The 115,343-nt window shown below is 55.7% G+C and carries 103 protein-coding genes, 2 tRNA genes, 1 other RNA gene and 3 pseudogenes (2 of these 109 cut by a window edge); 42 read left to right on the forward strand and 67 right to left on the reverse strand.

Translation table 11 applies throughout. The annotated features are described in order from the left end of the window. Nucleotides 1-76: the start of a L,D-transpeptidase family protein gene (locus tag HEQ18_RS04715; protein WP_432815708.1), read on the reverse strand. Its footprint begins 809 nt before the window's first position; only the first 76 of its 885 coding nucleotides appear in the window; the start codon lies at nt 74-76; the stop codon falls past the left edge of the window. Between the two features lie 135 nt (nt 77-211). Here HEQ18_RS04715 and HEQ18_RS04720 point away from each other — a divergent pair, with 135 nt between their 5' ends. Further along, on the forward strand, nt 212-838 hold the full coding sequence (locus HEQ18_RS04720) for a murein L,D-transpeptidase catalytic domain family protein (protein WP_432815709.1): 627 nt from the start codon (nt 212-214) through the stop codon (nt 836-838). Nucleotides 839-840: 2 nt separating this feature from the next. Here the strand turns inward: HEQ18_RS04720 and HEQ18_RS04725 are convergent, their stop codons facing one another. Together HEQ18_RS04725 and serB are read right to left on the reverse strand one after the other, a co-directional pair. After that, complete coding sequence (locus HEQ18_RS04725; RefSeq protein WP_432815710.1) at nt 841-1,380, reverse strand: superoxide dismutase family protein; 540 nt, start codon at nt 1,378-1,380, stop codon at nt 841-843. Nucleotides 1,381-1,453: 73 nt separating this feature from the next. Continuing rightward, nucleotides 1,454-2,344 carry a phosphoserine phosphatase SerB gene (gene serB, locus HEQ18_RS04730; RefSeq protein WP_432815711.1) on the reverse strand — a complete coding sequence of 297 codons (891 nt, stop codon included), beginning with the start codon at nt 2,342-2,344 and terminating at the stop codon, nt 1,454-1,456. On the opposite strand from serB, the gene miaA reads away from it, so the two are divergent. The 6 genes from miaA to HEQ18_RS04760 all read left to right on the forward strand — a co-directional run bounded on the left by miaA (nt 2,337) and on the right by HEQ18_RS04760 (nt 8,821). Continuing rightward, a complete protein-coding gene (gene miaA, locus HEQ18_RS04735) occupies nt 2,337-3,263 on the forward strand; it encodes a tRNA (adenosine(37)-N6)-dimethylallyltransferase MiaA (RefSeq protein WP_432815712.1) in 927 nt (308 codons plus the stop codon). The genes serB and miaA overlap by 8 nt on opposite strands. 101 nt (nt 3,264-3,364) lie before the next feature. Continuing rightward, nucleotides 3,365-5,107 carry an acetolactate synthase 3 large subunit gene (locus HEQ18_RS04740; RefSeq protein WP_432815713.1) on the forward strand — a complete coding sequence of 581 codons (1,743 nt, stop codon included), beginning with the start codon at nt 3,365-3,367 and terminating at the stop codon, nt 5,105-5,107. Then, entirely contained in the window at nt 5,107-5,622 is a 516-nt protein-coding gene (gene ilvN / locus HEQ18_RS04745) for an acetolactate synthase small subunit (RefSeq protein ID WP_397580185.1), read from the forward strand. Before HEQ18_RS04740 ends, ilvN begins: the two co-directional genes overlap by 1 nt. Nucleotides 5,623-5,748: 126 nt before the next feature. After that, on the forward strand, nt 5,749-6,768 hold the full coding sequence (ilvC, locus tag HEQ18_RS04750; RefSeq protein ID WP_432815714.1) for a ketol-acid reductoisomerase: 1,020 nt from the start codon (nt 5,749-5,751) through the stop codon (nt 6,766-6,768). A 78-nt stretch (nt 6,769-6,846) separates the two neighbouring features. Further along, nucleotides 6,847-7,476 (forward strand): YceI family protein, encoded by a 630-nt coding sequence (locus HEQ18_RS04755; RefSeq protein WP_432815715.1) that lies wholly within the window; start codon nt 6,847-6,849, stop codon nt 7,474-7,476. A 523-nt stretch (nt 7,477-7,999) separates the two neighbouring features. Beyond that, on the forward strand, nt 8,000-8,821 hold the full coding sequence (locus HEQ18_RS04760; RefSeq protein ID WP_432815716.1) for a hypothetical protein: 822 nt from the start codon (nt 8,000-8,002) through the stop codon (nt 8,819-8,821). A 345-nt stretch (nt 8,822-9,166) separates the two neighbouring features. On the opposite strand, the gene HEQ18_RS04765 is transcribed toward HEQ18_RS04760, so the two are convergent. The 24 genes from HEQ18_RS04765 to rpsB all read right to left on the reverse strand — a co-directional run bounded on the left by HEQ18_RS04765 (nt 9,167) and on the right by rpsB (nt 32,003). Continuing rightward, nucleotides 9,167-10,138, reverse strand: coding sequence for an NAD(P)H-dependent flavin oxidoreductase (locus HEQ18_RS04765; protein ID WP_432815717.1), 972 nt, complete (start codon nt 10,136-10,138; stop codon nt 9,167-9,169). A gap of 233 nt (nt 10,139-10,371) precedes the next feature. After that, entirely contained in the window at nt 10,372-12,042 is a 1,671-nt protein-coding gene (leuA, locus tag HEQ18_RS04770) for a 2-isopropylmalate synthase (protein WP_432815718.1), read from the reverse strand. A gap of 240 nt (nt 12,043-12,282) precedes the next feature. After that, nucleotides 12,283-14,220 carry a potassium transporter Kup gene (locus HEQ18_RS04775; RefSeq protein WP_432815719.1) on the reverse strand — a complete coding sequence of 646 codons (1,938 nt, stop codon included), beginning with the start codon at nt 14,218-14,220 and terminating at the stop codon, nt 12,283-12,285. A 129-nt stretch (nt 14,221-14,349) separates the two neighbouring features. Then, nucleotides 14,350-15,006 (reverse strand): tetratricopeptide repeat protein, encoded by a 657-nt coding sequence (locus HEQ18_RS04780; RefSeq protein WP_432815720.1) that lies wholly within the window; start codon nt 15,004-15,006, stop codon nt 14,350-14,352. Continuing rightward, the gene (locus tag HEQ18_RS04785) at nt 15,003-15,404 is read right to left on the reverse strand and encodes a cytochrome c-type biogenesis protein (RefSeq protein ID WP_432815721.1); all 402 of its coding nucleotides are present in this window, start codon (nt 15,402-15,404) and stop codon (nt 15,003-15,005) included. The genes HEQ18_RS04780 and HEQ18_RS04785 overlap by 4 nt, the downstream gene beginning before the upstream one ends. Further along, on the reverse strand, nt 15,401-15,931 hold the full coding sequence (locus tag HEQ18_RS04790; protein ID WP_432815722.1) for a DsbE family thiol:disulfide interchange protein: 531 nt from the start codon (nt 15,929-15,931) through the stop codon (nt 15,401-15,403). The genes HEQ18_RS04785 and HEQ18_RS04790 overlap by 4 nt, the downstream gene beginning before the upstream one ends. Then, complete coding sequence (locus HEQ18_RS04795; protein WP_432815723.1) at nt 15,928-17,859, reverse strand: heme lyase CcmF/NrfE family subunit; 1,932 nt, start codon at nt 17,857-17,859, stop codon at nt 15,928-15,930. The genes HEQ18_RS04790 and HEQ18_RS04795 overlap by 4 nt, the downstream gene beginning before the upstream one ends. Before the next feature lie 27 nt (nt 17,860-17,886). Further along, the gene (ccmE, locus tag HEQ18_RS04800) at nt 17,887-18,336 is read right to left on the reverse strand and encodes a cytochrome c maturation protein CcmE (protein WP_432815724.1); all 450 of its coding nucleotides are present in this window, start codon (nt 18,334-18,336) and stop codon (nt 17,887-17,889) included. Then, complete coding sequence (gene ccmD, locus HEQ18_RS04805; RefSeq protein WP_397603949.1) at nt 18,333-18,464, reverse strand: heme exporter protein CcmD; 132 nt, start codon at nt 18,462-18,464, stop codon at nt 18,333-18,335. Before ccmD ends, ccmE begins: the two co-directional genes overlap by 4 nt. Beyond that, a complete protein-coding gene (ccmC, locus tag HEQ18_RS04810) occupies nt 18,464-19,180 on the reverse strand; it encodes a heme ABC transporter permease CcmC (protein ID WP_432815725.1) in 717 nt (238 codons plus the stop codon). Before ccmC ends, ccmD begins: the two co-directional genes overlap by 1 nt. Nucleotides 19,181-19,232: 52 nt before the next feature. Next, nucleotides 19,233-20,264, reverse strand: coding sequence for a Leu/Phe/Val dehydrogenase (locus tag HEQ18_RS04815; RefSeq protein WP_432815726.1), 1,032 nt, complete (start codon nt 20,262-20,264; stop codon nt 19,233-19,235). Nucleotides 20,265-20,374: 110 nt separating this feature from the next. Beyond that, nucleotides 20,375-20,451: transfer RNA gene (locus tag HEQ18_RS04820), tRNA-His, on the reverse strand. Between the two features lie 97 nt (nt 20,452-20,548). After that, a complete protein-coding gene (rpmE, locus tag HEQ18_RS04825) occupies nt 20,549-20,776 on the reverse strand; it encodes a 50S ribosomal protein L31 (protein WP_295443769.1) in 228 nt (75 codons plus the stop codon). A 215-nt stretch (nt 20,777-20,991) separates the two neighbouring features. After that, nucleotides 20,992-21,453: a 3-hydroxyacyl-ACP dehydratase FabZ gene (gene fabZ, locus HEQ18_RS04830; RefSeq protein WP_395616541.1), complete on the reverse strand. Its 462-nt coding sequence runs from the start codon at nt 21,451-21,453 to the stop codon at nt 20,992-20,994. A 5-nt stretch (nt 21,454-21,458) separates the two neighbouring features. Then, on the reverse strand, nt 21,459-22,157 hold the full coding sequence (locus HEQ18_RS04835; protein ID WP_397605071.1) for an OmpH family outer membrane protein: 699 nt from the start codon (nt 22,155-22,157) through the stop codon (nt 21,459-21,461). Further along, complete coding sequence (bamA, locus tag HEQ18_RS04840) at nt 22,157-24,778, reverse strand: outer membrane protein assembly factor BamA (RefSeq protein WP_397605099.1); 2,622 nt, start codon at nt 24,776-24,778, stop codon at nt 22,157-22,159. Before bamA ends, HEQ18_RS04835 begins: the two co-directional genes overlap by 1 nt. A 154-nt stretch (nt 24,779-24,932) precedes the next feature. Beyond that, a complete protein-coding gene (gene rseP / locus HEQ18_RS04845; RefSeq protein ID WP_397605072.1) occupies nt 24,933-26,048 on the reverse strand; it encodes an RIP metalloprotease RseP in 1,116 nt (371 codons plus the stop codon). Between the two features lie 5 nt (nt 26,049-26,053). Next, nucleotides 26,054-27,214: a 1-deoxy-D-xylulose-5-phosphate reductoisomerase gene (locus HEQ18_RS04850; RefSeq protein WP_432815727.1), complete on the reverse strand. Its 1,161-nt coding sequence runs from the start codon at nt 27,212-27,214 to the stop codon at nt 26,054-26,056. Nucleotides 27,215-27,218: 4 nt separating this feature from the next. Beyond that, on the reverse strand, nt 27,219-27,956 hold the full coding sequence (locus HEQ18_RS04855; protein ID WP_432815728.1) for a phosphatidate cytidylyltransferase: 738 nt from the start codon (nt 27,954-27,956) through the stop codon (nt 27,219-27,221). Next, complete coding sequence (gene uppS / locus HEQ18_RS04860; protein ID WP_432815729.1) at nt 27,953-28,669, reverse strand: polyprenyl diphosphate synthase; 717 nt, start codon at nt 28,667-28,669, stop codon at nt 27,953-27,955. The genes HEQ18_RS04855 and uppS overlap by 4 nt, the downstream gene beginning before the upstream one ends. Before the next feature lie 40 nt (nt 28,670-28,709). Further along, nucleotides 28,710-29,267 (reverse strand): ribosome recycling factor, encoded by a 558-nt coding sequence (gene frr, locus HEQ18_RS04865; protein ID WP_296199431.1) that lies wholly within the window; start codon nt 29,265-29,267, stop codon nt 28,710-28,712. 3 nt (nt 29,268-29,270) lie between these two features. Then, nucleotides 29,271-29,996, reverse strand: a complete 726-nt coding sequence (pyrH, locus tag HEQ18_RS04870) for a UMP kinase (RefSeq protein WP_296199430.1) — start codon at nt 29,994-29,996, stop codon at nt 29,271-29,273. A gap of 102 nt (nt 29,997-30,098) precedes the next feature. Further along, the gene (tsf, locus tag HEQ18_RS04875; protein ID WP_432815730.1) at nt 30,099-31,025 is read right to left on the reverse strand and encodes a translation elongation factor Ts; all 927 of its coding nucleotides are present in this window, start codon (nt 31,023-31,025) and stop codon (nt 30,099-30,101) included. 147 nt (nt 31,026-31,172) lie between these two features. Beyond that, a complete protein-coding gene (rpsB, locus tag HEQ18_RS04880; protein ID WP_397605077.1) occupies nt 31,173-32,003 on the reverse strand; it encodes a 30S ribosomal protein S2 in 831 nt (276 codons plus the stop codon). A gap of 570 nt (nt 32,004-32,573) precedes the next feature. On the opposite strand from rpsB, the gene HEQ18_RS04885 reads away from it, so the two are divergent. Next, on the forward strand, nt 32,574-32,813 hold the full coding sequence (locus HEQ18_RS04885) for a hypothetical protein (RefSeq protein ID WP_296199425.1): 240 nt from the start codon (nt 32,574-32,576) through the stop codon (nt 32,811-32,813). Between the two features lie 247 nt (nt 32,814-33,060). On the opposite strand, the gene HEQ18_RS04890 is transcribed toward HEQ18_RS04885, so the two are convergent. From HEQ18_RS04890 to ffs, 5 genes are all read right to left on the reverse strand, one after another. Then, nucleotides 33,061-33,333 (reverse strand): HU family DNA-binding protein, encoded by a 273-nt coding sequence (locus HEQ18_RS04890; protein WP_295443736.1) that lies wholly within the window; start codon nt 33,331-33,333, stop codon nt 33,061-33,063. 188 nt (nt 33,334-33,521) lie between these two features. Further along, nucleotides 33,522-35,921, reverse strand: a complete 2,400-nt coding sequence (lon, locus tag HEQ18_RS04895) for an endopeptidase La (RefSeq protein WP_432815731.1) — start codon at nt 35,919-35,921, stop codon at nt 33,522-33,524. A gap of 166 nt (nt 35,922-36,087) precedes the next feature. Further along, nucleotides 36,088-36,423 carry a YbaB/EbfC family nucleoid-associated protein gene (locus HEQ18_RS04900; protein ID WP_397604049.1) on the reverse strand — a complete coding sequence of 112 codons (336 nt, stop codon included), beginning with the start codon at nt 36,421-36,423 and terminating at the stop codon, nt 36,088-36,090. Continuing rightward, the gene (locus tag HEQ18_RS04905; protein ID WP_432815959.1) at nt 36,420-38,042 is read right to left on the reverse strand and encodes a DNA polymerase III subunit gamma/tau; all 1,623 of its coding nucleotides are present in this window, start codon (nt 38,040-38,042) and stop codon (nt 36,420-36,422) included. The genes HEQ18_RS04900 and HEQ18_RS04905 overlap by 4 nt, the downstream gene beginning before the upstream one ends. 163 nt (nt 38,043-38,205) lie before the next feature. Continuing rightward, an RNA gene (ffs, locus tag HEQ18_RS04910) (signal recognition particle sRNA small type) lies at nt 38,206-38,300 on the reverse strand. A gap of 217 nt (nt 38,301-38,517) precedes the next feature. Between ffs and HEQ18_RS04915 the strand changes: the two genes are divergently transcribed. The 4 genes from HEQ18_RS04915 to HEQ18_RS04930 all read left to right on the forward strand — a co-directional run bounded on the left by HEQ18_RS04915 (nt 38,518) and on the right by HEQ18_RS04930 (nt 42,507). Beyond that, nucleotides 38,518-39,627, forward strand: a complete 1,110-nt coding sequence (locus HEQ18_RS04915) for a DUF3089 domain-containing protein (protein ID WP_432815732.1) — start codon at nt 38,518-38,520, stop codon at nt 39,625-39,627. Then, on the forward strand, nt 39,624-40,085 hold the full coding sequence (gene ruvX / locus HEQ18_RS04920; RefSeq protein WP_432815960.1) for a Holliday junction resolvase RuvX: 462 nt from the start codon (nt 39,624-39,626) through the stop codon (nt 40,083-40,085). The genes HEQ18_RS04915 and ruvX overlap by 4 nt, the downstream gene beginning before the upstream one ends. A gap of 212 nt (nt 40,086-40,297) precedes the next feature. Then, entirely contained in the window at nt 40,298-41,293 is a 996-nt protein-coding gene (locus HEQ18_RS04925) for an aspartate carbamoyltransferase catalytic subunit (RefSeq protein ID WP_432815733.1), read from the forward strand. Next, on the forward strand, nt 41,290-42,507 hold the full coding sequence (locus tag HEQ18_RS04930; protein WP_432815734.1) for a dihydroorotase: 1,218 nt from the start codon (nt 41,290-41,292) through the stop codon (nt 42,505-42,507). Before HEQ18_RS04925 ends, HEQ18_RS04930 begins: the two co-directional genes overlap by 4 nt. Nucleotides 42,508-42,753: 246 nt before the next feature. Here the strand turns inward: HEQ18_RS04930 and HEQ18_RS04935 are convergent, their stop codons facing one another. From HEQ18_RS04935 to HEQ18_RS04945, 3 genes and pseudogenes are all read right to left on the reverse strand, one after another. Continuing rightward, nucleotides 42,754-43,506, reverse strand: a complete 753-nt coding sequence (locus HEQ18_RS04935; protein ID WP_432815735.1) for a phosphatase PAP2 family protein — start codon at nt 43,504-43,506, stop codon at nt 42,754-42,756. Further along, a complete protein-coding gene (locus HEQ18_RS04940; protein WP_432815736.1) occupies nt 43,506-45,593 on the reverse strand; it encodes a TonB-dependent receptor in 2,088 nt (695 codons plus the stop codon). The genes HEQ18_RS04935 and HEQ18_RS04940 overlap by 1 nt, the downstream gene beginning before the upstream one ends. Nucleotides 45,594-45,742: 149 nt before the next feature. Beyond that, a pseudogene (locus HEQ18_RS04945) lies at nt 45,743-45,943 on the reverse strand (IS630 family transposase); the annotation flags it as partial. Nucleotides 45,944-46,008: 65 nt separating this feature from the next. Between HEQ18_RS04945 and HEQ18_RS04950 the strand changes: the two are divergent. After that, entirely contained in the window at nt 46,009-47,085 is a 1,077-nt protein-coding gene (locus HEQ18_RS04950) for an IS5 family transposase (RefSeq protein WP_432814106.1), read from the forward strand. Between the two features lie 134 nt (nt 47,086-47,219). On the opposite strand, the pseudogene HEQ18_RS04955 reads toward HEQ18_RS04950, so the two are convergent. Next, nucleotides 47,220-47,566: pseudogene (locus tag HEQ18_RS04955) on the reverse strand (transposase); the annotation flags it as partial. 355 nt (nt 47,567-47,921) lie between these two features. Then, entirely contained in the window at nt 47,922-48,281 is a 360-nt protein-coding gene (gene hisI, locus HEQ18_RS04960; protein WP_432815737.1) for a phosphoribosyl-AMP cyclohydrolase, read from the reverse strand. 128 nt (nt 48,282-48,409) lie between these two features. Here hisI and purF point away from each other — a divergent pair, with 128 nt between their 5' ends. Beyond that, entirely contained in the window at nt 48,410-49,867 is a 1,458-nt protein-coding gene (gene purF, locus HEQ18_RS04965; protein ID WP_397605088.1) for an amidophosphoribosyltransferase, read from the forward strand. Between the two features lie 2 nt (nt 49,868-49,869). Continuing rightward, nucleotides 49,870-50,580 (forward strand): SDR family NAD(P)-dependent oxidoreductase, encoded by a 711-nt coding sequence (locus HEQ18_RS04970; protein ID WP_432815738.1) that lies wholly within the window; start codon nt 49,870-49,872, stop codon nt 50,578-50,580. A 143-nt stretch (nt 50,581-50,723) separates the two neighbouring features. Here HEQ18_RS04970 and HEQ18_RS04975 read toward each other — a convergent pair whose 3' ends face one another. Next, nucleotides 50,724-52,121: a cryptochrome/photolyase family protein gene (locus HEQ18_RS04975; protein ID WP_432815739.1), complete on the reverse strand. Its 1,398-nt coding sequence runs from the start codon at nt 52,119-52,121 to the stop codon at nt 50,724-50,726. After that, on the reverse strand, nt 52,118-53,077 hold the full coding sequence (locus HEQ18_RS04980; protein ID WP_432815740.1) for a metal-dependent hydrolase: 960 nt from the start codon (nt 53,075-53,077) through the stop codon (nt 52,118-52,120). Before HEQ18_RS04980 ends, HEQ18_RS04975 begins: the two co-directional genes overlap by 4 nt. A 224-nt stretch (nt 53,078-53,301) precedes the next feature. Here HEQ18_RS04980 and HEQ18_RS04985 point away from each other — a divergent pair, with 224 nt between their 5' ends. After that, nucleotides 53,302-54,261 carry an alpha/beta hydrolase gene (locus HEQ18_RS04985; RefSeq protein WP_397605092.1) on the forward strand — a complete coding sequence of 320 codons (960 nt, stop codon included), beginning with the start codon at nt 53,302-53,304 and terminating at the stop codon, nt 54,259-54,261. Continuing rightward, nucleotides 54,258-54,743: an RNA pyrophosphohydrolase gene (locus tag HEQ18_RS04990; RefSeq protein ID WP_397605093.1), complete on the forward strand. Its 486-nt coding sequence runs from the start codon at nt 54,258-54,260 to the stop codon at nt 54,741-54,743. Before HEQ18_RS04985 ends, HEQ18_RS04990 begins: the two co-directional genes overlap by 4 nt. Nucleotides 54,744-54,747: 4 nt before the next feature. On the opposite strand, the gene HEQ18_RS04995 is transcribed toward HEQ18_RS04990, so the two are convergent. The 5 genes from HEQ18_RS04995 to HEQ18_RS05015 form a co-directional block, all read right to left on the reverse strand. Beyond that, the gene (locus HEQ18_RS04995) at nt 54,748-55,275 is read right to left on the reverse strand and encodes a tetratricopeptide repeat protein (RefSeq protein ID WP_432815741.1); all 528 of its coding nucleotides are present in this window, start codon (nt 55,273-55,275) and stop codon (nt 54,748-54,750) included. A 35-nt stretch (nt 55,276-55,310) separates the two neighbouring features. Next, a complete protein-coding gene (locus tag HEQ18_RS05000; RefSeq protein WP_432815742.1) occupies nt 55,311-56,492 on the reverse strand; it encodes an RsmB/NOP family class I SAM-dependent RNA methyltransferase in 1,182 nt (393 codons plus the stop codon). 3 nt (nt 56,493-56,495) lie between these two features. Next, on the reverse strand, nt 56,496-57,956 hold the full coding sequence (gene guaB / locus HEQ18_RS05005; protein ID WP_397605096.1) for an IMP dehydrogenase: 1,461 nt from the start codon (nt 57,954-57,956) through the stop codon (nt 56,496-56,498). A 54-nt stretch (nt 57,957-58,010) separates the two neighbouring features. Beyond that, nucleotides 58,011-59,495, reverse strand: coding sequence for a M28 family peptidase (locus tag HEQ18_RS05010; protein WP_432815743.1), 1,485 nt, complete (start codon nt 59,493-59,495; stop codon nt 58,011-58,013). Nucleotides 59,496-59,586: 91 nt separating this feature from the next. Continuing rightward, nucleotides 59,587-59,817 (reverse strand): hypothetical protein, encoded by a 231-nt coding sequence (locus HEQ18_RS05015; RefSeq protein ID WP_432815744.1) that lies wholly within the window; start codon nt 59,815-59,817, stop codon nt 59,587-59,589. On the opposite strand from HEQ18_RS05015, the pseudogene HEQ18_RS05020 reads away from it, so the two are divergent. From HEQ18_RS05020 to HEQ18_RS05030, 3 genes and pseudogenes are all read left to right on the forward strand, one after another. Further along, nucleotides 59,816-60,731, forward strand: a pseudogene (locus HEQ18_RS05020) (SPFH domain-containing protein). The gene HEQ18_RS05015 and the pseudogene HEQ18_RS05020 overlap by 2 nt on opposite strands. Before the next feature lie 102 nt (nt 60,732-60,833). Further along, a complete protein-coding gene (locus tag HEQ18_RS05025; RefSeq protein ID WP_432815745.1) occupies nt 60,834-61,280 on the forward strand; it encodes an NfeD family protein in 447 nt (148 codons plus the stop codon). 467 nt (nt 61,281-61,747) lie between these two features. Then, a complete protein-coding gene (locus HEQ18_RS05030; RefSeq protein ID WP_432815746.1) occupies nt 61,748-62,125 on the forward strand; it encodes an IS5 family transposase in 378 nt (125 codons plus the stop codon). A 34-nt stretch (nt 62,126-62,159) separates the two neighbouring features. Here the strand turns inward: HEQ18_RS05030 and HEQ18_RS05035 are convergent, their stop codons facing one another. After that, the gene (locus HEQ18_RS05035; RefSeq protein WP_432815747.1) at nt 62,160-64,676 is read right to left on the reverse strand and encodes a penicillin-binding protein 1A; all 2,517 of its coding nucleotides are present in this window, start codon (nt 64,674-64,676) and stop codon (nt 62,160-62,162) included. Between the two features lie 519 nt (nt 64,677-65,195). Here HEQ18_RS05035 and HEQ18_RS05040 point away from each other — a divergent pair. From HEQ18_RS05040 to HEQ18_RS05055, 4 genes are all read left to right on the forward strand, one after another. Then, on the forward strand, nt 65,196-65,387 hold the full coding sequence (locus tag HEQ18_RS05040) for a hypothetical protein (RefSeq protein ID WP_397605937.1): 192 nt from the start codon (nt 65,196-65,198) through the stop codon (nt 65,385-65,387). A gap of 33 nt (nt 65,388-65,420) precedes the next feature. After that, nucleotides 65,421-68,057 carry an Rne/Rng family ribonuclease gene (locus HEQ18_RS05045; protein WP_432815748.1) on the forward strand — a complete coding sequence of 879 codons (2,637 nt, stop codon included), beginning with the start codon at nt 65,421-65,423 and terminating at the stop codon, nt 68,055-68,057. Nucleotides 68,058-68,432: 375 nt separating this feature from the next. Next, nucleotides 68,433-69,800: a M48 family metalloprotease gene (locus tag HEQ18_RS05050; protein WP_432815749.1), complete on the forward strand. Its 1,368-nt coding sequence runs from the start codon at nt 68,433-68,435 to the stop codon at nt 69,798-69,800. 56 nt (nt 69,801-69,856) lie between these two features. Further along, nucleotides 69,857-70,681 (forward strand): DsbA family protein, encoded by an 825-nt coding sequence (locus HEQ18_RS05055; RefSeq protein ID WP_397605934.1) that lies wholly within the window; start codon nt 69,857-69,859, stop codon nt 70,679-70,681. Nucleotides 70,682-70,694: 13 nt separating this feature from the next. Here the strand turns inward: HEQ18_RS05055 and HEQ18_RS05060 are convergent, their stop codons facing one another. The 3 genes from HEQ18_RS05060 to HEQ18_RS05070 all read right to left on the reverse strand — a co-directional run bounded on the left by HEQ18_RS05060 (nt 70,695) and on the right by HEQ18_RS05070 (nt 73,212). Next, nucleotides 70,695-71,381 (reverse strand): RlmE family RNA methyltransferase, encoded by a 687-nt coding sequence (locus HEQ18_RS05060; protein WP_432815750.1) that lies wholly within the window; start codon nt 71,379-71,381, stop codon nt 70,695-70,697. 3 nt (nt 71,382-71,384) lie between these two features. Further along, nucleotides 71,385-72,569 (reverse strand): Ppx/GppA phosphatase family protein, encoded by a 1,185-nt coding sequence (locus HEQ18_RS05065; protein ID WP_432815751.1) that lies wholly within the window; start codon nt 72,567-72,569, stop codon nt 71,385-71,387. Nucleotides 72,570-72,819: 250 nt separating this feature from the next. Beyond that, nucleotides 72,820-73,212 (reverse strand): helix-turn-helix domain-containing protein, encoded by a 393-nt coding sequence (locus tag HEQ18_RS05070; protein WP_432815752.1) that lies wholly within the window; start codon nt 73,210-73,212, stop codon nt 72,820-72,822. Nucleotides 73,213-73,598: 386 nt separating this feature from the next. On the opposite strand from HEQ18_RS05070, the gene HEQ18_RS05075 reads away from it, so the two are divergent. Together HEQ18_RS05075 and HEQ18_RS05080 are read left to right on the forward strand one after the other, a co-directional pair. Continuing rightward, nucleotides 73,599-73,672 (forward strand) — tRNA-Gln (locus HEQ18_RS05075). Between the two features lie 315 nt (nt 73,673-73,987). Then, on the forward strand, nt 73,988-75,604 hold the full coding sequence (locus HEQ18_RS05080; protein ID WP_432815753.1) for an AbgT family transporter: 1,617 nt from the start codon (nt 73,988-73,990) through the stop codon (nt 75,602-75,604). A 40-nt stretch (nt 75,605-75,644) separates the two neighbouring features. Here HEQ18_RS05080 and HEQ18_RS05085 read toward each other — a convergent pair whose 3' ends face one another. Genes HEQ18_RS05085 through HEQ18_RS05095 form a run of 3 tightly spaced genes read right to left on the reverse strand, consistent with a single transcriptional unit; the run spans nt 75,645 to nt 78,866 of the window. After that, on the reverse strand, nt 75,645-76,895 hold the full coding sequence (locus tag HEQ18_RS05085) for an ABC transporter permease (protein WP_432815754.1): 1,251 nt from the start codon (nt 76,893-76,895) through the stop codon (nt 75,645-75,647). Beyond that, the gene (locus HEQ18_RS05090; RefSeq protein ID WP_432815755.1) at nt 76,892-77,605 is read right to left on the reverse strand and encodes an ABC transporter ATP-binding protein; all 714 of its coding nucleotides are present in this window, start codon (nt 77,603-77,605) and stop codon (nt 76,892-76,894) included. Before HEQ18_RS05090 ends, HEQ18_RS05085 begins: the two co-directional genes overlap by 4 nt. Beyond that, nucleotides 77,586-78,866, reverse strand: a complete 1,281-nt coding sequence (locus HEQ18_RS05095) for an efflux RND transporter periplasmic adaptor subunit (protein WP_432815756.1) — start codon at nt 78,864-78,866, stop codon at nt 77,586-77,588. The genes HEQ18_RS05090 and HEQ18_RS05095 overlap by 20 nt, the downstream gene beginning before the upstream one ends. A gap of 755 nt (nt 78,867-79,621) precedes the next feature. Here HEQ18_RS05095 and HEQ18_RS05100 point away from each other — a divergent pair. Further along, nucleotides 79,622-80,374, forward strand: a complete 753-nt coding sequence (locus HEQ18_RS05100) for a ferredoxin--NADP reductase (protein WP_432815757.1) — start codon at nt 79,622-79,624, stop codon at nt 80,372-80,374. A gap of 16 nt (nt 80,375-80,390) precedes the next feature. Here HEQ18_RS05100 and HEQ18_RS05105 read toward each other — a convergent pair whose 3' ends face one another. The 6 genes from HEQ18_RS05105 to HEQ18_RS05130 all read right to left on the reverse strand — a co-directional run bounded on the left by HEQ18_RS05105 (nt 80,391) and on the right by HEQ18_RS05130 (nt 87,743). Further along, nucleotides 80,391-83,081 (reverse strand): ATP-binding protein, encoded by a 2,691-nt coding sequence (locus HEQ18_RS05105; RefSeq protein ID WP_432815758.1) that lies wholly within the window; start codon nt 83,079-83,081, stop codon nt 80,391-80,393. Next, entirely contained in the window at nt 83,078-83,449 is a 372-nt protein-coding gene (locus tag HEQ18_RS05110) for a response regulator (RefSeq protein ID WP_432815759.1), read from the reverse strand. The genes HEQ18_RS05105 and HEQ18_RS05110 overlap by 4 nt, the downstream gene beginning before the upstream one ends. A 231-nt stretch (nt 83,450-83,680) precedes the next feature. Then, a complete protein-coding gene (locus HEQ18_RS05115) occupies nt 83,681-84,784 on the reverse strand; it encodes an aldose epimerase family protein (RefSeq protein WP_432815760.1) in 1,104 nt (367 codons plus the stop codon). Nucleotides 84,785-84,883: 99 nt separating this feature from the next. Next, a complete protein-coding gene (locus HEQ18_RS05120) occupies nt 84,884-85,600 on the reverse strand; it encodes a hypothetical protein (protein WP_432815761.1) in 717 nt (238 codons plus the stop codon). 146 nt (nt 85,601-85,746) lie between these two features. Further along, entirely contained in the window at nt 85,747-86,955 is a 1,209-nt protein-coding gene (locus tag HEQ18_RS05125) for a toxic anion resistance protein (protein WP_432815762.1), read from the reverse strand. A gap of 83 nt (nt 86,956-87,038) precedes the next feature. Further along, complete coding sequence (locus HEQ18_RS05130) at nt 87,039-87,743, reverse strand: arylesterase (RefSeq protein ID WP_432815763.1); 705 nt, start codon at nt 87,741-87,743, stop codon at nt 87,039-87,041. Between the two features lie 11 nt (nt 87,744-87,754). Between HEQ18_RS05130 and HEQ18_RS05135 the strand changes: the two genes are divergently transcribed. Together HEQ18_RS05135 and HEQ18_RS05140 are read left to right on the forward strand one after the other, a co-directional pair. Then, complete coding sequence (locus tag HEQ18_RS05135; RefSeq protein WP_432815764.1) at nt 87,755-88,456, forward strand: ABC transporter ATP-binding protein; 702 nt, start codon at nt 87,755-87,757, stop codon at nt 88,454-88,456. 142 nt (nt 88,457-88,598) lie between these two features. After that, nucleotides 88,599-91,109 (forward strand): ABC transporter permease, encoded by a 2,511-nt coding sequence (locus HEQ18_RS05140; protein WP_432815765.1) that lies wholly within the window; start codon nt 88,599-88,601, stop codon nt 91,107-91,109. 148 nt (nt 91,110-91,257) lie between these two features. On the opposite strand, the gene HEQ18_RS05145 is transcribed toward HEQ18_RS05140, so the two are convergent. Continuing rightward, nucleotides 91,258-92,214: a bile acid:sodium symporter family protein gene (locus tag HEQ18_RS05145; RefSeq protein ID WP_432815766.1), complete on the reverse strand. Its 957-nt coding sequence runs from the start codon at nt 92,212-92,214 to the stop codon at nt 91,258-91,260. A gap of 135 nt (nt 92,215-92,349) precedes the next feature. On the opposite strand from HEQ18_RS05145, the gene typA reads away from it, so the two are divergent. Further along, nucleotides 92,350-94,185, forward strand: a complete 1,836-nt coding sequence (typA, locus tag HEQ18_RS05150; RefSeq protein WP_296199373.1) for a translational GTPase TypA — start codon at nt 92,350-92,352, stop codon at nt 94,183-94,185. A 59-nt stretch (nt 94,186-94,244) separates the two neighbouring features. Here typA and HEQ18_RS05155 read toward each other — a convergent pair whose 3' ends face one another. Further along, nucleotides 94,245-95,456, reverse strand: a complete 1,212-nt coding sequence (locus tag HEQ18_RS05155) for an NAD(P)/FAD-dependent oxidoreductase (RefSeq protein WP_432815767.1) — start codon at nt 95,454-95,456, stop codon at nt 94,245-94,247. A 64-nt stretch (nt 95,457-95,520) separates the two neighbouring features. Here HEQ18_RS05155 and HEQ18_RS05160 point away from each other — a divergent pair, with 64 nt between their 5' ends. Then, nucleotides 95,521-95,811: a DUF3297 family protein gene (locus tag HEQ18_RS05160; RefSeq protein ID WP_295490542.1), complete on the forward strand. Its 291-nt coding sequence runs from the start codon at nt 95,521-95,523 to the stop codon at nt 95,809-95,811. Nucleotides 95,812-95,842: 31 nt separating this feature from the next. On the opposite strand, the gene HEQ18_RS05165 is transcribed toward HEQ18_RS05160, so the two are convergent. After that, nucleotides 95,843-96,982 (reverse strand): serine hydrolase domain-containing protein, encoded by a 1,140-nt coding sequence (locus tag HEQ18_RS05165; protein ID WP_432815768.1) that lies wholly within the window; start codon nt 96,980-96,982, stop codon nt 95,843-95,845. Between the two features lie 31 nt (nt 96,983-97,013). On the opposite strand from HEQ18_RS05165, the gene HEQ18_RS05170 reads away from it, so the two are divergent. Then, nucleotides 97,014-97,388: a hypothetical protein gene (locus HEQ18_RS05170; protein WP_432815769.1), complete on the forward strand. Its 375-nt coding sequence runs from the start codon at nt 97,014-97,016 to the stop codon at nt 97,386-97,388. Between the two features lies 1 nt (nt 97,389). Here HEQ18_RS05170 and HEQ18_RS05175 read toward each other — a convergent pair whose 3' ends face one another. Next, complete coding sequence (locus HEQ18_RS05175; protein ID WP_432815770.1) at nt 97,390-97,917, reverse strand: DUF7010 family protein; 528 nt, start codon at nt 97,915-97,917, stop codon at nt 97,390-97,392. Between the two features lie 32 nt (nt 97,918-97,949). Next, a complete protein-coding gene (gene mnmA / locus HEQ18_RS05180) occupies nt 97,950-99,074 on the reverse strand; it encodes a tRNA 2-thiouridine(34) synthase MnmA (protein ID WP_432815771.1) in 1,125 nt (374 codons plus the stop codon). A 170-nt stretch (nt 99,075-99,244) separates the two neighbouring features. Here mnmA and HEQ18_RS05185 point away from each other — a divergent pair, with 170 nt between their 5' ends. The 5 genes from HEQ18_RS05185 to HEQ18_RS05205 all read left to right on the forward strand — a co-directional run bounded on the left by HEQ18_RS05185 (nt 99,245) and on the right by HEQ18_RS05205 (nt 105,951). Continuing rightward, on the forward strand, nt 99,245-99,499 hold the full coding sequence (locus tag HEQ18_RS05185) for a hypothetical protein (protein WP_432815772.1): 255 nt from the start codon (nt 99,245-99,247) through the stop codon (nt 99,497-99,499). Nucleotides 99,500-99,610: 111 nt separating this feature from the next. Beyond that, nucleotides 99,611-99,910 (forward strand): DUF1153 domain-containing protein, encoded by a 300-nt coding sequence (locus HEQ18_RS05190; RefSeq protein WP_432815961.1) that lies wholly within the window; start codon nt 99,611-99,613, stop codon nt 99,908-99,910. Between the two features lie 317 nt (nt 99,911-100,227). Further along, the gene (locus tag HEQ18_RS05195) at nt 100,228-101,403 is read left to right on the forward strand and encodes an efflux RND transporter periplasmic adaptor subunit (protein WP_432815773.1); all 1,176 of its coding nucleotides are present in this window, start codon (nt 100,228-100,230) and stop codon (nt 101,401-101,403) included. Nucleotides 101,404-101,430: 27 nt separating this feature from the next. Continuing rightward, a complete protein-coding gene (locus HEQ18_RS05200; protein WP_432815774.1) occupies nt 101,431-104,574 on the forward strand; it encodes an efflux RND transporter permease subunit in 3,144 nt (1,047 codons plus the stop codon). A 168-nt stretch (nt 104,575-104,742) separates the two neighbouring features. Then, a complete protein-coding gene (locus tag HEQ18_RS05205) occupies nt 104,743-105,951 on the forward strand; it encodes a DUF445 domain-containing protein (RefSeq protein WP_432815962.1) in 1,209 nt (402 codons plus the stop codon). On the opposite strand, the gene HEQ18_RS05210 is transcribed toward HEQ18_RS05205, so the two are convergent. Both HEQ18_RS05210 and HEQ18_RS05215 read right to left on the reverse strand, forming a co-directional pair. Next, the gene (locus tag HEQ18_RS05210; RefSeq protein WP_432815775.1) at nt 105,948-106,628 is read right to left on the reverse strand and encodes a purine phosphorylase; all 681 of its coding nucleotides are present in this window, start codon (nt 106,626-106,628) and stop codon (nt 105,948-105,950) included. The two genes, HEQ18_RS05205 and HEQ18_RS05210, sit on opposite strands and share 4 nt — an antisense overlap. A gap of 141 nt (nt 106,629-106,769) precedes the next feature. Continuing rightward, the gene (locus HEQ18_RS05215; RefSeq protein WP_432815776.1) at nt 106,770-107,603 is read right to left on the reverse strand and encodes an alpha/beta fold hydrolase; all 834 of its coding nucleotides are present in this window, start codon (nt 107,601-107,603) and stop codon (nt 106,770-106,772) included. Nucleotides 107,604-107,717: 114 nt separating this feature from the next. Here HEQ18_RS05215 and HEQ18_RS05220 point away from each other — a divergent pair, with 114 nt between their 5' ends. Beyond that, a complete protein-coding gene (locus HEQ18_RS05220) occupies nt 107,718-108,095 on the forward strand; it encodes a type II toxin-antitoxin system RelE/ParE family toxin (RefSeq protein WP_432815777.1) in 378 nt (125 codons plus the stop codon). A 5-nt stretch (nt 108,096-108,100) separates the two neighbouring features. Next, entirely contained in the window at nt 108,101-108,421 is a 321-nt protein-coding gene (locus tag HEQ18_RS05225) for a helix-turn-helix domain-containing protein (RefSeq protein WP_432815778.1), read from the forward strand. 89 nt (nt 108,422-108,510) lie between these two features. Here HEQ18_RS05225 and HEQ18_RS05230 read toward each other — a convergent pair whose 3' ends face one another. Next, nucleotides 108,511-109,230: a hypothetical protein gene (locus tag HEQ18_RS05230; protein WP_432815779.1), complete on the reverse strand. Its 720-nt coding sequence runs from the start codon at nt 109,228-109,230 to the stop codon at nt 108,511-108,513. A 73-nt stretch (nt 109,231-109,303) separates the two neighbouring features. Then, nucleotides 109,304-111,061 (reverse strand): PHA/PHB synthase family protein, encoded by a 1,758-nt coding sequence (locus HEQ18_RS05235; RefSeq protein WP_432815780.1) that lies wholly within the window; start codon nt 111,059-111,061, stop codon nt 109,304-109,306. Nucleotides 111,062-111,350: 289 nt separating this feature from the next. On the opposite strand from HEQ18_RS05235, the gene HEQ18_RS05240 reads away from it, so the two are divergent. From HEQ18_RS05240 to HEQ18_RS05250, 3 genes are all read left to right on the forward strand, one after another. Further along, entirely contained in the window at nt 111,351-112,469 is a 1,119-nt protein-coding gene (locus tag HEQ18_RS05240; RefSeq protein ID WP_432815781.1) for a serine hydrolase, read from the forward strand. A gap of 189 nt (nt 112,470-112,658) precedes the next feature. Further along, nucleotides 112,659-113,396 carry a response regulator transcription factor gene (locus HEQ18_RS05245; RefSeq protein WP_432815782.1) on the forward strand — a complete coding sequence of 246 codons (738 nt, stop codon included), beginning with the start codon at nt 112,659-112,661 and terminating at the stop codon, nt 113,394-113,396. 71 nt (nt 113,397-113,467) lie between these two features. Next, nucleotides 113,468-113,701: a hypothetical protein gene (locus HEQ18_RS05250; protein WP_432815783.1), complete on the forward strand. Its 234-nt coding sequence runs from the start codon at nt 113,468-113,470 to the stop codon at nt 113,699-113,701. Nucleotides 113,702-113,938: 237 nt separating this feature from the next. On the opposite strand, the gene HEQ18_RS05255 is transcribed toward HEQ18_RS05250, so the two are convergent. Continuing rightward, nucleotides 113,939-115,343, reverse strand: partial view of an ABC-F family ATP-binding cassette domain-containing protein gene (locus HEQ18_RS05255; RefSeq protein ID WP_432815784.1) — the 3' portion only. 461 nt of this gene lie beyond the right edge of the window; only the last 1,405 of its 1,866 coding nucleotides appear in the window; its start codon lies off the right edge, out of view; the stop codon is at nt 113,939-113,941.

Consider the following 115,343-nt stretch of genomic DNA (forward strand, 5'->3'; position numbering starts at 1 on the left):
AACCCATGAAATTGCCCCAACTGAAGGATATTGAGCCGCACAAGGCGGCATAAGAATAAGCACTACCATCATACATATAAAAATTCGACGTCAATTTTCCCGCAGGCGCATAAAATTAAATCTCCAAGTGATGCGCCTAACCGTCCTACTTTTGCGCTCAAATGCTTTTGGAGGCCTGTTTATGTAAAGGGTTGGTCTTTATCTGAAGGGCATGGAAATAGGTCGCAGGCAATTCATTCATTCCGCAGTTTTAGGCGCGAGCCTGCTCACGGTGCCGTCAAAGGCGGCAGACATTGTCTTTCGGCCGGGCACGGGCGCCGGAACGGGCGGGCCATCGCCTTTATTGCTTGGCCGCGCAAAGGCCGCGTTGGCCGCGCATAAGGCGCGCATCCGCAACCATGATTTACTTGCCATAGCTGACTTTTCCAAGGCTTCGCGCGACCCGCGCTTTTACGTGGTTGATCTGCGCAGCGGTAAATCCGACACGTTCCTCGTCGCCCATGGCAAGGGTTCGGACCCAAGCCATAGCGGCTGGGTGCAACATTTCTCCAACGTGCATGGGTCGGAAGCTACCTCGGCGGGCAGTTACCTTGTTGGCGATACGTATATCGGTCAATATGGCGAATCCCGCCGGTTAATCGGGCTTGATCCGCAAAATGACCAAGCCGAGGCTCGTGCGATCGTCATTCACCCTGCTTGGTATGTGAACCAGTCGCTTATTCATGACCAAGGCAAGATTGGCCGCAGCCAAGGCTGTTTCGCCTTTGCCAAAGATGACATCAGAGAGATACTGGAGCGTGTGGCCCCAGGATGCCTATTATACGCTGATAAGGTTTAAACTCAGCTTCGGTTGCCGGATTTGAATACGCCACAAATAATCCGCTTCCCGCTATTGCCGCTTGGGTCGGTTTTATAATCATCGGCTTTCTCGTGAATGACAAGCGCGCCGCCGTCGGCATCCAACAGACCGGTCGGCCCTGACAGCGCAATGTCCTTTAACTTATACTCCAGCGTGATTTTACGATCAGCGCCCGCATCAACATTCGGCAAATCGCCATCATGCGCGCCCATGGGGTTATCGTGGCCATGCTGCTTCATACTGGGGTTCCAGTGTGGCCCCGCGCTGGTGAAGTCGGGTGCTTGGCATTTACCAATAGCGTGCAGATGCATGCCAAATGTCCCGGCGGCAGGCGCTTGCGCGGACAGACTCAAAAACACACCATCGCGCCGCTGTGATATGGTAGCAATGCCGGCCCAGCTTCCGTCGGCACGGGCGAGATCCGCCGTCAGTACTTCGGACACCTCAGCCGTCTTTGCCGATTGCAGGGTGGTGCAACTGGCGAGGATCGAAATGATGAGAATCGGCAGTAACTTAAGCATGTTTTTCTCCTGAATCTGGGTGTGCTTGCACTGCATAACATCAACCGAGCCGCACTCAATTTGTTTCTTGAATTCAGTCCGCCCATTCGTGGGGTTTAACACCCTGCGCAAACAGCAACGCTGTCAGATTGTTATGCCGCACGGAAAAGTTCGCCGCTTGTGCCAATTGCGGGCGCGGATGATAGCCTACACCAAGGCCACCGCCGGACACCGCAGCAGCGATCATCGGCAAGTCATTCGCGCCATCACCAACCGCTAGCGCCGACCCGAGGGCAACACCGCGTGCTTCTGCAGCGGCGTGCAACACCACACGCTTTGTCGACGCATCGACTATATCAGCCGCCAATGCGCCGGTCAGTCGCCCGTCTTTAATCTCCAAAAGGTTGGCGCGCACCGCATGAAAGCCCAGCATATCAGCCACAGGGCCCGTAAAGCTCGTAAACCCGCCCGACACGAGCACCGCATGCGCTCCCCATCCGGTCATCGTTCGCACAAGGATTTCGGCCCCCGGCATTGGCTGCACACGTTCGCGCAGGCACTGCGCAAGGACATTCTCATCCAGTCCCGCCAGCAGAGCAACCCGTGCCTTTAACGCGTCGGCAAAATCGAGTTCACCTGCCATGGCACGTTCGGTAATCGCGGCGATCTCGGGCTTAATGCCGGCATAATCGGCTAGCTCGTCAATGCATTCGACCGTGATCATGGTGCTGTCCATATCGGACACCAACAACATTTTGCGGCGATTGCCTTCGTCCTGCAATGCTATGTCGCAACGGTCCTCAAGCCCCGCAAGGGCCGTGCGTGCATCGGCCAAGTCACCTGCAAACGATATGTCTACGGCCTTGTCCTTTGCCAGCCAGTCAAAAGCATTGGGGATACAGCCAGCTTCGGCCAATCGATCCCTGACCTCGGAAAAGTTGCCGCTTTCCAGACTGTCTGCTGCTATCAGAGTGCAAATGGGCATATCGAATCCTCAAAATATGGTCGCGCTTATTGCGGGTCCGACGGCAAGCGGCAAGACGGCATTCGCGCTGCATCTGGCCCGATCCGGCAATTTCGAGATAATCAACGCCGACAGCGCGCAAGTATATTCTGACCTGCCCATATTAAGCGCCCAGCCCACAGCCGATGAACAACGCTGCGTTCCGCACCATCTGTTTGGTTATATCGACGGCGTCACACCTTGCTCTGCCGCGCGCTGGGCAACGGATGCAAAGCACATTATTGCCCAGGCCCATGCGAGAGGCGTAACCCCGATATTGGTTGGCGGTAGTGGCTTGTATATCCGCACCTTGCTTGACGGCATTGCCCCCATTCCGGAGGTCGACCCTGAATTGCGCGCCACAATACGTGCAATGCCCGTTGATCAGGCCTATGCCGCGCTTCAAATATATGATGCGCCCGTTGCCGCAACCTTGGCCCCTTCGGATGTCAGCCGCATCACCCGCGCGCTTGAGGTCGTGCAAAGCACCGGACGCAGCATATTGGCATGGCGCGCAACCAAGACTGGAGGGATATCGGCTGATATCTGTTTGCGGCCTTTGTTGCTCTTACCCCCGCGCGATTGGCTATACGACCGCTGCGACACACGCTTTGAAGGGATGATGGAGCGTGGTGCCATTGATGAAGTGGCGGCGTTGCTTGCCCGCAATCTGCCGCAAGATGCTCCCGTTATGCGCGCCATCGGCGTGCCCGAGATTTCGGCCTATCTTAAAGGCACGATTTCGCGGGCGGAAGCGATCAAGCTCGGTCAGATCGCCACACGACAATATGCAAAACGGCAGTTTACTTGGTTTCGCAATCAGGCCCCAGCGGATTGGCAGCGTGTAAACGCAATAATAAATGATTCAAACATAGGTAATTTTGAAATAATGTTTCAATGAATGTATTTGACAAGTCATTTTCTAATCATTAGCTAGCGCGCTCTTGCTTACCCTATTGCAGTGCAACATAGGAAAGTGGCTTAACATATAAGGACTATCCAGTGCCCGAAAAATCCGGCGCAGAAATTTTGATTGATACCCTGATTGAACAGGGCGTAGACACCATATTCGGTTACCCCGGTGGTGCAGTATTGCCCATTTACGATGCCTTATTTCAGCAGAAGAAGATTAAACATGTCCTCGTCCGGCATGAGGCGGGCGCTGCGCATGCGGCAGAGGGTTATGCGCGCGCAACCGGTAAGCCGGGCGTTGTGCTAGTCACATCCGGCCCCGGCGCCACCAATGCCGTTACCGGTATTGCCGATGCATTTTTGGATTCCATTCCCTTGGTCGTCCTGACGGGACAGGTTGCGACCAATTTAATCGGCACCGATGCCTTTCAGGAGGCCGATACCGTTGGCATTACGCGCCATTGTTCAAAACATAATTATTTGGTGAAAGACCCTGCCGAACTCGCAACGGTCGTGCGGGAGGCTTTTGCCATCGCCACCAAAGGACGGCCCGGTCCGGTTGTCATCGACATTCCAAAAAATGTGCAGGTCGCGAAGGCTGCAACCGATGTGAAGCACCCTACCCGGTCGCGCTTTACCTATGCGGGTGAGGCTGACTATGCGGAAATCAACCGCGCGGTCGAATTGATTGCTAACGCCAAGGCGCCGATATTGTATACGGGCGGCGGCATCATCAATTCAGGCCCTGCCGCCAGCGAAGCGCTGCGTGAGCTGGCCGAATTGACCGGAGCGCCCGTCACATCCACCCTCATGGGCCTTGGCGCATATCCCGCCTCCGGTGAGGCGTGGTTGGGTATGCTGGGCATGCACGGCACGTATGAGGCCAATATGGCCATGAACCAATGCGATGTCATGGTCTGCCTCGGCGCGCGCTTTGACGACCGCGTAACGGGCCGCTTGGACGCCTTTTCACCCGACAGCGTCAAAATCCATGTCGATATCGACCGCAGTTCGATGAACAAGACCGTGCGCGTTGACCTGCCTATCGTCGCTGACGTTGGCACGGCCATGCGTCAGATGATCGATGTATGGAAAGGCAGGAAAACCAAGAAACAGCCGCTGACCGAATGGTGGTCACGCATCACGGGTTGGCGCGCCGTTGATTGCCTAAGCTACCCCGGCAGCACGCAGGAAATCATGCCGCAATATGCGATACAACGCCTGTTTGCAGCCACCAAGGACAAAGCCCCGATTATTACGACCGAAGTTGGCCAGCATCAAATGTGGGCGGCACAGCATTTCCACTTTGATGCGCCTAACAAGTGGCTGACCAGCGGCGGGCTTGGAACCATGGGCTATGGACTGCCTGCCGCAATTGGCGCGCAAATGGGACATCCAGACGCGCTTGTGATCGACATCGCCGGTGAGGCATCGATCCAGATGAACATTCAAGAGATGGCAACCGCAACACAATATCGCTTGCCGGTGAAGGTCTTCATCCTCAACAATGAATGGATGGGCATGGTGCGCCAATGGCAAGAGCTGACCTATGAAAGCCGCTATTCCGAAAGCTATTCCGACAGCCTGCCCGATTTCGTCGCGCTGGCCGAAGCTTATGGCTGGAAAGGCATTCGGTGCGCTGACCCGGCCAAGCTCGATGATGCCATCGCCGAGATGCTGGCGCATGACGGGCCAGTGATGTTCGATTGCCGTGTGCTCAAAACGGCGAACTGTTTCCCGATGATCCCATCGGGCGCAGCGCATACGGACATGATCCTACACGCGGGTCAGGTTTCGGGCACGATGGATGACGAAGCAAAGGCGCTCGTATAATGCATATCAAGCAAGAACTTACCGAGCGGCATGTGCTGACGCTCACCGTCGATAATGAAGCGGGCACGTTGGCGCGGATCGCCGGCATGTTTACCTCGCGCGGGTATAATATCGACAGCCTTACTGTGGCCGATATCAGCGAAGACCATGCAACAAGCCGGATAACAATCGTCACCAAAGGCCCGCCCCCCGTGATCGACCAAATCATCGCGCAATGCGAGCGCCTCATTCCCGTGCACAAAGTCACTGACCTCACCGAAGCTGGGCCGCATGTCGAGCGGGAATTGGCCTTGGTCAAAGTCAGCGGCGCGGGCGATCAACGCGTCGAGGCGATGCGCCTTGCCGACATTTACCGCGCCCGCGTCATCGACGCCACGGTCAACAGCTTCATTTTTGAAATCACGGGTGGCCCTGAAAAGATCGACACGTTTGTAACGTTGATGCGCGAAGTCGGACTGGTCGAAGTTGGCCGGACCGGGATTGTTGGCCTGATGCGGGGTGCCGGGGTCAGCTAACTAAGATATCGTCATCCTGAACGCGCTTGAACAACGGGCACTGCGTTCCGGGGGTTTGAAAATACGCCGTTGAAAGTAAGACCCTGAAACATGTTCAGGGTGACGGCAACGAAGAAGGACGGAAGAATGAAAGTATATTATGACGCAGATAGCGACTTGGGCCTTATCAAAGACAAAAAGGTCGCAATTATAGGCTATGGCAGCCAGGGCCATGCCCATGCGCAAAACCTGCGTGACAGCGGCGTAGCGGATGTCGCTATCGCACTGCGCGCGGGATCGGCAACCGCTAAAAAGGCGGAAGCGGCTGGGTTTAAGGTTTTGGCCAATGCCGACGCTGCGGCTTGGGCGGATATCCTTATGGTGTTGGCACCCGATGAACATCAGGCCGCAATTTACGCCGATGACCTGCATGCAAACATGAAACCCGGCGCGGCTCTCGCCTTTGCCCATGGCCTCAATATCCATTTCGGCCTGATTGAGCCGCGCGCCGACATTGACGTCATCATGATTGCACCCAAGGGCCCAGGCCACACCGTGCGCAGCGAATATCAAAAGGGTGGCGGCGTGCCGTGCCTGATCGCAGTTGCGCAAGACTCAAGCGGCAATGCCCATGACATCGCGCTTGCGTACGCCAGCGGCGTCGGCGGCGGACGCAGCGGCATCATCGAAACCAACTTCCGCGAAGAATGCGAAACCGATTTGTTCGGTGAACAGGCCGTGTTGTGCGGCGGTATCACGCACCTGATCCAGGCCGGTTTCGAGACATTGACCGAGGCAGGCTATGCACCAGAAATGGCCTATTTCGAATGCTTGCATGAAACCAAGCTGATCGTCGACCTTCTGTATGAAGGCGGCATTGCCAACATGCGTTATTCGATTTCGAATACCGCAGAATATGGAGACATCACCACGGGCCCACGCATCATCACCGACGAAACCAAGGCGGAAATGAAGCGGGTTCTGGCGGACATTCAATCGGGTCGTTTCGTCAAGAATTTCGTGCTCGATAACCGCGCTGGGCAGCCTGAGCTGAAGGCCGCACGCAAGGCAGCGGCAGCGCACCCCATTGAGGAAACGGGCGCAAAGCTGCGCGCGATGATGCCATGGATTGCAAAGAATAAATTGGTGGATCAGGCGAAGAACTAATCGCTTTTTCCCGACTTGACTCATTTGGGGGAGGCATCGACACTGATGCTTCCCCTTTTGACTGTCAGGAGCCGACTCATGCGTAAGCTTTTATGTGCCCTTCCCCTTCTGTTTGCGGTGCCTTTGATCGCGCAAAGCGCCCCGCAAATGCCCGGAACGATGGACGTCGCCCGCGTTACCGCGGGAACCTACAACACCGACCCCGGCCATACATTGATCGGCTGGCGCGTTAGCCATTTTGGCTTCAACGATTATTTCGGTATTTTCGGCGATGCGACGGGAACGCTGACACTTGATCCAGCAAACCCGAATGCCGCCAAGGTCGACATCACTATTCCCGTTGGCAAGGTCACGACCGCAAGTGCTGGCCTGACGGGGCATCTACTGCGCGCTGGCAAGGACGGCGGCAAGGCCGACTTTTTCGGTCCCGCCCCGGCGGATGCCAAGTTTGTTTCAACCAGTGTCATGGCTTCGGGCACCACCGCCAAAATCACGGGCGACCTCACGCTCAACGGCGTCACAAAGCCAGTCGTTCTGGACGCCACATTTTCAGGGGCGGGCAATAACCCGTTCAACAAGAAAGCCACCATCGGCTTTCACGCCACCGCCGTCATCAAACGCAGCGCGTTCGGCATAAGCTATGCCGTTCCGATGATCTCGGATGATGTGACTTTGGACATCAGCGTCGCGTTTGAAAAAGCGAGCTAAGGCCCGAAAATAGTATCACGCAAAGCCGCAAAGGCGCAAAGATCGGATGTCTATGTCTTCTCCTTTGCGTCTCCGCGGCTCTGCACAAAAGAATGCCGAGGGTCCGTGTTTTTCAATAAAATTGATAGGAATGAGCAGCTTATCTCTTACGCCCGTCGAAAAAATTTGACTATTATAACAAATAATGACATTTCAGTAATCAGGTCCAGAAAATAGTTAGTCAGAAAGGGAAACCTATGATTGAATTATCTGAAACCGAAATAAATGCGGTATCTGGCGGATTTATGAGAAGTTACCCAGGGTCCGAAGCACCATCTATAATAGCACAACTGTCTGCGCAGAACCAACCATGGGATCCCTATGCACATGCTAGGGCATATAAGTTAAAAGCTTACCGCGAGGCCAATCCAGATTCGCCGACTTGGTACGCCGACTTTTTCGGACTTTAAATTCTCATTTTAGATGCCGTTTCCTGAAGTCATATCAAATGGCTTCAGGGAATGAGCGATGTTGGGAGCGATCAATGCGCTACGCGTTTCGTGGAACGGCTCTACTGTTTCTTTTGCTCGGAAATACCGCCCCGGATCAAACACCGACTGACATAGTCGTCACTGCGCCAGCGCTTGCACCTAAAGAACTCAAAAAACAAACGCTGAATTTCGTAAGAACAGTCTCAGATACCGCAGAACAAATACAATTCTCCCGCCGTGATGATCCGTTTTGCGTTAAAATCGTTGGAATTGATCCAGCATATCATGGCTTGATACGAAAAAAAATTCAGGAAACAGCAAAAGTAGCAAGAGCACCCAAAGAGGCACCGGAAGGATGTAGGCCCAATATACATGTTGTTTTTTCAAACGACGGCAATGCACTGATGGCGGCTTTTAAACGCAAATATCCCGCCATAATCAATGCCCAACCATTAGGAAAAATTGATGAGCTTATGCAGTCAAAAAAGCCTGTGCGATGGTGGTACGCTACAGAGGGTAGACGGACAGGAAACGTCGCCAGCTTGATTTCAACAAACTTCGAGATTGATCTTACATCCACGGTTATCATTGTAGATATAAATCAGTCCAATGGATATCCGTTGGAATCTGTGGCGAGCTACATCTCCATGGTCGCATTTGCGCAAATTAACGGCGCAACGCAGGATGCCTTTAGCAGCTCATCGATTTTGGGCATGTTCAACGATACTAAGCCACGAATTGCGGCACTTCGGAACCTGACTGTTTGGGATCGCGCGTATTTACACGCGCTGTATCAAATTGCTCCAGACAGGCCTATGTGGCAGCAGCGCAAACGCCTGAGTGCTGCAATGACGAAATATATCCAAGAGAACTAGGGTCGGGACTACGTAAATCCATATTTGAAAAAGCGATGTCGGGTGTAAAATATTCTCACGCAAAGCCGCGAAGGGAAGAAGATAAGAAAAGCTCTTCTTCTTTGTGCCTTTGCGGCTTTGCGTGATAAAAATTTCCTTGGCTTGCGTCATTCCACGAGCACTATTGTGGTTTGAACCAGATATCACTGCGGTCCTCACAAAAGAAGACGCACTTCTGTTTCATTGTCACCCCCGACGTGATCGGGGGGCCATGGTCCGAATCGTCGGTTTCAACTTCCGCCGCAGGCCATGGATCCCCGCATGCGCGAGGGTCACAGCGGTGAGCAATTAATGACCGAAGTGCGCTTACCCAAAATAGCGCGCATCGAGGCTGGCTTTTGCCGCGCGATATTCTGCCTCAAGCTGATCCACGAATTGCGCGACGGTTTGGACTTCTTTGATTGCGCCAATGCCTTGGCCTGATCCCCAAATGTCTTTCCACGCCTTGGCTTCGCTATTGCCGCCGGAACCGAAGTTCATCGTCGAAATATCGCCCTTGGGCAGGTTGTTCGGGTCCATACCGGCGCGCTCAATCGATTGGCGCAGATAGTTTCCGCTGACGCCTGTAAACAAGTCGGAATAGACAATGTCGGCGGCCTTCGCGTCCACGATATCTTCCTTATAGCCGTCCACGGCATTGGCTTCCTTGGTCGCGATGAACGCGCTGCCGATATAGCCAAAGTCTGCGCCCATGGCCTGCGCCGCGAGAACCGACGCACCATGCGCGATAGAACCGGACAGAGCGACAGGCCCGTCAAACCATTCGCGGATTTCGCGCATCAACGCGAAAGGCGACGTCACGCCCGCATGGCCGCCAGCACCCGCCGCAACGGGAATGAGGCCGTCGGCACCCTTTTCAATCGCCTTGTGCGCGAAACGGTCGTTGATGACGTCATGGAAGGCAATCCCGCCCCAGCTATGCACGGCTTTGTTCAATTCTTCCTGCGCGCCCAGCGAGGTAATGGTAATCGGCACCTGCCATTTGGCGCACATGGCAATATCTTCCTGCAGCCGGTTGTTCGATTTATGGACAATCTGGTTCACCGCATAGGGGGCGGCGGGGCGATCAGGATTGTCGCGGTTATGTGCCGCCAGCTCTTCGGTAATCTGATGCAGCCATTCGTCCAACTGGCTTGCAGGGCGCGCATTGAGCGCCGGAAACGAACCAACAATACCCGCCTTACACTGCGCGATGACCAGTTCCGGCCCGGACACGATGAACAGCGGTGAGCCGATCACTGGAAGCCGAAGATTATCGAAAATTGCCGGAAGTGCCATGCGTCGAATCCCTTGTTAATACATCAGTTACACGCGGGTTAGCCACAGCGCATCGCGGCTGTCAAACCCACCTTTTTGAACGCGCTATTCCGTAAGGTAAGGTGCTGCACCCAGCGCCTTTACGCTACTTTTCCCCACATTTCGTCATCCACATCACGCCGCACAGCGTTCAACGCCCTATAAGCCTCACCAGAGGACAGTATGCGAGGCTATTCCCCTGGACCCTGGACGCCCTAAGCGCCGTTGGCAGCGCTCAGAATTGCTCTAACGGACGCTGTGGCCACGTCCTGACTGATACCGACGCCAAATATAATAGGACCGTCGCCAACGCGGCATTCGACATAAGCGGCGGCGCGGGCATCGGTGCCATGGCCAATGGCGTGCTCGCTATAGTCGATGATATCCAGCCGCCCGCCCAGCGCGTGCTCCAATGCGTTGGCAAGGCTAGAAATCAAGCCGTTGCCCCGTCCGCTGACGCTTTGTTCAACGCCATCTATACGGATATTACCCGCAAATATGCGCTCGTCCTTTTGCCGCTGGCTTTGGGTTTCGTGGAAATCGATTAACCGGAACCGGCCATCACCCTTTAGATAATAACGTTTTTCAAACGCCTCCCAAATGTCACTGCTGGTCAGTTCGCGCCCGGTCGTGTCGGACAATGTTTGCACGGTGGTCGAAAAATTCACCTGCATCCGTTTGGGCAGCTTCAAACCTTGGTCCTGCTCGATCACCCAAGCCACGCCGCCCTTGCCGCTTTGCGAATTGACGCGGATCACGGCTTCATAACTGCGGCCCAAATCGGCGGGATCAATTGGTAAATAGGGCACGCGCCAGATTTCGTCATTCTGCCGTTCTTGCGCCGCGAACCCTTTTTTAATCGCGTCTTGATGCGACCCTGAAAAGGCGGTGAATACCAAATCGCCGGCGTAGGGATGCCGCGGGTGTACAGGCAATTGGTTGCAGTATTCGACGGTTTGGATAACTTCATCAATATCGCTGAAATCGAGGCCGGGGTGCAGCCCTTGGGTATACATGTTCAGCGCCAGCGTCACCAAATCGACATTGCCGGTGCGCTCGCCATTGCCGAACAAACACCCTTCGATGCGGTCTCCGCCTGCCAGCAAGCCCAATTCGGCGGCTGCGATGCCGCTGCCCCGGTCATTGTGCGGATGCAGGCTGATGACCACATGATCGCGCGCGCTGATATGGCGGCACATCCATTCAATTTGATCGGCATAGACGTTGGGCATGGCGGCCTCAATCGTCGCTGGCAAATTGAGGATCAGTGGCTTTGCCGCCGTGGGTTGCCACACGTCCATCACCGCCTCGCACACCTCAAGGCTGAATTCGAGCTCAGCCGTCGAGAATGTTTCGGGGCTATATTCAAAATGCCAGTCGGTTTGCGGATATTTCGCCGCTTGCTCTTTCAATATGCTTGCGCCTTCGATGGCGATCGCCTTCACGCCCGCCTTGTCGAGGTTGAAGACAATATCGCGCCACGCCGGGCTGACCGCATTGTAGAGATGGACGATTGCGCGCGGCGCACCGGCCATGCTCTCGAACGTTTTTTCAATCAGGTCGCGCCGTGACTGCGTCAGGCTTTGTATCGTAACGTCATCGGGAATGCGTCCGCTGTCGACGAGATCGCGAATAAAGTCAAAATCGGTGGCGCCCGAACTTGGGAAGCCAACCTCAATCTCTTTTACACCGACCTTCAGCAGCAGGTCGAAAAAGCGTTTCTTCTTCTCTGCCCCCATGGGGTCAATGAGCGCTTGGTTTCCATCGCGCAGATCAGTCGAAAGCCAGCGCGGCGCGCGGTCGATAGTCCGCGTCGGCCATATGCGGTCGGGCAGATCAATTTGGGGGAAGGGTCGGTATTTACGCGATGGGTCGGAAAGCATCATGATGTAAGGCAACTTCGCTGAGACGCCCAGCTAGGGGCTAAATTTGGCGGTGGTAAAGCCCTTAGGCGGGTTGCCGAACATGGTCGGCAAAACAGGCACGCCTAAGGGCGTGTAAGTCGTAGTAGGAGAAGCGAAAGAGCGTTGCGCGATTTCATAACAACTTGGCGATAGCCATATCGAGCAACATTCGTCCAGTGTTAAAATGCGCTGGGGTTGTTTTGTTACGAAAACTAGGGCGCGTCAGATTTCAACCTGGCTTCCCAGTTCAACCACGCGATTGCTTGGCAATTTGAAAAACTCCATTGCATTGGCCGCATTGCGCAGCATCCATGAGAAAATCTTTTCCCGCCAGATCGCCATGCCGGGTATTTTGGATGCGATCAATGTCTGACGCGACAGGAAAAAGCTGGTGTGCATCATGTCAAATTTGGGACCGCACAAATCAACTAAGTCAAGGGTGGCTGGCACATTGGTCTCTTCCAAAAAGCCAAAGCGCATTTTTACGCGGTAAAAACCTTCACCCAAATCCTTACAGATTATACGGTCGGAGCTAACGACATAAGGCACATCCTCAATCTGCACGGTCAGGATGATGACACGTTCATGCAAGATGCGGTTGTGCTTGATGTTATGGAGCAAAGCCGAAGGAACGCCGCTCGCTGCCGACGCCATAAATATCGCCGTCCCCGGAACGCGGGTCGCACTATTGGCAGCGGATTTGATAAAAATGTCCATCGGCATGGTGCTTTCCGCCATGCGCTCGCGCATCAATGCCCGCCCGCGTGACCATGTGGTCAGCAATGTGAAAATCACCAAACCAATTACCAAAGGCACCCATCCGCCCGATGGCACCTTTAACAAATTGGCGCCCAAATAGGCAAAGTCGACGATGAAGAACAAAGCGAGGATCGGCAGCGCTTTCCACTTTGGCCATTTCCACAGCGATAGCAGGACGACCGCGATCAAACATGTATCGATGAACATCGCGCCCGTCACCGCAATACCATAAGCTGCGGCAAGGTTGGATGATGACTGGAAGAACAAAACCAGCAACAAAACCATCACCGCAAGGCCCCAGTTAATCGCCGGAATGTAAATCTGCCCAGCGGCTTTCTCGCTGGTGTGTAATATGCTGAGGCGTGGCATGAAACCTAGCTGGATTGCCTGCTGCGTTAACGAAAACGCGCCGGAAATAACGGCTTGGCTGGCGATTACGGCCGCCATGATGGTGAGGAAAATGACAGGGGTGCTTATAAGTTCCGGCACCATCAGGAAGAATGGATCACGAATGGCGGCCTGTGCCTCTTCGGGGCTCATCGACAATATCATTGCCCCCTGCCCCATATAATTGAGCATCAGCGCGGGCAGCACGAAGAACAGCCAGCTAAACTTGATAGGCCGCCGCCCGAAATGCCCCATATCGGCGTAAAGCGCCTCCGCACCCGTCACCGCCAGCACAACAGTGCCCATCGCCACAAAGGCCCGAAAACCGTCAATATAGAAAAAATAGAACGCATTCATCGGGTTCAAAACGTCTAATATGATCGACGGCATCTTAGTCAAATGCATCAGACCCAAGCCCGCCAATGTCGCGAAATAGACCAGCATGATTGGCCCAAACCAAGCCCCCACCTTCGCCGTCCCGCGTGATTGGAATGCAAATAATGCGCCGATGATGACAACAGCGATTGGCAATATCCATGCGCTAAAGCCTTCGTTCACATATTTCAGACCTTCGGCCGCCGACAAGATCGACATGGCAGGCGTGATCATGGAATCGCCATAAAATAGCGCAGTTGCAAATACGCCGAGCATGACAAAAGGCGCAGTCCATTTCGCGCCAGCCGTCTGTCGGTTGATGAGCGCCAACAAGGCGAGGCTTCCGCCCTCGCCCTTGTTGTCGGCTTTCATGATGGTGAATACATATTTGAACGTCACGACGATCATCATTGACCAGAACACGAGGCTCAACACGCCTTTGATGTGCAACGGGTCGGGCGTTATCGGATGGTGCCCGGCAAAGGTTTCACGGAACGCATAAATCGGGCTGGTGCCGATGTCGCCGAAGACAACGCCAACAGCGCCCACGCATAAAGCCAGCAGCGAGCCTTTTGGGGCATGGCTGTGACTGTGATCCTGGTCACTATGACCAAAATCGTCTGCTTGCGGTCCAACCATATTGTTTCCCCGGCTTTTGCCCCAAACGCCACGTTTCCCGTGACTGGGGCGCGGGCAATAGCATGGAGCACTGCCCTTCACAACACAGCAATGCTGCGTTCAAAAACTATAAAAATATTTTATAATCAATTACTTGGAATTGATATTTGATTCTGCTTGTGTCGCTTGCGCTTGTAGGGCCTTTGCCGCCTGCAGTTGCGACTCAATCCGCGTTTTCCATTTGGCTTTCGGTGTCGCCAGTGAAACGGTTTTTTCCCAGAGTAAAACCGCTCCATCAAGGTCGCCTGCAAACAAACGCGCAAGTCCCGCATAATAATAAGGCGCAGGATGCTTAGGCCGAATTGCCCGCGCTTTATCGAACGCCAATTGAGCGGGCGGCGACATTTGTCCCTCACTAGCCAGCATCAATTGCAGGCCAAGTGCGGACCATAAATCGGCATTCTGCGGCTCAATACGTAAGCCTGACTGGATATAAGAGGCGGACAAAGGATAATCACCCTGCTTGGCAAAGGAATCCGCCGTCACGAGCCAACGTTTCGCACTGCCAAAACTTTCGTCCATATCCGCACGGATCTCGACCAACTGCGTTGCGCCCTCTGCACTGGCCGCTAGAGGCTGTGCTGGCGCTGGCGGTAACGACGGACGTCCCTGCAGCGCATAGCCGGTCATTGCCAACAGAACCGCTGCCGCAGCAACCTGCCACAACCCCTTTGACGACCGCACGCAATAACCCAACACAGATAGGCTGAGCAGCGATAACAACGCCAGTGCAAGCCAACCGTTCATGTGCGCCTCCGAAACAGGCCGCGGGCAAGCCAAATTGCGGCAAAGAATATCAAGAAGGGCGCGATCCAGAGCAAAAGTCCAACCCCCTTCATATCGGGTTCAAAACTGACCCATTCACCGTAGCGGTCAATCATCCAGCTTCGAATGGCGTGTGGTTTCTGACCAGCGGCGATTTGTTGACGCACCTCTGCACGCATGGTGCCGGCCATATCGGCGTCGCTGTCGGCAATAGATTGGCCCTGGCATTGAATGCAGCGCAGGCCGTGCATCAGGCGCATGGCTTCGGCTTCCTGAGCGGGATCGGCGAGCTGCCGGTTGGCCAGCGCGGGCGTTGGGCCGCTACCTTGCGCCCAAACAGGCGCGGCGAGCATCAGCAAAAGCGGCACGAACGTCCTCATTTCGCTGCATTCACTTTTTCAATCAGCATCGGCACATGTTCCGCCCTGATATCGCCAATATGCTGAAACAATATCGTACCGTCGCCGCCGATCACATAGGTTTCGGGAACGCCGGACGACCCAAGCTTTAGCTGCACCGCCATTTCGCTGTCCGAACCAATGCGCCGGAACGGATTGCCAAACTCTGCAAGAAAGGCAGCCACATCTTCCGGCTTGTCACGAATGGCGATGGCGTCAATCTCGACACCCGCCGCCTTCAATGCCTCCAGATGCGGTGCCTCTGCCTTGCAAGGCAGGCACCAGCTTGCAAAAATATTAAGTAAACGCGGCTTGCCATCGGCCATGTCTGTATTGGACAAGGCTGGAACGCCCGCCGTTGCAGCGGGCAAGGCAAATTCGGGCAGTTTTTTGCCCATCATTGCCGAATGGACTTGGTCGTCCTTGGGCACGGCAAGGCCATAGATCGCAAGCCCACCAATGAAGGCGACGACCGCAAGCGGTATCCATAACAGCCATGGCCGGTTCATGCGCGTTCCCACTTATTGACAGCAGGCTTCTTGGCGCGCCGGAACATACGGCCAAACAGCGATATCGTGCCACCAAGAGCAATCAGGGCCCCGCCATACCAGATGAACGTCACAAATGGCTTCCACCACAGACGAACCTGCCAACGGCCATCACCTTCTTGGTCAGGCTGCGCGATTACGGCGTATAATTGGCCATTCCAGCGGGTAAGCAATGCCGCCTCGCTCGTCTGCATTTCGGGCTTGAAGAACTGCCGCGACTGCGCACGCAGCACAAACGCATCGCCATTTTTACCTGCGATCATTTCGCCTTCAACCGCGACCCAATTGTCACCAACAACCGGTTTAATGTCGTCCAAAGTGACTTTCCAGCCAGACACTTCAGCGCTTTCACCCGGAGCAAGCGCGGTGAGGGTTTCTCTCGAAAACCCGGATTCCGCCGCCATGCCAAAGACGCTGACCGCTATACCGAAATGGGCGATGACCATCCCGAAAATAGGCAAAGGCGTGCGCAACAATTTGCGCCCCCGCAGCGGCAACCACGCCGCCACCGCAAGAGCCAAGGACAAGGCGATGCCAAGCAGCGGGAATATGCCAATATCAGGTGCCAGCTTCCAAACGGCGATCCCGCTGCACAACAGGATCGCTGCCGCGCCGATCAGCCAATATTTAACCCGCATGATGTCGTCCCGCCGCCAGCGCATCATGGGACCAATCAGCAAAGCGAGCATCAACAGCACCATGATGGGCACCGTGGCCTTGTTGAAATATGGCGGCCCAACAGAAATCTTGTCGCCCATCGCCTCCGCCGCCAGCGGATATAGCGTGCCAATCAAAACGACCGCCAGAATGACGCTGAGGAAGATGTTATTCGCAACAATTCCGCCTTCGCGGCTGATAAGCTGAAACGGCTCGCCGTGCTTCACCGTGCCGATGCGCAGGGCAAAAATGACGAAGGCAAGGCCGGTGTACATCAGCATGAGCGCCAGAATGAACGCGCCGCGTTCAGGATCAACGGCAAAAGCATGAACGCTGGTCAATATCCCCGACCGCACGAGGAACGTGCCTGCCATCGACATGGCAAAAGCAACCAGTGCAAGCATGATGGTCCATGCGCGAAGCGCGTTACGGGTGGCCAATACGCTGACCGAATGCAGCAAGGCCGTGGCCGCGAGCCATGGCATCAGCGAAGCATTCTCAACGGGGTCCCAAAACCACCAACCACCCCAGCCCAATTCATAATAAGCCCAATAGCTGCCCGCCGCGATGCCGATGGTGAGGAAAATCCAAGCGGCCAAAACCCATGGTCGCATGGCGCGTGCAAATGCTGGTCCAACCTGATTGGTCAACAATGCGCCAAGGGCAAAGGAGAAGGCAACCGAAAGGCCTACATAGCCAATATACAAAGTTGGCGGATGAAAGGCGAGGCCAACATCCTGAAGCAATGGGTTAAGCCCAGCGCCTTCCAAAGGAGCGGGCACAAGCCGTTCAAATGGGTTTGATGCAAACAACAGAAACGCGAAGAAACCCAGCGCAATGAAAGCTTGGACCGCAAGTGTCGCATACAAAGTCTTCGCTTCAACCCGTTTTTCCAATATAGCGATAGCTGCGCCCGATGCGGACAGCACTGCTACCCACAAAAGCATCGAGCCTTCGTGATTGCCCCATGTGCCCGCCAGCTTGAAGATCATCGGCTTGTCGATATGGCTGTTGCTTGCGACCAAAAGCACCGACAGATCGGTCACATAAAACAGCCACATCAACGCGAAAAAGGCAAAAGCGCATAATGCCCCCTGCATATAAGCCGCTGGCTTAATAAGCGGGACCAATTGCCCTGCCCCGCTGCGTAACAAGGTCAGTCCGCCAATAAACTGCAGCAACGCCATCGCCGCAGCCAGCCAAAGGGCCGCCAATCCTGCCTCTGCTATCATGTCAAAGCCTTCATTGTGCCAGCACCGTCATTGCGAGAGGGTATCCTTGGTATGTTCAGCCGCATTCATGTCGATGTCGGCCAGTTCCTTCGGCACGTAATTTTCGTCATGCTTGGCCAGCAAGCTTTCGGCGACGAATATGCGGTCGGGGCGAAGACGACCATCGGCGACAACGCCCGATCCTTCCACGAACAGGTCGGGCGTGATGCCACGATAGCTGACTTTTTGCGTGCCGCTTTGGTCCTGCACGATGAACGTGATGGAAACGCCATCGGCGGCGCGCACAATCGAACCCTTCTGCACCATGCCGCCCAGCCTTATGGCTTTTCCAGGCGCGACATTAGCGGCGGCCAAGGTTGTGGGCGTGTAGAAATAGGACGCCTCTTCGCGCAAGGCGGAAGCCGCGATCAGGCCAGCGCCCACCAATGCGACCACAGCAATCAGGGCCAATAACAAACGCTGATGTTTGGGTTTCATGACTGTTCCCGAAATGCATCTGCCAAAGCCTCGGCGCGACGCATGGAAAGATAGCTGGACACGATAAGCCAAATCATACCGACGCCCGTGACCGCGAATGACGCGATGATGAAAGGCGCGTGGGGCATTAGCCTTGCGCCATCCGGCGCATCCGCGCTTCAATCCGCATCTCCGCCAATGCTGCGCGCATCCGCATCAGGACGAGCGCGCCGAACAACAGACTGAAACCCGCGACGGCGACAAACAAAGGCACCAGATAAGCCGTATCAATCGACGAACCGCTTAAGGTAATACTCGCCTTTTGATGCTGGCTTTCCCACCAGACTACCGAACGGTTGATAATCGGAATGTTGACCGCGCCAATCACGCCAAAGACCGCCGCCACACGGCTCGTGTCGCCCTTCTCGCTTGAAGCGTTGGAAAGCGCGATATATCCTAGATATAGAAAGAATAGGACCAGCATAGACGTCAATCGACCATCCCAGACCCACCAGGTGCCCCATGTTGGCCGCCCCCAGATGGAGCCCGTGATAAGGCAGATCGCCGCAAAGGTCGCTCCGGGAACAGCGATGGCACGGGCAGCAACACCCGCCAACGGGTGTCGCCATACCAATTGCACGATGCTGGCAATCGCAATGCCCGTCCACCCCCCCATGCCAAGCCAAGCGGCGGGAACATGGACGAAAAGGATTTTGACGGTATCGCCCATCAAGCGTTCTGTTGGCGTAAAAAACCCACCCCAAATGCAAGCACCGAGCACGAGCAGCAGCCCTGGCCAGAATAATGCTGCGGTGAGCGGCTTTGCGATACGCAAGAATCGGGCAGGATTGGCAAAGCGATGCATGATTAGACAGCTCCTTTAGCACCGCAAAAGCGTTACGCCAACGGATTTGCGATCATCTGCCAATAAGCTTTTGTGCCATATTGTCGGCAACTTCGGCAGGGGTCATCCCGGTCGAATCACTTTCGGACCAGATGGCCGAAAGACGCCCCGGAATGGCGTCGATGCGTCTGTTGATTTCCGCGTCATCGGCATTTTCTATCTGGCGTAAAACATTGATAATGCCGCCTGCGTTGATGACATAGTCCGGCGCGTAGAGGATGCCCCTATCCGCCAACATCCGGTCCTCCGAACCACTGGCCAATTGGTTGTTCGCGCCGCCAGCAATCGCGCGAACTTTTAAGGCGTTCACGCTGGCTTGCGTAACTATGGCCCCCAAAGCACATGGGCTGAAGATATCTGCATCGACGGTCATGATCGCGTCGGCAGCAACGCTGGTGCCGCCAAGTTCCGCAGCCAGGTCGGCGGCACGTTGTGCATCGACATCGGCCAATGTCAGCTTTGCCCCTTGCTGCGCCAAATAACGCGCCAGACCGCCGCCGACACTGCCAACGCCCTGAATAGCGACGTGCACGCCCGACATGCTATCGGCGCCAAAAGCATGCTTTGCCGCAGCCTGAACGCCCAGATATACACCGCGCGCCGTGTAGGGGCCGGGATCTCCGCCTTGCTCCGGCAGTCCGGCAACATGCGACGTGACCTTCGACAAGGACACCATGTCCGCTTCAGACATGCCGACATCCTGCGCCGTGATATATTTCCCGCCGAGCGAATCCACCGCGCGGGCAAATGCGTCGAGCATATCCTGCTTTTTGGTGCGTGCTGCGTTGGCAAGAATGACTGCTTTGCCGCCGCCGGCAGAAAGCCCCGCCATCGCGTTTTTGTAGCTCATGCCGCGCGACAGGCGCAGCGCATCTGTAATCGCGGCCTGGGAATCGCCGTAATGCCAAAAACGGGTTCCGCCCGCAGCGGGCCCCAAATGGGTAGAATGCACCGCGATAACGGCCCTTAGCCCCGTCACACGGTCGTCAAAGACGTGCACCGCCTCGTGCGAGTCAAAATCAGGCAGGTCCCAAATGGCGGGCATGATATATTTCCTTGTGCGAAAATGGCCCTTGGGCGTTCGGAATCATATTACGTTCACGCGTAATAATATTACGCACGGCAAATGTCACACAGATTTTGGCGTGGAAGAAATGGGGCGACCGAGGGGTCTTGAACCCCCGACCTCTGGTACCACAAACCAGCGCTCTAACCAACTGAGCTACGGTCGCCATAGCGCCACTGAGGCAGGCGCGATCCCGTTTTTCGGTCTAAGCTTAGACCGTAAATGTGTCATGTGCCGAGCCTTCGCCCGGCACAACGAATATCTTATTTTTTGAGGCTGAGGCCACCAAAACGCTTGTTAAACTGGGCCACGCGACCACCAGTGTCAAGCATACGGCCCGAACCACCGGTCCATGCCGGGTGCGACGTCGGATCGATATCCAGAGCGAGGGTGTCACCTTCTTTGCCCCAAGTGGAGCGCGTTTCGAAGATGGTGCCATCGGTCATCTGCACCTTGATCATGTGATAATCGGGGTGAATGTCGGCTTTCATATATAAATCCTTTGTTCAGCCACCGGTTTCCGACCGGTAACCCTAAATTCGGAAGCGCCGCGCATAGCGGGGAGCGGACGCGATAGCAACATGGAAATATTGCAGAACGCGGGTCTGGCGGATTGTAACTTTTTCGCCTTCCGCCCTTATGCTTGGTTATCCTCGAGCCAAAGGCGTGCAGAGGACACATAAGTTCGGGATGACGAAACTATTGATCAAGCAGGCGGCTCGGCAATCATCGCCATAAATTCGGCCTCAGCAGCGATTTGGTCGCCCACCATGGCGCGTCCGGCAAATTTGCAAACGCGGGCACGTTTCTGCACAAATTCAACATGCAAATGCAAAAGGCATCCCGGCTCAACCGGCGCACGAAACTTGGCATTGTCGATGGACATGAAATACACAAGCTTGCCCGATCCAATCAACCCAAGGCTTTCCATCGCCAACACACCCGCCGCTTGGGCCAGCGCCTCGACAATCATAACACCCGGCATGATGGGTCTTCCCGGGAAGTGCCCCTGAAAAAACCCTTCATTCATGGTCACGGCCTTGACCGCGCATATACGCTCGTCAACGACGAGCTCTTCTACGCGGTCAACCAAAAGCATGGGGTAACGGTGCGGAAGCACCGCCATGACCCGGCGTACGTCATAATTGCTGAAATCGCCCCCCGACATACAGTTTACCGGCTTTCAGGCTGCGCTGCTGGGCTTGCGGGCGCAGCGGGCCGGGCCTGCGCGGCAGCGGCTTGTGCTTGCTGCGATGCTGCGTTGATCAGTTGCTGGATCTGCTGATACAATGCGCCAATCTGACGCGACGGACGCCAGCCGGCGGGCGGCGTGATCGGCACGGATGGTACGACCTTGTCGAGCTCGGCCGTGATCGCAGCAGTTACGTCAACCGCTTCTGGCGCCCACACAAACGCATCGGGCGCAAGAATGACATTGATTTTCTTGGCGGTAATGACCGCTTGCTGTGCAGCGTCATATTTCAACGCAATCTGTTCGACGGCATAAAGCTGCGCAAGGAAGACCGGCTCTTGAAGCGTGTTTATTTCCTTCTGCTTTGCGTCGAGTTGCGTCAGCAACGGGTTCTTTGCCTTAATGGCGACGTCCAGCTCGGCCTGCGTCAGTTCCTTGTCCTTATTGGTATCAAGCTGCGCATTCAGATTGTTGATCTCTACGCGCTTGGCTTGCAATTGCTGTGCCACGGCGGCGTATTGCGTGCCGATTTGCTGATAGGCAGTACCAAGCGCCTTTGAACGGGTGATTGCAACTGCCGTGTCAGCAGTGGCGATGCCTGCAACTTGGGCAGATGCTGGTACCGAAATGGCTGCAGCCGACAAAAAAGCAGCGGCGAGAATGTTTTTACGAATTTTCATTAGAATTGCGTTCCTACGTTGAAGGTAAATAATTTGGTATCGTCACCCTCCTGCTTGAGCAGGGCGCGGGCAATATCGATCCTGAACGGACCAAAGGGTGAATTCCAATTGACGCCAAAGCCAACCGACAAGCGCGGCTTCCATGAGTCGCCCAAAAAGCGTTCTTCGAAACGCAGCGCGGCAACCCGGGTCGAGCCATCCGTATTGATAGCCGTGGTTGATGTTTGAAGCGCACCAGCGCTATCCACGAAATAATATAATGGAGCGCCTTGCGTGCCGTCCGTCAACACCTCGCGCTGCGGCACCGTCTGCAAAATAGGTCGTGTCACATCAAACACAGAACCCACGTCAACGAACACGGATGGACGTAAGCCCAACTCTCTTGCGCCACTGCCGAGCGGAATTTGCAATTCGGCACGGCCAAGATAATAGAAACGCCCGCCAACAGCATCATCCTGTATCTGGTTACGATCCGTCAGCGGCGCATTAACAGCCACCCCGTTTACAACCTGACCTTCGAAGAACACCCGCTGCACGCGCGGGCCAACACCGCGAATGTCGAAGCCGCGCATTTGCGGCTCACCCAGATAAAAACGATCAGTCAGACGGACATCGTCAATACCTTCCGAGGTCAAACCACGGTCTTCCAACGGGTGGATATACCCACCTTCCAACGACAATCCGAAAACGAAATTACCGAATGGTTTCCAAAATTTGTCGGCGTTAATCCGCGTTTTAACATATTTGACGTCACCACCAAGCCCGGCAAAGTCTTGGCTTATACCGAAGCTCTGGCCGCGTGTCGGGCGGATGCGGTTGTCGCGATCATCATAAAGCAACGTGTAGCCAATGGAGGACGTCAAACGCTTACCGATTGCATCGCACAGAAACCGCCCGGCAACGATTGGGTCGCACGACCGAGGAAGCGGTCCTGCGCCATCCGGGTCAGAAAAGAAGGTGTTTTCATCAAGTGAAATATCATCCTGACTCAACCCGTAGCGCGCCTGAAAATAAATAAACTCATTGACCGGCACACCAACGCGCACCTGCAGACCTGTTGTCGCTTGCTGATAGGTTGTGTTGCGTTGGTTGTTGAAGAAGTTGAAACTGTTCAAATCCCGACGGAAAATGTCGCCCGATATTGCGATGGAACGATCAAACAAATAAGGCTCGGTAAAGCCGATTTCCGCTGATTTAGCATATGACGAATAAGAAATATTCGTCCGCAATTCTTGCCCCAAGCCGCGGAAGTTCCGTTGCTTGATCGAACCTTGGAAAATGAAGTTTTCAATCGAGGAAAATCCTGCGGACAAGGACAATTCGCCCGTCGCTTTTTCTTCGACATTTGTGGTGAGGATGATGCGGTCGGGCGCACTGCCCTGCGCCTGTTCGACTTCAAGGTCTTCCTGGAAATAGCCAAGCGATTTGATGCGCTCTGCGGTCCGCTTGACTTGAATACTATTAAACGCATCGCCTTCATTCAGGCGGAATTCGCGGCGAACAACCTTATCCTGCGTCAGTGTGTTGCCGTTAATGTCGATCCGTTCGACAAACACGCGCGGGGATTCCGCCACGTTGAACGTAATGCCCATGGTCAACGTTTCTTTGTCTCGCTGAAAATCAGGGTTTACGTCGGCAAAAGCATAGCCAAACAAACCTGCGGTTTCCGACAGGCTTTCGACAGTGTCTTCGACCATTTTGGCGTCATACCAGTCGCCTTTTTTCATGCGCAGAGTTGTGGTCAGACGCTCTGAATCAAAATCACGAATTTGGCTTTCAACCTTGACGTCGCCAAATTTGTACCTGTCACCTTCTTCCACCACATAGGTGATGATGAAGTCCTGCTTATCAGGCGTCAGTTCGGCGACTGCGGAAACAACGCGGAAATCGGCATAGCCTTGCGTTAAATAGAATTGACGCAGCTTTTGTTGGTCAAATGCCAGACGATCGGGATCATAGCTGGTGCCAGAGCTGAAAAAGCGATAGAAACGGGCTTGCTTCGTGACCATTTCGCCGCGCAACTGGCCATCGGAAAACTTGTCGTTGCCGATGATGTTGATCTGCCGAACCTTGGACTTGGGCCCTTCGCTAATCTCGAAAACAATATCTACGCGGTTTTGGTCGAGTTGAACCAATTTAGGCTCAACGACCGCCGCAAAGCGCCCCTGACGCTTGTAAAGTTCAATGATGCGCGCAACATCGGCGCGCACTTTGGATCGCGAATAAATCTGACGCGGTGCAAGTTTAATTTCGGGTTCAATTTTGTCATTCTTGATACGCTTATTGCCTTCAAGAATGATGCGGTTCACCACCGGGTTTTCGCGCACCTCAATTACCACCGCGCCAGCGTTATTGCGGACCGCGACATCTGCGAACAATTCGGTCGCATATAGGTCCTTCAACGCTTGGTCAGCCGCGACCTGCGTCCACGGCTGTCCTGTGCGTAAGCGGATATATGATCGCACGGTATCGGATTCGAGTCGTTGCGTGCCCACGACGGTGATCGATTGAATGGTTTCGACAGGGGCAGCTACGTCAGGCTGCGCAGCGGGCGTCGCCGACACAGTCTGCGCCAAGGCGGGAGTCATCGTACCCGTCACGGCAAGCGCCGTCGAACCCATCAAATATATGCCAAAGCTTTTGAAGTTGCCGCGAGATATATTTTTCATTGTCATCCGATCTGATGTCCGCCGCCACCGGGCGTTGGCATATTGCCGCTAAAATAGTTTTGCGTCCCTGCCCGATGCAGCGCGCGCAATCAAGTATGCAATGCCCTCAACCGCTTCCGAAAAGCCCGAAAGACGCAAGGTCGTTGAATGTTACCATGATCATAAATGCCGCCAGCATCGCAAATCCTGCACGAAAAGCCCACTCCTGCACTATTGGCGTGGCTGGGCGCCGACGCACTGCTTCCACGGCGTAGAGCAACAAATGCCCTCCATCGAGCATGGGGATTGGCAGGAGATTGATGAACCCCAAGTTAATCGAAATGAGCGCAGCAAGGCTGATGAAGGTTAAAATGCCAAGACTCATGGCTTCGCCTGAAACTTTTGCGATTTTCAACGGCCCGCCCAGTTCGGAGATGGGACGCCGGCCAGAGATAATCTGGCCAAGGCCAATCACCTGCTGCCGCAAGATATTTCCGGTTTGAACAACCGCAGCCCAAGGTGCCTCAAGCAGGCCCACTTCGCGGACTTCCATCTTGCTGGCACCCACGCCGAGCCGACCAATGCGGTATTCATTGCCGAAACGATCAACTTCAATCGCCGCAGCGACCTTGGCTTGCTTGACAATGCTCGCCCCGTCGCGTTCGATTTCGATCACCACCTGTTCGTTGGGGATCATCACAATTTCCTTGGCCATCTCGTCGAACGTCTCGATGGTCCGGCCATTCAACGTGAGGATGCGGTCACCTTCCATCAGGCCCGCCACCGCAGCCGCGCTATTGGGCTGCACAACGTCAATTACAGGTGGCGTCACCGATTTGCCAAACGCCAACAGGAAACCCATCGCGATCAATATGGCCAAGATGAAATTCACCGCTGGCCCGGCAAAAACAATCAACGCACGTTGCCACAAGGTTTTGGACTGGAACGTCTGGTTGCGCTCGTCTGCTGGTAGCTGTTTCCAGCTTTCGTCAGCTTGGCTGGCGGGATTCATGTCGCCTGCAAATTGGACAAAGCCGCCCAAAGGCAGCAGGCCAATGCGCCACAAGGTACCACGTTTGTCGACCCTGCCCCAGATCTGCGGACCAAAACCGATCGAGAATTTCTCAGCCTTCACGCCGAACCAACGACCCACGGCATAATGCCCCAGTTCGTGCACGACAACCAAACTGCCGATCAGCGTTAGAAACGCAAGAGCCGTCACGATGATATTTGGCGATTCCATTGGCATTAGGTGACCTTTTGAATGAGCGCCTGCGCATAAACACGCGCGGCTGCATCTATGCTGAACAAGTCGTCGATGCAGGTTGGCAGGTTATTCGGTGCGTAACCGCAAAGCGCATCTTCCACCAAAGCGGCGATATCGAGAAAACCGATTTGGCCATTCAAGAACGCCGCCACGGCGACTTCGTTGGCCGCGTTCATGATTGCCGGCTTTGCCCCGCCTTCGGAAATGGCCGCGCGGGCAAGCCGCAACGCCGGGAAACGTGCGATGTCCGGCTGCTCAAAGGTCAACTGCTTAATATTCGCTAAATCCAGCGGCCTGCAGCTTGTGGCAATCCGCTCCGGCCACGCCAGCGCGCTCGCTATGGGAATGCGCATATCTGGCGATCCAAGCTGCGCCAACGTCGAACAATCGACATATTCGACCATCGAATGGATGACCGATTGTGGATGCACCAGTATATCGATTTTATCCAAGCCCACCGGAAACAAATGATAGGCCTCAATCAGTTCAAGGCCTTTGTTCATCATGGTCGCGGAATCGATGCTGATCTTCGCGCCCATGTCCCAATTGGGATGCGCCACGGCCTGCGCTGGCGTTACGCCCCGCATCTCCTCAAGCGAGAAAGACCTAAACGGTCCGCCGCTCGCAGTCAGGGTTATCTTGCGCACTTGGTCAATTTTGCCACCCGATAGGCACTGGAATATCGCATTATGCTCACTGTCGACTGGCAACAATGCTGCGCCCGACCGGCGCACCGCAGCCATCATCAATGCGCCTGCGGAGACCAATGCCTCCTTATTGGCCAAAGCGACGGTCTTGCCAGCCTCGATTGCGGCCATCGTGGAGGGCAATCCGGCACAACCGACGATTGAGGCCATTGTCCAATCGACATTGCGTCTGGCGGCCTCCACAAGCGCTTCTGCGCCTGCTGCGGCTTCTATACCGGTCCCGGCCAATGCGTCCTTCAGGTCGGCATAGGCCGTTTCATCAGCAACGACCGCCAATTCGGCATCAAATTCCCGCGCCAACTGCGCGATGGCGGCAGCATTGCCGTTCGCCGTTAGCGCGACAACGCGATAGTCGCTACGATGCTGGCGAATGAGATCCAGTGTCGACAGCCCGACCGAACCTGTTGCGCCAAAGATGGAAACGCTGCGTGTCATGGGATCAGCTTCCCGCCACACTTTGGAATAAAGTCACGACACCGGCGGCAAAAGCAACCGCAATCAGGCCATCCGTCCGGTCAAATAAGCCGCCATGGCCCGGAATCAATCGTCCGGAATCCTTTACCCCTGCCCGCCGCTTCATCCAGCTTTCGAAGAAATCCCCCATTTGTGCGACCACCGCAAGCGCGGCCCCCGTCAGCATGAGGCGAAACCAGCCATATGCAAGATAGACATCGCCATCGCCAGCATTTCCGCCCCTGAAGGCGAAGATGCCTGCTTGAATGACAACCATCATAAGGCCCGCACCCATCATGCCGCCAAAAAGGCCAGACCATGTTTTGGACGGACTAATCCGTGGCGCGATTTTGGCTCCGCCGATGCTTCGTCCCGCAAAATAGGCCCCTACATCCGTGCCAATCACACCTGCGATCAATAGGATTGCGGGCGTCATGCCGAAGAAAGGCGCGCTGAACAGCATCAAAGTGAAACATGCAAGGCCGACATAGCCCAAGCCGCCCAGCAGCCAAAAGATCCGTGCCAGCGGGCTTCGTGTGAAGCCAAGCACCAATTTGGTAAATTCAAAAAACACCCCGAGGCCAACGGCAATAACAAGGCCCATAAAGGTATAGCCGCCCAGCCAGATCGCAACTATCGCAACCGACATCATGGCGACGCTCGACAAGGTCCGTATGCCCAGGTCCGATCGGGGTTTCAGCAGCGGCGCGACCTTATCGTTCATCGACCACCATAGCGCCGTTCACGCCGCGCAAATTCGTTTAGGGCGGCAGCGAGCTCGTCCTTGTTGAAATCCGGCCATAAGGTTTCGGTAAACCAGAATTCGGCATAAGCCGCCTGCCACAGCATGAAATTGGACAGCCTTTGTTCGCCTGATGTGCGGATGAGCAGATCCAGCGGTGGCAAGTCTGCGGTATCCAGATTGGCCTCAATGCTCGCCGTATTAACTTCGCCCATCGCAGCGGCAGCGCGGGCCGCGCGGACAATCTCATCTTGTGCGCCATAATTCAGTGCGACCGCCAACGTCGTGCGGCTGTTGTGCGACGTCCGCGCGATAGATTCTTCAAGCATTTCCACAATATCTGGCGCTAATGCTTTATAATTTCCAATAATTTTAAGGCGCACATTGTTAGCGGCGAATTCATCAAGGTCAGATTTGATAAAATCACGCATGAGGCCCATGAGATCGCTGATCTCATCCTCGGGCCGTTTCCAATTCTCGCTGGAGAAGGCGTATAGGCTTAACGTTTCCAGCCCGAGCTCACCCGCCGCACGGACAATATTCCGGACAGTCTCTACACCCCGCTTATGCCCCATCGCCTTTGGTAACATGCGCTTTTTTGCCCAGCGACCATTGCCATCCATGATGATCGCGACATGGCGCGGCATTTTGCCCGTTCCGGCGGCAATGCGCTCTTGAGCTTCAGCGACAGCCATCACTTACCTAAACCCGATGAAGTTACAGGGCTGGCCAAAATCACTGGCTCAGGATTTCCTTTTCCTTGTGCGCTGCGGCCTCATCGACCGCCTTGATCATTTCATCGGTCATTTTCTGGACTTCAGTCTCCAACCTTTTTCGGTCGTCTTCACTGATTTCCTTTTTGTTCTCATCGGTTTTCAGCCCGTCATTGGCATCGCGGCGCACGTTGCGAATCGCAATTTTTGCTTTTTCCGCATATTGACCCGCCAGCTTCGCAAGTTCCTTGCGCCGTTCTTCGGTAAGGTCGGGAATAGGCAGACGCAGTGTCTGGCCATCGGTAATCGGGTTCAGGCCCAAGCCTGCCGAACGAATGGCCTTTTCCACTGGCGTCACATTGGACCGGTCCCATACCTGCACCGACAGCAGACGTGGCTCTGGCGCGCTGACGGTCGCAACTTGGCTCAACGGCATGTGTGATCCGTACACTTCAACCACCACCGGATCGAGCAAGGTCACATTGGCGCGGCCCGTACGCAAGCCCGAAAGATCGCTTTTGAATGAATCGACCGCGCCCTTCATCCGGCGCTCTACATCGGTTTTGTCATATTGCGGCATGGATCAGTTTCCTTCGCTTGTTACCACAGTTGAAGTGCCGCTTCCGTCGAGCACTTTCAATATATTGCCCTGTTCGCGGATGGAAAAGACCACGATTGGAATATTGTTGTCCCGGCACAAAGATACCGCGCTGGCATCCATAACCTTCAGATTATCTGCCAAGACACGATCATAACTTAATGTTTCGTAACGCTTTGCTGTTGCCACTTTCTTCGGATCGGCATCATATACGCCATCGACCGAGGTGCCTTTGAACAGCGCGTCGCATTTCATTTCTGCGGCACGTAGCGCAGCGCCGCTATCCGTTGTAAAAAATGGTGCGCCAACGCCGGCCGCGAAAATGACGATGCGCCCCTTTTCCAGATGCCGTTCCGCACGGCGGCGAATGACCGGCTCGCAGACCTTGTCCATTTCAATGGCCGACTGCACGCGCGTGGGAACGCCAAGCTGTTCCAACGCGTTTTGCATGGCCAAAGCGTTCATGACCGTTGCCAGCATGCCCATATAGTCGGCTTGCGCGCGGTCCATGCCTTTGGCAGCACCAGCCATACCCCGGAAGATATTGCCGCCGCCGATAACGAGGCACAGTTGCAAGCCAGTATCCTGCGCCGCCTTCACTTCTTCAGCCACGCGTGCAACGGTATCTGGGTCAATGCCATAGGCCTGATCCCCCATCAGCACTTCGCCTGAAAGTTTCAGCAATATGCGGCGATAGCCGTGCGCGCTCATAAAGTCCCTCGTCCCGATACAATGAAGGCGCCCAGCTATAGGAGCCGCGCGCCACATCGCCAAGTGCTTATGCCCGCCAGACGACGGGGAAGCCAAGAATATTTATGCGCCGACCGCAGCGGCCACTTCAGCCGCAAAGTCGGACACTTCCTTTTCGATGCCTTCACCAAGCTGGAAGCGGACATAGTCCTTCAACAATATGGGTTTACCGGCTTCTTTAGCAGCGGCGGCGACAACGTCGGAAATCGGGGTCTTGCCGTCCATCACAAATGGCTGGCTCAACAAAGCATTTTCCTTGGCAAACTTCTTTACAGCGCCTTCAACCATCTTTTCGACGATATCGGCAGGCTTGCCGCTTTCGGAGGCCTTTTCACGGGCAATGCCGCGCTCACGCTCAAGCGTTTCGGCGTCAAGGCCGGTTTCGTCCAGCGACAGCGGGAATGCAGCGGCGATATGCATCGCCAATTGCTTACCAAGGCCATCCAGCGTCGCCGCGTCAGCTTCGCTTTCAAGCGCCACGAGAACGCCGATGCCGCCCATGCCAGGCGCCGCAGCGTTGTGGACATAGGAAACAACACGACCATTACTGACCGAAAGCGACTTAACGCGCCGGATAACCTGGTTTTCACCGATGGTTGCAATGTTGTTGGTCAAACGTTCCTGAACGGTTTCGCTGTCGTTATAAGGCGCAGCCAAAACGGTTTCGGCTTCGTTGGCTGCCAAGCCAAGGGCAACTTGGCTGACGGCGGCAACGAATTCCTGGAACTGTTCGTTCTTGGCAACGAAGTCGGTCTGGCTGTTAACTTCGATTGCCGTACCCTTGGTGCCTTCTACAGCAACGCCGACAAGCCCTTCGGCCGCGGTGCGGCTGGATTTCTTGGCAGCGGTTGCGAGGCCCTTGGTGCGCAGCAAGTCAACGGCGGCTTCGATATCACCCTTGGTTTCTTCAAGCGCCTTTTTGGCGTCCATCATGCCAGCACCGGAAAGCTCACGCAGTTCCTTGACGGCTGAAGCGGTAATTGCAGACATACATTTGTCCTTTCGAATGTGCAGGAGGCCAAACGACCTCATTTAAGTTCGCCATCCCCGCGAAAGCGGGGATCCAACACCTGCGTTGGCGTTAACAGCAAACGTCGGGGTTGGCCCCCCGCCTACGCGGGGGTGACGACAAATTGGTTACGCTTCTGCGGCAGGCGCTTCGGCTGGAGCAACTTCAGCAACAGGCGCGGCTTCTTCGGCCACGGGCGCGGCTTCTTCGGCCAACGCTGGTTCAGCCGCTGGCTCAACTTCCGCACCAAGGTCAATGCCCTTGGCAACCTTAGCGTTTACATTGCCCTTGGTTGCCGCAGTAGCAACGGCGTCGCAATACAAACGAATGGCGCGTGCGGCGTCATCATTTGCAGGAACGGGGAATGCAATGCCGTCAGGCGATACGTTTGAATCGAGGATCGCGATCACCGGAATACCCAAAACATTGGCTTCCTTGATGGCGAGCTCTTCCTTGTTGGCGTCAATGACGAACATGACGTCAGGAATGCCGCCCATGTCGCGGATGCCGCCAAGGCTCATTTCAAGCTTGTCGCGCTCACGGGTCATTTGAAGGATTTCCTTCTTAGTGAAACCGTGCGTGTCGCCCGAAAGCTGCTCTTCCAGCGTCTTCAGCTTCTTGATCGAGTTCGAAATGGTCTTCCAGTTGGTGAGCATGCCGCCCAACCAGCGATGGTTGACAAAATGCTGACCCGATGCGCGGGCTGCATCGGCGATTGGGCCTTGCGCCTGACGCTTGGTACCAACGAACAAAACCTTGCCGCCAGAAGAAACGCTTTGGGCAACAAAATCTAACGCACGTGCGAACAATGGCACGGACTGCGATAAATCGAGAATGTGGATGCCGTTGCGCGCGCCGAAGATATACGGCTTCATACGCGGGTTCCAACGGTGTGTTTGGTGGCCGAAATGGGCCCCAGCTTCAAGCAAATGCTGCATGGTAACGACAGGTGCCGCCATGGTACTTCTCCTTCCGGTTGAGCCTCTGGGAAACTAGAACTTCACTATTGCCTGAAAGGCATAGATCAGCACCGGTATGTGCGTTTCCCATGTGGAATGAGCGGGCCGTTATAGTTGCGGCAGGGATTCGTCAAGCACCAATGCTTTTCTCGCGATCCAAAACCCGCGGCAGGCGCATTAACAGGCGGTTCAGGACCATCTGCATAAAGCGATGGGATGGACGGGAAAGCCAAAAGAGGATGCCATTAACCGTCATCGCTGCATTTCTGTTGGGGGTAATGCCCAAAGGGGGACGGCAGACTTGGCTTCACCGCATGCCTGCAAAAGGCGCCTTAAATATAGCACGCGGAACGCCGTGGAACCCGCATCAAACGCTAAACTTCGACTATTGACACCTTTCGCCTTTTCCAAAGTTATCCACCATTCATCCACTATTTTATCCAGCGCTTTTCCACATGAGCCATGCCGCTTGACAAGCAAGAACAAATGGTGAACAAGTGTTGAAATACGGTGTGAGACCGAATCAACACTCCGCCCGATTTGGGGCGGGAATCACAAAGGATTATTGCCATGACTATCATCGCTTCGCTTCTCTTCCTCACTGCGCTGGGTGCATCCATTGGCGTAATCATGTTGACAATTCGCAACGCCATGCCGCGCATCCAAGAAGTTATTGATATGGAATTTGCGCCAGCGATGCAGCGGGAACGCCGGATCATTTTGGGTGATATGCGGCGCTTGGCGCCTGCTACGATCATTGCCTTTCCGGCTACGCCCCGCCCGCAAAACGGAGGCCGTTTGGCGGCTTAACAACAGTTGGGGGGAGGCATCGGCACCCTTCAATCCGCATAGCGATCAAAATGGCCTCAAACCGCGAAGGTGGATTTAAGCGGTCCTGACCCTGGATATTGCGCGGTCCGGCCTCGTGGTGCTTCAATAATAACGAACGTGCGCAAAAATGCGCCCTGTGGTGACAGAATGTTTCGCCCTCGCTAGGTGATAAAAAAAGGGCGGGTGCCTTCGCCCCGCCCTTTTTACCAATTTCTTGGCGTGTGTCTTAGTTGACAGCGTCCTTGAGCGCCTTGCCAGCTTTGAACTTAGGCTGAGTCGATGCCTTGATGGTCATTGGCTCACCGGTGCGTGGGTTACGTCCGGTCGATGCCTTGCGCTTTGCAACGCCAAAAGTGCCGAAACCAACGAGACGCACTTCGCCGCCGCTTTTCAGTGCGCCAGTGATCGCTTCGAATGTTGCTTCAACAGCTTTGCCGGCATCGGCCTTGGTCAAACCGCTAGCGTCAGCAACTGCACTGACGAGATCTTGCTTGTTCATTTGGGAAGCCCCTCTTAAAATTATGTGACACTCACTTATTACTAAATTGAGTCGCGGCCTAGACCGGTTCGCAGATAATGAGCAGATTGTTGACGCTGTCAAAGGAAATATCGGCCTAAAACCGTCATTTTTTGTAAAAAAATGCGCGTCCTGCCTATTATATACAATTAAAGGCAGGGCGCACGGGCTTAATGCGTCACCGCAGGCCCATTTTCCCCACCGATTCCCGCTGGTAAAGCCGCAGCCAAATCATCGGCCTCGGTCCACTCAACAGCTACCAATGGTGCCACAAGCGCACGCGCCAGAACTTGGTCAACATGGCTTACGGGAATGATTTCCAGCCCGTCTTTTATATTTGCCGGAATGTCTGCAAGATCCTTTTCATTCTCTTGCGGGATGAGAACTGTTTTGATCCCGCCGCGCAAGGCCGCCAGCAATTTTTCCTTTAAGCCGCCGATGGGGAGCACCCGGCCGCGCAAGGTTACTTCGCCGGTCATCGCCACATCGCGGTGCACCGCAATACCCGTTAGCGTCGACACGATGCAGGTGACCATGCCGATACCGGCGGAAGGGCCATCCTTTGGTACTGCGCCTTCGGGAAGGTGAATGTGCACATCCTTGCGCGCAAACAGGCTGGGCTTGATACCATAGCTCGGCGCACGCGCCTTCACATAGCTCAAGGCGGCCTGAATGGATTCGCTCATGACCTCGCCAAGCTTACCCGTGGTTTTGATCTGCCCCTTACCGGGCACCGTAACCGCTTCAATCGTTAGCAATTCGCCGCCAACTTCTGTCCAGGCGAGGCCCGTAACGGCGCCGATCTGATTTTCTTCCTCGCCCATGTCATGGCGATATTTGCGGACACCCGAAAAGTCTGCCAGATTTTCCGGCGTGATGACAATGCTTTTGTCTTTGCCTTCCAAGATGCGGCGCAGCGCCTTACGCGCAAGCTTTGCAATTTCGCGCTCCAGAGTCCGCACGCCTGCTTCACGTGTGTAGTAACGAATGACATCACGCATGGCGTCGTCGCTGATGGAAAACTCATCATGCTTCAAGCCATGGGCTTCGATTTGCTTTTCGATCAAATGCCGTTTGGCGATCTCAAGCTTCTCGTCTTCGGTATAGCCTTCAAGACGGATGATTTCCATCCGGTCCAACAAGGCGCGCGGCAAGTTTAAGCTGTTTGCAGTCGTCACAAACATGACGTCCGACAAATCGAGATCAACTTCCAGATAATGGTCGTTGAACTTGTTGTTCTGTTCCGGGTCAAGCACTTCCAGCAAAGCCGACGCAGGGTCGCCCCGGAAATCCTGTCCAAGCTTGTCGATTTCGTCGAGCAGGAATAACGGGTTCATTGTCCCCGCCTTTTTCAGGTTTGCCGCGACCTTGCCGGGCATTGAACCGATATAGGTCCGACGATGGCCGCGAATTTCCGCTTCATCGCGCACACCGCCCAAGGATTGGCGGATGAATTCACGACCCGTGGCCTTGGCAATCGATTTACCAAGCGAGGTCTTGCCCACGCCGGGAGGGCCGACGAGGCACAATATTGGCCCCTTCAGCTTATTGGTGCGGGCTTGCACCGCAAGATATTCAATGATTCGGTCCTTCACCTTTTCCAGCGCGAAATGGTCGGCATCGAGCACGTCCTGCGCCTTAGCGATATCCCGCTTCAGCTTTGACTTCTTGCCCCATGGAATGCCGAGTAACGTATCGAGATAGTTACGGATCACGGTCGCCTCTGCTGACATGGGCGCCATGCCGCGCAGCTTTTTCAATTCCGCATTGGCTTTCGCCTTTGCTTCCTTGGACAGCTTCATCGTGTCGATCTTGGATTGAAGCTCGGCAATCTCGTCGCCGCCTTCGCCATCTTCGTTGCCAAGCTCGCGCTGAATGGCCTTCATCTGCTCATTCAAATAATATTCGCGCTGGGTCTTCTCCATCTGGCGCTTCACGCGGCCACGAATTTTCTTCTCCACCTGCAAAACGCCAAGCTCGCCCTCCATGAAGGCAAAGGCCATCTCCAGGCGGCGCAACGGGTTGGCCTCGACCAACAAGGACTGCTTATCCGACACTTTCAATTGTATGTTCGCCGCCACCGCATCTGCAAGCGCAGATGGTGTTTTAATCTCAGTCAGTTGCACCGCCGTTTCGGCAGGCATTTTCTTATTCAGCTTCGAATAATTCTCAAATTGCTCGGTAACCGACCGCATTAACGCAGTGGCCTGCGGCCCTTCGGCGTTCTTTTCGGTAATCAGGCTAATATTGGCTTCGACATAATCATTACCGCGCTCCAGCACGTCGCGCAATTCAGCGCGCTGCTTGCCCTCGACCAGCACGCGCACGGTGCCATCGGGCAGTTTCAACAACTGCATGATAGTGGCAGTGACGCCGATATTATACAGATCATCCTTGTCAGGATCATCCTCGGCAGGGTCAAGCTGGGCCACCAGAAAAATTTCTTTGTTGGCGGCCATCGCCTTTTCTAGTGCGACCACCGATTTGTCGCGTCCGACAAACAACGGCACAATCATGCCGGGAAAAACAACGATATCGCGCAACGGCAATAATGGAAGGTTCAGATCCATAGATACTCCAATTGGCGATCACCCAAAATGGTGCCCCGCCGGTTCTCCCTCAATATGAGCGCTTTGCACGCGCTTTCAATGCATGTGCTTCGGTGGTGCGCATTTAATTGGGGAAAAGCCGTATTGGGATACGGCACCAAAGCCGTTCTGTTTATCAGTTCACGGCTTAAAACGGTAATTTGAACCCGGGCGGCAGTGGCAGTCCGCTGGACATTTTGCTCATTTCGGCGTTGCTGGCGGCATCCGCCTTTTCGCGGGCATCGTTAAAGGCTGCTGTGATCAGGTCTTCCAACATTCCCTTGTCCGCGGGCACGATCAGGCTGTCATCCAGCGCCACGTTCAAAATGCGGCCTTTTGCGGTCGCGCGCACCTTCACAAGGCCGCCGCCGGAGACGCCTTCAACTTGAATAACGTCGAGCGTCGCCTGCGCTTGCTCCATCTGCTGTTGGATGTTTTGGGCCGCTTCTTGCGCCGCCTTGATCATCTCTTCCATGCTTTTCATGCGCTCTTGCTCCATTTCATGCCATTTTCGTCGCTGTCGAGCAGCTCCGCCTCTGGAAACGCGGCGAAAGCAGCTTTGACCAAAGGTGACTCCAATATAATATGCTTGTCCGCTTCGGCTGCTGCTTGCTCTTGCTCCAGCAAGCTTGGTGCCGCTTCGCCGGCGCGTTCTTCTAATTCCCAGCGGGTGCCGGTGACCTTGGCCAAGGCATCGCGCAATTCGGCCATAAAGGTCGGCGCAACGGGCCCGGCCAACTGGTACGCCAGCAAAGGCGGCGCATAATCCACGAGGCGGACCACATCACGCATGGTCATCTCAAGGCTTACAAAACCATCCCGCGATAATCTTTCCAGCAGTGCATGGAAATCCGCTGGCATCAATGTCTGCACATTGGCGGCTGGCGGCACATTGTGCGCGGTGGACGCGGAAGCCGACGGTGGAGCCGTGAACGCCCCTTCGCCAATCATCTTGGCCAGCTCACCGGGATCAGGCAGCGTTGCTGCATGAACCACACGCAGCAGTGCCATGTCCGCCGCATCAAGCGGGACGGAAGCGCGGGCGACCTCTTCTTGCCCCTTCAGCAACAACTGCCACAAGCGGTGCAAAACGGGGAAGGATAAACGGTCGGCATGATCTTCGACCACGGCCGCAGCCTCGGCATCCAAAGCTTTATCACGCGGCGCGCCAACCTTTGCGAGCGTGAGCCGATGGACCTCGGACAAAAGCCCGGCAAACATCGCCAGCGGTTCAACGCCCAAAACATACTGGTTCTTCGCCTCCGCCAGCATCGCCTGCGCGTCGCCTATGAGTATAAGCCCGAACAGACGGCGAATTGCGCCACGGTCGGAAAGCCCCAACATGTCGCGAACCTGCGCGGCGGTGACCTTTCCGTCGCCCTCCATATCGGCATGGGCAATGGCTTGATCGAGGATCGAGAGGCCGTCGCGCACCGAGCCTTCTGCCGCTTGCGCGATGAGGGTCAGTGCCTCCGCCTCGGCCACAACGTCCTCCTTGGCGGAGATTTCCGCAAAGTGCGCCGAAAGCTTCTCGGTTGAAATCCGCTTCAAATCAAAACGCTGGCACCGCGACAATACGGTGATCGGAACCTTGTTCACCTCAGTTGTGGCAAACAGGAACTTCACATGGCCCGGCGGCTCTTCAAGCGTCTTCAACAAGGCATTGAACGCGTTTTTCGAAAGCATGTGCACTTCGTCGATGATGTAAATTTTATAGCGCGCGGATACGGCGGAATAGCGCACCGCCTCAATAATCTCACGCACATCGTCAACGCCGGTGTGGCTTGCGGCATCCATTTCGATGACGTCAATGTGCCGCCCTTCGGCGATAGCAACGCAAGGCTCGCACACACCGCACGGGTCGATAGTTGGGCCACCCTGCCCGTCGGTTCCAATGCAGTTCAGCGCCTTAGCAATCAGCCGCGCGGTAGAGGTTTTTCCCACCCCGCGCACGCCAGTCATAAGGAATGCATGCGCCAGCCGGTCCCGCTTAATGGCGTTGCCAAGCGTCTGCACCATGGCATCCTGCCCGATCAGCTCGGCAAAAGTCTGTGGCCGGTATTTGCGTGCCAGAACGCGGTAGGCCGCGCCGCCAGGTGCCACTGGCGATTGGGCAACGGGTGGCGAATCCAGCCCCAATCCCAATGCGTCATCGGGCATATCCGGGTCGCGTGTTGCGAAATCTGGGCTGTCGGAGTCGGGCATTATCATCATATTAGAAGCATCACCGACCTTTGTCGAAGTCTTCTCCACCAAAACACGGGGAAAAGTAGGAGCCGAATGACCCGCAGCGAATTCGTTGTGGCTGCTTCCGTCAGGATCTGACCAGGTTGGCGAGTGCCACGTCCATCCGACTCCCACGCCGCATATGGCCGCGACCTTATCGAATTGCAAGACCGGCTGTGGGTTTTGGCAAGTGCCGCAATTAACCAAGCAAGAAAGGCGCTTTCACGTCGAAGCTTGCCAAAGACTTTATAGGCAAAATGGCAGATTTAACTAATCTTTCAGCCTCCATTCAATTTTCCGATGCTATTTCTATCTAATCGGGTAAATCGCAACAAAATCTCAGGACATAAAATTGGCACGTAAATTTCTTTATATCGTCGCAGCGCTTATCGTTCTCGTCATTGCGGGTGGCTTTGTCATTCGTATCTATGAAAGCGAGCTGACGGAGCTTGCCTTTGTCCCGACGGGCAAGTTTGAACAGCAAACGGCCTTTGAACCCCGCAAATATGCAGGCAATGACATGTGGTTTGCGCGTCCCGGCAAAACAGGCAATCCTGCGAACTGGTTACCGACCGGCGCGGCGAAGCCCGAAATGCCCGGCTCTGCTGCGATATTTTTTGTGCATCCCACATCCTATATCGGCAGGGATTATTGGAACGCGCCCTTAAATGACGCAGAATCACAGGACCGCGCGCGGATGTTCCTGCGCGGCCTTGCTTCGCCGCTCGCCAGTGCGGGCGAGATGTGGGCACCGCGCTACCGTCAGGCAGCGATTGGTGCATTTTTGACCACCAAGCCGGAGGGTCAGCAAGCGCTGGATGCCGCTTATCAAGATGTGCTCTTGGCCTTTGATGAATTTGCGGCAAAGGTCCAAAAGGACCGTCCGATCATATTGGCCGGGCATAGCCAAGGCGCGCTGCACCTTACACATTTGCTTAAGGACCGCGTGGCGGGCAAGCCAATCGCGAAACGCATTGTCGCCGTATACGCGGTTGGATGGCCGATATCGACAACCGCTGATCTGCCACAAATGGGCTTTCCTGCTTGCGCTGGTCCCGATGACACCGGCTGCATCATGGCGTGGCAAAGCTTTGCCGAGCCTGCCAAATATGACCGGATCGTCAAAGTTTACAACGCCACAACCGGATTTGACGGCACGCCGCGCAAGGACACGCCGATGCTATGTACCAACCCGTTAAATGGCGGGGCGGAGCCCAGTGCGTTGATGGATGCGAATTTGGGCACGTTAAAGCCGGATGATACGTTAAAAACCGGCGAAATGATTGTGGGTGCGGTGCCGGCGCGATGCGATGGCAAGGGGTTTCTGCTGATTGGCGATCCGCCAGAGATTGGCCCCTATGTCCTGCCCGGCAACAATTACCATGTATATGATTTCCCTTTATTCTGGGCCAATGTGCGGGCGGATGCGACATGGCGTTTGCAGAAATATCTGCAGAAATGATTTTTGAATCGGTTGCCAGCTTCCGCGATCAACTGCCGGACGGCGGCGTTTTAATCGGGCTTGATGTCGGCAGCAAAACCATTGGCACGGCATTTTGTGATGCCGGCTGGACCTTCGCCTCGCCCACTGACCTCATCAAACGCGCCAAGTTTACTCAGGATAAATTCGAATTAAAGGCCGCTATAGCGACGCGGCCAACGCGCGGCATTGTGATTGGCTTGCCGTTGAATATGGATGGCAGCGAAAGCCCGCGAAGCCAGTCCAGCCGCGCCTTTGCGAAAAATATCGAAGATCTGGGCCTTCCAATTTTACTGCGTGACGAACGTTGGTCGACCCAAGCCGTCGAACGCGACATGATCGCCGCCGACATGAGCCGTGCCAAACGCGCAGAAAAAATCGACAGCGGCGCAGCAGCGTTCATCCTGCAAGGCGCGATTGATGCGCTGACGAGAGGGTAGCGTCTTGGACGATGCTCTACACCCGTCACCCTGAACTTGTTTCACCTTCGGTGACTGTCGTTCCAGGGTCCATTTGTCCATTCTAGCTCTGGGCGTGCTGCGCGATAGACCCTGAAACAAGTTCAGGGTGACGGTTGAAATAGAATTTGGTCGCGAAGACGCCGACAAATCATTTGAGTCTCACCCAAATTCCCATTAAGGGCATCGCTTTAATGACATGGACAAAACCCTTCGCCGCCGACGGCTTTCCAAGCGGGTCGGATGCCTTTCCGCACAAGCATTTGCTTGGTATCGCCGGACTTCAGACGTGGGAAATTCTCTACATCCTCAAAGAGGCGGAGCAATGGGTTGCGCTAAACCGCGCTGGCGCAGCAAAACATGCTGACACGCTTTCCGGCCTGACAATCATTAACGCCTTTTTCGAAAATTCAACGCGCACCTTATTATCGTTCGAAATCGCCGGAAAGCGGCTCGGCGCGGACGTCGTGAATATGCACGCGGCGCAGTCGAGCGTGAAAAAGGGCGAAACGCTTATCGACACGGCAATGACGCTTAACGCCATGCGCGCGGACGCCATTGTGATTCGCCATGGCAGTTCGGGCGCCGTGCAGCTCATCTCCAGCAAAGTCGACTGTCCCGTGCTGAACGCCGGTGACGGCAGCCACGAACACCCAACTCAAGCCTTGCTCGACGCGCTCACGATCATGCGCCGCAAGGGCAAGGTCGAAGGTCAAACTGTCGTCATTTGCGGCGACGTTCTGCACAGCCGTGTTGCCCGGTCAAACCTGTTTTGCCTCAAATCGCTGGGCGCAAACGTACGCGTGGTTGCCCCCCCTGCCCTCATGCCAAGCGGAATTGAGGGCTTTGGCGCCGTTCCGTTTAGCAATTTCGATGCCGCATTGAATGGGGCCGATGTCATTATGATGCTGCGTCTGCAAAGCGAACGGATGCAGGGTGATTTCATCCCGTCGCCGCGTGAATATTTCCATCTTTATGGCCTCGACGAACGGCGGCTGGCCTTGGCCAAACCGGACGCGCTTGTCATGCATCCCGGCCCCATGAACCGGGGCGTGGAAATTGCCAGCAGCGTCGCTGATCATGTCGAGCGATCGGCCATTACCGAGCAGGTCGAAATGGGCGTTGCGGTGCGGATGGCTTGCCTCGACATATTGACCCGCAAGGCGCGTTGTCAGGAGGGGTGGGCATGACTGGCATGAACATCATTCAAGGCCATATCATCCTACCCGGCGCGGATAAGGCAGCGCCATTGCATCTGCATATAAAGGACGGCAAAATTGCCTCGGTCGGCAAGGCAGCCCCGATGGCCGAACATATCGACGCCAGCGGGTTGATCGTTGCGCCGGGCATAATTGATTTGGGTGTTTTCAAAACCGATAAACCTGCATTCAGATTTGGCGGGATAACCCGCGCGGCATTGATGCCCGATCAGTCGCCTGTGCATGACGATCCAGCGACCGTCCGCTTTGCCGCATTAAAGGGTAAGCCCGATTTGTGGGTTCACCCTCTTGCCGCCGCGACCCAAGGCCTTGACGGGCTTCGTATGGCCGAAATTGCGTTGATGAAAGAGGCTGGCGCTGTGGGTGTGGCGACTGGCCGCAAATGGATATCCGACAGTGGCGTCATGCTCCGCATCATGCATTATTGCGCAGCCTTAGACCTTCCCGTCATCCTGCATAATGAGGATTCAGGGGTAACCGGCCATGCCGTAGCAACGGCGGGCGAAACGGCCACTTTGCTTGGCCTTTCAAGCGCGCCAATCGTTGCCGAAACACTCGCTATCGCCCGCGACCTTATGTTGGCGGAAGAAAGCGGCGCGCATGTGCATTTCCGGCAAGTCACCACCGCACGCGGCCTTGACCTGATCCGTACGGCAAAGGCGAAAGGCCTGCGCGTTACCTGCGGAATCACGCCAGCGCATCTGTTCCTGTCGGACAACGCCATTTCGGATTTCCGAACCTTTGCCCGGCTGTCACCGCCGTTGCGCTCCGAAAGCGACCGGCTGGCGTGCATCGCCGCAATTGCCGATGGCACGATTGACGTCATCGCATCGGGCCACGACCCGCGCGGGCCAGAAGACAAGCGGCTGCCTTTTTCCGAAAGCGCGCCTGGCATGGCGGGGGCAGAAACATTGCTGGCGCTGGCGCTCAACCTCGTGCGCGATAATGTGATCTCAACCGGCCGCATGTTTGAATTGCTCGCGTCGAACCCGGCAAAGATATTAGGGTTAAACGCAGGCCAAATTGTTGAAGGACAAGAGGCTGACTTGATCTTGATCGACCCTGATGCGCCGTGGCAGGTCGATGGTGACCGCATGGCTGCGTTGGCAGGCAACACACCCTTCGACCGCTTACCCGTTCAGGGCCGCGTTCGGCAGATGTTAAAAGGCGGCAAGCTTATTTAGGGTCAGGACCACTTAAATCCGCCTTGTGCCAACCGCACAGACTGTGTTCCTGTGATTGGAACAACGAAACACGCGCCGCCTTGCGATTTGAACCCGCGCAATGCTCCATATCGCGTCGCATATCTCTTCCACGCCGCTTGCGCGCCGGCTGCCGAAGAAAAAAGCCCCAAGCTGGATGAGGTGGCTTTTACCCACAAATGCTGGTCGAGACGCTCGGACTTCTGCCAAAATAGTGCCAGGGCGGCGTTACTCGCGGCAGACAGCAGTCACCTGAGCAGCTTTAAGCTCACTGCACACAGGACCTATCGCGGCAACGAAGCGTGGCTTTTTTTCAAGTGCTTGAACGACTGACGCTGCCACCCGCTGGCTTCCTGCAAGATCGGATGGGTAATGAGCCCCGCCTACGACTCGTCGCCACGCGATCCGCTCGGCCATTTCAGCAGCTGCAGCGGCTTTTTCAGGAACAAGCTGGGCTATGACCGCTGCCCAGACGGCACTGGAACTCGCTCGCGCGCTGGGGTAGCTCGCGTTACCATGGCCAACGAGATCAAGCGATGGTTGGATGCGAGCGTCATAAAGAGCTGGGCGCGTTCGAAACCCCTGTGCAGCATTAGCGGCGCGGTTGACGCCACGCATGTCGTCATGCAGCGCCTGCATCAACGCAAATGTGAGGGGGAGTTTATCGGCGCCGACCCCGAGTAACTGCGCTGTCCATTGCGGCATCATGGTCACCGAATCTGCCTGGGCATCAGCCGCATCGGCGGGCGAGCGCCGACGTTGAACAGCAAGCATCGTTTCTATATCGGCTGCCTCGGCCAAGCTTCCGGGCTGTGGCCATGGCGGCAACACGGACTCCAATGCAATGTCGCCAGGCGCGATGTAGTTAGTGATGGCCTCAGTGCTGCGTGTAGGCTGCGGACGGCTGTTCTGAGCGCCAGCAGGGACCGCAATCGCGATTGCTGCACAGGCGAGAGCCATGCCGAGGTGGAGAACCCGCATCAAAATGTTACCAGAGCGCTGGCGCGAAGCGTGCGGGGTTGCCCCGGATAGAAGTTGTTAATGGTGTTACCGTTCTCAAAATATCGCTCGTTGGTGACGTTGAGAAAATTTGCCTGGATCATTAACCGGTTGATCGGCCGCCAAAAGATCGCGACATCGCCCCGCGCAAAACTGGCAAGGCGGAAGCTGTTGGCAGGATCAATGAAGCGGTCCCCGACGATCGTTGCGCCAAGCCCGATTCCCAGACGGGGCGTAACATCTCCCCGCGCCCAGAAGCTTGCGCTATGATCGGGCACTTGATTGAGCCGCCGGCCAGTTAGCGTGCGGTCGACTGTGACCTTGGCATCGGTGTAGGTATAGGCCGCCTCGAACGTCAGGCCCTTGACGGGTTGAAGAGCCAGATCGATCTCGATGCCCTGGCTGCGCTGTTCACCAGTCTGACGGTCCGATTGCGATGGTGCCAGTTCGGCAACGCGCACATTCGTCTTGGTAATCTGGAAGGCGCTTGCCGAAGCCCGCAGCAGGCCTTCCAACGCCTCCCATTTGGTTCCGACTTCAAACTGCTCGCCGCGCGACGGCAACGCAATGGCACGATCAACCAACGGCCGCGTGCTGGTTTCGGGATTAAAACTGCCACCCCAATTAGCGAACAGTGCAAATCCACTCCCCGGCAGCACGGTCAGCCCCAGGCGCGGCGTTACGGCTGTTGCCTTGGCCTGGCCGGTTATGCCGGTTATGCTGTCGGTGAAGCGGCCGCGGCTGCGCTCGACGCGTACCCCGGCAGTCGTGCGCAGCCATGGCGTCCACGCGGATTCCAACTGCGCCAACCCACCCATTCCGTCGTTCCGTGTGTTGCTGTCGACAATGCGCGCCGTTGTCCGGCTGTAAATTGCTCCACCTGTCGGGGTGAAGATATTGATCGGTGCGTTGAGCACAGCGCGATTGATTAGCGACGTGCCGGTATCCTGGCTCCAGTCGATCGACAACAGCACTGTGTGAGCGACGTCACCGGTATGTGCCTTGATTATAAAATCGGCCTGTGCGGTTGCATCGTCCTGGCGGTCAATTGTGATTTGGTTTCGTCGGTTGAGAATGCCCCCTGGGGTAAGCAGCGGCGCGCCGACGCCGCCACCGACCGGAAAGAAATAGGCACCATCCGATTCTCCGCGGCCCCATCCACCGCCGACCCGAAGCATCACGTCATCGCTGAACTCGTGCGTCATCCGTGCGGTGATCGTCCGCGTGCTGTTATTGAAACGGTCAACTGGGTCGCCCAAGAAGCGTTCGGGTGGGAGCCCAGTAGTTAGGCCAAGCAAACCGGGCGCTGCTGGCATGCCGCGATCAAAGACACCGGTTCGGTCGAGCCATTCGCCTTCCACCACAATCCGGGTCCGTTCACTGGGCTGGAACGCAATTGCCGGCGCGATATAGCGTGTTTCGTTGGCAACATTGTTACGAAAGCTCTCGCCATTTTCCCAAACCCCATTAATGCGCGCAGCAACCTTGGTGCCTAGGTTCAGGTTAATATCGGCAATCCCACGGATCAGACCATCGTCGTCGGCGATGATTCCAGTGGTTACAAAATCACGGTCGAGCGGTTGCTTTGTTACGATGTTGACCACACCGCCGGGCTCAAGTCGACCATAAAGCATCGACGAGGGGCCCTTCAGCACCTCGATGCGTTCGATATTCTGCACTTCGCTGGTAGGCCAGGCGACACCCTGACGATAGCCGTTGCGCAAGTTGGTCTGAGCAACAAAACCGCGCAAACGAAACCGTGTGTTAAAGCCGCCGATACCACCGACCGGGTTAGTTCCAGAAACTGTCCGCAGTGCGTCGGTCAAGTTGACCAGACCACGGTCGGCAAGCAGCGCTGCGCCGACCGTGTCGAAGCTGAAAGGTGCCTCCAGTGCCGGAGTGCCAGTGCGGGTTGCGGCAGCGGTCCGCGGTGAATAGCTGTCGATGGTCGCCGTCACCACGATTGCTTCATCTGATAGTTCATCGGCGGCGATGGCGGGTGAGGCGCAAGCCACAATGGTTAGGGCAACGCCTAACGCGTTCATACCGAGGTGCTGAGACGTTTGCATGGCTTATCCTTAGTTGAAGTGGCAAATTTAGGGCGTTATGGTAATGATATATTATTACACGTCAAGATTTTTTTGCTGCTGTGCACCCATAGTTGTAGTCCTTACGCTAGAAATCGATTACCGGGCGCGCATTCCACCCTACCGACCGACTAGTCACCTGAATCCGAAGTTCGGCTCATTGTTTTTTGGCAGCAACGTTTGACGGAGGCGAGGATTTCGTCTGCGGATTTGAGCCATTTATATGGCGTTGGATTTTCGTTGTGTGCCTTGATGAAAGCGCAGATATCGGCTTCCAGTTCCGCCGTGGACCGATGGACACCGCGTTGCAACTGCTTGCGCGTCAGCTGGGCACCTCCAAAAACCTCTGGCATTTGAGCGTGTGATCTGATTCAACGGTCCCCATCGGGAGGCGATTATGAAGCAGGCGGGTTTGTTCGGTTTATCGGATCATTTGAAGCGGCTTTCGGCCAATGGCGATCCGCTTGAGGCGCTGGGGCGGATAGTTGATTTTGAAGGCTTTCGTGTGATCCTGGACAATGCACTGGCTTATTCGGACGGTTCGAAGGGTGGCAGACCGCCCTATGACTGCGTATCGATGTTCAAGATCCTTATTCTGGCGGCGCAGAACAATGTGGCCGATGCCCGCATGGAGTATCTGATCCGTGATCGGTTGAGCTGGCTGCGTTTTCTGGGCTTTGATCTTGGAGCGCCAACGCCTGATGCCAACACGATCCGGCTATTCCGGGAGAAGTTGACCGATGCCGGAACCTTGCAGGTGCTGTTTGACGCCTTTGACCACCGGCTGCGAACCAATGGATATCTGGCAATGGGCGGCCAGATCGTCGATGCAACGCTGATTGCAGCCCCCAAGCAGCGCAATACGCAAGACGAGAAGGATGCAATCAAAACGGGCAAGACGGCACAGGAAGTCTGGCCCGACCAACCCGCCAAGGCTGCGCAGAAAGACACAGATGCGCGCTGGACGGTGAAGTTTGCCAAAGCGCGCATGGCTGCGAACGGCAAGCCGCAGATCGACATTGCGATCCCAAGCTTTGGCTACAAGAATCATATAGCTATCGATCAGCGCTTCGGGTTCATCCGCAAGGCTGTGGTCACGCACGGCGCGCGTCATGATGGATCACAACTGCGCGAAGTGGTCACGACAAACAACACTGCATCTGATGTGTGGGGCGACACCGCTTACCGGTCCAAGACCAATGAAGCGTGGCTTGCAGCCCATGGCCGGGTCAGCCGCATCCACCGCAAGAAGCCAAAGGGCAAGCCACGGTCAGAAGCGCTTCGTGCAGCCAACCGAACAAAGTCGAAGATACGTGCAAGGGTCGAGCACGTCTTTGCGCAGCAAAAGGCGCATATGGGACTGTTCATCCGCACCATCGGCATCAAGCGTGCCGAGACGAAGATCATGCTCGCCAATCTTGCGTACAATATGCAGCGCCTGCTGTTCCACGAACGACGAGCGGCGACAGGATAATTGTGTCCAAAATCCAGAAATAGGGGCCAAAACAGCGGCAATAGAGCCAATCTCAGCCCGAAATGCACCGATCAGGTGCCTGCAACGCGCATATCGAGGCCGCTTGACCAAAATCAACGGTTAATGGAGGTGCCCAGCTCTGCAAACCATCGTTCGACCTGATTGATCCAAGAGGCCGATGTTGGGGTGAAGTGAACATACCAATGCGGGCGGCGCGCCAGCCAGGCCTTTACTTTCGGTGTCTTGTGGGTGGCATAGTTGTCCATCACGAGATGAACATCCGGCCCATCGGGCATCTTCGCGTCGATCCGCTTGAGAAAGTCGAGGGATTCGGTTGCCCGGTGACGTTTTTAGCATTTGCCAATCACGGCACCGGTGGCGACATGTAGAGACCTACAATGTCCTGGACCTTGTCGACGAAAAATGGATCGGTTGATGATTTGAATGTCTCGGACCTGCGCTTCGAGAAAAGTCCGGTCCATGTCGCTCAATACAATAAATCCGCTTGTCTACCGACCATCATGAATGATCCTGCATGTCTGAAAAGAGTATATACAGTGATATCTACTTCAGTTTCAGATGACTTGGTCACCGACTCATAAATTTCATCCATGTTCGGATTGAGGCGAGTTTGATGAGTGCGAGATAATTGTCAGGATGCGTTTCGTATCGCCCGGCAAGGCCACTGTTCTTTGAATCAGGCAGAATGCCTGCTTCTATGGCCTTTGCATCCAGAGCCGTGCCAGCATTGTCGCTGCCCCCCAGCAAAAATGGCAATCCGTCTCGGCAAGCCATTAACAGACAACAAATGGCTGCACAGAAAAAAGCAGACGCTTTCAAATGGGTTCCAACCCGCCATCGGTCACCTTGCGATAAAAACAGCTTCTTGCGCCGGTATGGCAGGTCGGACCTTGCGGCCGTGCGATGATCCATATTGCGTCTTGATCGCAGTCGATGCGCATTTCAACGATATGCAAGACATTGCCGCTGCTTTCGCCCTTTTGCCACAGCCGCTGGCGGCTGCGGGAAAAAAATGTGGCACGGCGGCTTTCGATGCTTTTTGCAAGCGCCTCTGCATTCATATGCCCCACCATCAGCACGGTGCCGTCGGCTTCATCCGTGATGACGGCAGTCACCAATCCATTGGCGTCATATTTGGGATCAAGCACCCATCCGCTTTCTCGTTCGTCGGTCATGCGGGTTGCGTAACCCAACCATCTTTGCCCCGCCAACATTTTCTTTCTGATAATCATATAACAAGGGGGAGACAATTGTAACGGCCATGCCTATAGGCGACGCAGCGAAGCGCAGCGGGATTCGACATATGCTGACCACCGACCCTTTTGATGACGACAAACTTCGCGAGGAGTGCGGGATTTTCGGTGTCTACGACACGGAAGGCGCTTCTGCGATGGTGGCGCTTGGACTCCACGCCCTCCAACATCGCGGGCAAGAGGCCGCGGGCATCACTAGCTTTGATGATCATGATTTCCACACGCACCGCGCAATGGGCCATGTCGCGGGCAATTTTGACCGTGAAGAAATCATTGGCGGCTTGGTCGGACGATGCGCCATTGGCCATGTGCGTTATGCAACCACTGGCGAAACATCGCTGCGCAATGTGCAGCCTTTATATGCCGATCTTGCCACAGGCGGGTTCGCTATTGCGCACAACGGCAATATTTCGAACGCGATGACCGTGCGCCGTGACCTTGTGCGTCGCGGGTCGATTTTCCAGTCCACGTCCGACACCGAAGTGATCATCCATCTGGTCGCGACCTCCGGCTACCGGACGTTGCTCGACCGGTTGATTGACGCGTTGAAGCGCGTTGAGGGTGCCTATTCGCTCCTGTGCCTGACGACAGAGGGCATGATTGCCTGCCGCGACCCGTTGGGCATTCGGCCATTGGTCATGGGCAAGCTGGGCGACACCATCATCTTTGCATCAGAAACTGTTGCGCTTGATATTGTGGGTGCCGAATATATCCGGTCGGTCGAGCCCGGCGAATTGGTTGTGGTGCGTGGAACGGATATCCAGTCGCACAAGCCCTTCATTCCCATTTCGCAACGGCCCTGCATTTTTGAGCATGTCTATTTCTCACGACCCGACTCAATCGTCGAAGGCATCAGCGTCTATTCGGTGCGCAAGGCGATTGGCGCGGAACTTGCCCGTGAAAATGGCGTCGATGTCGATTATGTCATTCCAGTGCCAGATAGCGGCACGCCAGCGGCCATCGGTTATGCCGAAGCCGCCAAAATCCCGTTTGAACTTGGCATCATCCGTTCGCATTATGTCGGCCGCACTTTCATTCAACCCGGCGACGGAGTCCGCCATCTGGGGGTGAAGTTAAAGCATAATGCAAACAGAAACCTGGTCGCAGGCAAACGCATCGTCCTTATCGACGATTCCATCGTCCGTGGCACAACTTCGCTCAAAATCGTGCAGATGATGCGCGAAGCAGGCGCCGCTGAAGTGCATATGCGCATTGCAAGCCCGCCCACTATGAACAGTTGCTTTTACGGCGTGGATACGCCCGAACGCTCCAAGCTGCTCGCCAGCCGCATGGATGTCGAAGAAATGCGACAGTTTATTCAGGCTGACAGCCTTGCCTTCCTGTCCATTGACGGCCTCTATCGCGCGCTGGGCGAAGATTCGCGCCACGCGGACAGGCCGCAATATTGCGACGCATGCTTTACAGGCGATTATCCCACCACCCTGACCGACCATGAAGAGCATGAGGCAAGTGACCTCATGATGCTTGGCGGCCAAAAACTGGCATAACCATGACGAACGCATTTGCAGGCAAGATTGCGCTGGTAACCGGTGCAAGTCGCGGGATTGGCGCGGCAACGGCGACGGCACTGGCGGCGCAAGGCGCACATGTGATTTTGACCGCGCGGACGGCAAAAGACCTTGAGGCTGTCGAAGACGCCATTTTTGACGCAGGCGGCAGCGCGACCATCGCCCCGCTCGATTTAACCGATGGCGACAGTATAGCGCGGCTCGCTGTCGCGGTGACGGAGCGTTGGGGCAAGCTCGATATCCTTGTCTTGAACGCCGCAATGCTTGGGACATTAAGCCCGGTGCCCGCGATTGACGGGGCAGAATTTGCGCGATTGTTCACATTGAATGTAACGGCACAGCAAGTGATGATCGCATCATTTGATGCCTTGTTGCGCAAAAGTGACGCAGGCCGATTATTAGCGCTCACATCCTCCGTTGGCGCAAGCCCACGCGCGTTTTGGGGTGCATATGGCGCATCAAAGGCAGCGTTGGAAAATCTGGTCGATAGCTATGGCGAAGAGGTCAAGAACCTCTCGCAAGTGCGCACTGTTATCGTCGACCCCGGCCGCACGCGCACCAAAATGCGCGCTTCGGCCTATCCCGGTGAGGACCCGTCAACGGTCAAAGAGCCATCGATTGTGGCCGATGCAATCGTGCAAATGCTCAAGACCGAGTTCGCGACCGGGCACAGGTTGGTGGTTGAGGGATAGCGTTACCGAACCAAAATTTGTCATTCCCGCGAAAGCGGCAATCCATGGGCTGATGATACAATTTAGACCAAGGGTGCCGTTTTCGCGAACCGCTTCGGTCATGGATTTCCGCCTTCGCGGGAATGACAAGCGTTGTTGGTCGATTAATCTTTCGTTACAGCGAAAGCCGCCAAAGCCCGTTCACGCGCGGCTTTGTGACCAATGATCTTGCGTGGATAGCTTTTCGGGCGCGCGCCATATTCATCTGGGTCGTGGATATAAGGCTCCTGCAACGCCGCAAGTTCGGGAACCCAATTGCGGATGTAACGTGCGGCATCGAATTTCTCCGATTGCGACAATGGCGCCATGATGCGCACGAACATGTTGCTGTCGACACCCGTGCCAGCGGTCCACTGCCAATTGACGGCATTGCTGCCATAATCGGCATCGACCAAAGTATCCCAAAACCACTTCTCGCCTTCGCGCCAGTCAATCAGCAGATGTTTGACCAGGAACGATGCCGCAATCATGCGCACGCGGTTGTGCATCCACCCCGTCGCCCATAATTGCCGCATTCCGGCATCAACGATGGGATAGCCCGTCCGCCCCTTGGTCCAAGCAACAAAGTCCGCCTTCACCGCCGGATCGGACAGGTCGCGCCAAGGGAGCTTATCGAAGGAATCGCGCGCATTTTTTGCGCCATATTCCGGCATCTGCACAATGACATTTTGCGCATAATCCCGCCAGACCAGTTCTTTCAGGAATACATCCACCGAACCACCCGCCTGCATGGTTGCATGCCAGCACGCAGCGGCCGAAATCTCGCCAAAGTGCAAATGCGCCGACAGAAAGGATGAACCTTCTACAGACGGCAGGTTGCGTTTTTCATCGTAAAATCGGGCCTTATCAACAAACGCCTCGACCCGATCTTTTGCGCCCGCCGCACCGGGCGTCCACATGCGCACCATGTCGCTCGACCAATCGGGCTTAGTTGGTAGCAAGTTCCATGCAACGATATCATCGCTCGCTGGCCAATTCTCTGGCGCAGCGACATGCGTGGGTGGTGCCAATGGCGCTGGTGGCGGCATACGCTGCCACAAGGCGCGCATGAAGGGCGTGTAGATTTTATACTGCCCGCCGCTGCCCGTCGTCACGGCCCCTGCTGGCAGCAAATAATTACCATCATGGCAGATGAGAGAACAGCCTTCATGCAATCCGTGCGCTGCCGCTTTTTCGGCGTTACGCCACCAAGGTTCGTAGTGACGGATGCAATGAATGGCCGACGCATTGGTCTCAGCGGCCAATGCGGCCAAAATCTCGTCAGATTTGCCCGCCCGCAGGATCAACCTTGAACCCAATTTCTGCAAATCCTGATCCAGCGCCTTCAGGCTATGGTGCAGCCACCAGCGTGACGCTGACCCCATTTTGCGATGTTTTGGCGTGTCGTCATCCAGAATGTAGAGCGGAATGATCGGCGCACCGCTCGCCACCGCAGCCGCCAATGCGGGCTGATCCGACAGGCGTAAATCACGGCGGAACCAGAGAATCACGGGTGCAGTCATTTGCCCTCATCTCCGATCGGAAAGAACACAGAAAACCGGTCACCAACCATCGGGTCGACAAAGCGTTGGTCGGACACTTTCAGCGTCTTTTTATCGCCCTCACCAACAATCTGCGCAACGGGCATGCGGGACCAGAACAGCAACGGTGACTGCTCAACGACATTTGCTGCAAACGCCCTCTTATCCTCCACGCCCATATAATGCGGGCGGGCGCTATCATCGAGGCGTACATCATCGAACGCGCTGTAGCTGCCCTGCCCATAATATCTGTCGTCGCGCCAAAGCATTTCCCGTTTCCAGAATTGCACCGGAACCGGGTTTGCGACCACCAAAGCGGGAACAAGATCATGTTTTTGCCGCACCGCCTCCGCCGTCAATTGCTCCGCGCGGTCGGTTATCAGGCCATTAGCCAGAATATAGGCGCAGATGGCCGTGAAGCTCACCAACGCCGGCATGCGCCAGTTTTTACCATGAAGTTCACGACGTTGCGAAATCCAGACACCGGCGATCAGCGCAGCCCAAAGCCAGATATCAATAATGAACAACGTGTCGCCGTAGAACCACTGGCTTGAAAAGGGCTCAAGCAACCGAATGCCATAGCTGTTGAACCAATCGAACAACGGATGGCTGAGGCATCCAATATAGGCGAGCGCCAGCAACCAGCCTTTATGCACTGGCAACCGTTTTTCCGGACGCTTTCCGCGCTGTGTCTGCCAGCGGTCAAACGCAAGCATGATGCCCCACAGCAACAATGGCAAGACCAACATCGCAATCGGCCCATGCGTTAGCCCGCGCCGTAGCGCGAGATGCTGTTGCCCGCCAAGCAAAGTCGCCACGGCGTCAATATCCGGGATGTTCGCCGCGATAATCAGCGTGGGCATCGCAAGGCCAGTTTTTCGTTTCAAACCCGTCTGCCCAATGAGCGCGCCGACGAGGCTGTGTGTGAGATTATCCATGAAGCAACTGCTGACGGATTAGGGCCGGAATGGCAATACGGCGTTATCGCTATGCGGAATTTGTTCATGCAAAGTGACGGAGAACGTGCAACGGGGAGTCCGGGTTCAAACAGCCGGTAATGTCTGCCGCTTCGTGTCTTTGTGCGAACCAAATCGCCGCACGACCCAATATGCTGGACCTGCCTCGCCGGCCGACCTATGAGCCTTTGAACATGGAGATACAAATGACTGAAACCACGCCCTTTGTCCGCCCTGATGTGGCCTTGTTCCTGCAATTTTTGAATGCCGTTCCCGGCCCTAAATTTTGGGAAGTTTCCGCAGATGAAGCCCGCGCGATAACGACTGCCATGCGGGATGTTGCCGATGCGCCAGTGGGTGAACTTGCCGTCATGCGCGATATAGATATTCCCGGCCCAGCAGGAACGATCCCGGCACGGGTTTATGACAGCCGCGCCGATCGTGGCCCTGGCCCTGTTATGGTGTTTTACCATGGCGGCGGCTTTGTGATCGGCAGCCTGTATACATATGAGCCCTATTGCGCCGAAGTCGCGCGATTGCTCGACCTGCCGGTTATCTCCATCGATTATCGCCTATCGCCGGAATATCCCTTCCCCGCACCTGCGGAAGATTGCGAAGCCGCAACGCGGTGGATCGCGTCTAGCCCGGCGGAATTGGGCCTGCAGGTAACCGGTCTCATCACATCGGGCGATAGCGCGGGCGGCAACCTGACCATTGTGACCAGCATGGCACTGCGCGACAAGCCCGCGGCCGTTCCAGTGCTATTGCAGTTTCCCATTTACCCTGTCGTCACACTTGACCCCGATTGGCCAAGCATGCGCGAATTTTCCAATGGATATTTGCTGACCGAAGAAGCCATGACCTATTTCGGCCAAGGCCATGCAGCGGTGCCGGGTGACTATCGCTCGGAACCACTTAACTTCCCACAGGAAGGCATGCCGCCAAGCCTGGTGACCACCGCCAGCCTAGACCCTTTGCGTGATCAGGGCCTTGCCTATGTGGAAAAGCTGAAACACGCAGGCGTTCATGTTCAACATATCAGTGCCGATGGCAATATCCACGGCCATATCAACATTCGCCAAGCCATTCCGTCGGTTCAGGCCGATGTCGAAGGCTATATTAAGGCTCTCAAAAATATGCTCGCCGAAGTGATGCCATCTGTATGACCGCTCCATTGGACGAACTGCCTTACCGCCCCTGCGCCGGAATCATGCTTGCCAATATGCAAGGCAAGATATTCGTGGGGCAGCGCATGGACAGACCCGAAGGCACCGACGCATGGCAGATGCCGCAGGGTGGAATTGATGACGGCGAAGAGGCAGAGACCGCTGCTTTACGTGAATTGTTCGAAGAAACCGGCATCCGCGCTGACCTCGTGGACATTCTCGCCAGCAGCAAGGAAGAGCATTTCTACGATCTACCCGACGATATGATTGGGCAGATATGGAAGGGCCAATATCGCGGGCAGCGGCAAATATGGTTTCTCATGCGGTTCAAGGGCAGTGATACCGATATCAACATTGAAACCGAGCATCAGGAGTTTAGTAGTTGGCAATGGGTGGACGCCCCCCGATTGCCGCAGCTTATCGTGCCGTTCAAAAAGCGGCTGTATGAAAATATTCTCTCTGAATTTGCCGACCTGATTTAGCCGATCAATTCGCCTTAGGCTCTGGCGTTGCGCCCAATGTCGCCTTTAGGTCAACCGCACTGGCTTGCGCCTGTTCTTTGCGTGACGCGGCGTCAATGGCGAACGAAAGCCGGGCGACGGAGGCGCAATCGGCGCGGCACACATTGGTCAGACGGGCCATATTCTTGCGTGCCTGCTCAAGCGCGCCTTTTGCAATAAAGGCATCGGCTTGCTCGGCTAAAGCTATCTGGTCGTTAGGGTCAATCTCAAGCGCCTCTTTGTAGAGACCGATGGCCTTTCCGTTCAACCCTTGGGACTTTACGGCGCGCGCCATGGCAACATAAGCGGCGCGGTTGCTCGGGTCGACCGCGAGCGCGGTTTCATACCAGCCAATTGCGCTATCGACGCGGCCAGCGCTGGCTTCTTCGTCGCCGGTTTTCACCAAAGCGATTGAGCGCGCATCAACATCATCGTCCGCCCGCCCGCTAATGCTGGCGCTCGACATAATGGCGAACGTAAGTGACAGGGCAATGGCCGCAGGAGAAAAACGCATAATCAGTATCCAAATATTTTTGCCCCGCGACGCTATCACAGCTTTTGGAGCCTCGCGAAGAAAAATCCATCGCTATTATCATGTAAAGGCGTCAGCAGCACACCATCGCCATCGGCACGGCCCATAGAAACGCCGGTTTGCACCGCGCGCCAGCCATTATGCGATTTCAAAAACGCTGCCACTTGTCCCTTGCCCTCATTTTCGATGAGCGAGCATACCGCATATACCAAATGCCCGCCACGCGCGACCATTTCCGAACCAATGTCTAACAGCTTGGCCTGTTCATCGACCACACGCTTCAACCGAGCAGCGTCCAAACGCCAGCGCGTTTCGGGGTTCCGCCGCCACGTCCCACTGCCAGAGCAAGGTGCGTCGATCAGCACAAGGTCGCAGCCGCCCTTAAGGTCAGACAGCATGTCCTTCTCTTTATTTGGGTTCAGCAACCGTGTTTCGATATTTGTCGCCCCTGCCCGTGCTGCGCGCGGTTTTAGCTGGTCAAGCCGGTTCCGATTAGTGTCGGTGGCAATTAAGCGTCCAGCGTTGCGCATCGCAGCGGCCAAGGCAAGCGTCTTGCCGCCCGCACCAGCGCACAGGTCAAGCACAGTGCCAAGCCCCTTGGCCTGACAGGCCTCGACGATGAGCTGGCTACCCAAATCCTGAATTTCAACCTGGCCATTTTCAACCGCAACATGGCTGTCGATCGCAGTCCCGCCAGGCAAGCGCAGCGCAAAGTCGAGCGCTGGCAATATCTCCGCCTCCGGCAGCAACGCGGCAACTTCGTCCCGGCGGGCCTTTAACGCATTGACGCGCAGGTCCATCGGCGCGCGGTCCAGCAAGGATGCCTGCTCCGTTTCATCGACATGTCCGGAGAATAAAGGCTTTATCCATTTGGGCAAAGCGCCCCCCGTCGACCGGGCCTCCGCCGGGTCAATGGCCGCTGGGCCATAATCGCTGCCGTCGAATAAAGCGGCCAATTCCGGATCCACATCCGCCATCGCGGCGAAGGCCGAACGCGCGGTTGCCGGTCGCTTCCCAAAACGCCGGATAACACCCCACGCCAAATCACGCACCGCGCGGCGGTCCTTTGATCCTGCATAGCGGCGCTCGGCAAAAAAGCGTTTGGCAATCTGATCTGCGGATGCTCCGCCATCGCGGGCAGCAAGGATGATGTGGTCAACCAGCTCAATGGCCGATTGCAGGCGCGCAGCGGGCCTCATGCCTTAACGCGTCGGGTAATTGGGTGCTTCGCGTGTGATGGTAACGTCATGAACATGGCTTTCCCGTAATCCGGCATTGGTGATGCGCACAAACTGCGCGCGTTCCTGAAGGTCGGCGATAGTGCGCGAACCTGTATAACCCATGGCAGCCTTCACGCCGCCCACAAGCTGATGAATGACGTCGCGTGCAGGCCCTTTGAAAGGCACCTGCCCTTCAATGCCTTCGGGGACCAGCTTAAGCTGATCCTTGATATCTTGTTGAAAATAGCGGTCGGCAGATCCGCGCGCCATCGCCCCGACGCTGCCCATGCCGCGATAGCTTTTATAGGTGCGGCCTTGATACAGGAATGTCTCGCCCGGTGCCTCTTCGGTGCCCGCCAGCAATGATCCGACCATCACCGATGATGCACCAGCCGCAAGCGCCTTGGCAACGTCACCCGATGTCCGCAAACCGCCGTCGGCTATCACCGGAATCCCGGATTTTGCAGCTTCTGCTGCCGCTTCCATAATCGCCGTCAATTGCGGCACGCCAACGCCCGCAACCACGCGGGTGGTGCAGATCGACCCGGGGCCAATTCCGACTTTGATGCCATCTGCGCCCGCATCAATCAACGCGCGGGTGGCGGCGGCGGTTGCGACATTGCCGGCCACAATTTGAACCTCTGGCACCATGCGCTTGATTTCGGCAACGGCAGCGGCAACCATCGCGCTATGGCCATGCGCGGTGTCCACAACGATCAGGTCGCATTCCGCGTCAATGAGCGCTTTTGTATAAGCCAAGCCCTTTTCACCCACGGTGGTCGCTGCCGCAACGCGCAAGCGTCCGGAGCTATCCTTGGTGGCATTGGGGTATAAAACTGCTTTTTCGATATCCTTGACCGTAATCAGCCCAATGCAATGATAGGCATCGTCGACAACCAACAGCTTTTCAATCCGCCGCTGATGCAGCAAACGCCTCGCTTCTTCTTGTGTGACGGACGCCGACACCGTCGCCAAATTTTCGTGCGTCATCAGCTCGGACACAGGCTGCGAGGGATTTTCGGCAAAGCGCACATCGCGGTTGGTCAATATCCCCGCAAGCTTGCCACTCGCCTCGACCACTGGAATGCCGGAAATGGCATTTGCGAGCATCAACGCCTGGGCCTCGGCCAAGGTTGCATCCGGCGCGATGGTGATTGGGTTGACGACCATGCCGCTTTCAAAACGCTTCACCTGACGCACCGCGGCGCATTGCTCTTCGATGCTGAGATTGCGGTGCAAGACACCAATGCCGCCAAGCTGCGCCATGACAATGGCCATGCGCGCTTCGGTCACGGTGTCCATCGCCGACGACAAAACGGGAATATTCAATGCGATGCTTTTGGTCAGCCGCGTGCGCGTGTCCGCTTGGCTGGGCAGAATGTCCGACGCACCCGGCTGCAACAGCACGTCGTCAAATGTCAGACCGAGGGGAATTTCTTTCATGGGGCCACCGCTTTAAGCTTTGATTCGTGGCGGCCCATGTAAACAGTAACCCTTTTATTCGCCAGCCTTCTTCGATTTATATTTTCGCGTGTCGGCAAAGTGGCGGCCAAGCGCAATGTGCAGATCGGTATCTTCGGCTGCACCGCCCAATTCGGTGCTGTCGGTCAACTCGTCATTTGGACCATGATAATCACTACCCAAAAATTTCTGCAAGAGGTTCAAATCGGCGAATGAACCGCCCACCATCAACGCAGGAACACCCTTTTGCGCCAGCGCCCACCCGTCCTGCCGTTGAATGAAGGCATTGGCGTCGTTTGATTCTTCAATTGCACGGCCCGTCTTCTTTGCCACGGTTTCAACCACGGCACCTAACGGCGTTGTTCCCCGACCAATAATCGCCACCTTCGACCCGCGCGGTGCAATCGCAATCGTGTCGATATTTAACGACAATATGATCTGGTCCAAAGGCAGCACAGGTTTATCGGCAAAGGCATAAGCGCCCAGCAAACCGCTTTCCTCTGCTGTGGTCGCCAGAAAATAGATATCGCGGTCATGCTTCTTCTTTGCCAAGGCTTCGGCAACTTCGTTCATCACAGCAATGCCGCTGGCGTTATCAACGGCGCCATTACAAATACGGTCGGGCGCGCCTTCTGGCGCACAAATGCCCAGATGGTCCCAGTGCCCCATGAACAACAACGCGCCGCTATTTTTCTTGCGTCCAGCGATCTTGCCGATGACATTTGAACTGTTGAAACGATAAAGGTCTGTTTTTACGTCAAAATCTGCATCAATGCCAAGCGCTTCGCCCGCATAATCCGCCTGCTTTGCGTTGGCGCGCAACTTGTCCCAATCTTGCCCAGCCGCCGTGACCAGCCCGACAACGAACTCCGTGCTGATGGCGCCCTCCAACGCTGCGCGCTTTTCCCGGGCCTCAAGCGCGATGGGTCGTGACAAAAGCTGACGGCGCAATGTTGGCCAATTGCCTTGGCTATCCCCCACAAAAATCACCGCCTCTGCACCCGCCGCGATCAAGGCTTCGCGCCGCGCTCGGGGTGATTTCATGCTATCCGGCACATTTTCGGCACCAAATAGAACTATCGCCGCCTTACCTTTGACATCAGCGGCGACCTGACCATTTGCGGTCACGCCTGACCCGGTGAACATCAATGGCAAATTGCTGCGCGCATAGGCCGCTTGCTTACCGATGAGAACAATATCGTCCGAAACGATCCGCAATTTGCGTCCCTTTGCCGTGAAAGCATAAGTAGAACTGCCCTGCCCGCGTTGAATGAGGGGCACCGGGTCAAACCAGCTACCGTCGGCAGCCGCAGGTTTCAGTCCGGCCTTGGCCCATGCTTCGGCAATATATTTTACCGTCTTGGCCTCACCCGCAGTGCCAGGCTTGCGGCCTTCAAATGCATCGCTGGCGAGTATCTCGATATGGCCGCGCAAATCGGCTTCTGTCACCGCCTTGGAAAAAGATGGGCTTGCCGCCAAGGCGACCAGACCGAGGAAAATTGGCGCATGGACAAGACGCATAAGGGTTCGCTCCAGACGAAGACACGACACCACCCGTCGCATGTCGGGCACGTTCTGTCGTCAATTGAACGCCCTACATCCATCAATGCATTCATGCGAGCCTTAATTGAACATCGCGCGCCTCAACTCGCCGCAATTTTTGCGACCGCCTTTCGGCATGCGCCAACCCGTCGCCCTGGGCGACAGATTTTGTGACTCGGTCGAGTGCGGCAGAATGCGATAGTGTAAAATGTGGTAAATGCTTCCGCCAATGTCCGATTTTGCTTGCAACGCCCGCATAATCCAACACAATCTGTGGTTCGGCAAACGGGAGGATTTTCATGGAATATTTCTTCGGCCTATTGGCCTTGATCGTCATCATCTTTGTGATGATGGGCGTAACTGTGGTGCAACAAGGTTTTGTCTACACCATCGAACGGTTCGGTCGCTACACTTATGCGGCGCAGCCGGGTCTCACCATCATCATCCCGTTCTTCGACCGTGTCGGCCGCAAGGTGAATGTTATGGAGCAAGTGCTCGACATTCCGGGGCAGGAGATCATTACCAAGGACAACGCCATGGTCGGCGTCGATGCGGTTGTGTTTTTCCAAGTGCTCGATGCCGCTAAGGCCGCTTATGAGGTATCTGACCTGTATAACGCGATCATGCAGATTACGACGACCAACCTGCGGACCGTGACTGGGCAGCATGGACCTTGACGAGACCCTGTCGAAACGCGACGACATCAACGGTCGCCTGCTCTCGGTGGTTGACCATGCCACTAGCATGTGGGGCGTGAAGATCACCCGTGTTGAGGTGAAGGACATTCGCCCGCCAGCCGACATCTCCAACGCCATGGCGCGTCAGATGAAGGCGGAGCGCGAAAAGCGCGCGCAAATATTGGAGGCCGAAGGCCTGCGCGCCGCCGAAATCCTGCGCGCCGAGGGTGAAAAGCAAAGCCAGATTCTACAGGCGGAAGGCCGTAAAGAAGCCGCCTTTCGCGATGCCGAAGCCCGCGAACGTGAAGCAGAGGCCGAAGCCAAAGCCACCGTCATGGTGTCCGAATCCATCGCGTCATCAGGCACGCAGGCGCTGAATTACTTCATTGCCCAGAAATATACCGAAGCGATCAGCCAGTTTGCGACATCGCCCAATGCCAAGACCATATTGTTCCCGGTTGAGGCGACGCAATTGATTGGCACGCTTGGCGGCATTGGGGAATTAGCGAGAGAGGCGCTGGCTCCAAAGGACCAATGAGCGCATAGGGGGCGGCGATATGCACCGCCTTTCCCTATTTCGTCATTCCCGCGGGCGTGACAAACGGTTATGATGATTCACCGAAGGCGCAGGAGTGATAATATGGCAGAATGGCTCGACACAATATCAACGCACTGGTTCTGGCTATCGCTTGGGCTGATCCTTGGCGTGGCCGAAATGGTTGCACCGGGTTTCTTCCTGATGTGGCTTGGCCTTGCCGCGTTGACTGTCGGCATATTGGATTATTTCCTGCCGATCACCCTTGCCTATCAAGTCGCGATGTTCGCCACATTGTCGGTCCTTACTGTCTTTGCAGGCAAGAAATTTCTGCAGAAAAATCCCATTGAATCCGACGACGTCAATCTGAATGATCGCGGCGCGCGCATGACCGGCGAAATCGTCACCGTGGTTGAACCCATCACCAACGGCCATGGCCGCGTGAAGGTCGGAGACAGCGTATGGAACGCGCGCGGCATGGATGCGGCTATGGGGGCCAATGTGCGCGTCATCGGAGCGGACGGCGCGGTGTTGTTGGTTGAGGGCACCTGAGCGGATATTGCCGCACTTGCAATGTAGGATTTGTTTTGAGAGAGTCGGCCGCGTTGTCACCTTTTGGCGTGGACGCGGTTCTTTGACATCGTGATATCGGGTGCGTCGCTGGCCATATCTTTGCCCGCAGTGACCAATTTTTCTATAGGCATACAGCCCTATCAGAAGTGCCGTTTAAGTGTGATTTCAGTGTGAACTTGTCAGCATTTCTGCGGGTTTCGGCGGAATGAGCGGTGTAAGAAATGGCTGGCACTTGGTTCAGAATGCACCATCCGCTCGTCGTCCCGAACGTGTTTCAGGACAACGCAGAACCGTTGCTTATCATGCTGAAACAAGTTCAGAATGACGAAGATCGGGGTGACGGAGAAAGACTTCGTGCCGCGCGATATGCCACGCAACCGCATTAGGGTCAGGACCACTTAAATCCACCTTCGAGGCGTCAAAATTGCAAAAATATCGAAGCCATTTTGGCGTCCTTCGCGGTTTGGGAGCGGATACCCCCGCATTTGCCGGGCAAGGTGACAGACCCTGAACGGAGTGGGCGAGATAATCGGCAATTTGTGGAAGCTATTTTGTGGCTGGCCCGGTCGGGTGCGCATTGGCGGGTTCTACCGAAGGAGTTTGGTCGGTGGCACACCGTTTACCAGCGCTTCAACCGCTGGTGTCGTCGCGGCGCTTGGGAGAGTCTTTTCAAGGTGTTGAACCAAGACGCCGACTTTGAATACATCCTCGTCGACAGCACAATCGAGCGTGCCCACCAGCACAGTGCCGGTGCCTCAAAAAAAGCGATCAATCCGAAGACCGGTTTGACGCTCACGCGCTGCGACGGTCAAAAGGCGGCCTGATACCAAGGTTCATGCCGCCACCTAGGCACTCAGCCTAATAAATTCCGCCCTCTTGCTGGATAAACTCTTGGTCGCGCTTTGTCCCGACGCTTGCGCTTGGGGCGTTGGCCGCGCCGGCAGCACCATCAGACTGCGTTTCAGTCGCTTTCTTTGGCTTGTCGCCCCGCGCGGCCAGTTCTTCCTGACGGATAGAGCGCTTTGGCTCCGTTTCGGCCTTGAACGCCTCCCAGATAACCGCGCTTAGCGGGTCATCACTCGGCCAGGCACCATAAACGCGCTTGCCACTCCTGCGATCCACGCGGACAAGCCGTGTTCCGGCCGGCGCGATGAACGGTGTCTTAGGCATATCGGTCATCGCGGTGCGTGCGAACTGTTTGAAAATGGGCGCAGCAAGTGAGCTTCCCTGCGCATAGCCACCCATATTGCGCGGTTGGTCAAAGCCCAAATAGAGGCCAGCTACCAAATTCGGCGATCCGCCGATGAACCAGACATTTGTCGGGCCAGTGGTTGTTCCGGTTTTACCGAACAATGGTCGGTCAAGTTCGCGCAATGTGACGGCGGTGCCGCGTTGTACCACGCCTTCCAACATATGCACGACTTGATACGCCGTGATGGGGTCCATGACTTGCTTGCCAGCAGGTGTGAAGCGCGGCATTGGCCTGCCATTCCAATCGGGCGCGCGGCAACCCGTGCAGGGTTTCCACTTGGCCGGCCAAATAACCTTGCCTTTGCGATTTTGCGCAAAATCAATGAATGTCGGCTTTAATTCACGTCCGTGATTGACCAGCATCGAATAGGCGTTGACCATCTTCAACACTGTCGTGTCGCCTGCACCTAGCGCGTAGGAAAGATAATCAGGATAATCGCCAATCGACATGTCACGTAAAGTGTCGGTCACATTGTCCATGCCCGATTCAGCTGCCGCTCGGACCGTCATCAGGTTGCGTGATTGTTCGAGGCCCCACCGCATGGTTTGCGGCCCTGCCCCGCCACCTGTGAAATTGCGAAAGCATTTTTGGCCTAAGTTCGCACCTTGCCAGACGCAATAGGGACCATCGACGATAATCGACGTCGGCGTCATTCCATTGTCGAGCGCGGTTGCGTAGACAAAGGGTTTGATGGTTGATCCGGGCTGCCGCTGTGCCTGTGTTGCGCGATTGAAGCTGGAAATACGATTGTCAAAGCCGCCTTGCACCGCGAGCACACGTCCGTTGAAAGGGTCTTGGACAACCATGCCGCCGCCGACCTCTGGCACGCTGCGGACGACGAAGCTGTTCGTGCCATTGGGCGCAACAGCGATCACGTCACCTGCCTTCATCGCGGCTGGGCCACCATCGAGGCGCGCGGTCGAACCATCCGCAAATCCAACGCGCCCTTTACCAAGCGCAACGCCAGCACGCCAATTCGCATAATCGATGCCAATATTGGTCGATGCAAAGCGGGATGGCCATTTGTCATCGGTGACATCAATTGTACCCAAATTGGCTTTCCAAGCCTTGCCAGCATTGTAGCGCAGCAAGCCGTCACGCAACGCCTTGGTCGCTGCAAGTTGATGTTGGGGGTGCATTGATGACCGGACCCAAAGTCCACCTGAATACACGCTGTAGGGGCCCGCTTCGTCGGTTTCGCCAAATTTTTCTATAAGCTGGCGACGCACTTCTTCTGCAAAATAACCGCCAATATTTTTATAGCCGGTGCCACGTTGCGTCATAAGGCCAAGCGGTTGGGCACGAGCGGTCGCAAGCTGCGTATCGGTAATCCATCCGTTTGCGCGCATTTCGCCAAGCACCCAATTACGCCGGGACAACGCGAGATCAGCATTTTTGGCACGCCCATAACGTTCCGGCGCCTTTGGCAAGATGGCCAGAAAGGCCATCTCATGCAGTAAAAGCCTGTCAACGCTTTTTCCGAAATAGGCTTGCGCTGCAGCCTCGACGCCGAATGACTGGCGCCCAAGCGCGATTTCATTGAGGTAGAGCGACAAAATCTGAGGCTTGGTCAGCGCGCTTTCAATGCGCTTGGCCAAGATCGCCTCCTTAACCTTGCGGGTGTAACTATATTCGTTGGTCAACAGCAGGTTTTTCGCAACCTGTTGTGTGATAGTCGAAGCGCCACGCGACCGCTTGTCGCTAAAAATATTGTCGAAAATGGCTGACGCGATTCCGGGATAGTCAATCCCCCCATGGCTGAAAAAGGTTTTGTCTTCGGCCGCGAGATAGGCATGTACCAATGTTTTCGGGAAATCCGCATATTCCAATTGAACGCGACGTTCCCGGGCATAGCTGTGAAACGGCTCTCCGTTGACATCGCGCACCACCGTTGGCAGCGGCGATTCATATTCGATCAGCGCCTCTGCATCGGGAAGATTACGGGCGAACAGCGCCCAGAATATCAAAAGTAGAACGAACAGCGCACCCGCAGCGTAAGTGGCCAAACGAAAACGCTTGCTTTGCCAATATCCCTGCCAGCGGGTCACGAAACTTTCGGCGTCACGTTTCAGCCGGTAACGGATCGTTGCTGGCTCTTCGGCAGGTGGGGTCGGGGTATCCATTGCGGCCCCTATCTAGCCGATTTGCCGGACAGGTCCAGAATGTAAATCAGCAAATGGACGCGAATTTGGCCATAGGCCCTTTTAACATGGCTCAATCCGCCGTGCGAAATGGACCTGAACGGCTTGGGACAACGTCCGTGCGACCTTGCGCTGTCCTGTGGCCGACGACAGGAAGCGAACATCCGCTGCATTGCTTAGATAACCGATTTCAAGCGGCAAAACATGCTACGAAAATAGCTGTCCCAGCCGATCAAGTTGTCAAAAATAACGGTCCGTGCGCCGCTATTGCCAGCTAGGCCGTGAACGCATAAATATCACCCTCGCCGCCTTGCACTGAACAAAATGGTCCCAAACCGCGAAGGCTATAATTATGCGTTCACGGCCTAAATCGCGGGATTCTCTTGCCGACAACCTGCGGGAGTGCTAGCGATTAACTACAGGGAGTTCTGACGAATGCCCCAATAGTCCGCCGTTCGGTGTTTACGCTCGGCAATTTAACAGGTTGACGCTACATGAGGCATGATATTTCCACCAACGCCGCCCGGTCAGGGCATGGCGCATGGGTTGGAAATCAAGCGCGCGCGATACACGCCCGCCATGCACAAGCAGCAGACGCATTTTTATCATTCCCACCATATCGCTTTGCCGACAGGAACGCTTTGCGTCCGGCTCGGCAACGTACCAACAATGAAGCGAGCGGCCTTCGGCTAACAATCGGCTGCCGTGCTCGCTGGAGTAAATTACATGACAACGCGTATGCTTATCGACGCGCGTCACCGGGAAGAAACCCGGGTCGCAGTCGTAACAGGAAACCAAATTGAGGAATTCGATTTTGAATCGGCCGAGCACAAGCAGCTCAAAGGCAATATCTACCTCGCAAAAGTAACCAGGGTCGAACCATCGCTTCAGGCGGCTTTCGTCGATTATGGCGGCAACCGCCACGGATTTTTGGCGTTTGCCGAAATTCACCCCGATTATTACCAGATCCCGCGGGAAGACCGCGACCGGTTGTTGGCCGAAGAAGCCGAGGCCGCCGCTGAAGAGGCCGCACTGCGTGAGCAGGAGGAAGAAGAAAGCGACGAGCCTTCGGATATCATGCAAGGTTCGTCGGAACGTGAAGACGACGTCACCGACCTTATCGAAGTCGATAGCGATGATAGCATCGACACCATCGACATGACGGAGGGTGAAGAACCCGACCTTGGCGGCAATGGCGACGATTCGGACGAGAACGAACGTGGTGACCAGCAAGGCGATAACGGTCGCAACAACCGTCGCCGTCGTGGACGGGGTGGCCGAAGTGGCGAAGGCCGCGCGCCAAAGGCAAGCGACGAAGTCCGCGCAAAGCGTATGAACTTGCGCCGCCGGTACAAGATCCAGGACGTCATTCATCGTCGTCAGGTTTTGCTCGTTCAAGTCGTTAAGGAAGAACGCGGCAACAAGGGTGCCGCGCTTACGACGTATCTTAGCCTTGCAGGCCGCTATTGCGTCTTGATGCCAAACACGTCGCATGGCGGTGGCATCAGTCGTAAAATCCACAGCGCAGCCGACCGTAAACGTTTGAAGACCATTATTTCCGATCTTACGTTGCCATCAACAATGGGTTGCATCATCCGGACCGCCGGGCTTGCCCGGACGAAGCCTGAAATCAAGCGTGATTTTGATTATCTGGCGCGCCTGTGGGACGAAATCCGCGAACGCACGCTGCGCGGTGCGGCGCCCATGCTGATCCACACCGACAGCGATCTTATCAAACGTGCCATCCGCGATATCTACAATAAAGATATTGATGAGGTGTTCGTTGAAGGACCTGACGGGTATAAGGCTGCCAAGGACTTTATGAAGCTGCTCATGCCAAGCCACGCAAAGCGAGTGCAGCATTATGCCGACCCAGTTCCCTTGTTCCAGCGCTATCATGTCGAAGATCAGTTGAACGCGATGTATCAACCGGTGGTCCAGTTAAAATCCGGCGGCTATATTGTTATCAACCCGACCGAAGCATTGGTCTCGATCGACATCAACTCAGGCCGTTCGACCAAAGAACATGGCATCGAACAAACCGCGCTTTCAACCAATTTGGAAGCGGCACGCGAGATTGCCCGTCAGTTGCGCTTGCGCGATATGGCCGGCCTTGTCGTCATCGACTTCATCGATATGGAGCATCATTCGAACGCCCGCAAAGTCGAGCGTGCAATGAAAGAAGCGTTGAAGCATGATCGCGCCCGCATTCAGGTCGGTCGTATTTCCAGCTTTGGACTGATGGAAATGAGCCGTCAGCGTCTGCGCACTGGCGTGCTGGAGGCATCGACCCGCGAATGTCCGCATTGTGAAGGCACTGGCCTTGTCCGCACCGCGTCGTCGGCCGCATTGTCCGCACTGCGCCTTATCGAAGACGAAGCGGCAAAGGGTCAAGGCAACCAGATCGTGTTGCAAGCAAGCCAAGAGGCGACCATCTATTGCCTCAACAACAAACGTGCCGAATTGGCGGCGATCGAAGATCGCTATCATGTCCGCGTATTGATAGTGCCCAATGGGGAGACCGAAGGCGCAAAGCTTGCTGTTTCCAGTTCTGGCCCGCGTCCAGAGCGTCCGGTGGAACTACCGCCGATTATCGATCTCGACGATGATGACATTGAAGACGACATCGAAGATTTCGACGACGAAGTTGCAGAAGCTGAGAAAACCGCTCGTGAGCCACGTCGTGCCCGAGAAGAGAGTCCACGCGAAGAAGGCGAAGGCGGCGAAGGTCGTAAACGCAAACGTCGCCGTGGCCGCCGAGGTGGCAAGGGTCGCGACCGTGATGGCCGCCCTGACGTAGAACATGCGGTTGCGGGCGAAAATGAAGGTGTTGCGGAACGTTCCGAAGGCAATGACATCGCTCAAGCCCCCGAAGCCGATGCGGAAGCCAAGCCAAAAGCACGTCGCGGACGTCGTGTTGGCAGAGGTCGTGACCGTCAGGAAACGGGCGTTGATGCACGTGTTGAAACGTCAGCACCTGCCGAAGCCGAAGCGTCTGCAGTCCCAGACGTTGTGCAGGACGCCGATGCCAAGCCAAAGCGCCGTAGCCGCGCCAAAGCCGATGCCGTCAAGGTTGAAGCCACAGCCGGCGCGCCAGCCATAAACGCTCCTGTAGCGGCTGAGGAAGCCGCTCCTGCAAAGGTAAAGGCACCCGCCAAGCCACGCGCCAAGGTAAAGGCAACACCGCCTGCTGCGGAAACCTTAGCCGAAGAAGCTGTCGAGGCACCCAAGGCCAAAGCCAAGGCCCCACGCAAGAAAGCCGCCGCAAAAGATGCAGCAAAAGATGTAGCATCAACGCAAGCGGACGATGCGCCTGATGACGGCACGCCTCGCACTGGTTGGTGGCAACGCACCTTTGGCTAGGGTCAGGACCACTTAAATCCACCTTCGCGGCGTCAAAATGGCTAAGATATCGAAGGAAAATGTCCGCCGCAGGCAGTTATTCTGCCTGCAAGGGCATTTTGTTTCGAGGTCGAAGCCATTTTGGCGTCCTTCGGATTTGACCCATACTGTCCATTGCCACGTTGGCAAGCTTGGACTTAGAACCACTAAGCCCTGCGCTTTGCCGCCTTGCACTGAACAATATGGCCTCAAACCGCGAAGGTGCATTTAAGTGTTCCTGACCCTAAGAAGCTATCTGGTTAAAACAACATAGCCCCGCTGGTCGATGACTGGCGGGGCTTCGTTTTTTCTAATTTCTTCATTGCGCGTTCATACAGTTCGGGCCATTCATCAGATATGGGTAATTTCACGTTTCGTGCCGTCCGGACAGCATTCATCCTGTTCCTTGCAGTTTTAGTATCTGTGCGTCCCGCCATGGCGCAGTCTATTTTGCGCGATGCAGAGACCGAGGCTTTTCTCGATGAGATTTCTGCACCTTTGATTGAGGCAGCGGGGCTTGACCCCAAAAATGTCGACATCATCCTGATCAACGACAAATCCATCAACGCCTTTGTTGCCGGCGGCCAGGCGGTGTACCTCCATAGCGGCTTGATCGATGCCGCAACTACCGCAAATGAAGTCCAAGGCGTGATCGCGCATGAGCTTGGCCATGTCGTTGGCGGGCATGCTGTGCGGTTTAACGAAGGCGTCTCTGTAGCGAGCGGTATCAGCATCGCTAGCCTCATTCTGGCGGCAGCGGCCATCGCCGCAGGTGCAGGCGAAGCAGGCATGGGCATTTTGTCGGCGGGGCAACAGGCCGCGATGGGCAAATTCTTGGCCTATAGCCGCGCACAAGAGGGCACAGCCGATGCGTCGGGTGCACAATATCTGTCCAAGGCAGGGATATCAGGCCGCGGTTCGATCAACTTTTTCAAAAAGCTACAGAATTTCGAATTCCGCCTCGGTATCCCGCAAGAGGACAGCTACGGCCGCACGCACCCATTATCCGGTGAGCGTATTTCGGTGCTGGAGGACACATATTCAGCCGACCCTGCGTGGAACGCGCCGCTAAACCCCAAATGGGAAAGTGATTTCAAACGCGTTAAAGCAAAATTGACCGGCTATCTCGCCGACCCCACAGCCACGATGCGTGATTATCCTGAGTCCGACAAATCGGTGCCCGCCCGCTATGCGCGGGCTTATGCTTGGCACAAGTCCGCTTATCCGCAAAAGGCGCTGGATGAATCATCCGCGCTTGTCGCCTCAGCACCCGAAGATCCCTATTTCCTCGAACTACATGGGCAGATATTGCTGGAATCGGGGCGTCCTGCCGATGCGATTGCGCCGTTGCGCAAAGCGGTAAACCTGACCGGCAACCAACCATTAATCGCCGCAATATTTGGACATGCTTTGATCGCAACGGAAGATAAAACGCAGCTTGATGAAGCTGCGCAGGTGTTGAAAGCCGCAGTGGCCAAAGACAATCAAAACCCGTTTGCATGGTATCAACTTGGAGTCGTCTATGCACAAAAAGGGGATACGGCGCGCGCCGCACTCGCCAGCGCAGAACGCTATATGATGGAGGGCGTGCCGCAATTTGCTTTGTCCAATGCGCAAACCGCAATGGCTGGGTTGCCGGAATACTCGCCCGATTGGATCCGTGCGCAGGATATCAATATGGTGGCCGAAGCAAAGCTTGCGCAGCTAAAGAAAAGCCGCCGCTAGGGTCAGGACCACCTAAATTGCTGGCACAATCTATGTGGCTCGGCTAATCAGCGTCCATGAACGAACACGCGCCAACTCGCCGGATTATCATCGCAACCGTTGTTATGGGATTAGCCATCTTGCTTGCTTTGGCGGCCTATATTTTCTGGCCAAGCGCCGTCGCGGTTCGCCCTTCTGATGCTACACCTGTCGCCGAAGACGCAGCTAAATCTGCCGAAGATGCTGTTGCTGCGGCTGGCATGTCGCCCGCTGACCGCAAGGCGACCGAAGCATTGGTGAGGGCCTATATCCTTCAAAATCCGGAAATCATCACCGACGCCGTCGCCATTTTGCAGCAGCGCGAAGTCACAGAACGTTTATCCGCAGTGGGAAGTGACATCGCGAAGCCCTTCCCCGGAGCCGAGGCCGGAAACCCCAAGGGCGACGTAACGATTGTCGAATTTACCGACTATAATTGCGGTTTCTGCCGCGCAAGCGTGCCCGATGTCCAACGCCTGTTAAAAAGCGATGGCAATATCCGCTTGGTCTATCGCGAATTGCCGATCCTCAGCCAATTCAGTCGGGACGCTGCCTTATTGGCGCTTGCGGCCGCGCGCCAAGGCAAGCACAAGGCATTTCATGATGCATTGTTCGCAGGTGGCCGCGCTGATGCAGCAAATATGGCTGCCGCGGCGCGCAAGGCAGGGCTTGATATGGCCGCCGCCCGCGCCTTCGCCGCCTCACCGCAAGCAAACCAGGAGATAGAACGCAACTTGGCGCTTATGCAGCAAATCGGCTTCAACGGCACGCCCACATTCATTATCGGTGACCAGATATTGGAAGGCGCCTTGGGCTATGATGCCCTAAAACGCGCGGTTGAAAAGGCCCGGCAAAAGGGCTGATTAGGGTCAGGACCTAGCCCTTTTTACCTTGCGCAATCACATACCATTCTACTGATCCCTTGCGGCTTGCTGGCGGCTTTGCGTGTTTGACCGTGTTAAAGTTCGTTTTAAGAATACTTAGCATCGCTGGATCGGTGCCACCTGCAAACACCTTCGCAACAAAATCACCACCAGGCATCAGGACCTTGACCGCAAAATCCACCGCTGCCTCAACCAGGCCCATGGTGCGCAAATGGTCGGTCTGTTTATGCCCGACCGTGTTGGCCGCCATGTCGGACAAAATCAGGTCCGGCGCACTACCAAGTTCGGCGATCAACCGGTCTGGCGCGCTATCATGCATGAAGTCCATCTCAATTAGGATAACGCCCTCAATCGGGTCAACGGGTAATAGATCAATACCGACAATTGCCGCCTTTGGTTGCTGGCGGCGCACCACTTGGGCCCATCCGCCGGGTGCGACGCCCAAATCGACGACCGCCTTTTTGCCGCGCAAAATATGAAATTTTTCATCGAGCTCAACCAGCTTATAGGCCGCACGGCTGCGATAGCCTTCGCCATGCGCGCGCTTCACATAAGGGTCATTCAACTGCCGCTCAAGCCAACGGGTCGACCCGGCCGTCCGCCGCTTTGCAGTCTTGACTTTCTGCTTACCAGCCAGTGTCCGGCCCGAATTCTTACCACCGAAAAGATTATCTGCCATATCTCAATTCTGCCGATTGCGGCGCTTTGCGTCGCTGGCCATCAGCGCACGCAATATACCTTCGCGAATGCCGCGATCTGCCACACCCAGCCGTTCGCCAGGCCATATGTCGAAAATGGATTCCAATATCGCACAACCGGCCACCACCAAATCGGCCCGATCATGGCCAATGGTCGGAAACTCTGCGCGTCCGGCAATGTTGCGATGTGCCAGCTCGCGGCTGATATCGCGCATGGCAGACGTCGGGAGATGCAAACCGTCTACGGCCCGCCGGTCATAGCTGTTAAGCTTCAGATAGACGCTGGCGAGCGTTGTGACAGTCCCTGATGTCCCCAACAGGCGGCGGTCGCCACCTTCTTCGGGCAAGCGGGCTGCAAAGTCGGCAAAGCTGGTTCTGACTTTGTCGCGCATGGATTGGTAGCTCGCCCTTAATTGTTCCGGACTGTCGCCCACACTGCGTTCACTTTCGGTAAGCGAGACGACGCCCCAAGGCACGCTCACCCAATCGAGAATTTCAGGAATCACATTGCTTGTCGACACAAGCACCAGCTCGGTTGACCCACCGCCAATATCAAAAATCAACGCTGGTCCGTCGCCATCTTCCAAAAGAGCGTAGCAGCCCATAACCGCCAGCCGCGCTTCTTCCTTTGGACTGATGATGTCGAGGTGGATGCCAGTCTCTCGCTTCACCCGTTCGATAAACTGTACCCCGTTCTCCGCTTGACGGCAGGCCTCTGTCGCAACAGAGCGGGCAAGCACCACGTTGCGTTTTTTCAGCTTTTCGGCACAAACGGTTAGCGCTTCAACCGCACGGTCCATGGCCTCCTCGCTCATGCGACCAGTGGCGGTCATCCCCTCGCCCAGCCTCACAACACGCGAAAACGCATCCACAACCGTAAAATCGTCGCCACCAGCCCGCGCGATCAGCAACCGGCAATTGTTGGTGCCAAGGTCAAGCGCCGCATAGGCTGTGCGTTCAAGCCAATTTCGGCGCAACGCAACCTTGTCACCCTGCGGCCTGCTGTTGCTGGCCGAAGTCGCAATCTTCGGGGTGTCGGGACGCGCTGCGCCATGGGCCGAAGCCTGCTGCAGCGTTGCAGCCTTGGGTGCCGCATTTTTGTGACGGGACGGTTTCTTACGTTTTCGTCCGCGTCCTTTTTGCGGCGATGGCGCGACATTTTCGCCCATGGCCGATAACTCACTTCTTATTTTCTATCCGGGCGGATGTGCCGCCGTTACCTGACGCCAATGCTACGCGCAGAGAGACAAAGATTCAAGATTTTTGAACGCCCCCCGCAACCGCCCGATTCAGCGGGTTGACCGGACATGGCCACGGGCATATACGCCCACCCCCTGCTCCCCGGTCGTCTAACGGTGCATTATTCGTTGTGTTATATATATCAATGACTTATAGCGCAAAACTTACGCGAGTTTGCGGCTAATTAAGCTCTTCGTCGCACAGCGTAACGCGCGATATAGCGTCATGGATTTGTCTTTCAGCTTGGTATTTAGCGCTGCTCTCGGCGACGACAGAAATCGTGTAGCGGCCTTCGTCTGTCGCCAGTCGGTAATTCTTATTTATCTCGTGCAGAGTCGGATCGGCTGCAACTGGATTATCCAATTCGTTCAATAGTTCAGCGGTTGTAACGCCCAAAGCCGCCGCAATCCGCCGCGCATAACCAAAGTTAAGGTCGCGCTGTCCAATTTCGATGCGAGAAATCTGCACCTTGCTTAGGCCAACGAGCTTTCCAAGGTCTTCTTGTTTCAATCGGGCCTGGTCACGCCAAAAGCGCACACGGTTCGGATATTCGGGTAAGGTCTTACGTGGCATGGAAGGGCTTCTTGGTATGACCAGGGTCGCGTCTCAGAGCCGTAATAAGGACGCGCTATCGAAATGTCAATTTTACGCCTCTGCGAAATTCAAGCGCAACATGGACAAATACGGACTGTTGTGGGGTCATATGTTCATAATAGAACATATCATGAATCTAAACGTAACCGCACATGACTTCGGGGATGCACGTCCTTTGAGGTTTAATCGACACCGATTAGACGACATTTAAATATTAGATGGGAAAAACATTTGTTTAATCCACCGCCGTGTGACTTTTGAGCGTTTTGGGTCGATCGTCGCACGTGCGACGGCGAAATCGTCGCACGGCGTCGCACATTACGCTGTTGACCCGCAAAAATCCGACGTTTAAGGGCCTTCATTCTTCCCCGGTCGTCTAACGGTAAGACTACGGACTCTGACTCCGTCTATTGAGGTTCGAATCCTTACCGGGGAACCATGTTAAAGCATTTATATATGCGTGTTAGCGTGCGGTTCCCGCTTAGCGACACCGGAGGAAAAGGGAATCACAGCGTCAGGCGCGTTATCCCAGAAATTCCATCTTTGATTACGTTGATAGGCCCATTGCCGCTAAATTCACGTTTATATGCTTTTCATCAAGCTGGGCGCGGCCAAATACCGCAAGGGGGCATCCAGCAATCAGTCACGCCCCCAGCCCAAACAGATACCTACCGTTCGACCGCCATAAGCCCCTTGTCAGTCGGCGTAATAATGTTACATCTATGCTGGGGGTAGCATTGAGGGAGCCGATGTTATGCATGCGGATGCAGGGAACCTATTAAAAAACAGTAAATTTCTGAGCTGGATCGAACGGGGCGGCAACAAGTTGCCCGATCCTGTATTCCTGTTTCTGTATCTGGTCGCTGGCCTCATATTGCTATCGGTGTTCGGCGCTGCGATGAATTGGTCGGCGGTACATCCAACGGAAATCGACCCGGAGACCGGCGCGAACCGGATCGTAGCCGCAACCAGCCTGCTGTCGGCCGAAAATATTCGCAAATTATGGGTTGAAATGCCCAAGACCTTTACGGGATTTCATCCGCTCGGATATGTCTTGGTCGTCATGTTGGGCGCTGGTGTGGCCGAAAAATCGGGACTGTTCGGCGCAGCGATGCGGGCTGGTGTTGCAAATGCTCCGACATATCTGTTGACACCGATCGTCGCCTTGGTCGCGATGATGGGCAATTTGGCGGCAGACGCGGCCTATGTGGTTCTCATTCCCTTGGCCGGGGTCATCTACGCCGCCGCCGGGCGTCACCCCATTGCCGGGATAGCAGCCGCCTTTGCGGGTGTTTCAGGGGGCTTTTCCGCAAATCTGTTTCCGGGACAACTCGACGCGTTATTGTTCGGGATAACGCAGTCGGCGGCCAATACGGTGTTTCCCGATTGGCAGGCGAATATCGCCGGAAATTGGTATTTCATTATCGGCATGACGGTCGTTTTCTTACCTGTGATTTGGTATGTCACCGACAAAATGGTCGAGCCACGCCTTGGCGCATATCGGCCCGAAGGCACGCAAGCCATTGCGGCGGGCATGACAACAACAGCAACAGTCGATGCCGAGGGCGTTTCTGAAGCCGAGATTAGCCAGCCACTTTCTTCTGACCAACGAAAGGGGCTGCGTCATGCAGGTCTGGCAAGCTTAGGGGTCGTTGCGCTGTGGCTACTTATGACGCTTGGCCCAGATACGCCATTGATCGATGAAACCGCAACACCAGAGGCGCAGCTTACGCCATTTTATCAATCGCTTGTCGCTGGATTCATGATACTTTTTCTGCTGGCTGGTTGGGCTTATGGCCGCGCCACAGGTATCATCAAAAACCACCGCGACCTTGTCCGCATGATGTCAGACTCGATGGCGGATATGGCCTATTTCCTGGTTCTTGCTTTCGCAATTTCGCATTTCGTAGCCATGTTTGGTTGGTCAAATCTTGGCCTTATCACCGCTGTCCATGGGGCGGACGGGCTTAGCGCATTGGCATTGCCTGCCCCGCTTTTGCTCATTCTTGTGGTATTATTCACGGCTGCGCTAAACCTGTTTATCGGGTCGGCCAGTGCCAAATGGGCGCTATTGGCACCCGTTCTTGTCCCCATGTTGATGCTGTTGGGCGTCAGCGCCGAAATGACGACGGCGGCCTATCGGGTCGGCGACGGGGCGACGAATATCATCACGCCGTTAATGGTCTATTTCCCGCTCATTCTTGTGTTTTGCCAACGCTGGGTAAAGGACTTCGGCATCGGAAGCCTCGCCGCCACGATGATCCCTTACTCGGTCGGATTGTTGCTGATTGGCATGGCGCTTGTGGGGGTTTGGGTTGCGGCAGAAGTTCCGTTGGGTCCGTCGGCTCCTGTGTATCTGCCGACGCGCTGACCTTATGACTTGAGGACAAGCATGAGGCTTGTGGTGCCCGCTATTCGCTTCTCAACGCCTCAATCGGCGAGAGCCGCGATGCCCGGATGGCGGGATAGCCGCCGAAAACTAGGCCGATAATGGCGGAAAACGCGACCGCCATGATCGCCGTATCAAGGCCAATTGGCGCGGGGAATTCGGCCACGCGTTCGAAAATCGAGGCGGCCAATATCGCTAGCGACAGCCCAATTGCGCCGCCGATCACGCACAACACAGCCGCCTCCACCAGAAACTGGTTGCGAATATCACTGCGCTTTGCACCCAATGCCATGCGCAGCCCAATTTCACGGGTGCGTTCCGTCACACTGACCAACATGATGTTCATGATACCAATTCCGCCGACCAGCAGCGAAATCGATGCAATGGCGACAAGCACAGCCTGAAATATCTGCGTTACTTCGCCTGTGGTTTCGGCAATTTCGGTCGTCGTGCGGACGGTAAACGGGTTGATCTTGCCTTTCGCTACGCGGTACCGGTCGCGCAACAAACGTTCTATTTCCTTTTGCCCCGCAAGCAGCGAATCTTCATCCTCAAACCCGACGAAGATCAACGTCACATCGTCGGGGCCCTGTGACGCGGTGGTCAATAAACGTTGGCGCAACGTCGTTATCGGCACGACGATTTGGTCGTCATTATCATTACCCAAATTGCTGCCCTTGCTTTCGAGAAGACCGATGACCGTAAAGGGCACCCGGTTAATGCGAACAGTTTCACCAATCGGATTTGTTTCGGGGAACAGCTTGTTCGCCACGGTTTCGCCGATAACGGCAACGCGCGCCGCCGAACCAATGTCGCTTTGCGTCAGAAACCGGCCTTCGGATGCCGTGATGTTGGACACGACGCCATATTGTGGGGTCGCGCCGGTCGCTTGCGTCGTTGCGCTGCGTCCCGGCGCAACAATCTGCACACTGTTGCGGATTTGTGGGGCCACCGTGCTGACGCCCGATACCTCGCGCAGGATGGCCTGGCCATCCCGCTCGGTCAATCTGCCGCGATCACTTGGCCGTGGGGGGCCACTGCCGCTATCGGGTTGCGGCACCACGATCGCCATGTTCGACCCCAGGGTCGCAATTTGCTGCGACACCGAAACCTGCGCGCCGTTCCCGACTGCAACGGCCAATATGACCGAGAATACGCCAATCATCACGCCCAAAGTGGTCAAAATTGAACGCATCAAATTGGTACGCAGCGCCGTCAGCGCAATCGCGACATTCACGCCCCAACCGGCAAGCGACCCGATCAAGTCCCTCATGCCGCGCTGGCCCTGCGTCGCGACTTCACCGCCGCATCCTGTATCACCTGTCCGTCGCGAAAGACAATCCGACGCGCGGCATATTCGGCGATATCGGGTTCGTGCGTGACAACCACAACAGTAATGCCTTCATCATTCAACTTCTGGAAAATGCCCATAATGTCCAAGGATGTTTGGGTATCCAATGCGCCCGTCGGCTCGTCGGCCAGCAGCATCAGCGGGTCTGTGACCAAAGCCCGCGCGATGGCCACACGCTGTTGCTGCCCACCCGAAAGCTTCGCAGGCGTATTCTGTAGGCGGTTGGCAAGGCCCATGGCCTCCAGCCTGTCCTGCGCGCGCGCGCGCCGCTCGGCATAGCCAACCCCCGCATAGATAAGCGGCACCGCAACATTATCGAGCGCGCTGGTCCGCGCGAGCAGATTGAATTGCTGAAACACGAAGCCTATCTTGCGGTTGCGTATTTCGGCCAGCGCGTCGCTATTCAGCGTTTTGGTGTCGATGCCGTCCAACAACAACGTGCCTGATGTCGGAATATCCAGGCACCCGATCATGTTCATGAACGTCGATTTGCCTGACCCGCTTGCGCCCATGATCGCAACGAATTCGCCACGCGAAATGGACAGCGAGACATTGTTCACCGCATGGACAATTTCGCCGCCAATCGCATAATCCTTCACCAAATCATGCGTTTCAATTAGCGGCGTTGTCATCTTCATCCGCGCTTTCGTCGCTCTCTTTCTTTGGTTTCAGCGATTTTGTCCGCACCAGCACCTTGTCACCGGCCTTTATGCCCGAAATAACCTCGGTATATTCCTCACCCTGCAACCCCGTCCGGATAACTCTGCGCACAGGCCGGTACGCATCGTCGCCAACCAGATATACTTTGGGAGGGACGATTGCCTTTTTGCCAGTCGACGCAGCCGCCTTTTCTGCCGCAGATGTTGGCCGGTCGGCCAAGCGCGGGCGAAACCGCATCGCGTTAGAGGGAACCCGCGTGACATTGGTTCGGACATCGGTGATGATTTCAACATTGGCGGTCATACCGGGAAGCAGCTTTCCATTCACATTATCCACGTCAATAATCACGAGGTAGCTGACGACATTTTGCGCCTCTACGGGCGCTTGCCGCACTTGCCGGACCTTGGCCTTGAACACATCATCGGGATAGCTATCGACGGTGAAGCTGACCATCTGCCCTGCGCGAATTTGCCCAATATCCGCTTCATCGACCGATGCCTCCACCTGCATCTTCGTCGTATCTGCCGCGATTTCGAACAGGTTCGGCGTCTGAAAACTTGCCGCAACCGTTGTGCCCGGTTCGACCAATTTGTTGATGATCACCCCGCTCGCTGGCGCGACGATGAGTGTGCGGTTAAGGTCAAGCGTCGCCGACGACAGCTCGGCATTGCCCTGCCGGATCTGCGCACCGCCGCTTTGCGTTTGCGCCAGGGCGACCTGCACGGCGTTGCGCGCGCTATTCAACTTGCTTTGCGCGATATCAAGGCCCGCCTTTGACACAAAGCCGCGTTCCGCCAGCGCCTTTTGCCTATCAAAATCGCGTTCTTGAATTTCCAGATCGGCCCGCGCACGCGCCACATTGGCGGCGGTCTGTTGCAGATTGGCCCGCGCCACGGCAACCTGCGCCTCGGACTGTTCGACCCGCGCGCGGACCCGCGTCGGGTCAATTTCGGCCAATATTTGGCCCTTGCGCACGCGTGAATTGAAATCGACATAGACTTTGGTGATCTGCCCCGAAACTTCGGCACCGACCTTGATCGTGTTCAAGGCGCGCACTTTACCGCTGGCCGAAACCTTGCGAATAACATCGCCGCGCGTGACCGCCTCGCTGATATATGCATAATCCGGCGGCGTCGGACGAACGGTCCGGTACACAACAAAAAGCAGCAGCAGCGCAATCAACACCGACCATATTGGATGGCGTTTTGTCCATGAAATGAAGGTAGTTAGCATATTACCCCGCCCAGTGCCTTTGGTTCGCACCCGCTGTATCTTGCGTTATGGAAGCTGGCTAGCGGTTATGTGGGGCGGCGGGGTTATGATACGCTTTTCGCAAACGATAATGACCTGCCAAACGGAATTCCTGTAACTTGTGCGTCATCCCCGAAATAATCTTGCTGCGGTGCATATTGCGAAATTAAGCCCCTCCCCTTTAGGCGTGGAGGGACCAGTCCCCCGGACTGGTCCGAGAGGCTCCACGGGGTTGGGGTGGGGTATATAGGTTTACGCAACGCCGATGGACCCCACCCCCTTCCCCTCCCCTGAAGGGGAGGGGTGATTTAGGGAATTGCGGTGGCAGCAATTCCCAATTCCATCAAAAAACATCGTCGCACCAGCGAAGGCTGGTGCCCATGACGTCTGTCCGGATAGGCCGACAGGCGAGATAGGCCCCAGCCTGCGCTGGGGCGACAATCGTTCCCTTGTAATGTAGGACTTTACCTGTCAGCGTTGCCCTCATCATATCGCGAACCGCCCAATGGCCGCAGGGGTATGCAATCGGCCCGTAATGCATCTCCCACCCGCGCTTGATACCATATGCGTTTAGGTGAGACCTTAATGTGACTTTTCAACTTCAATGATCAGCCATATTTTGCCTTCATTGGGAAACCATGCCCAAAAAGAAGGCAGGCTTTTGACGATAAAAGAAATGACCCTATTGTAAATTGCTCCATTGCCGTCAAAGAGCGCCCTGAATAATGGAGTGAATAATGGCATTTTCGACTGTTACGGTTTTGACCACGCATCATTGGAACGAGGGACTGTTTACCTTTTCGGTGTCACGGCCCGCCTCATTTCGCTTTGTCAGCGGTCAATTTGTCATGCTTGGCCTTATGGTCAATGATAAGCCGTTGATGCGTGCTTATTCCATGGCCTCGCCCTTTTGGGATGAATCGCTTGAATTTTTAAGCATCATTGTTCCAGATGGTCCGCTGACCAGCCTATTGTGCAAAATCCAGCCCGGCGACGAAATCCTGTTGGGTGCAAAGCCAACGGGTACGCTGACGCTGGACGCGTTGTTGCCGGGCAAGCGGCTGCATTTGATTGGAACCGGAACGGGCCTTGCCCCATGGATGTCGATCATTCGCGATCCCGAAGTATATGAGCGTTATGAAAAAATAACCGTGCAGCACACCGTGCGGCGGGTTGAGGATCTGGCCTATCGGGAGATATTGGAATCGCAACTGGCGGATGACCCTCTGGTGGCGGCCGAGGCAAAGTTGCAGCTCATTTATGACGCGTCAGTCACCAAATGTCCGACATGGACGGGCGAAAATCGCCGCATCACGAAGCGAATTGAAATCGGGGATTATCCGCTCGACCCGGAATTTGACCGCGTCATGCTGTGTGGCAGCATGGCCATGATTAAGGAGACAGGGGCGTTGCTGGAAAGCCTTGGTTTCATCGAAGGCGCACAATCGCACCCCGGCACTTATGTGCTGGAACGCGCCTTTGTTGGTTGACTTTTGGCAGGGGTGCTTACGTAACCACCGCTTCAGCTAAGGGCAGTTCAATTGTGAAACGCGCGCCGTTGCGGCTCGATCTCGCGCGGATGACGCCGCCCAAATCGGACACGATGCCGTAACTGATCGATAGGCCAAGACCCGTTCCGTCTTTCGGAGCCTTTGTGGTGTAGAACGGATCAAATATTTTTCGAAGGACACCGGAAGGAATTCCGGCGCCATTATCCTCTACGGTGATGACTGCAAGCTGGTTGCGGCGTGTGACTGTGATTTTAACCCGGCCTTCGGCAGCACTGCTGTTTCCATAGCGTGTCCTGATCGCGTCATTCGCGTTGAGAAGCAGGTTCAGCAACACTTGCTCCAACAACACCGGCAGTGCTTGCACATGGACTGGCCCGCCCTTTTCGACGACCTCAACTTGCGTGCCGTCGAGTTCAAACTGTGGGGCCACCATCACAACAACCTCATCAACAGTTGCCTTAACATTTATGGGGTAAGGCGATTCTTTGGGTATGCGTCCAAATATCCGCATTTGCAGCAAAATCGCCGATGCCCGCTCAACCTGTGCCAATATGTTTTCAAGCTTCGGCAGAAAACGCTCGGCCTCCGTTCGGCCGCGCACCGCATTTTCGCGCAAATTGGACGCCGCCATTTTGATGAAATTCAATGGTTGGTTCAATTCATGCGCCGTGCCCGAAATCATCCGTCCCAGGCTTGCCATTTTATCGGTCTGCAAAAGCTGCTCTGCAGCAGCCTTGCGTTCGGATATGTCCATGATGACACCAACCGCTTCAATCGCGTCTGAATGTGGATTGGCCTCGAAAGACAGGGTGTCATAAATCCAGACATAATGTCCGTCCTTGTGCCGCAACCGATATTCCTCACTTACGACTTTGCCGGCTTCAAGTCCCGCAAACGCCTCGGCGCACCTTGGATAGTCCTCCGGATGGATCGCATGGCTCCACCAGCCAGGCTCCATTGCATCCGTGGACGTGTACCCTAGAATTTTTTCCAGCGACCCGCTGATATATCCAAATGATACTTTCCCGCCATCCACAACGTCCAGCGCGTAAAATATGACGGGCGCATGCTGTGCAATGTTGTTTAAGCGACGCTGATAACTGGCGAGCGCACCGCGCTCTCGACCGAATGTCGTACCAGCAGAAGCAATCGTCCCTGAAATGTCGTTCACTTCCTTGATGACCAGACCAACCATGGGCGCTTGCGGCACACCAGCGGCAGTAAGATCGGCAGCGGATTGCGAGAGCCGACCCAGCGTCTGCGACATTTTTTTACTGAGCACAGAGGCGATGAGGGTTATTAAAAATACGAAACATATCAGGACAGTTAACTGCTGCAGTTGCGCGCTGCGCGCTTTGGAAACGGCAGGTGCCAATGGGGCCACTGCAAACACTTGCCATTCAGGTAGCTCGGCCACCATAGCTGACCGCAGGATATGGGCATTGCGCCAATCCTGCATAAAGGAACTGCCATATCCGGTCCCGCTTAAAAGAACAGGCGATTGCAAAGAGGTCACACGTTGCACCTGCGACAGCGATTTGACCTGCTTGTTCAGCACATTTGTGACTTGCGTTAGTGGGAATGTCCCCTGCAGTGGACTGACCAAAAAAATACCATAGTCCGATTGCTGCCCGCGCGTGGCCACCAGCTTGTACAATAAATTGTTACGCAATTGGGCAACAATAATCCCGGCCTTGCCATCGGCGCTGAATGGCACAATCATTGCGAATTGCGGGCTCTGCTTTGTCCGTTGCGGCGACAATGTTACAAGGCGCACACCGTATCTTGCCAATATGGTACTTTGGCTTGAACTCTTGGCAACCAAGCGCATCTTTTCGCCGCTCGATTCGGCAGACCATTGAATTTTGCGGCCATTACCAATGATCGTGATGTGATCGAATTCAGGCGAAAGCTCATCCAACAATGCCTGCTCCGGCTCGCGCCCCTTATGAAATTGCTCTTCCGCATGCATCCGCAGAATGAGGCTGCGCGACTGCACCCAGCTATTCAGCGCAACACCACTGACCAGAAGCCGGTTATCGAGGGTCCGGCTAACATTTTGGCGCGCCGCCTGTTCGCGGTCGGGGGCCTCGAGTGCCAGATAAAAAGCTGCAGGGATCAAAATAATGGCCATTAGCAGCGTGATAACTGCGCTTTCCGCCTTCACCCTTGGCCAATTTACAAATTTCCGCATCGGATTAATTGCGATCAGGGCGACGTAAATAAGTTCTCCGATAACAACATTTAATATGCCATTTGCGGCCTGTTTAAGCACCTCCAGCGAGAGCGAGAGTTCGTCCATCTTGATCACGCCGCCGTAGGTCAGAAAGAGCAATGGCGCGCCGAGAACGACCCAGAAAATCACATCGCTTCGAACCGGTGCGTTTCGCCGACCAAGGACCGCGATGAAAATGGCCTCAAATATCCAGACGAGCCATGCCCAGGGATGATTCCACAGAAATAGGGTCCACAGGCTCGAAATGGATATAGCCAGCACCAACGATTGCGGCGCAAGTACGCGTATAAATGCAAAGATAATCGCGTTACCAAACACGAACTGCATGCCCCAGCCGAGCTGCAACTCAAGGCTATTACAAAGAAAACCAGTCAACCCTAGCAGGATAACCGCAAGCAACTCGTGCCGACGCATTTGTGGCAACGCCAGCTTCTTGATCGCCAATTTCACAGACGTGACAGCGCAACACGGATAGCGGCAATAAGCGCATCGGTATCGGCTGGCTTCAGGAACACAGGTACATCCGCGATGTCGGACCCTAATTGTGTACTTGCGTCACCCGTCAGGATGATAAACGCGACATGGCGTCCGGCGGGAAGCGCAGCGCGCAAGTTCCGTATTATGCTAGCGCCATCAACCTGCGCCATACGCAGATCGGTAATAACGACGCCGATCTCCGGCGTGTTTAAGACGAGTTCGTGCGCTTCGACGGGGTAAGCCGATGTGAAGGCTTTAAATCCGGCAAACTCAAGAAACTCTTTATACTCAGGGAGAACATCCTGTTCATCATCAATTAAAAGGATATGTGACCCAGGCACCTCCGGAGATGTTCCTTCACTGTCACTCGTTAAATCCATGCGATGACCTGTACGGAGTTTCTAATTTAATTTACGGTCACATAACCTATTTTATACGACTTTACACTACAAACCTTTTACCCCCGTGACTGCCATGCCTAATGAGCGATCGGGGTAATGAACCATTGCTCACGGCAATGTCTGAGTCCGCGGCCTAGACGGCACTCAACAAAAAATGGTGCCGCATGCGTGCTATTGGGGCGCGTGCTCATCTGCATTACCCGCAGTCACACCGAACTGCCAAATGATGATATTTTCATAAGTCTGGTCAGGATGCAGCGCGACCGACGCAAAGGAAGCTTGGTGAGGTGCATCTGGAAACATCTGCGGTTCCAAGGCGATGGCGTCGCCCATATGATAGCGTTTGCCAGCCTTACCTGCGGTAGAACCATCGAAAAAATTGCCAGCGTAGAATTGCAAGCCAGGTTGATTAGAAAGCAACCGCATTGTCCGTCCCGAATGTGGATCTTTCAATACTGCGTGCAAGCGTGGCGCGCGCGCCACTACCTCATCAATGACCCAATTATGGTCGTAACCGCGCCCATGCCGTAATTGTTCATCGGAAACATCGCGGACATGCGCACGGATTGTTTTAGCTGTGCGGAAATCAAACGCGGTGCCCGCCACATGGCGGCGCTCGCCGGTCGGGATGAGGGTGGCATCGACTGGTAAATACTGCGCAGCATTGATAGTTAACAGATGGTCCATGGCGTCGTGGGGCGCACCTTCGCCGGCTAAATTCCAATATGCATGGTTCGACAGGTTGACGATAGTTGGTGCATCCGTGGTCGCTTGGTATCGCACCGACAGAGCGTTGTCCGCATGCAGTTGGTAGGTTGCAGTTACGGATAAGTTTCCGGGATAGCCTTGGTCACCATCGGGACTGACATGCGAAAGCGTCACGGACATCGCCTCTTCATCGCAGGCGGTAACGGTCCAGTTGACCTTGTCAAACCCCTGTTCGCCACCATGCAGGGAGTTGGCGGCATCATTGGCAGGAACCAGATATTCTTTGCCCTCCAACGTAAAGCGCGCGCCTGCAATGCGGTTGGCGACGCGCCCTATTGTTGAACCGAAATATTGCGGCTGAGCCACATATGCGTCCAGCCTATCATACCCTGTCGTAACATCGGCAAATTGCCCTTGCGCATCGGGCACGTAGACCGACTGTATTGCCGCACCATAGCCGATGATACGCACCCGCATGCCGTTTGCGTTGATGAGTGTTATCGCTTCAACCACTTCTCCGTTGGGCAGCGTCCCGAAAAATTCTCTACTCAGCTTCGCGCGCGTCAAAACTCATTCCTTTTCATCCAGGCGCCTTTATGCGCCGCGAAAGACCCTGATTTTGTAAGACGCGCCGCGTCTTTGGCTATTTGAAACCCGTTAGACAGCCTAGCCCGGTGTTTCGGCGTTATCGTAGCGCATTTCAAGGTAACGCCCACGCACTGCCAGCTTATCCAGCTCCCCGCGTGAGATTTGCCCGGTCATGGTTTCAATCTCGCGATCAATAGTTTTCAACCCGTCAACAAGCTGCTGCGCAGGCGTTTTCCCTGCATGTTCTTTATGTTTCAGGCTGTCCGGGATTTTCTTATAGCCGTTAATAAGTTCGGGCAGATGTTCGCCCACCAGCTTGCGCACTTCGCGCGCCGCCGGGTCGTTTTCATCCAATGTCTGCAATTGCGGCGCAAGCTGGTCCAGCCGCAAGCCGATATCCTGCATCAACGTTACTGCTGGCGCTGGCAGAGCCGGACGTTGCGCCTCCAACCAGATTTCGGTTTTGCCAGCCAACGTCGCGAGATCAGTGACACGAAGGCTTTCGGTCGTAGGCATAGGCATTTCGGGATAGCGCATCAACACATAGGCCGCCGCCGCGCCAACTATGCCGGTAATCATAACGCCCCAAAAGCCGATGCCGTCGATAATCGCGCCAACTATGCCCGCGCCGATCAACACCACCCCTACCGCGACCACAGCCTTACTCAGCTTACCCCAAAAATGCGCACTGCGCAGCGCCTGCGACTTGGAACCAATCGGTTTCATCCGCACATTGCGCAACGACCGCGCAGCCGCGTTCAGGGTCTCGTTTGAGTTGGATGCTGGGCTATTCACTGGCTTCCCTAAACTTTGTCATTCCCGCGAAAACGGGAACCCATGGCCTGAGATATAAATGTGCGCAGCGCTGGTCGGTCAGTGCTGCAAGTTCCGACCATAGATTCCCGCTTTCGCGGGAATGACGAAGATATGTTGGTCAACACTTACCCCTCCAAAGCCGAGAGCAAACCGCTGTCCTGGGTAGCCTTCACCGCCTGCGCCTGACCTTCGGCGCGGGCGATATAGCCCTTAGACTTTTCGACCTCTTTCTCAAGCGCGTCCGACGTCTGCTTCATGCTGTCGAGCGCCTTCAGCTTAAAGGTGTCGATGGCATCCATCGTGTCGTAAATATTCTGAAACGCGCGGCTTAATGTTTCCAGCGGAATAGTCGCACCCGCAGCTTGTTCATGAATACGCGCGGTATTGTCGCGTAGCAATTTGCCAGTGCTGTCGATTATATTCGCCGTTGTGGTGTTCAACGATGTGATTTGGTCCAATACCAGTTTCTGGTTCGTCATTGCCTGCGCCACCGTGACCGCCGTACGCAGCGCGCCAACGGTGGTTGTCGATGCGCGGTCAACGCCCTTTACCAACTCGACATTGTTCTTTTTCACCAGATCAAGCGCAAGATAGCCCTGCACCGTCACGGCCATTTGCGTTAGCAAGTCCTGCGTCCGCTGGCGCACATAGAATAACGCACTTTCCTTGATCGCGCGTGACTTGGCTGGGTCGGACAATTCCAACTCCGCAGATTTTTCCTCAAGCTTGGCATCAAGCTGCTTTGACATGACGATCATCTGCTCAAGCTTGCCCATGGCAACCCACAGATTTTGACGTTCTACATCAATGGCGGCATTGTCCATCAATAGCTCGTCCTTGCCGTTGCCAAGCCGCCCGAGGATCGAGCTGATATGCGTTTGCGAACTTTGATAGCTGTCGAAATAATTGCGTAATTTACTGCCAAAGGGGATGATTCCAAACAGCTTCTGCTTGGTCATCAGATTGCCCTTTTTGGAAGGGTCTAAATCTTCTACAACGCGGCGCAATTCGGCCAAATCCGCCCCAACGCCAGACTCGGCGTCCATGCGGCGGATGGGTTTATCAAGAAAGCGGTTCGACTGCGCCGATGCCTCCATGATTTCCTTGCGGCCCATATTGGTGATCTGGTCAACCCGCTTGCCGAATTCAGGACTGTTAACGTCCTGCGCAATCAGGTCAGCGACATAGGCATCAACCCGCTGTGCCAGCTTGCTTTGCTGCTCATCGGTTACAGGGACCAGCCCCATCGCCTGTTGCGGGGTCACGGTCGGCACAGGGTCCGGCGGTGTAAGCTTCAGCTCTTGCACGGTCTGGGTTGCGGTTTCAGTCGACATGGCCAAAAATCCCTCTGTCATTGGATATGACATCAAATGGAACGAGTGCGCGACCATTTCAAGCACTTCCGTCCCTGGCTGTATTATTTTTCTAATACAGCTTCATCTTGTCGCTTCAAGGCGGCTTCGACCAGCGGGGATAATCCTTCGACAACCCGCGACACGCCCTTGGCATTGGGATGGATGTTATCCGGCAGCATTAAGGCCGCATCCGTCACTACGCCATCGAGGAAAAAAGGGTAAAGCGAAGCACCATATGTATTGGCCAGATCCGGGAAAATCCCGTTGAAAGAATTTACATAATCTGCACCTAGATTTGGCGCGGCCAACATGCCCGTCAGCACCACTGGAATGTCTCGGCGTTTCAATTCGTCCATCATCGCGCGCATGTTCGCTTTGGTTTCTGCAGGTTTGATGCCGCGCAACATATCATTGCCGCCAAGGCCAAGCACGACCAGGTCAGGCTTTCGGTCAAGATTATCGAGCACGAAGGCCAGCCGCGTTTTACCTGCTGCTGTGGTGTCCCCCGACACCCCGGCATTATGAACCCGCGCGTTAATGCCTCCCGCTTGCAATGCCGCCTGCAATTGCGGGGCAAGCCCTTCCTGTGGCGCAAGCCGGTACCCGGCATAGAGGCTGTCGCCGAAGGCAACGACCAATTGGTCATACTGCGCGACCTTTGCCGTTTCCTGAACGTCAGTCTTATTTTCGGCTACAGGATTTGACCCGCATCCCGACAACACTTGGATTGTGACGCATAACGCCCCATATAGCAAAAAACTTCTCATAAGGATTTTCCTTGCACGCTCCTATCACTCACCAAACGGATATGGCAATCCGCGCGGCAAATGTCACCCTCAGCCTTGGCAGCAACGACGCATCCGTGTCGATTTTACGCGGCGTAGACCTTGAAGTGCCCTATGACAGCAGCGTCGCGTTGCTTGGGCCGTCGGGATCAGGTAAATCTTCTTTGATGGCGGTGCTGGCCGGGTTGGAGCAAGCCAGCGGTGGCACTGTGCTTGTCGATGGCCTGGATTTCACTAAGCTGGATGAAGACGAACTCGCGCGTGCGCGGCGTGGGCGCATCGGCATTGTGTTGCAGGCGTTTCACCTGTTGCCGACCATGACCGCACTTGAGAATGTCGCTATCCCGTTGGAGTTGGCTGGTCTGAAGGACCCGTTTGGCCGCGCGCAAAGTGAGCTTGAAGCCGTCGGCCTTGGCCATCGGCTCACCCATTATCCATCCCAATTGTCCGGCGGCGAACAGCAACGTGTTGCCATAGCCCGCGCCATGGCCGCAGGGCCAAAGATCATCTTTGCCGATGAACCAACAGGCAATTTGGATGGGTCCACAGGCACGGCCATTATCGACCTCTTATTCGCCCGCCGCGCCGCATTGGGCGCGACTTTGTTAATTATCACCCACGACCCCGAACTTGCGCGCAAATGTGACCGCGTGATTTCCATGCAGGACGGCCATGTGGTGGAGAGCGGGGCTTGATTGGCGAACAACAGATCCTCCCCGTTTCGGGGAGGTGGCAGTGCGGAGCACTGACGGAGGGTGGGCTGCGCCGCGCGCTGAGCCAATTGCCCCCTCCACCCCGCTTCGCGCGGCCCCCCTCCCCGTTCCGAGGAGGATTTAGATGAGCCTCTCCCTCGCCGCCATTTGGCGCATTTCGCGCCGTGACCTGTCCGCGCGTATCCGTGGGCTCCGGTTGTTGGCGATTTGCCTATTCCTGGGCGTCGCGACGCTTGCGGCTATCGGCAGCTTGACCGCTGGCATAGCCGATGAACTATCACGGCGTGGCCAGACGATCCTTGGCGGCGATGTCGAAATCGGGATCGCGCAACGCGCCGCAACGCAGTCGGAAATGGCAGCCATGCGCAAAGCCGGCATAGTGTCCGAAACCATCCGTTTGCGGGCAATGGCCATAGGCGCACAAGTTGGCAGCGACAGCCTGCTCGCCGAGTTGAAAGCCATCGACAATATCTACCCGCATTATGGCGCGTTGACCCTGCGCGATGGCGGCAATGTTAAGGCACCGGCCGAGGGCGAAATCTACATTGGGCAAACCTTGTCCGAACGGCTCGACATTCAAACAGGTGGAACCGTCCGCTTTGGGGAGGCGCGGTTTAAAGTCGCAGGTGTCATCGCCGAAGAACCCGACCGCTTGGGCGAGGGCTTCACGCTTGGTCCAGTAGCCATCATCAACATGAAATCTTTGCCAGATACGGGCCTAATCCAGCCGGGCAGCATGTATGAGGCAAAATACCGCATCAAACTATCCGCGAACGAAGACGCACCCGCCGTAGCAAAGGCACTTGAGGCGCAGTTCCCGTCGGCGGGTTGGGACATTACGGATCGTTCCAACGGTGCACCCGGCACAAGGCGCTTCATTGAGCGTATGGGCCAGTTCTTGACGCTTGTCGGCCTTGCCGCCTTGGTCATCGCGGGCATTGGCGTCGGCAACGGCGTCAGCAGCTATCTCGCCAGCAAGCGCGCCAGCATTGCGACATTGAAGGTTACGGGCGCAGACAGCGGGACGATATTCCGCATCTATATGCTTCAAATCCTGACCGTTGCCGCAGGTGCGGTTATCGCCGGCCTTGCGGTAGGTAGTGTTATGCCTATGGTCATTGGCTGGGTTGCTGGCGACATATTGCCGGTCGCACCGGGCTTTAACCTGCATCCCTTGCCGTTGCTCGTCAGCGCGATCTATGGGCTGTTAATCGCCATTGCCTTTGCCCTGCCGCCTCTCGCCCGTGCGCGCACGGTGCCGGCCGCTGGCCTATTCCGCGCGATTGTGGAAGGCAATGCCCGCATCGACCGGCGCAGCGCGGTGTGGGTGGTCTCGGCTATCCTCGCAATCATCGCGCTTGCGGTGGTGACGGCACGAGAGCCTTTATTCTCGCTCGCCTTTATCGGCGCGGCCTTTGGCCTGCTTTTGCTGCTCACGGGTATTGCGTGGTTGCTGCGCTTTATAGCCTTACGCGTCCCACGGCCAAAGGCACCCTTGCCGCGCCTCGCGCTTGCCAATCTACATCGCCCCGGTGCGCAGACGCAGGCATTGGTTGTGGCGCTTGGCCTTGGCCTCACCTTGTTCGTGACGCTCGCGGCCATTCAAACCAGCATCAACAATGAAATCAAAAACAGCGTCCCCGATCGTGCGCCAAGCTTCTTTGCATTGGATATCCCGCGTGAGGGCGCAGCGATATTCACGCAAATGGTGAAGGACGCCGACCCCAAAGCTACCATCAATATGATTCCTGCCTTGCGCGGCACTATCGTTGAATTTGGCGGCCAGCGTGTGGATCAATTGGAAGAACTGCCCGAAGGCGCATGGATCCTTAACGGAGATCGCGGACTCACCTACAGCAGCGTCCTGCCGAGGGGTAGTGAGATTGTCGCGGGCACATTTTGGCCAGCGGATTATGATGGTCCTGCCTTGGTCAGCCTTGAGGCAGAAGCCGCCGAAAGCTTGGGCGTTGGGGTGGGTGATACCCTGACCATCAGCTTGCTCGGCGTTGAGGTTCCCGCCAAGATCGCATCCTTACGCACCGTCAAATGGGATAATTTCGGCTTAAATTATGTGATGGTGTTTTCGCCGGGAAGCTTGGACGCCGCGCCACATAATATGGTTGCGACTTTGACCGTGTCGAAGCCTGCCGAGCGCATATTGGCAAAATCTATCCCACCCGCATTCCCGTCCTCGTCGCTGATTGAGGTCGGCGAAGTGACGTCGCAGATCACAATATTGCTCACGCAAATGGCGCAGGCCATTGCCGCTGCTGCATCCATCGCCATCTTGGCCGGAATCGCCGTACTCGTTGGCGCGATTGCCGCTGCCCGCCAGTCGCGCATCTATGACAGCGTCATCATGAAAATGCTGGGTAGCACAAGGCGGCAGATATTGGGCGCGCAGGCGTTAGAATATGGGATATTGGCGGTGCTGCTCGGGTTGGTATCGCTGCTGCTTGGCATGTCGGCGGCATATTATGTCGTGGTCGAAATATTCGATTTCAGCTTTACGCCGGATTATTCGATACTGGCGTTGACGCTCATTGGCGGCGCTGGTGCGACCTTTGTGCTGGGTATCGTCGGATCGCTCCCGATCTTAGCGGCGCGGCCATCGGAAGCGCTGCGGAGCCTCTAATCTCCCCATCGACTTGCGATGGGGAGGTGGATTGACCGAGCGTCAGCACGGGCAAGACGGAGGGGCCGCGTACGTTGCTGGCCCCTCCGTCATCCGAAGCTATCGCTTCGGCTGCCACCTCCCCATCGCAAGTCGATGGGGAGGCACGTTACGCATCTTTCGCCAAATGCGTGGCCAACGGCGCAGACAATATCAACTGCGCCATATGATAAATCAGCGTCGGCAGCAGGACCATTCCCGCGATTGCGGGCGGGAATATCGTCGCAGCCAACGGCGCGCCAATGGCGATGCTTTTCTGCCCACCCGAAAACAGCATGGTAATCCGGTCGCCGCGCGGTAGCTTCATGGCCCCGCTTAAGACCCAAGCCCCGCCAAAGCCAACCAGCAGCATGACCGACAAAGCCAATGCCAACCACGCAAGCTCATCACCGCGCACGATGCTCCATATCCCCGCCACAACCGCGCCTGAAAACGCCACATAGACCGCGATGGCAATCGAGATGCGGTCCATCCAAGTCGCCAACTCCTTGTTGCGGTCTACCCATGGTTTGCACCAACTCTGCGCCATCTGGCCGAGCGCAAAGGGCAGGAGCAGAATGAGCGTTATGCGGCCAATCGCCGCGCCTGAAATGTCCGCCTCCCCCACATGCGCCAATACCGCCAAGAGCAAAGGTGACAAAAGTACACCGATCAGATTGACCAAAGCTGCCGCGACAACCGATGCCGCCACATTGCCTTTGGCCAAGGCGCAATAGGCCGCAGCCGACTGCACAGTGGAAGGCAGGATGCCTGTAAACAGCAACCCCAAGGCAAGTGTCGGCGGTAAGATATTGTCGAAAACATGCGACAGAGCCAATCCGGTGGCCGACATCACGCCAAATACGAAAAAGAAAATCGCCCCCTGCAACCGCCAATTGCGCACGCCATTGATCACTTCATGTCGGGGCAAGCGCACGCCGTTCAGGAAAAACAGCAGAAATATCGCCGCCAATGAAATCAATGACGCGACCACTGCCGCTGCGCCCCGAACGGGTAAGACGCTCGCCAACAATATCGTGGCGAGCAGGAGCATGACAAAGCGATCAGCGAAGATACGAGCGAACATCCAAGCGCTTTGACGCTTGCAATCGCGTATTGCAACACCAGCGATGTTGCGCTGCAGCGCATATTGCGTTAATGGCCCGCGAGAATCTGGTGGCATGTGGCCGCTATGAAGACCTTCCAAAAGGCCCATTTCCAAATGTCATTGCGTAACATCGCCATCATCGCGCACGTCGATCACGGCAAAACCACTCTTGTTGACCAACTGTTTCGGCAGTCGGGCACCTTCCGCGACAATCAGCGTATCGAAGAGCGCGCGATGGATTCGAACGATCTCGAAAAAGAACGCGGCATCACCATTCTTGCCAAGTGCACCTCGGTTGAGTGGGACGATCATAAAGGCGAAAAAACCCGCATCAACATCGTCGATACACCGGGCCATGCCGACTTTGGCGGCGAAGTTGAACGCATCTTGTCGATGGTTGACGGCGTCATCCTATTGGTTGACTCATCCGAAGGCGCGATGCCCCAGACGAAGTTCGTAACGGGCAAGGCGCTGGCTTTGGGCCTTCGCCCCATCGTCGTCGTCAACAAGGTCGACCGTCCTGACGAACGTATTCAGGAAGTGTTGGACGAAGTGTTCGATCTGTTCGTATCGCTCGATGCAACGGACGAGCAACTTGATTTCCCTGTGCTTTATGCCTCGGGTCGTAATGGCTATGCCTCGATTGACCCGAGCGCGCGTGAAGGCACGCTCACGCCGATGTTTGAAACCATCGTCAGCCATGTTCCAGAGCCAAAGGCAGATGTTGACGGCGAATTCAAAATGCTTGTCACCTTGCTTGACCGCGACAACTTCCTTGGCCGTATCCTAACCGGCCTCGTGCTGTCGGGTACCGTCAAGGTGAACCAGCAGATTCACGCATTGAACCCGGACGGCAAGATTGTCGAAACCGGCCGCGCTTCCAAGATCATGTCATTCCGTGGCCTTGAGCGCGTTCCTGTGGACGAAGCCAAGGCTGGCGACATTATCTCCATCGCTGGTATGACAACCGCGACCGTTGCCGATACGATTGCAGAGCCGACAGTGACCGAGCCATTGCAGGCGCAGCCAATCGACCCGCCCACCTTGTCGATGCGTTTTTCCGTGAACGATAGCCCCATGGCTGGCCGTGAAGGCACGAAGGTTACGAGCCGCATGATCCGCGACCGCCTGATGCGCGAAGCCGAAAGCAACGTCGCCGTGCGCATCACTGAGGCCGAAGACAAGGATAGCTTTGAAGTTGCTGGTCGTGGCGAGCTTCAATTGGGCGTTCTTATCGAAACCATGCGCCGCGAAGGCTTTGAGCTTGGTATCAGCCGCCCACGCGTGCTGTTCCGCGAAGACGAACGGGGTCAGCGGACTGAGCCTTATGAAACCGTCGTCATCGACGTGGATGATGAATATTCGGGCACTGTCGTCGAAAAAATGGCGGTGCGTAAGGGCGACATGACCGATATGCGGCCATCGGGCGGCGGCAAGACCCGCATCACCTTCAGCGCGCCATCACGCGGTCTGATTGGTTATCATGGCGAATTCCTGTCCGACACGCGCGGTACGGGCATCATGAACCGCCTGTTTGAAAAATATGGCCCGCATCGTGGCCATATTGAAGGCCGCAAAAACGGCGTGCTGATTTCCAACGGCGCGGGCGAAGCAGTTGCTTACGCCCTTGGCCCATTGGAAGAGCGCGGCATCCTGATGGTCTCGCCAGGCGAAGCCTTGTATGAAGGCATGATCATCGGCGAAAATGCCAAGCCAGATGACCTGGAAGTAAACCCGATGAAGTCGAAGCAGCTGACGAACTTTCGTTCGACTGGCAAGGACGACGCCATCCGCCTCACACCGCCCAAGCGCCTGACGCTTGAGCAAGCCATTGCCTATATTGATGACGATGAAATGGTTGAGGTCACGCCGAAAAATATCCGCCTGCGCAAGCGTTTGTTGGACCCCAATGAGCGGAAAAAAGCATCGCGCGCCAAACAGGCGGCATAATGAAAAGGGCGTCGATTTCGGCGCCCTTTTTCTTTGGGCAACGGCCCTCGGTTCCGGCCCTAAATGGCTTCCCCTGCCGCGACGCCGCTGGCCCACGCCCATTGAAAATTATAACCGCCGAGCCAACCCGTGACGTCCACCGCCTCGCCTATGCAATATAATCCTGGCATTTTCTTTGCCTCCATCGTCTTTTGCGACAGGCCGTCGGTGCTGATCCCGCCCAATGTTACCTCTGCCTTGGCATAGCCCTCACTGCCATTAGGCACGAATGGCCAGTTGCCAAGTAGCGCACCCGCACCCACCAATTTCCGGTCGTTTTGGTCGGCGAGGTTGCCGAGTAGACCAATTTTGGCGGCGAGCGCTTCGGCCAACCGCGCAGGCAAGACGCGGTCCAATGTTGACCGCAAAGTCGCGCGTGGCCGTGCGCGTTTTTCGGATAATAACAATTCGGTGGCATCCAGTGATGGCAGAAAATCAATCTCGACTTGGTCCCCCGGCCGCCAATAGCTGCTGATTTGAAGCACTGCGGGGCCGCTGAGTCCCCGATGGGTGAACAATGCCGCCTCGCGGAATGCAGCCTTTCCATGCTTGGCAACCACTTCAGACGATACGCCCGACAGTTCCCGGAACAACACATCATCACCACCAAGCGTTAGCGGGACCAAGGCGGGTCGTGGCTCAACAATTTTCAACCCGAACTGTCGCGCAAGATCATAGGCAAAGGCGGTAGCACCCATTTTCGGAATGCTTGGGCCGCCGGTCGCAATCACCAATGCCGCGCCTTGCGCGTGCACATTGTTGTAGGTCACATGATAGTTGCTGCCATCATGGGTCACTTCACCCAAAGGTGCATCGAACACGAAATCGACCCGGCCACCAAAGCCCGCCGATTTGTCACATTCCGCCATCAGCATGGCGACAATCTGCCGCGCGGAACCGTCGCAGAATAATTGCCCAAGCGTCTTTTCATGGAAAGCGATATTGTGCGCGGTCACCAGATCAATGAAATCCTGCGGGGTATATCGACCCAAAGCTGACTTTGCGAAATGCGGGTTGGACGATAAATAGCGTTCTTGCGCGTGCGTGGTGGTCGCATTCACATTGGTGAAATTACATCGTCCGCCGCCGGAAATAAGGATTTTCTTGCCCGGTCCCGTGGCGTGGTCAATCACCAGCACGCGCTTTGCACGTTGCCCGGCGGTCAAAGCGCACATCAGGCCTGCGCCACCGGCACCAAGGATAATCGCGTCATAGTTGTTTGAATGTACCATTTCGTCCCCCTGCACTGCCCGCGCTATATTGCCAAGTGCGATGCTTTGCGGCACATGGCGCAACATGACTGAAGAAACGAAATCCGCGGGCCCCAACACCCCGCCCGATCACCTGTCGATTAATCCGATGAGCCCGCATTTCGACGGTGACTTGCTGTCGCGTGGTATTGGCATTCGCTTCAAAGGCGAAGTCCGCACTACCGTTGAGGAATATTGCATTTCCGAAGGCTGGATCAAGGTTCAGGCTGGCAAAGCGCGCGACCGCAAAGGCAATCCGTTGCTGATCAAGCTCAGCGGTCCAGTTGAAGCATGGTTTGAAGACCTTGGCGACGACGCGCCCGTGGCGAAGCTTTAGGGTCAGTATCTATTAAATCCTGCCCCTCGCTTTACCGCTTCGGAAAAGCCGAAATCAGCTTGGCCAGTTGGTCGTTGACAGGATCAAGCTGATCATCGGGCGTGTTGCCGAGCCGCACAATCGTTAGTCGATGCTGCGGTGACACCACCACAAATTGCCCCAAATGTCCCAATGCGGCGAAGACGTCCGATGGCGCCTTGCCGGGAAACAGCACTTGATCGCGACCTTCCTTGCGTGTCCGGTTCAACCATATATGCGCGCCATAGCTTGCATCGGTTTTGCTTGGCGTCTTCATAAAGCGCATCCAGCTTGTCGGCATCAATTGTGCGGAGCGCACCGAGCCATTGTTCCGCAAAAATTCGCCAAATTTTGCCCAATCACGCGCGGTGGCGTGGATCAAGCTTCCGCCGAGCATTGTGCCGTTGCGGTCAAATTCAGGTAGGGCGCTTGTCATGCCCAACGGTTCAAACAAACGGCCACGCGCATATTCCAACATCGCATCCCGGCGCACAACGGGATTTTTGCTGTCCGTCAACGACCGCGTCATGATGTCGGCAAGAATATGGCTGGTAGCCGTGCTATATTCGTACTTCTCGCCCGGAACGGCCTCCAAGGGGCGCGTTTCAGCATAGCGTGCAACATCTTCGCGGCCATCGAGAAACAGCATGCGCGGCGTGTCTGCATCAAAAATCTCGACACTGCCTTCCGCCATTTCGGTATGGTCCAGACCCGACGACATATGCAGCAAGTGGCGCAATGTTATCGCCGCACGACCATCGCGGGGCGCTTGCCATTCGGGTACGATTGCGGGTTCATCTAAGGCCAGCCGACCGTCCGCCACCATCATGCCAACCAAGACGCCAGTCACGCTTTTGGCCATGGACCAGCTAATGAGCCTGGATTCCGGTCCATATCCCGGCGCATAGCGTTCGGCGACAACACGCCCGCCATGCATGACGACCAACGCGCGGGTTTCACCAACCAGTGGATCTTCAAAAAAGGGGGCCATAGCAGCGGCAAGCTTAGCTTGGCTAATCACCGCATCATCGACAGCCATGCTAAAGCCCGGTCCAGCAGGCTTTGCGGGTGGCTCAGCGGCGCATCCAGATAGGCTGAGTGCAGCGATGGCACAAAAAGCGGTTGCGGCGAGGTGGATTTTGTTTCTAGGCATAGGTTGTTTCGATTTACCAAATGGAGAGCTTATGGCAACCGCAACTTCGACCCAAAGACCAAAAGCGCCGCATCCGCGGTTTAAGACGTTGAAGATTGTCGTTGCAGTCATCGTTTTGTGCGCGGCCCTGTGGCTGTTGTGGAACTGGAGCAGCATCGAGGGACAGGCGCGGGTTGGCGCAGCTTATGGTGCACATGTCACCTGCTCGTGCCGCTATATCCAAGGTCGCGATATGGCATCGTGTGAAACCGACAAGGAAAAAGGCATGGAGATAGTGCGCTTGAGCGATGATCCCGAAAACAAACGCGTCTATGCATCAGTGCCGTTTCTGGCCGAGGCTGTGGCGGAACGGCGCGGTGCCTTTGGTTGCATCCAATTGAACGCGGCGGAAATCGAGGCGCTTTGAGCTACCGTTTTGCCGGCACAAGAATGAACGCCGAACATAATAATTCGGTCGCGCCCCCGGCGAGGGCGACAAATGCCGGAGCCATTCCGAACCATAAGGCGGCGGCGGCGATAGCAATTAGGCCCGCGCCGAGTATAAGATAAAAGCGCATGCCGTAGACCGTCTGGAACACCAGATAGCGTGCCCCCACGGTCAAGAGGGCAATGGCGAAGAACCAATCAGAATAAGTCCCGCTGACCAGATAGGCGATGGCAAGGCCAATGATGAGGAACGCCGCAGATTGCAGCGCGAGCATCTCCAAAGGGTTCGGCGCGCGCGCGCGGCCGCGATGATATACCCGCCGGGCAAGTAACAGCGACAATGGATGGATTAACATGCCGCCAAAAAACAAAGCGGCCATACCGGAAAACAGGTCGACATAGAAAGTGACCGCCCCTGCGATCACCCATACCAGCCCGGATACGAAAATACCGACCCCGCCGTTGACATAAGCCCGGCGCATGTCGCGTTGTGCTTCCCTCAAATGCATCCTGACCCCCCCTTTCAGTAACGCGGACATTTTTAAGCGGCAGAGGCCATCTCCACCGCCAGTGTCTCTTTGATCCAGCCGCCACCAAGCACGCGGTCGCCGTCATATAATACGGCCGCCTGTCCCGGCGCAACGCCATATTCGGGCGCGTCAAAACGAAGCCATTCGCCATCCAGACGCGCAGGCACAGGGCGGGACATAGACCGCACCTTTGCCATGACCGGCCGGTTGCCGATATCGGAGAGCCAGTTGGCATCAATGATACGCGCGGCTTGAACGGCAAGCGCCGCACGCGGCCCGACAATCACACGCTGCGTCGCGGCATCAAGGCGGATGACATATAAGGGCACCGGCTGCCCGCCAACCTCAAGTCCTTTGCGCTGCCCAACGGTGTAATGGATGAGGCCCTTGTGTTGGCCCAGAATGCGGCCATCCAGATGGACAATATCCCCGCCGACTTCGGCATCAGGCCGAATTTTTCGGACAACGCTGGCATAATCACCATCGGGTACAAAACAGATGTCCTGACTATCGGGCTTCATCGCCACGATTAACCCCATTTCCTGCGCAATGGCCCGAACGTGCGGTTTAGGCATGCCGCCCAAGGGAAAGCGGAGATAATCCAATTGGTCTTGCGTGGTCGCAAACAGAAAATAGCTTTGGTCGCGTGCCGGGTCGGCGGCGCGGTGCAGTTCGGCTCCATTTGGCCCTTCGACGCGGCGGACATAATGGCCGGTACTAAGGCAATCTGCACCCAATTCCCGCGCGAGGCGGAAAAGATCGGTGAATTTCACGCCCATATTGCATCGCACGCACGGAATCGGCGTCCGGCCCGCCATATATTCATCGGCGAAATGGTCGATCACCGATTCGCGAAAGCGGCTTTCATGGTCAAAAACATAATGCGCAATGCCAAGCTTATCGGCGACGGCGCGTGCGTCGCGTATGTCCTGTCCGGCGCAGCATGCCCCTGCCCGTTTTACGGCGCTCCCATGATCATAGAGTTGTAATGTGACGCCAATAGTTTCCGCGCCCGTGCGCGCTGCGAGCGCCGCCACAACCGAGGAATCAACGCCGCCCGACATGGCAACGACGATCCGCTTACCTGTAAGGTCAGGGCCAAGTTGGAAATCAGAATGATATATGTCATCGGTCATGGGATTGCCTCCCTAGAAGCTTCGTCGGCGAATTGCCAGTTTTCTGAAGGGTTTCCAAGGACCATATCATTGTCACCCCGGATCAAAAGCTGAAGGGCGTTAATCTGTCTTAACAACGATTGATCGGCGCCTTTACCACCTGTTAGACTTTATGCGGGTAAGCCCGTCGCATGAAAATAAATTTTCCCCATCACGCGCTGCGTAAATATGCGCAGACCAATGTGGACAAGGCCGAAGGCGTGCTCGACGCGGTGCGTGCGCGGCAGGCAAAAAGTCCGACCGTGCGTAGTTTGCGTCGTGCAGAACATGGCAACATTGCCGATGGCGACAATCTGGCCGCGCGCATTCACTGTTTCGCCGCAGAGCCAGACACGGGAATAGCAGTAAGGGGTTCCTTTTGGCAAAAAGCGGAGCAACAAAAATGAATGAACAACCCGTTTACCAATCCGCTTCATTCAATATCAAAAATCGAATGCTATTTCCTGCCGGAACAGGAAAAACATCCAACCTTGTCGGGCACGGAGCAGAAAAAAGTCATGATTGAAAATCAAAAATTCCGTCCGTCGCAAGTCATTGGCCCCTTGGGTGAACCACTCACCCTCGACAGCCTGCCGCCTCCGGGCACGACCCGATGGGTTGTCCGCCGCAAGGCGGAGGTCGTGGCTGCTGTCAATGGTGGTCTGTTGTCCATCAACGACGTCTGTGAACGCTATTGCCTAACGCTTGAGGAATTCGCATCGTGGCAGCGTGCGGTCGACCGGTCGGGAATGCCCGGTCTGCGGGTAACCCGCATTCAACATTATCGCTGCCTATATGAACGGCAGCAAAAATACTGAACTGAAACGTCGCATGGGTAAAATCGGCAATTACTACGGCCATTTAACGCTGCCTTATGCGGTAAACTATTCTCCTTGCACATGCGTATAACGCCCCGCAGTCGGCTCTGCGTGGTTCTTCTTGATGTTGTTTGTCGAAACTTAGGGTTAGGAGCTATTGTTACGCATGGGCATTTGCGATATTCCATGCGCTGTTAAAGCGTTTATCCTGTGGCGTTCTGCGGCTTGCGGACAGTGACTTATTGGGGTAATACAGCCATAATATGAACAAATTGGGGGCGTATGCTTTCCCCGCATTTATTATTTGGAACCCCGGTATGAATTACGAAACGACGATGAGCGCTACGCTAAATGGTGAGATTATGCAGGACAACCGCGATCGGAACCAGCGTCGGGTCCGCATTGCAACCATCATCGTGGCAATACTGATTATAGCGGGGGCCGCTTATTATTTCTTCGGTAGCGGCTCCACTGCGCCCGTTGATGCCGATAAGGCTGGCCAAGCGCAGACCGTGACCGTGGTAGCTCCGGGCCGTGATAGCGTGGTGCGCGCGATTAACGCGACCGGCACATTGGCCGCACGCCGCGAAATTCCCGTCGGCGTCGTTGGTGAAGGCGGACGCGTGCTACAGGTGTATGTCGATGCAGGCGACTGGGTGACACAAGGCGAAGTCTTAGTGAGCGTTGACCGTTCGGTGCAAACGCAACAGGCCGCCGCGCTTGAGGCGCAGATCGGCGTCGCTCGCGCAGACCTGCAGCTTGCCCAAAACGAACTCGACCGCGCGGCGCAGTTGGTTGAGCGTGGTTTTGTTTCCAAGGCAGATGTTGATCGCAAGACCGCAACCCGCGACGCCGCCCGCGCGCGCGTGAGTGTCGCCAACGCGCAACTGGCCGAAACCCGGGCCCGCAATGCGCGGCTTGATGTCCGTGCCCCGGTTTCGGGCTATGTGCTGGAACGCAATGTGGAGACCGGGCAGACGGTGTCCGCAGGCAGCGGCATATTGTTCCGCATCGCCAAGGATGGCCAGTTGGAGCTTCAGGCAAAGCTGAGCGAAGATGATCTGGCGCAGATCGCCGTCGGCATTCCTGCTTCGGTGACGCCTGTTGGCGTTGATCGGGTGTTTGAAGGCAATATCTGGCAAATTTCGCCGATGATTGACGCACAGAGTCGTCAGGGCTTGGCGCGTGTTGCCTTGCCATTTGACAAGGCATTGCGCCCCGGTGGATTTGCCTCGGTAGAAATCAAATCGGGCGCAATGACAGCGCCGGTTCTGCCTGAATCCGCCGTTCAAACCGGCCGCGAAGGCAGCTTTGTGTATATCGTCGGCAAAAATAACAAGGTGCAGCAGCGCCTGGTGAAGCTTGGCCCAGTGACCGCCAATGGCTTGATTATTGAAGAAGGCTTGGACGGTAGCGAACGCGTCGTTCTGTACGCGGGCGGCTTCCTCAACCCGGACGAAACGATCAATCCCAAACTGTTGAAAAAACAGTAAGTCGTTGGGCCATTCGGGATATAAATCATGAATTTTAATAACATTTCTGCATGGTCCATCCGCAATCCGGTGGTGCCGATCGTCTTGTTCCTCGCACTCACCCTTGCCGGAATCATGTCGTTCCGGAATATGGAAGTGCAGAATGAACCTGATATTGAATTCCCGGTTGTTGTTGTCTCGATTTCGCAACCCGGCGCTGCGCCAACCGAAATCACCACACAGATAACGCAAAAGGTCGAATCCGCGATCCGCAGTGTGCAGGGCGTTCGCAACATTGATGCCAGCTCAAGCGAAGGTAACACGACGGTCAGCGCCGAATTCGAAATTGGCGACGACATCAATGCCGCCGTCAGCGAAGTCAAAAACGCCGTCGACCAAATCCGCAGCGACCTGCCCGATGGCATATTGGAGCCGCAGATTTTCAAGGTTGCTACATCCAGCGAACCAATCGCCTATTTCGCGGTCGAAGCCAGCGACATGACGCTGGAGCAGCTCAGTTGGTTCGTGGACGATAGCGTTGCACGCCGCTTGCTCGCTGTCGAAGGCATGGCCTCGGTCAGCCGCAATGGCGGCGTAAACCGTGAAATCCGCGTCGTCCTTGACCCTGCGAAAATGCAGTCACTGGGCGTAAGCGCGAGCGCGATTAACGCGGTCCTGCGACAACAAAATATCAACGCATCGGGTGGTCAGTCGCAAATTGCCGGATCACGCCAATCGGTCCGCGTGCTTGGCAACGCCACCGACGCCTTCGCGCTGAGCCAGACGCAGATTAGCCTTGGCGGCGGGCGCTCGATCAAATTGGCCGATGTCGCCGAAGTTACGGACGGCTTCAGCGAACAGAAAGCCATGGCCTTTGCGGGCGGCAAACAGGTCGTCACCTTCGCCATGTCGCGCGCCAAGGGCGCGTCCGACGTCACCGTCTTCGATGATGCGATGGTCAAAATCGCGGAAATCGAAAAAGAAAATCCCGGCATCAAATTCGTTACTTTGTTCAACAGCGTAGATTACACCAAGGGCCAGTATAAAAGCTCCATGGCCGCGATGATCGAAGGCGCGTTGCTTGCCATCGTCGTCGTTTTCCTGTTCCTGCGCGATTGGCGGGCAACGATTATTTCGGCGATTGCCATTCCGTTGTCGGCCATTCCAACTTTCTGGTTTTTGGACCTTTTGGGCTTCACGCTGAACACCATGTCGCTCTTGGCGCTTGGTCTTGTGGCCGGGGTATTGGTCGATGACGCCATTGTCGAGATTGAAAACATCGTCCGGCATATGCGGATGGGCAAATCGGCCTATCAGGCGTCGATTGATGCCGCCGACGAAATCGGCCTTGCGGTGGTTGCGACGACATTTTCGATTGTCGCGGTGTTCCTGCCCGTTGGCCTCATGCCCGGCGTTGCTGGACAATTCTTCAAGAATTTCGGTCTGACGGTGGTCGCTTCGGTTCTGATGAGCCTTGCCGTGGCGCGGATGATTACGCCAATGATCGCGGCCTATTTCCTGAAAGCCGACGGCATGGCCGAACATGGCGAAGCCAGTTGGATCAACCGATATATGAAAATTTTGCGCTGGTCGCTTGGTCACCGCCGTTGGATGATGGGCATTGGTGCACTGGCGCTCGCGCTGACGGTCGTCTTGCTTGTCGTCCTGCCAAAGCAGTTCTTCCCCGATGGAGATTCCGATTTCAGCCGTATTCGCATCGAAATGGTGCCCGGAACCACGTTGGAGCGCACGCGTGAGATCAGCAGCGAAGCCGCGGCAATCGTCGAGCGGCAGCCTGAAGTCAAAACGGCATTGCAAAGCGTGCGCGAAGGCGGCGCCAGCATTTTCATCACCTTGCATGAGGACCGGGCCCGGACCAGTCAGGAATTCGAAGAAGATCTAACGCCTTTGCTCACGAGAATCGCCGACGCACGCGTGACGTTTCAGGCCAATGGCCCGGACGGCGGCGGTGGCGGTTCTGGCCGTGACGTTTCAGTCATGTTGTCAGGATCAGACCCCAGTATGCTTGACCGGACGGCGGCAACGCTTGTCGAGCAGATGAAGACGCTGCCCGAATTGCGCGCGCCGCGAATCTCCGCTGATTTGCAGCGTCCCGAATTGATCATAACGCCGCGTAATGACCTTGCGTCGCAGCTTGGCGTATCGACCGCGGCGCTCAGCCAGACAATCCGCGTTGCGACGCTTGGCGATATTGATCAGAATAGCGCAAAATTCTCGCTGTCGGATCGTCAAATCCCGATCCGCGTCATGCTCGCTAAGGAATCGCGTCAGGACTTGGATGTTATCCGCAACCTGCCCGTGCCATTGGCGAGCGGCGGGTCTGTGCCGCTGTCCCGCGTGGCGGATATCAGCTTTGGCGCTGGCCCAACCTCGGTTCAACGTCGAAACCAGAATTTCCGTGTCTTCATTGGCGCGGATTTTGCGCCCGGTATCGTTTCGTCGGAGGCGGACAAGAAAATCAACAAGCTTCCTATCATGAAAAATCTGCCCACCGGCGTGTCCCGCGCACCTTTCGGGGCGCAGGAATGGGAGGCGGAAATGCAAAAAGACTTCATGGTCGCCTTGGTGTCCGGAACATTGTTGGTGTTTGCGGTGCTGGTGCTTTTGTACCATCGTTTCATGTCGCCTTTGGTCAACATGGGTTCGTTGCTGCTCGCACCATTGGGCGGCTTGCTGGCGCTTGCCTTGGTTGGCCAACCAATATCTATGCCGGTGTTCATCGGCGTTTTGATGCTCTTTGGCATCGTCGCGAAAAACTCGATTTTGTTAATCGACTTTGCGATTGAGGAAATGGCACGCGGCGTGCCCAAATTCCAAGCGATTATGGAGGCTGGGCATAAACGCGCGCAGCCGATTGTCATGACCACCGTTGCCATGACCGCCGGTATGGTCCCCACCGCGCTTTCGTTGGGCGGTGACGGCCAATGGCGCTCGCCCATGGGCACAGTCGTCATCGGTGGCTTGATCGTGTCGACCTTGCTGACCTTGCTAATCGTCCCTGCGGGTTTCAGCCTGGCCGACGGGTTTGAAAAGCGCGTTGGGCCATGGCTGCGCACGCGATTGCTGACCTATGACCCCACAAAGCATAAAGAGAATGTTGCAGAGCCCGCTAAGCCGACGGACACCCCCCCGGGCAAAGGCGACCTGGGCGGACTTCAGCCAGCCGAGTGAAATGGTGGCAGCGCCGCCACTTATCGTCGTCATCCTGAACGCGTTTCAGGATGACGACGGGTGGCGTTTTTTACACACTCCTTTAAGGTCAGCCGTGTGAAAGCTATAAACCAACTCGGCCTGTCGGAAAAAGCGCGTTATGCGGAGCGCGATGCCGAACTGCGCCAGATGCGGATCATCGCAACGGCCTTGTTGCTGTGTATGGCCGCTTTGTTCGTATTCGGCAGATATATGGAAACGCGTTACGACGGCTATTGGGGCTTTTTAAGGGCCTTTGCCGAGGCTGGGATGGTAGGAGGCTTGGCCGACTGGTTTGCCGTCACAGCGCTCTTCAGGCACCCTTTAGGCATACCCATTCCGCACACCGCGATCATTCCGAATAACAAGGAACGGCTTGGCCGCACTTTGGCCAGTTTCCTGCGCACCAATTTCCTGACAACAAAGGTCGTTGCCCGCCGCGTGCAGCGCATGGATGTCGCAGGCGCAATGGGCAAGTTTCTAAGCGCGCCATCGGGCGGCGAAGGCCGGATGCGCATGGGGGCATCGCGCTTGATGGGGGATATCATCGCCGCGCTCGACGATGAACGATTGGGCGGCATCGCCAAGGGTGCCATTCGCAAGCAACTCGACAAGCTAGACATCGCGCCTTTGCTGGGCCAGTTGCTGACCGCGATGATCCGCGAGAGACGGCATATCCCTGTGCTCGACAGCATCATCAAATGGGCGTCGGCAACATTGGAGGCCAATGAACATCTGATCCGCGAAATGGTGGAGGAACGCGCCAATACGATCATGCGCTGGACTGGCCTTGATGACAAATTGGCCAATGCGATTGTCAACGGCCTCAATAAGTTGCTGCACGACATGGCCGAGGACCCCGACCATCCTTTACGCGAAAAGGGCGAAGAGGGGCTCGCCAAGCTGGCCCATGACCTACGTCATGATACAGAACTGCAAGCCAAGGTCGCGCATTGGAAGGGGCAATTGTTGGAAAACCCCGCAATGGGCAAATGGATCAACAGCCTATGGGAGCAAGGCCGCGATGGCCTTCTAAAGGCGGCACGCAACCCCGATGCCGCATTGGCCGGCAGCTTTGGCGATGCACTCATCAAGCTTGGCGGCACTTTACAAGACGACGCGCGGCTGAAACACCAAATCAACCGCTTCGCCCGCCGCGCCATTGTCGGCACGACCGAAAATTACGGCGACAATATCGTCCGGCTTGTCTCCGACACCGTCGCCCGCTGGGACGCATCCACCATCACCGACCGCGTCGAAAATGCCGTCGGCAGCGACTTGCAATTCATCCGCATCAACGGCACCTTGGTCGGCGGTCTGGCGGGTATTATCATCCACGCCATCGGCTTGATGATTTAACCGCGCGGCAATTCCGATATCATCCGCTCGGTGGCCTCTGCCGCCAAGCGGGCGGCGCGTTTTAGATTGGCCTGGAAATCGCCCGCGCTGTCGCCATTGGCATCATCGCTGGTCGCTTTAATCGCGGCCCATGGCACGTCCATGCGCGCGGCGGCTTGTGCGACGGCGGCGGTTTCCATGTCGACGATATCGCCGCTGAGCGCCTGATGCAGCCTTTGGCCATGATCCGCGCTTTCGACAAAACAATCGCTGGTGATGATACGCACCTTGGGCAGGCCAGTTTCGGGCATGGGGGCGGCGTGGAAAGGCTCGGTATGTGCCTCCCCGATCGGCCAGGACCCGGCCCTGTAATGCACAAAGCCGTCGGCGCGCGAGGCGCCATAGTCGCCCTGCACGGCTTCGACGATCTGGAAGCAATGCCCGTCCCTGCCATCCAGCTTTCCAGCCGTGCCGACAACCAGCAGCAAGTCAGCATGATAATGTTCGACCAACATCATTGCGGCCATCGCGGCGTTCACTTTGCCAATGCCGCTGCAGGTAATCACGATGTTACGGTCGGCAAAGGGCACCTGCCGCACCATGAAGCCATGCAGCGCCTCGCTATTGGCGCTTTGGCCGGGAAATAACGCTGCTGCCTCGGCATCTACGCCGGTGATGATCCCAACAGTATTGAACATAGGCACTCAACCTCTTTATGCAGACACAAACGTGCGTCTAACGCGTTAATTGCGTAACTATAACGCGAAAATAGCGTAATAATGATGACAGTTATTGCCGGGTCGCAGAAAAACCCGGCGTTGTTTGTAACAGCCAGAGAGTTAGGCGGCCTTTCGTGCCCCGTCCGCATCGCGATCCAGAAACGCACGGATCTTGGCGATGCTTTCCTCAACATGGCTTAACAGGAACAAATGCCCGCCATTTGCCACCACGAACAATTCGCTGTTCGGGATCAGGAAATTCAAAAACTTGCCATTGGCCAGCGGGACAATCTGGTCATCATCACCCATCATGATGAGCGTTTCAGTTTTCATAAACGGCAGGAACGGCGCGCTCGTCCATCCCATCATCGCCATCAATTGGTAGAAATATCCGGTTTTCGACGGCGGCGTAATGCGGCCAATATGCTCCGACTTGTTGCCCACCATACCGCCGTACAGCGTCTTGAAATGCTTCGCCATGAATTCTGGGTCGATATAGCGGCGCGGGTCGGCCATTTTTACGAGCGAAGCCGGGTTGCCCGGCACCATCAACATGCCCGCGCTGGTCGCGACCAAGATAAGCTTGTTGGTGCGCGCAGTGTTCTGCAACGCAAATTGCTGCGCCATCGCCCCGCCCCAACTAACGCCCATGACGTCGACAATAAGCATGTCAAACCGGTCCAACAGCAATGCGGCAATCCGCGACATCAGGATCGCGTTATAGGGCACAACGGGGTCGGGCGACCCGCCAATGCCGGGCATGTCAAAAGTGATAAAGTCGCGATCATCGAGCAATTCGGCCATCGGCGCCATAGCCTCAATATTCGCGCCAATGCCGTTGAAGAACAATATAGGCAGCTTCGTCGTCGCCTTCAAAGCCCGCCAAACCGCCACCCGCAATGTCCGCCCGTCCACGGTCTCCATGCTGAAAGTTGGCGCGCGGGATTTGGTCATAGATGTTCCTTTGGCCCTGAATTTTGGGTGTAGCATTAGGTTTAACCGAACGACGGGGTGGTGCAAGCCAAATTCTTGTCTTGTTTTAGGTAGCACTTAGTGCTACCTAAAATCATGTCCGAACCGTCCCGTCCACGCGCTTTCAAATCGGCATGGTTTGCAAAAGCGGCGAGGAAAGTGAAAATTTCGGATAAAATGTTATGCAAAGTTATTGCACAAGTGATTGCTGGGCAAGCTGACGATCTGGGCGGCGGTGTTTACAAAAAGCGGCTGTCAAACAACCAGTATCGCTCAATCATATTGGCGCGGGCTGGAAATTTTTGGATTTACGAATTTCTGTTTTCGAAACAGAACAAAGCCAACCTTGAGGACTTTGAATTAAAGAGTTTTCGCAATCTGGCCAAAGTTTATCAGGCAATGTCGGATGAAGGTTTGGCACTCGAAGTCGGTGATGGAAGTTTAATCGAAATTTGCGTAGGGCAGTTGGAGTAAAATCGATGGGTTCGCCGAAATATAAAAGCGATGCGATGGAAGCCATCCATTCATCAGCGCAAGCACTGTTCCGTCATGGCATAATCGACAAAACCACGATGCGCGAATTCGACAAGGACTGCCTGTCACCTGTCCCCGAACTTGCGCCAAAGGACATACGTCGCCTGCGCAAAGCCAACAAAGTCAGCCAGCCGGTCTTCGCACGCTATCTCGGCACCAGTGAATCCACCATCGAAAAATGGGAAAGCGGTGCAAAGCGGCCCAGCGGCATGGCATTGAAATTGCTCTCGCTGGTAGAAAAGCATGGGTTGCAGGTTTTGGCTTGATTAAGGATCGAACGGATTGTGGGCGGAAATTGTTGCTGGTTCAAGGTTTTCCAACTTAGCGTCCAATTTCTATGTTCTTGATTAGGAAACTATGATCGTTCGACCCACGGAGCGATGCTTCTGTTCCAAAGGTCGGCCATGACTGAATTTGGCTGATTGTTGTTGCTCAAGTCGAAATTGGGCTTTGAGCAAGATACATAATTGCTGATCGGCAGGTGTAATCGAAAGGCAAGAATAGCTGCCGGAGATGAAATGGGCAGAAAATATTTCTCGGGAACAGAGAGCATAGCATGTTGTTCGCTATTTCTCAGCAGTCTCAGAAATTCAATTGCGGCATCGGCAGTAAAACAACTGGTCGTAAAAATTCGCGCCGCAACAGCCACAATATAGAATATGTCGAGATATTTGTAAGCAACGGTAAGCTTGTTGTCCTCATCAGAAGCGCGAGTATCGATTAAATGTAAAAGAACCCCGCCAGATGCACCCCCAGAATAGCCTCCGACTTTGAAGCCATCTAACTCTGGCACAAGATCGCGATCAGCAAAACATGGCTGTAATAAAGATGCTCGAATTTTCCAATTTCGTGAACCGCCAGGCCGGATTGCCGCCTTATTTTGAACAGGAAAATTATAGTGGTCGAGGATTAAGGTGAAGTCATAACCTCGATTATCAATCTCTGGTTCGGTCATCTGAATTTGAGCACCGAGCCTTGCGGCATGAAGCCGCATTTCATAACTTGCTTTGGCATGAAGCAGTTTTTCGCGAGCTACAGTGTCAGCTGGCCGGCGAAGAAACGTTGAGAGGTTCATGCTCGTGTGTCTTTCTAGAAACATTGCGGCGGCAGTCTAATTCATTTCAGAGTGAATTAGTTAATCCCTCCCCTCACTCCAAAACATACAGCCCCGGCGCGGCTTCCATGGCTGGATTGGCCTTGCTCCCCAACGTTTTCGGCGCGGCAATCTCGGCGCCTGACCGGGCGTGGAGCCACTCCATCCAATAGGGCCACCAGCTTCCGGCGACTTCTTCGCTGCCTTTCATCCATTCGGTGACATCGGCGGGCGCTTTGCCGTCGCTGTGCTTCCAATATTTCGCCTTGGGGTTGCCCGGCGGGTTCAGGATCGCTTGCATATGCCCTGCCTGGCTTAGGATGAATTCGACATTTTTGCTGCCGAACAATTGCGTGGAGCGATAGCATGCCCGCCATGGCGTGATGTGGTCGGTTGTCCCGCCCAGAACGAACAGGTCGCCCGTCACCTTGGTCAGGTCAAGCGTGTGCCCCGCTATGTCGAACGTGCCGGGCGCGGCATAAGCATTGGCCTCAAACAGCTCCAAGAAATCGCCCATCAATGCCGATGACAGGTTGGTCGCATCGGCATTCCAGAACAGGATGTCGAACGCCGGGGGGTCATCGCCCATCAGATAATTGTTGATGACATAGTTCCAGATCAGGTCATTGGGCCGCAACCATGCAAAGCCGCGGGCAAGGCTGCTGCCCTCAATCACGCCTTTCTTCGCGGCGCGTTGCCGCGCCAGTGCGATGCCATTATGCGACACAAGGCTCGACGCCTCGGTATCACCGGGCTTGGGTTCCAGCACGCATACCATCATGGTGATGGCATTGGCGCGGGTGTCGCCCATTGACGCGAGTTTGGACAGCAGGACCGACATCGTCTGGCCGCCTGAACAGCCGCCCGAAATGTTGACCTTGTCGCTGCCGGTAATCTCGCACACCACATCCAACGCCTTAATGCAGCTTTCGATATATTCGGCCATGCCCCACACGCCCATGTCATCAGTCGGGTTGCGCCAGGAAATCATGAATGGCTGAATCCCGTGGTCGGTCTGCCATTTGACGATCGATTTTTCAGGGGACAGATCGTTGATGTACATTTTGTTGATCTGCGGCGGGATGGTCAGTTGCGGCGTTGCGAACACCTTGTCGCTCGTGGGCGCATATTGGATGAGTTCAAAGCGTTCGTCGCGATAGACGACCGCGCCCTTTGCGGTTGCGACATTCTCGCCAAGTTTGAACGGCTTTTTGTTAACCTGGCTCACCATCATATCGTTGTGAACCATGTCGTTATAGGCGTTTTTCAGGCCCTTTACGAGGCTGATCCCCCCCGAATCCACCAACCGCTTTTGCGCGGTCGGGTTCCCAATCAGCGTGTTGGTCGGAGACATCGCGTCGATGATGATCTGCGAAATGAAATTCGCACGGTCGCGTTCGAGCGCGTCGAGCTCCAAATCCTCAATATAGCTTTTGACGCCCTTTTGCACCGCGAGATAATATTGCGCGCCCGCCTTGAAAAACGGGTTGAACGTCCATGCCGGGTCCATGAAACGCTTGTCCTTCGGGTCGGGTGCCAGTTCGGATTTTCCGGTAATAATCTTGACCACATCTTCAGAAAAGCTGGTCGTTGCCTTCCATGCCTTATCAGGGTTCGTCGCGGTCTGGCGCAGCATCAGGCCAATCGCGCCAATAAAATCCTCCCGCGCCAATCCGGCCAGCGGGCCAAGCGCCATGGTGGCATCATTGGCGGCGTCAAAGGCACCTGCAATGCTTGAAAATGGTGCGCCTTTCTTTTGCGATTTCTTTTTGCCAGCCTTCGCGCTGCTGCCTGTGTCCGCCTTGCTCGCCATAGTCCCCTCCTCTTTCCCAATCGCAAAGATTGCACGGCATGCGACCTGCGTCAAACACTCCGCGCAATGTGAACAATTGCAAATAAACATATCAGAACTGCGAACAAGCCACTGCAACGCGTAACAAGCATATTTGACGGGTCACATGGCGTTGTCACATTTCAATTCGGATGACGGAGGTCCGCCAATGACATCCTCTTGCCGGAATTGGGTTCTGCACCTAAAGCGCCAAAATATCTTTTGGGGCGTGCGCAAAGTTGGCGGCCCTTGGACAAACAAAAGTCGGATCATGCGTAGCTTTTTCAACATATTCGCCATCACCCTCGCTCTCGCTTCGGCCCTCGGCATCACGACAATTGCGGCCACGGCGTCAGCACGCGTCGCGGAAAAGACACGTGCGACCGATCCGATTGCGACAGCCGACGAAAAGCTGAAGACGGAAATTGATAGCTATTGGAAGAAATTCCCCGGTCGCGCGGGCATCGCCATCTACACACCCTTTTCCGACGAGATTATCGGCAAGCGCCAGACCGAGCGTTTTCCGCAACAAAGCGTTTCCAAAATGTGGGTCGCGCTAACGATTTTGGAACAAGAGGCTGCGGGCAAATTGTCGTTGGATAAACGCATTCGCGTCAGCCGCGATGACGTCGTCGTTTTCAGCCAGCCGCTGAAAAATTATCTCAACGGGCGGGACACGTTCGACATGGCGTTACGCGAACTGCTCGCGCATTCGATCAATGCCAGCGACAATCTCGCCAATAACGTCCTTTTGCGCGTTGCTGGGGGCCCGAAAGCGATCAACCAAATGCTGGACCGCCGCAAAGTGCAATCCATTCGCTTTGGCCCCGGCGAAGTCCTGCTGCAAAGCGCGATTGCCGGTTTGGAATGGCAACCAGAATATCGCAAAGGCAACGCATTCAAAGCACAACGTTCAAACATCCCGATGGCGAAGAGAAAGGCCGCGCTGGACGCTTATCTGGAAACGCCGCTCGACGGCGCGGCCCCCGGCACAATCGCGCTGGTGCTGAAACGTTTTAGCGAACGCGATGCCAATGACCCAGGGGCCAAATTGCTGAAGTTGATGGCTGGCACCTATACGGGGCGATCCCGTTTGCGGTCCGGCCTCGCGCCGGGCTGGCGGCTCGCGCACAAAACGGGGACGGGGCAAGTGTTGGGGTCAATGGCCACGGCAATCAATGATGTTGGCGTGATGACGGCCCCCGATGGCTGCGTTTATTCTGTGGCGGTGATGATTGCGGAAACGCGTGCCGGTAGGGAAGCGGCAAATGCTTTTATGCAAAATGTCGCCCGCGCCGTGACGCAACACCACGCGCTTATTCACCCCAAGGCGAAAGCAGCAGAGGCAATTTCAAAGCCAAAACCGGTCGCCAAGGCGACGAAAAACTGACGATTATAGGCATAATACGCCCGCTCCCGTCGTTCCTTTGGGGAGTTTTCGCCCCAGTGGTAACGCCAACAGTGTCCCGTTTGTTGCAACAGTAAATATTAGTTCACATTAGTTCACATAAAAAATGTTACAAATGTAAAACTATGGCGTAAAACGTTCACACGGGGCCGGTCCAATAAAGGACATTTTATGAGCAACTATAATATCGCCGTCGTCGAGGACGACACCATATTTGTAGCCGAACTCAAAGAGTTTTTGAGCGGCTTGGGCTATACCGTAAAGAGCTACAATTCGGCGCAGACATTCCTGACAGCCGTGCGCCAAAAAGAATGCGATCTCTTGATTGTCGATTGGTCCATTCCCGACCTTTCCGGTATCGAAGTGATAGAATATATCCGGAAATTCCATCCTGATGTGCCATCAATCATGCTCACCGCCCGCAATGATCGCCGCGACATCATCCGCGCGCTTGAGGCAGGTGCTGACGATTTCGTGTCAAAGCCGGTTGACCCAGAAGTATTGTCCCTGCGGATTAAGTCTGTTTTGCGCCGCTATAATGGCGATGTGCGTTCGCGGCCGGAATCGCTGGTGCTTGGCCCATATCTCTTACGTCCATCGACATCGACAGTGTATTTCAACAACGAAGCCATCATCTTGCCGAAGCGGGAATTTGATATGGCGATGCTGTTTTTCACCAACCCCAACCGATTATTGTCGCGCCAATATCTTGCGGCAACATTATGGGGCAAGGTCGTCGACTATCAATCGCGGACCATTGATACGCATGTCGCACGGCTACGCAAGAACCTGAAACTTGATCCGGCATTCGGCATTAGCTTGAATGCCCTATACGGCTTTGGCTATACCTTGCAGGCCGATGCGCACTCCATGAAAGCTGCAAAAGAGCCGCTTGCTATGTCGGCATAATTCGGATAATTTTAAACAAACTAGTTTTTTAAAATCAAACCCTTAATCCGAATCTACCAGGGCAACTGTCTTTGCTCGACGCAGCAGATGACGTTGCGTCATCGGCCGCGTCGATCATAGCATCGCGGCCAGTCTTCGACCTTCGCAACAGCCAAATTACGGCTTATGTATATATGGCCTGCGACCATTATAGCTTTTTGCCCAGCCCGACTATTTTGTCGGTGGTTGATCTGCAATATATTCTGGAAACGGGCACATTGTCGCCCCTGCCCTGCGGCCGTTGGTCCACAATGTCGATGTCGTAGCTTTGACCCGCGCTTGATTGGCATGGTGCGCGCCAATGCCACCCCGGCTCTGCCCGCGCAAAAGCTGGTCAATCTCGTGGCGGCGATGGATGTGTCGCGCATCCTATTGGACGGCGGCCTTTCCATCGACGATGCTGGGGTCAGGGGCAACTTATGGCCAAGGCCCGGCATTTGGCGAATTCAGCCTCACCCCGCCGCATTAGGGCGCAAGGGTGGGGGTGACCGGAAGGACCGGCCTCAGCCTCTCTCCAACGCCTCGCTGGCGGCAACCCAGCGGGCTTCTGCCGCCTCTTGGGCCGCGACAATCTTGCCCCGGCGTTGCGACAATTCGCCCATCGTCAGGTTCTTATATTCATTCGCCGCCGACACAGGGTCTAACATCGCCCGGTCAATCGCGCTCAACACGACCTCAAGCTTTGCAAGGTCCGCCTCGGCATCGCTCACATCGCGCTTCAGCTTCGCTTGCGCCTCACGCGATGCAGCGGCGGCTTTCTTGTCTTCCTTGCGGTCGGCCTTGGACATTTTCTCCTTGGCTGGCCCCTTGCCCAAGATGAAGTCGGTATAATCCTCAATCGTGCCCGAAAATTCGGTCGCTGTCCCGCCGTCAACCAGCACCAGCCGGTCCGCCGTCAGCTCCAGCATATGGCGGTCATGGCTGACCAGAACCACCGTGCCTTCATATTCATTCAACGCCTGCACCAACGCCTCACGCGCATCGACGTCCAAATGGTTTGTTGGTTCATCGAGGATCAGCATGTGCGGCGCATCGCGCGTAATCAGCGCCAGCGCCAGCCGCGCCCGTTCCCCGCCCGACAGCTTGCCGACCTTCGTCGTCGCCTTGGCCCCGGAAAAGCCGAACCGCCCCAGTTGCGCGCGCACCGCGCCGGGGCTCGCGCCCTTCATCTGCTGCGTCATATGTTCCAGCGGGGTGTCGTCGCCGTCCAGTTCCTCGACCTGATATTGCGTGAAATAGCCGACGCGCATCTTGCCCGACGCGCTCATTTGCCCCTCCATCGGGGTCAATTGCGCCGCGAGCAATCGCGCCAGCGTCGTCTTGCCATTGCCGTTGCGCCCCAGCAACGCGATCCGGTCATCGGGGTCAATCCGCAGGTTCAACCGCTGCAATATCGGCTTACCCTCGGTATAGCCAACACTCGCGAGGTCCAGCGTCACCAAGGGCGGTTTCAATTCATCGGGACTTGGAAAGTCAAAGCTTAACGTCGGGTCTTCGGCCATTGCGGCAATCGGTTGCATCCGCGCCAGCGCCTTGGCTCGGCTCTGCGCCTGCTTTGCGGTCGACGCCCGCGCCGAGTTACGCGCGACATATTCCTGCAACTTGGCGCGTTGCGCGTCTTGGCTTGCCTTGGCCGCCGCCAATTGCGCGGCACGTTCGGCGCGTTGCCGCTCAAACGAGTCATAGCCGCCCGAATATAACGTCACCTGACCATTATCCAAATGCAGGATATGGTCGACGACATTGTTCAACAAATCGCGTTCATGGCTGATCACCACCATCATCGCCGGATAGCCTTTGAGGAAATTTTCCAGCCACAAGGTCGCTTCCAAATCCAAATGGTTCGACGGTTCATCAAGCAACAGCAAATCCGGCTGCGAAAACAGCAACGACGCCAGCGCCACGCGC

The organism is Sphingorhabdus sp. (genome assembly GCF_050921905.1).
Classification (GTDB): domain Bacteria; phylum Pseudomonadota; class Alphaproteobacteria; order Sphingomonadales; family Sphingomonadaceae; genus Sphingorhabdus_B.

Bases quoted from the DNA above. Each gene is read 5' to 3' on its own strand.
- HEQ18_RS04720 (WP_432815709.1), top strand. From the start codon at position 212: ATGGAAATAGGTCGCAGGCAATTCATTCATTCCGCAGTTTTAGGCGCG.
- HEQ18_RS04725 (WP_432815710.1), bottom strand. From the start codon at position 1,380: ATGCTTAAGTTACTGCCGATTCTCATCATTTCGATCCTCGCCAGTTGC.
- miaA (WP_432815712.1), top strand. From the start codon at position 2,337: ATGGGCATATCGAATCCTCAAAATATGGTCGCGCTTATTGCGGGTCCG.
- serB (WP_432815711.1), bottom strand. From the start codon at position 2,344: ATGCCCATTTGCACTCTGATAGCAGCAGACAGTCTGGAAAGCGGCAAC.
- ilvN (WP_397580185.1), top strand. From the start codon at position 5,107: ATGCATATCAAGCAAGAACTTACCGAGCGGCATGTGCTGACGCTCACC.
- ilvC (WP_432815714.1), top strand. From the start codon at position 5,749: ATGAAAGTATATTATGACGCAGATAGCGACTTGGGCCTTATCAAAGAC.
- HEQ18_RS04755 (WP_432815715.1), top strand. From the start codon at position 6,847: ATGCGTAAGCTTTTATGTGCCCTTCCCCTTCTGTTTGCGGTGCCTTTG.
- HEQ18_RS04760 (WP_432815716.1), top strand. From the start codon at position 8,000: ATGCGCTACGCGTTTCGTGGAACGGCTCTACTGTTTCTTTTGCTCGGA.
- HEQ18_RS04765 (WP_432815717.1), bottom strand. From the start codon at position 10,138: ATGGCACTTCCGGCAATTTTCGATAATCTTCGGCTTCCAGTGATCGGC.
- leuA (WP_432815718.1), bottom strand. From the start codon at position 12,042: ATGATGCTTTCCGACCCATCGCGTAAATACCGACCCTTCCCCCAAATT.
- HEQ18_RS04775 (WP_432815719.1), bottom strand. From the start codon at position 14,220: ATGGTTGGACCGCAAGCAGACGATTTTGGTCATAGTGACCAGGATCAC.
- HEQ18_RS04780 (WP_432815720.1), bottom strand. From the start codon at position 15,006: ATGAACGGTTGGCTTGCACTGGCGTTGTTATCGCTGCTCAGCCTATCT.
- HEQ18_RS04785 (WP_432815721.1), bottom strand. From the start codon at position 15,404: ATGAGGACGTTCGTGCCGCTTTTGCTGATGCTCGCCGCGCCTGTTTGG.
- HEQ18_RS04790 (WP_432815722.1), bottom strand. From the start codon at position 15,931: ATGAACCGGCCATGGCTGTTATGGATACCGCTTGCGGTCGTCGCCTTC.
- HEQ18_RS04795 (WP_432815723.1), bottom strand. From the start codon at position 17,859: ATGATAGCAGAGGCAGGATTGGCGGCCCTTTGGCTGGCTGCGGCGATG.
- ccmE (WP_432815724.1), bottom strand. From the start codon at position 18,336: ATGAAACCCAAACATCAGCGTTTGTTATTGGCCCTGATTGCTGTGGTC.
- ccmD (WP_397603949.1), bottom strand. From the start codon at position 18,464: ATGCCCCACGCGCCTTTCATCATCGCGTCATTCGCGGTCACGGGCGTC.
- ccmC (WP_432815725.1), bottom strand. From the start codon at position 19,180: ATGCATCGCTTTGCCAATCCTGCCCGATTCTTGCGTATCGCAAAGCCG.
- HEQ18_RS04815 (WP_432815726.1), bottom strand. From the start codon at position 20,264: ATGCCCGCCATTTGGGACCTGCCTGATTTTGACTCGCACGAGGCGGTG.
- rpmE (WP_295443769.1), bottom strand. From the start codon at position 20,776: ATGAAAGCCGACATTCACCCCGATTATCACATGATCAAGGTGCAGATG.
- fabZ (WP_395616541.1), bottom strand. From the start codon at position 21,453: ATGTCGGGGGGCGATTTCAGCAATTATGACGTACGCCGGGTCATGGCG.
- HEQ18_RS04835 (WP_397605071.1), bottom strand. From the start codon at position 22,157: ATGAAAATTCGTAAAAACATTCTCGCCGCTGCTTTTTTGTCGGCTGCA.
- bamA (WP_397605099.1), bottom strand. From the start codon at position 24,778: ATGGGTTCGACGGCGCTTGCCGTGACGGGTACGATGACTCCCGCCTTG.
- rseP (WP_397605072.1), bottom strand. From the start codon at position 26,048: ATGGAATCGCCAAATATCATCGTGACGGCTCTTGCGTTTCTAACGCTG.
- HEQ18_RS04850 (WP_432815727.1), bottom strand. From the start codon at position 27,214: ATGACACGCAGCGTTTCCATCTTTGGCGCAACAGGTTCGGTCGGGCTG.
- HEQ18_RS04855 (WP_432815728.1), bottom strand. From the start codon at position 27,956: ATGAACGATAAGGTCGCGCCGCTGCTGAAACCCCGATCGGACCTGGGC.
- uppS (WP_432815729.1), bottom strand. From the start codon at position 28,669: ATGGCTGTCGCTGAAGCTCAAGAGCGCATTGCCGCCGGAACGGGCAAA.
- frr (WP_296199431.1), bottom strand. From the start codon at position 29,267: ATGCCGCAATATGACAAAACCGATGTAGAGCGCCGGATGAAGGGCGCG.
- pyrH (WP_296199430.1), bottom strand. From the start codon at position 29,996: ATGAGCGCGCACGGCTATCGCCGCATATTGCTGAAACTTTCAGGCGAA.
- tsf (WP_432815730.1), bottom strand. From the start codon at position 31,025: ATGTCTGCAATTACCGCTTCAGCCGTCAAGGAACTGCGTGAGCTTTCC.
- rpsB (WP_397605077.1), bottom strand. From the start codon at position 32,003: ATGGCGGCACCTGTCGTTACCATGCAGCATTTGCTTGAAGCTGGGGCC.
- HEQ18_RS04885 (WP_296199425.1), top strand. From the start codon at position 32,574: ATGACTATCATCGCTTCGCTTCTCTTCCTCACTGCGCTGGGTGCATCC.
- HEQ18_RS04890 (WP_295443736.1), bottom strand. From the start codon at position 33,333: ATGAACAAGCAAGATCTCGTCAGTGCAGTTGCTGACGCTAGCGGTTTG.
- lon (WP_432815731.1), bottom strand. From the start codon at position 35,921: ATGGATCTGAACCTTCCATTATTGCCGTTGCGCGATATCGTTGTTTTT.
- HEQ18_RS04900 (WP_397604049.1), bottom strand. From the start codon at position 36,423: ATGAAAAGCATGGAAGAGATGATCAAGGCGGCGCAAGAAGCGGCCCAA.
- ruvX (WP_432815960.1), top strand. From the start codon at position 39,624: ATGATTTTTGAATCGGTTGCCAGCTTCCGCGATCAACTGCCGGACGGC.
- HEQ18_RS04925 (WP_432815733.1), top strand. From the start codon at position 40,298: ATGACATGGACAAAACCCTTCGCCGCCGACGGCTTTCCAAGCGGGTCG.
- HEQ18_RS04930 (WP_432815734.1), top strand. From the start codon at position 41,290: ATGACTGGCATGAACATCATTCAAGGCCATATCATCCTACCCGGCGCG.
- HEQ18_RS04935 (WP_432815735.1), bottom strand. From the start codon at position 43,506: ATGCGGGTTCTCCACCTCGGCATGGCTCTCGCCTGTGCAGCAATCGCG.
- HEQ18_RS04940 (WP_432815736.1), bottom strand. From the start codon at position 45,593: ATGCAAACGTCTCAGCACCTCGGTATGAACGCGTTAGGCGTTGCCCTA.
- HEQ18_RS04950 (WP_432814106.1), top strand. From the start codon at position 46,009: ATGAAGCAGGCGGGTTTGTTCGGTTTATCGGATCATTTGAAGCGGCTT.
- hisI (WP_432815737.1), bottom strand. From the start codon at position 48,281: ATGACCGACGAACGAGAAAGCGGATGGGTGCTTGATCCCAAATATGAC.
- purF (WP_397605088.1), top strand. From the start codon at position 48,410: ATGCTGACCACCGACCCTTTTGATGACGACAAACTTCGCGAGGAGTGC.
- HEQ18_RS04970 (WP_432815738.1), top strand. From the start codon at position 49,870: ATGACGAACGCATTTGCAGGCAAGATTGCGCTGGTAACCGGTGCAAGT.
- HEQ18_RS04975 (WP_432815739.1), bottom strand. From the start codon at position 52,121: ATGACTGCACCCGTGATTCTCTGGTTCCGCCGTGATTTACGCCTGTCG.
- HEQ18_RS04980 (WP_432815740.1), bottom strand. From the start codon at position 53,077: ATGGATAATCTCACACACAGCCTCGTCGGCGCGCTCATTGGGCAGACG.
- HEQ18_RS04985 (WP_397605092.1), top strand. From the start codon at position 53,302: ATGACTGAAACCACGCCCTTTGTCCGCCCTGATGTGGCCTTGTTCCTG.
- HEQ18_RS04990 (WP_397605093.1), top strand. From the start codon at position 54,258: ATGACCGCTCCATTGGACGAACTGCCTTACCGCCCCTGCGCCGGAATC.
- HEQ18_RS04995 (WP_432815741.1), bottom strand. From the start codon at position 55,275: ATGCGTTTTTCTCCTGCGGCCATTGCCCTGTCACTTACGTTCGCCATT.
- HEQ18_RS05000 (WP_432815742.1), bottom strand. From the start codon at position 56,492: ATGAGGCCCGCTGCGCGCCTGCAATCGGCCATTGAGCTGGTTGACCAC.
- guaB (WP_397605096.1), bottom strand. From the start codon at position 57,956: ATGAAAGAAATTCCCCTCGGTCTGACATTTGACGACGTGCTGTTGCAG.
- HEQ18_RS05010 (WP_432815743.1), bottom strand. From the start codon at position 59,495: ATGCGTCTTGTCCATGCGCCAATTTTCCTCGGTCTGGTCGCCTTGGCG.
- HEQ18_RS05015 (WP_432815744.1), bottom strand. From the start codon at position 59,817: ATGAAAATCCTCCCGTTTGCCGAACCACAGATTGTGTTGGATTATGCG.
- HEQ18_RS05025 (WP_432815745.1), top strand. From the start codon at position 60,834: ATGGCAGAATGGCTCGACACAATATCAACGCACTGGTTCTGGCTATCG.
- HEQ18_RS05035 (WP_432815747.1), bottom strand. From the start codon at position 64,676: ATGGATACCCCGACCCCACCTGCCGAAGAGCCAGCAACGATCCGTTAC.
- HEQ18_RS05040 (WP_397605937.1), top strand. From the start codon at position 65,196: ATGATATTTCCACCAACGCCGCCCGGTCAGGGCATGGCGCATGGGTTG.
- HEQ18_RS05045 (WP_432815748.1), top strand. From the start codon at position 65,421: ATGACAACGCGTATGCTTATCGACGCGCGTCACCGGGAAGAAACCCGG.
- HEQ18_RS05050 (WP_432815749.1), top strand. From the start codon at position 68,433: ATGGGTAATTTCACGTTTCGTGCCGTCCGGACAGCATTCATCCTGTTC.
- HEQ18_RS05055 (WP_397605934.1), top strand. From the start codon at position 69,857: ATGAACGAACACGCGCCAACTCGCCGGATTATCATCGCAACCGTTGTT.
- HEQ18_RS05060 (WP_432815750.1), bottom strand. From the start codon at position 71,381: ATGGCAGATAATCTTTTCGGTGGTAAGAATTCGGGCCGGACACTGGCT.
- HEQ18_RS05065 (WP_432815751.1), bottom strand. From the start codon at position 72,569: ATGGGCGAAAATGTCGCGCCATCGCCGCAAAAAGGACGCGGACGAAAA.
- HEQ18_RS05070 (WP_432815752.1), bottom strand. From the start codon at position 73,212: ATGCCACGTAAGACCTTACCCGAATATCCGAACCGTGTGCGCTTTTGG.
- HEQ18_RS05080 (WP_432815753.1), top strand. From the start codon at position 73,988: ATGCATGCGGATGCAGGGAACCTATTAAAAAACAGTAAATTTCTGAGC.
- HEQ18_RS05085 (WP_432815754.1), bottom strand. From the start codon at position 76,895: ATGAGGGACTTGATCGGGTCGCTTGCCGGTTGGGGCGTGAATGTCGCG.
- HEQ18_RS05090 (WP_432815755.1), bottom strand. From the start codon at position 77,605: ATGACAACGCCGCTAATTGAAACGCATGATTTGGTGAAGGATTATGCG.
- HEQ18_RS05095 (WP_432815756.1), bottom strand. From the start codon at position 78,866: ATGCTAACTACCTTCATTTCATGGACAAAACGCCATCCAATATGGTCG.
- HEQ18_RS05100 (WP_432815757.1), top strand. From the start codon at position 79,622: ATGGCATTTTCGACTGTTACGGTTTTGACCACGCATCATTGGAACGAG.
- HEQ18_RS05125 (WP_432815762.1), bottom strand. From the start codon at position 86,955: ATGTCGACTGAAACCGCAACCCAGACCGTGCAAGAGCTGAAGCTTACA.
- HEQ18_RS05130 (WP_432815763.1), bottom strand. From the start codon at position 87,743: ATGAGAAGTTTTTTGCTATATGGGGCGTTATGCGTCACAATCCAAGTG.
- HEQ18_RS05140 (WP_432815765.1), top strand. From the start codon at position 88,599: ATGAGCCTCTCCCTCGCCGCCATTTGGCGCATTTCGCGCCGTGACCTG.
- HEQ18_RS05145 (WP_432815766.1), bottom strand. From the start codon at position 92,214: ATGTTCGCTCGTATCTTCGCTGATCGCTTTGTCATGCTCCTGCTCGCC.
- typA (WP_296199373.1), top strand. From the start codon at position 92,350: ATGTCATTGCGTAACATCGCCATCATCGCGCACGTCGATCACGGCAAA.
- HEQ18_RS05155 (WP_432815767.1), bottom strand. From the start codon at position 95,456: ATGGTACATTCAAACAACTATGACGCGATTATCCTTGGTGCCGGTGGC.
- HEQ18_RS05160 (WP_295490542.1), top strand. From the start codon at position 95,521: ATGACTGAAGAAACGAAATCCGCGGGCCCCAACACCCCGCCCGATCAC.
- HEQ18_RS05165 (WP_432815768.1), bottom strand. From the start codon at position 96,982: ATGCCTAGAAACAAAATCCACCTCGCCGCAACCGCTTTTTGTGCCATC.
- HEQ18_RS05170 (WP_432815769.1), top strand. From the start codon at position 97,014: ATGGCAACCGCAACTTCGACCCAAAGACCAAAAGCGCCGCATCCGCGG.
- HEQ18_RS05175 (WP_432815770.1), bottom strand. From the start codon at position 97,917: ATGCATTTGAGGGAAGCACAACGCGACATGCGCCGGGCTTATGTCAAC.
- mnmA (WP_432815771.1), bottom strand. From the start codon at position 99,074: ATGACCGATGACATATATCATTCTGATTTCCAACTTGGCCCTGACCTT.
- HEQ18_RS05185 (WP_432815772.1), top strand. From the start codon at position 99,245: ATGAAAATAAATTTTCCCCATCACGCGCTGCGTAAATATGCGCAGACC.
- HEQ18_RS05190 (WP_432815961.1), top strand. From the start codon at position 99,611: ATGATTGAAAATCAAAAATTCCGTCCGTCGCAAGTCATTGGCCCCTTG.
- HEQ18_RS05195 (WP_432815773.1), top strand. From the start codon at position 100,228: ATGAATTACGAAACGACGATGAGCGCTACGCTAAATGGTGAGATTATG.
- HEQ18_RS05200 (WP_432815774.1), top strand. From the start codon at position 101,431: ATGAATTTTAATAACATTTCTGCATGGTCCATCCGCAATCCGGTGGTG.
- HEQ18_RS05205 (WP_432815962.1), top strand. From the start codon at position 104,743: ATGCGGATCATCGCAACGGCCTTGTTGCTGTGTATGGCCGCTTTGTTC.
- HEQ18_RS05210 (WP_432815775.1), bottom strand. From the start codon at position 106,628: ATGTTCAATACTGTTGGGATCATCACCGGCGTAGATGCCGAGGCAGCA.
- HEQ18_RS05215 (WP_432815776.1), bottom strand. From the start codon at position 107,603: ATGACCAAATCCCGCGCGCCAACTTTCAGCATGGAGACCGTGGACGGG.
- HEQ18_RS05220 (WP_432815777.1), top strand. From the start codon at position 107,718: ATGTCCGAACCGTCCCGTCCACGCGCTTTCAAATCGGCATGGTTTGCA.
- HEQ18_RS05225 (WP_432815778.1), top strand. From the start codon at position 108,101: ATGGGTTCGCCGAAATATAAAAGCGATGCGATGGAAGCCATCCATTCA.
- HEQ18_RS05230 (WP_432815779.1), bottom strand. From the start codon at position 109,230: ATGAACCTCTCAACGTTTCTTCGCCGGCCAGCTGACACTGTAGCTCGC.
- HEQ18_RS05235 (WP_432815780.1), bottom strand. From the start codon at position 111,061: ATGGCGAGCAAGGCGGACACAGGCAGCAGCGCGAAGGCTGGCAAAAAG.
- HEQ18_RS05240 (WP_432815781.1), top strand. From the start codon at position 111,351: ATGCGTAGCTTTTTCAACATATTCGCCATCACCCTCGCTCTCGCTTCG.
- HEQ18_RS05245 (WP_432815782.1), top strand. From the start codon at position 112,659: ATGAGCAACTATAATATCGCCGTCGTCGAGGACGACACCATATTTGTA.